At 61.8% G+C, this 115,343-nt stretch carries 94 protein-coding genes, 1 tRNA gene, 3 pseudogenes and 1 riboswitch (2 of these 99 cut by a window edge); of the genes and pseudogenes, 49 read left to right on the top strand and 49 right to left on the bottom strand.

Features of this window, described 5'->3' with window-relative positions:
• Window positions 1-101, bottom strand: the start of a protein-coding gene (locus KI797_RS12940; protein WP_161470123.1) for a hypothetical protein. Its footprint begins 274 nt before the window's first position; only the first 101 of its 375 coding nucleotides appear in the window; the start codon lies at window positions 99-101; its stop codon lies beyond the left edge, outside the window.
• A gap of 806 nt (window positions 102-907) precedes the next feature.
• On the opposite strand from KI797_RS12940, the gene KI797_RS12935 reads away from it, so the two are divergent.
• Window positions 908-1,432, top strand: a complete 525-nt coding sequence (locus KI797_RS12935) for an acyloxyacyl hydrolase (RefSeq protein ID WP_182785726.1) — start codon at window positions 908-910, stop codon at window positions 1,430-1,432.
• Window positions 1,433-1,511: 79 nt separating this feature from the next.
• Here the strand turns inward: KI797_RS12935 and KI797_RS12930 are convergent, their stop codons facing one another.
• From KI797_RS12930 to KI797_RS12920, 3 genes are all read right to left on the bottom strand, one after another.
• Window positions 1,512-2,153 (bottom strand): energy-coupling factor ABC transporter permease, encoded by a 642-nt coding sequence (locus tag KI797_RS12930; RefSeq protein WP_226169613.1) that lies wholly within the window; start codon window positions 2,151-2,153, stop codon window positions 1,512-1,514.
• A 94-nt stretch (window positions 2,154-2,247) separates the two neighbouring features.
• Window positions 2,248-3,090, bottom strand: coding sequence for a pyruvate formate lyase 1-activating protein (gene pflA, locus KI797_RS12925; protein WP_139751701.1), 843 nt, complete (start codon window positions 3,088-3,090; stop codon window positions 2,248-2,250).
• A gap of 75 nt (window positions 3,091-3,165) precedes the next feature.
• Window positions 3,166-6,105, bottom strand: coding sequence for a sensor domain-containing phosphodiesterase (locus tag KI797_RS12920; RefSeq protein ID WP_226169612.1), 2,940 nt, complete (start codon window positions 6,103-6,105; stop codon window positions 3,166-3,168).
• A gap of 134 nt (window positions 6,106-6,239) precedes the next feature.
• Here KI797_RS12920 and KI797_RS12915 point away from each other — a divergent pair, with 134 nt between their 5' ends.
• From KI797_RS12915 to KI797_RS12905, 3 genes are all read left to right on the top strand, one after another.
• A complete protein-coding gene (locus tag KI797_RS12915; RefSeq protein ID WP_041205397.1) occupies window positions 6,240-7,928 on the top strand; it encodes an FAD-dependent oxidoreductase in 1,689 nt (562 codons plus the stop codon).
• Between the two features lie 145 nt (window positions 7,929-8,073).
• Window positions 8,074-9,054 (top strand): IS5-like element IS5 family transposase, encoded by a 981-nt coding sequence (locus tag KI797_RS12910; protein ID WP_226173115.1) that lies wholly within the window; start codon window positions 8,074-8,076, stop codon window positions 9,052-9,054.
• Window positions 9,055-9,153: 99 nt separating this feature from the next.
• Window positions 9,154-10,074, top strand: a complete 921-nt coding sequence (locus tag KI797_RS12905; protein ID WP_081805660.1) for an MFS transporter — start codon at window positions 9,154-9,156, stop codon at window positions 10,072-10,074.
• A gap of 95 nt (window positions 10,075-10,169) precedes the next feature.
• On the opposite strand, the gene KI797_RS12900 is transcribed toward KI797_RS12905, so the two are convergent.
• The 6 genes from KI797_RS12900 to KI797_RS12875 form a co-directional block, all read right to left on the bottom strand.
• Window positions 10,170-10,598, bottom strand: a complete 429-nt coding sequence (locus KI797_RS12900; RefSeq protein WP_041205398.1) for an ion channel — start codon at window positions 10,596-10,598, stop codon at window positions 10,170-10,172.
• 49 nt (window positions 10,599-10,647) lie between these two features.
• Window positions 10,648-11,814 (bottom strand): RNA-guided endonuclease TnpB family protein, encoded by a 1,167-nt coding sequence (locus KI797_RS12895; protein ID WP_041206100.1) that lies wholly within the window; start codon window positions 11,812-11,814, stop codon window positions 10,648-10,650.
• A 111-nt stretch (window positions 11,815-11,925) separates the two neighbouring features.
• Window positions 11,926-12,960: a DUF2955 domain-containing protein gene (locus KI797_RS12890; protein WP_041205400.1), complete on the bottom strand. Its 1,035-nt coding sequence runs from the start codon at window positions 12,958-12,960 to the stop codon at window positions 11,926-11,928.
• Between the two features lie 8 nt (window positions 12,961-12,968).
• The gene (locus KI797_RS12885) at window positions 12,969-14,060 is read right to left on the bottom strand and encodes an HlyD family secretion protein (protein WP_005325891.1); all 1,092 of its coding nucleotides are present in this window, start codon (window positions 14,058-14,060) and stop codon (window positions 12,969-12,971) included.
• Window positions 14,053-15,570: an efflux transporter outer membrane subunit gene (locus KI797_RS12880; protein WP_041205402.1), complete on the bottom strand. Its 1,518-nt coding sequence runs from the start codon at window positions 15,568-15,570 to the stop codon at window positions 14,053-14,055. The genes KI797_RS12885 and KI797_RS12880 overlap by 8 nt, the downstream gene beginning before the upstream one ends.
• 4 nt (window positions 15,571-15,574) lie before the next feature.
• Window positions 15,575-16,495, bottom strand: a complete 921-nt coding sequence (locus tag KI797_RS12875; RefSeq protein WP_226169611.1) for an AI-2E family transporter — start codon at window positions 16,493-16,495, stop codon at window positions 15,575-15,577.
• Between the two features lie 57 nt (window positions 16,496-16,552).
• Between KI797_RS12875 and KI797_RS12870 the strand changes: the two are divergent.
• The 3 genes and pseudogenes from KI797_RS12870 to pbpC all read left to right on the top strand — a co-directional run.
• Window positions 16,553-17,044 (top strand): annotated as a pseudogene (locus KI797_RS12870) (IS30-like element ISAeca1 family transposase); the annotation flags it as partial.
• 427 nt (window positions 17,045-17,471) lie between these two features.
• Window positions 17,472-22,340: an alpha-2-macroglobulin family protein gene (locus tag KI797_RS12865; RefSeq protein WP_226169609.1), complete on the top strand. Its 4,869-nt coding sequence runs from the start codon at window positions 17,472-17,474 to the stop codon at window positions 22,338-22,340.
• 10 nt (window positions 22,341-22,350) lie between these two features.
• Window positions 22,351-24,750, top strand: coding sequence for a penicillin-binding protein 1C (gene pbpC / locus KI797_RS12860; RefSeq protein WP_226169607.1), 2,400 nt, complete (start codon window positions 22,351-22,353; stop codon window positions 24,748-24,750).
• A 72-nt stretch (window positions 24,751-24,822) separates the two neighbouring features.
• Here pbpC and KI797_RS12855 read toward each other — a convergent pair whose 3' ends face one another.
• Window positions 24,823-25,782, bottom strand: coding sequence for a hypothetical protein (locus KI797_RS12855; RefSeq protein WP_226169605.1), 960 nt, complete (start codon window positions 25,780-25,782; stop codon window positions 24,823-24,825).
• A 175-nt stretch (window positions 25,783-25,957) separates the two neighbouring features.
• Between KI797_RS12855 and thiI the strand changes: the two genes are divergently transcribed.
• Window positions 25,958-27,406 (top strand): tRNA uracil 4-sulfurtransferase ThiI, encoded by a 1,449-nt coding sequence (thiI, locus tag KI797_RS12850; RefSeq protein WP_226169603.1) that lies wholly within the window; start codon window positions 25,958-25,960, stop codon window positions 27,404-27,406.
• Between the two features lie 75 nt (window positions 27,407-27,481).
• Here the strand turns inward: thiI and KI797_RS12845 are convergent, their stop codons facing one another.
• Together KI797_RS12845 and KI797_RS12840 are read right to left on the bottom strand one after the other, a co-directional pair.
• Window positions 27,482-27,874, bottom strand: a complete 393-nt coding sequence (locus KI797_RS12845) for a hypothetical protein (RefSeq protein WP_226169601.1) — start codon at window positions 27,872-27,874, stop codon at window positions 27,482-27,484.
• Between the two features lie 101 nt (window positions 27,875-27,975).
• Entirely contained in the window at window positions 27,976-28,608 is a 633-nt protein-coding gene (locus KI797_RS12840; protein WP_103858576.1) for a trimeric intracellular cation channel family protein, read from the bottom strand.
• 418 nt (window positions 28,609-29,026) lie between these two features.
• Here KI797_RS12840 and KI797_RS12835 point away from each other — a divergent pair, with 418 nt between their 5' ends.
• From KI797_RS12835 to fliB, 7 genes are all read left to right on the top strand, one after another.
• Window positions 29,027-29,845 (top strand): flagellin N-terminal helical domain-containing protein, encoded by an 819-nt coding sequence (locus KI797_RS12835; protein ID WP_226169599.1) that lies wholly within the window; start codon window positions 29,027-29,029, stop codon window positions 29,843-29,845.
• Window positions 29,846-29,881: 36 nt separating this feature from the next.
• A complete protein-coding gene (locus tag KI797_RS12830) occupies window positions 29,882-30,337 on the top strand; it encodes a flagellar protein FlaG (RefSeq protein ID WP_226169597.1) in 456 nt (151 codons plus the stop codon).
• 28 nt (window positions 30,338-30,365) lie between these two features.
• On the top strand, window positions 30,366-31,748 hold the full coding sequence (gene fliD / locus KI797_RS12825; protein WP_226169595.1) for a flagellar filament capping protein FliD: 1,383 nt from the start codon (window positions 30,366-30,368) through the stop codon (window positions 31,746-31,748).
• A 25-nt stretch (window positions 31,749-31,773) separates the two neighbouring features.
• Window positions 31,774-32,199, top strand: coding sequence for a flagellar export chaperone FliS (gene fliS / locus KI797_RS12820; protein WP_226169593.1), 426 nt, complete (start codon window positions 31,774-31,776; stop codon window positions 32,197-32,199).
• A complete protein-coding gene (locus KI797_RS12815; protein ID WP_226169591.1) occupies window positions 32,196-32,510 on the top strand; it encodes a hypothetical protein in 315 nt (104 codons plus the stop codon). Before fliS ends, KI797_RS12815 begins: the two co-directional genes overlap by 4 nt.
• Before the next feature lie 159 nt (window positions 32,511-32,669).
• Window positions 32,670-33,329 carry a hypothetical protein gene (locus KI797_RS12810; protein WP_226169589.1) on the top strand — a complete coding sequence of 220 codons (660 nt, stop codon included), beginning with the start codon at window positions 32,670-32,672 and terminating at the stop codon, window positions 33,327-33,329.
• 151 nt (window positions 33,330-33,480) lie between these two features.
• Window positions 33,481-34,650, top strand: a complete 1,170-nt coding sequence (gene fliB / locus KI797_RS12805; RefSeq protein WP_226169587.1) for a flagellin lysine-N-methylase — start codon at window positions 33,481-33,483, stop codon at window positions 34,648-34,650.
• 99 nt (window positions 34,651-34,749) lie between these two features.
• Here fliB and KI797_RS12800 read toward each other — a convergent pair whose 3' ends face one another.
• The 4 genes from KI797_RS12800 to KI797_RS12785 form a co-directional block, all read right to left on the bottom strand.
• Window positions 34,750-35,613 (bottom strand): cobalamin-binding protein, encoded by an 864-nt coding sequence (locus KI797_RS12800; RefSeq protein WP_226169585.1) that lies wholly within the window; start codon window positions 35,611-35,613, stop codon window positions 34,750-34,752.
• Window positions 35,606-36,538 carry a cobalamin biosynthesis protein CobD/CbiB gene (locus KI797_RS12795; protein ID WP_226169583.1) on the bottom strand — a complete coding sequence of 311 codons (933 nt, stop codon included), beginning with the start codon at window positions 36,536-36,538 and terminating at the stop codon, window positions 35,606-35,608. Before KI797_RS12795 ends, KI797_RS12800 begins: the two co-directional genes overlap by 8 nt.
• Window positions 36,539-36,564: 26 nt before the next feature.
• Window positions 36,565-37,257, bottom strand: a complete 693-nt coding sequence (mtnN, locus tag KI797_RS12790) for a 5'-methylthioadenosine/S-adenosylhomocysteine nucleosidase (protein WP_226173113.1) — start codon at window positions 37,255-37,257, stop codon at window positions 36,565-36,567.
• 141 nt (window positions 37,258-37,398) lie between these two features.
• Entirely contained in the window at window positions 37,399-38,328 is a 930-nt protein-coding gene (locus KI797_RS12785; RefSeq protein ID WP_226169581.1) for a ZIP family metal transporter, read from the bottom strand.
• A 323-nt stretch (window positions 38,329-38,651) separates the two neighbouring features.
• Here KI797_RS12785 and KI797_RS12780 point away from each other — a divergent pair.
• A pseudogene (locus tag KI797_RS12780) lies at window positions 38,652-40,283 on the top strand (methyl-accepting chemotaxis protein).
• An 82-nt stretch (window positions 40,284-40,365) separates the two neighbouring features.
• On the opposite strand, the gene gloA reads toward KI797_RS12780, so the two are convergent.
• The 8 genes from gloA to rsxA all read right to left on the bottom strand — a co-directional run bounded on the left by gloA (window position 40,366) and on the right by rsxA (window position 47,813).
• A complete protein-coding gene (gene gloA, locus KI797_RS12775; RefSeq protein WP_025326535.1) occupies window positions 40,366-40,773 on the bottom strand; it encodes a lactoylglutathione lyase in 408 nt (135 codons plus the stop codon).
• Window positions 40,774-40,853: 80 nt separating this feature from the next.
• Complete coding sequence (gene nth / locus KI797_RS12770; RefSeq protein ID WP_139751792.1) at window positions 40,854-41,495, bottom strand: endonuclease III; 642 nt, start codon at window positions 41,493-41,495, stop codon at window positions 40,854-40,856.
• Between the two features lie 30 nt (window positions 41,496-41,525).
• The gene (locus KI797_RS12765) at window positions 41,526-42,284 is read right to left on the bottom strand and encodes an electron transport complex subunit E (RefSeq protein WP_161507331.1); all 759 of its coding nucleotides are present in this window, start codon (window positions 42,282-42,284) and stop codon (window positions 41,526-41,528) included.
• 38 nt (window positions 42,285-42,322) lie between these two features.
• Complete coding sequence (gene rsxG, locus KI797_RS12760) at window positions 42,323-42,955, bottom strand: electron transport complex subunit RsxG (RefSeq protein ID WP_139751791.1); 633 nt, start codon at window positions 42,953-42,955, stop codon at window positions 42,323-42,325.
• Window positions 42,956-43,079: 124 nt separating this feature from the next.
• Window positions 43,080-44,132: an electron transport complex subunit RsxD gene (gene rsxD, locus KI797_RS12755; RefSeq protein WP_139751790.1), complete on the bottom strand. Its 1,053-nt coding sequence runs from the start codon at window positions 44,130-44,132 to the stop codon at window positions 43,080-43,082.
• A gap of 3 nt (window positions 44,133-44,135) precedes the next feature.
• Window positions 44,136-46,646: an electron transport complex subunit RsxC gene (gene rsxC / locus KI797_RS12750; RefSeq protein WP_161507329.1), complete on the bottom strand. Its 2,511-nt coding sequence runs from the start codon at window positions 46,644-46,646 to the stop codon at window positions 44,136-44,138.
• A gap of 14 nt (window positions 46,647-46,660) precedes the next feature.
• The gene (gene rsxB, locus KI797_RS12745) at window positions 46,661-47,227 is read right to left on the bottom strand and encodes an electron transport complex subunit RsxB (RefSeq protein ID WP_161507328.1); all 567 of its coding nucleotides are present in this window, start codon (window positions 47,225-47,227) and stop codon (window positions 46,661-46,663) included.
• A gap of 4 nt (window positions 47,228-47,231) precedes the next feature.
• On the bottom strand, window positions 47,232-47,813 hold the full coding sequence (gene rsxA / locus KI797_RS12740) for an electron transport complex subunit RsxA (RefSeq protein WP_005326871.1): 582 nt from the start codon (window positions 47,811-47,813) through the stop codon (window positions 47,232-47,234).
• A gap of 111 nt (window positions 47,814-47,924) precedes the next feature.
• Between rsxA and KI797_RS12735 the strand changes: the two genes are divergently transcribed.
• Window positions 47,925-48,821, top strand: coding sequence for a DMT family transporter (locus KI797_RS12735; protein WP_161507327.1), 897 nt, complete (start codon window positions 47,925-47,927; stop codon window positions 48,819-48,821).
• A gap of 61 nt (window positions 48,822-48,882) precedes the next feature.
• Window positions 48,883-49,080, top strand: a complete 198-nt coding sequence (locus tag KI797_RS12730; protein WP_161507326.1) for a hypothetical protein — start codon at window positions 48,883-48,885, stop codon at window positions 49,078-49,080.
• A gap of 80 nt (window positions 49,081-49,160) precedes the next feature.
• On the opposite strand, the gene KI797_RS21215 is transcribed toward KI797_RS12730, so the two are convergent.
• The 3 genes and pseudogenes from KI797_RS21215 to KI797_RS12715 all read right to left on the bottom strand — a co-directional run bounded on the left by KI797_RS21215 (window position 49,161) and on the right by KI797_RS12715 (window position 51,424).
• The gene (locus KI797_RS21215) at window positions 49,161-49,550 is read right to left on the bottom strand and encodes a methyl-accepting chemotaxis protein (protein ID WP_409241608.1); all 390 of its coding nucleotides are present in this window, start codon (window positions 49,548-49,550) and stop codon (window positions 49,161-49,163) included.
• A gap of 150 nt (window positions 49,551-49,700) precedes the next feature.
• Window positions 49,701-50,408, bottom strand: a pseudogene (locus KI797_RS21210) (PAS domain-containing protein); the annotation flags it as partial.
• 572 nt (window positions 50,409-50,980) lie between these two features.
• The gene (locus KI797_RS12715) at window positions 50,981-51,424 is read right to left on the bottom strand and encodes a DUF4124 domain-containing protein (protein ID WP_226169579.1); all 444 of its coding nucleotides are present in this window, start codon (window positions 51,422-51,424) and stop codon (window positions 50,981-50,983) included.
• 282 nt (window positions 51,425-51,706) lie between these two features.
• Here KI797_RS12715 and fabV point away from each other — a divergent pair, with 282 nt between their 5' ends.
• Both fabV and KI797_RS12705 read left to right on the top strand, forming a co-directional pair.
• Entirely contained in the window at window positions 51,707-52,900 is a 1,194-nt protein-coding gene (fabV, locus tag KI797_RS12710; RefSeq protein WP_139751411.1) for an enoyl-ACP reductase FabV, read from the top strand.
• A gap of 163 nt (window positions 52,901-53,063) precedes the next feature.
• Window positions 53,064-54,539 (top strand): YfcC family protein, encoded by a 1,476-nt coding sequence (locus KI797_RS12705; RefSeq protein ID WP_226169577.1) that lies wholly within the window; start codon window positions 53,064-53,066, stop codon window positions 54,537-54,539.
• Window positions 54,540-54,604: 65 nt separating this feature from the next.
• Here KI797_RS12705 and KI797_RS12700 read toward each other — a convergent pair whose 3' ends face one another.
• On the bottom strand, window positions 54,605-55,819 hold the full coding sequence (locus tag KI797_RS12700) for a pyridoxal phosphate-dependent aminotransferase (protein ID WP_005326864.1): 1,215 nt from the start codon (window positions 55,817-55,819) through the stop codon (window positions 54,605-54,607).
• Between the two features lie 358 nt (window positions 55,820-56,177).
• On the opposite strand from KI797_RS12700, the gene KI797_RS12695 reads away from it, so the two are divergent.
• Window positions 56,178-56,387, top strand: coding sequence for a DUF1653 domain-containing protein (locus tag KI797_RS12695; RefSeq protein ID WP_226169575.1), 210 nt, complete (start codon window positions 56,178-56,180; stop codon window positions 56,385-56,387).
• 62 nt (window positions 56,388-56,449) lie between these two features.
• On the opposite strand, the gene KI797_RS12690 is transcribed toward KI797_RS12695, so the two are convergent.
• From KI797_RS12690 to KI797_RS12670, 5 genes are all read right to left on the bottom strand, one after another.
• Window positions 56,450-56,707 (bottom strand): GrxA family glutaredoxin, encoded by a 258-nt coding sequence (locus tag KI797_RS12690; protein ID WP_010674029.1) that lies wholly within the window; start codon window positions 56,705-56,707, stop codon window positions 56,450-56,452.
• A gap of 421 nt (window positions 56,708-57,128) precedes the next feature.
• Window positions 57,129-58,562, bottom strand: coding sequence for a D-alanyl-D-alanine carboxypeptidase/D-alanyl-D-alanine endopeptidase (gene dacB, locus KI797_RS12685; protein ID WP_226169573.1), 1,434 nt, complete (start codon window positions 58,560-58,562; stop codon window positions 57,129-57,131).
• 92 nt (window positions 58,563-58,654) lie between these two features.
• Window positions 58,655-60,415, bottom strand: coding sequence for a DEAD/DEAH box helicase (locus KI797_RS12680; RefSeq protein WP_182785699.1), 1,761 nt, complete (start codon window positions 60,413-60,415; stop codon window positions 58,655-58,657).
• Between the two features lie 116 nt (window positions 60,416-60,531).
• Window positions 60,532-61,569 (bottom strand): HlyD family secretion protein, encoded by a 1,038-nt coding sequence (locus KI797_RS12675; protein ID WP_043129292.1) that lies wholly within the window; start codon window positions 61,567-61,569, stop codon window positions 60,532-60,534.
• A 10-nt stretch (window positions 61,570-61,579) separates the two neighbouring features.
• Window positions 61,580-61,912, bottom strand: a complete 333-nt coding sequence (locus tag KI797_RS12670) for a DUF3302 domain-containing protein (protein ID WP_005326851.1) — start codon at window positions 61,910-61,912, stop codon at window positions 61,580-61,582.
• A gap of 225 nt (window positions 61,913-62,137) precedes the next feature.
• Between KI797_RS12670 and KI797_RS12665 the strand changes: the two genes are divergently transcribed.
• Entirely contained in the window at window positions 62,138-63,772 is a 1,635-nt protein-coding gene (locus KI797_RS12665; RefSeq protein ID WP_226169571.1) for a mechanosensitive ion channel family protein, read from the top strand.
• Window positions 63,773-63,843: 71 nt separating this feature from the next.
• On the opposite strand, the gene KI797_RS12660 is transcribed toward KI797_RS12665, so the two are convergent.
• From KI797_RS12660 to adhE, 5 genes are all read right to left on the bottom strand, one after another.
• Window positions 63,844-65,265 carry a carbon starvation CstA family protein gene (locus KI797_RS12660; protein ID WP_005326847.1) on the bottom strand — a complete coding sequence of 474 codons (1,422 nt, stop codon included), beginning with the start codon at window positions 65,263-65,265 and terminating at the stop codon, window positions 63,844-63,846.
• Between the two features lie 142 nt (window positions 65,266-65,407).
• On the bottom strand, window positions 65,408-66,112 hold the full coding sequence (gene btsR / locus KI797_RS12655) for a two-component system response regulator BtsR (protein WP_139751416.1): 705 nt from the start codon (window positions 66,110-66,112) through the stop codon (window positions 65,408-65,410).
• Entirely contained in the window at window positions 66,109-67,800 is a 1,692-nt protein-coding gene (locus tag KI797_RS12650) for a sensor histidine kinase (protein WP_182785695.1), read from the bottom strand. Before KI797_RS12650 ends, btsR begins: the two co-directional genes overlap by 4 nt.
• 352 nt (window positions 67,801-68,152) lie before the next feature.
• Window positions 68,153-69,388: an HD-GYP domain-containing protein gene (locus tag KI797_RS12645; protein WP_226169569.1), complete on the bottom strand. Its 1,236-nt coding sequence runs from the start codon at window positions 69,386-69,388 to the stop codon at window positions 68,153-68,155.
• A 110-nt stretch (window positions 69,389-69,498) separates the two neighbouring features.
• Window positions 69,499-72,174, bottom strand: a complete 2,676-nt coding sequence (gene adhE, locus KI797_RS12640) for a bifunctional acetaldehyde-CoA/alcohol dehydrogenase (protein ID WP_043129282.1) — start codon at window positions 72,172-72,174, stop codon at window positions 69,499-69,501.
• Between the two features lie 913 nt (window positions 72,175-73,087).
• Here adhE and KI797_RS12635 point away from each other — a divergent pair.
• The 7 genes from KI797_RS12635 (at window position 73,088) to KI797_RS12605 (ending at window position 80,906) form a co-directional block, all read left to right on the top strand.
• Window positions 73,088-73,723, top strand: coding sequence for a YchE family NAAT transporter (locus KI797_RS12635; RefSeq protein ID WP_041205423.1), 636 nt, complete (start codon window positions 73,088-73,090; stop codon window positions 73,721-73,723).
• A gap of 280 nt (window positions 73,724-74,003) precedes the next feature.
• Window positions 74,004-75,623: an ABC transporter substrate-binding protein gene (locus tag KI797_RS12630; protein ID WP_161507316.1), complete on the top strand. Its 1,620-nt coding sequence runs from the start codon at window positions 74,004-74,006 to the stop codon at window positions 75,621-75,623.
• 96 nt (window positions 75,624-75,719) lie between these two features.
• Window positions 75,720-76,640, top strand: a complete 921-nt coding sequence (gene oppB / locus KI797_RS12625) for an oligopeptide ABC transporter permease OppB (RefSeq protein WP_041205427.1) — start codon at window positions 75,720-75,722, stop codon at window positions 76,638-76,640.
• 14 nt (window positions 76,641-76,654) lie between these two features.
• A complete protein-coding gene (gene oppC / locus KI797_RS12620) occupies window positions 76,655-77,566 on the top strand; it encodes an oligopeptide ABC transporter permease OppC (RefSeq protein WP_005326827.1) in 912 nt (303 codons plus the stop codon).
• Window positions 77,567-77,676: 110 nt separating this feature from the next.
• Window positions 77,677-78,657 carry an ABC transporter ATP-binding protein gene (oppD, locus tag KI797_RS12615; protein WP_226169567.1) on the top strand — a complete coding sequence of 327 codons (981 nt, stop codon included), beginning with the start codon at window positions 77,677-77,679 and terminating at the stop codon, window positions 78,655-78,657.
• Entirely contained in the window at window positions 78,657-79,652 is a 996-nt protein-coding gene (gene oppF / locus KI797_RS12610) for a murein tripeptide/oligopeptide ABC transporter ATP binding protein OppF (RefSeq protein ID WP_005326823.1), read from the top strand. Before oppD ends, oppF begins: the two co-directional genes overlap by 1 nt.
• 294 nt (window positions 79,653-79,946) lie before the next feature.
• The gene (locus tag KI797_RS12605) at window positions 79,947-80,906 is read left to right on the top strand and encodes a TerC family protein (protein WP_226169565.1); all 960 of its coding nucleotides are present in this window, start codon (window positions 79,947-79,949) and stop codon (window positions 80,904-80,906) included.
• A gap of 53 nt (window positions 80,907-80,959) precedes the next feature.
• On the opposite strand, the gene alr is transcribed toward KI797_RS12605, so the two are convergent.
• Window positions 80,960-82,186 (bottom strand): alanine racemase, encoded by a 1,227-nt coding sequence (alr, locus tag KI797_RS12600; protein WP_005326819.1) that lies wholly within the window; start codon window positions 82,184-82,186, stop codon window positions 80,960-80,962.
• A gap of 176 nt (window positions 82,187-82,362) precedes the next feature.
• Between alr and KI797_RS12595 the strand changes: the two genes are divergently transcribed.
• Window positions 82,363-82,809, top strand: coding sequence for a methyltransferase family protein (locus KI797_RS12595; RefSeq protein WP_041205431.1), 447 nt, complete (start codon window positions 82,363-82,365; stop codon window positions 82,807-82,809).
• 56 nt (window positions 82,810-82,865) lie between these two features.
• On the opposite strand, the gene KI797_RS12590 is transcribed toward KI797_RS12595, so the two are convergent.
• The 4 genes from KI797_RS12590 to KI797_RS12575 form a co-directional block, all read right to left on the bottom strand.
• The gene (locus tag KI797_RS12590; protein WP_226169563.1) at window positions 82,866-84,125 is read right to left on the bottom strand and encodes a dicarboxylate/amino acid:cation symporter; all 1,260 of its coding nucleotides are present in this window, start codon (window positions 84,123-84,125) and stop codon (window positions 82,866-82,868) included.
• Between the two features lie 202 nt (window positions 84,126-84,327).
• Entirely contained in the window at window positions 84,328-84,798 is a 471-nt protein-coding gene (locus KI797_RS12585) for a CC0125/CC1285 family lipoprotein (protein ID WP_226169561.1), read from the bottom strand.
• Window positions 84,799-84,929: 131 nt separating this feature from the next.
• A tRNA-Pro gene (locus KI797_RS12580) sits at window positions 84,930-85,006 on the bottom strand.
• Between the two features lie 226 nt (window positions 85,007-85,232).
• A complete protein-coding gene (locus KI797_RS12575) occupies window positions 85,233-86,576 on the bottom strand; it encodes a dihydroorotase (RefSeq protein ID WP_042649277.1) in 1,344 nt (447 codons plus the stop codon).
• 79 nt (window positions 86,577-86,655) lie between these two features.
• Here KI797_RS12575 and KI797_RS12570 point away from each other — a divergent pair, with 79 nt between their 5' ends.
• A complete protein-coding gene (locus KI797_RS12570) occupies window positions 86,656-87,531 on the top strand; it encodes a 6-carboxytetrahydropterin synthase (RefSeq protein ID WP_226169559.1) in 876 nt (291 codons plus the stop codon).
• 76 nt (window positions 87,532-87,607) lie between these two features.
• On the opposite strand, the gene KI797_RS12565 is transcribed toward KI797_RS12570, so the two are convergent.
• Complete coding sequence (locus tag KI797_RS12565; RefSeq protein ID WP_171269615.1) at window positions 87,608-89,620, bottom strand: methyl-accepting chemotaxis protein; 2,013 nt, start codon at window positions 89,618-89,620, stop codon at window positions 87,608-87,610.
• 257 nt (window positions 89,621-89,877) lie between these two features.
• On the opposite strand from KI797_RS12565, the gene hinT reads away from it, so the two are divergent.
• From hinT to secF, 9 genes are all read left to right on the top strand, one after another.
• Complete coding sequence (hinT, locus tag KI797_RS12560) at window positions 89,878-90,228, top strand: purine nucleoside phosphoramidase (RefSeq protein ID WP_171269616.1); 351 nt, start codon at window positions 89,878-89,880, stop codon at window positions 90,226-90,228.
• Window positions 90,228-91,649: a COG3014 family protein gene (locus tag KI797_RS12555; protein ID WP_226169558.1), complete on the top strand. Its 1,422-nt coding sequence runs from the start codon at window positions 90,228-90,230 to the stop codon at window positions 91,647-91,649. Before hinT ends, KI797_RS12555 begins: the two co-directional genes overlap by 1 nt.
• 66 nt (window positions 91,650-91,715) lie before the next feature.
• Window positions 91,716-92,114: a YcfL family protein gene (locus KI797_RS12550; RefSeq protein WP_041205436.1), complete on the top strand. Its 399-nt coding sequence runs from the start codon at window positions 91,716-91,718 to the stop codon at window positions 92,112-92,114.
• Window positions 92,114-92,710 carry a penicillin-binding protein activator LpoB gene (gene lpoB, locus KI797_RS12545; RefSeq protein ID WP_171269617.1) on the top strand — a complete coding sequence of 199 codons (597 nt, stop codon included), beginning with the start codon at window positions 92,114-92,116 and terminating at the stop codon, window positions 92,708-92,710. Before KI797_RS12550 ends, lpoB begins: the two co-directional genes overlap by 1 nt.
• Entirely contained in the window at window positions 92,700-93,563 is an 864-nt protein-coding gene (locus tag KI797_RS12540) for a phosphotransferase (protein ID WP_171269618.1), read from the top strand. The genes lpoB and KI797_RS12540 overlap by 11 nt, the downstream gene beginning before the upstream one ends.
• Before the next feature lie 53 nt (window positions 93,564-93,616).
• Entirely contained in the window at window positions 93,617-94,477 is an 861-nt protein-coding gene (locus KI797_RS12535) for a DUF6279 family lipoprotein (RefSeq protein ID WP_041205443.1), read from the top strand.
• A gap of 68 nt (window positions 94,478-94,545) precedes the next feature.
• Window positions 94,546-95,043 carry a hypothetical protein gene (locus tag KI797_RS12530; RefSeq protein ID WP_226169556.1) on the top strand — a complete coding sequence of 166 codons (498 nt, stop codon included), beginning with the start codon at window positions 94,546-94,548 and terminating at the stop codon, window positions 95,041-95,043.
• Between the two features lie 147 nt (window positions 95,044-95,190).
• Window positions 95,191-96,993, top strand: coding sequence for a protein translocase subunit SecD (gene secD / locus KI797_RS12525; protein WP_226169554.1), 1,803 nt, complete (start codon window positions 95,191-95,193; stop codon window positions 96,991-96,993).
• A 106-nt stretch (window positions 96,994-97,099) separates the two neighbouring features.
• Window positions 97,100-98,014 (top strand): protein translocase subunit SecF, encoded by a 915-nt coding sequence (gene secF, locus KI797_RS12520; protein WP_171268991.1) that lies wholly within the window; start codon window positions 97,100-97,102, stop codon window positions 98,012-98,014.
• A gap of 65 nt (window positions 98,015-98,079) precedes the next feature.
• Here the strand turns inward: secF and KI797_RS12515 are convergent, their stop codons facing one another.
• Window positions 98,080-98,682, bottom strand: coding sequence for a DUF924 family protein (locus KI797_RS12515; protein WP_226169552.1), 603 nt, complete (start codon window positions 98,680-98,682; stop codon window positions 98,080-98,082).
• Window positions 98,683-98,874: 192 nt separating this feature from the next.
• On the opposite strand from KI797_RS12515, the gene KI797_RS12510 reads away from it, so the two are divergent.
• The 7 genes from KI797_RS12510 (at window position 98,875) to KI797_RS12480 (ending at window position 107,483) form a co-directional block, all read left to right on the top strand.
• Window positions 98,875-99,792, top strand: a complete 918-nt coding sequence (locus KI797_RS12510; RefSeq protein WP_226169550.1) for a DUF808 domain-containing protein — start codon at window positions 98,875-98,877, stop codon at window positions 99,790-99,792.
• A 169-nt stretch (window positions 99,793-99,961) separates the two neighbouring features.
• A complete protein-coding gene (locus KI797_RS12505; RefSeq protein ID WP_226169549.1) occupies window positions 99,962-101,740 on the top strand; it encodes a M3 family oligoendopeptidase in 1,779 nt (592 codons plus the stop codon).
• 114 nt (window positions 101,741-101,854) lie between these two features.
• Window positions 101,855-103,663: a M3 family oligoendopeptidase gene (locus KI797_RS12500; protein WP_042649150.1), complete on the top strand. Its 1,809-nt coding sequence runs from the start codon at window positions 101,855-101,857 to the stop codon at window positions 103,661-103,663.
• Window positions 103,664-103,873: 210 nt separating this feature from the next.
• Window positions 103,874-104,413 (top strand): alpha/beta hydrolase YcfP, encoded by a 540-nt coding sequence (gene ycfP, locus KI797_RS12495; RefSeq protein WP_005331594.1) that lies wholly within the window; start codon window positions 103,874-103,876, stop codon window positions 104,411-104,413.
• Window positions 104,414-104,487: 74 nt separating this feature from the next.
• A complete protein-coding gene (locus tag KI797_RS12490; RefSeq protein ID WP_042649149.1) occupies window positions 104,488-105,780 on the top strand; it encodes an NAD(P)/FAD-dependent oxidoreductase in 1,293 nt (430 codons plus the stop codon).
• 214 nt (window positions 105,781-105,994) lie between these two features.
• Window positions 105,995-106,312: a heavy metal-binding domain-containing protein gene (locus tag KI797_RS12485; protein WP_042649148.1), complete on the top strand. Its 318-nt coding sequence runs from the start codon at window positions 105,995-105,997 to the stop codon at window positions 106,310-106,312.
• Window positions 106,313-106,472: 160 nt separating this feature from the next.
• Window positions 106,473-107,483: a S66 family peptidase gene (locus KI797_RS12480; protein WP_226169548.1), complete on the top strand. Its 1,011-nt coding sequence runs from the start codon at window positions 106,473-106,475 to the stop codon at window positions 107,481-107,483.
• 220 nt (window positions 107,484-107,703) lie between these two features.
• Here the strand turns inward: KI797_RS12480 and KI797_RS12475 are convergent, their stop codons facing one another.
• Window positions 107,704-109,965: an LTA synthase family protein gene (locus KI797_RS12475; RefSeq protein ID WP_226169547.1), complete on the bottom strand. Its 2,262-nt coding sequence runs from the start codon at window positions 109,963-109,965 to the stop codon at window positions 107,704-107,706.
• A 250-nt stretch (window positions 109,966-110,215) separates the two neighbouring features.
• Between KI797_RS12475 and KI797_RS12470 the strand changes: the two genes are divergently transcribed.
• Window positions 110,216-111,310, top strand: coding sequence for a protein kinase family protein (locus tag KI797_RS12470; RefSeq protein WP_226169546.1), 1,095 nt, complete (start codon window positions 110,216-110,218; stop codon window positions 111,308-111,310).
• A 136-nt stretch (window positions 111,311-111,446) separates the two neighbouring features.
• On the opposite strand, the gene lysC is transcribed toward KI797_RS12470, so the two are convergent.
• Both lysC and argA read right to left on the bottom strand, forming a co-directional pair.
• Window positions 111,447-112,799, bottom strand: coding sequence for a lysine-sensitive aspartokinase 3 (lysC, locus tag KI797_RS12465; protein ID WP_005327565.1), 1,353 nt, complete (start codon window positions 112,797-112,799; stop codon window positions 111,447-111,449).
• A gap of 86 nt (window positions 112,800-112,885) precedes the next feature.
• Window positions 112,886-113,108, bottom strand: a riboswitch (Lysine riboswitch).
• A gap of 108 nt (window positions 113,109-113,216) precedes the next feature.
• Window positions 113,217-114,545, bottom strand: a complete 1,329-nt coding sequence (gene argA, locus KI797_RS12460) for an amino-acid N-acetyltransferase (RefSeq protein ID WP_226169545.1) — start codon at window positions 114,543-114,545, stop codon at window positions 113,217-113,219.
• A 252-nt stretch (window positions 114,546-114,797) separates the two neighbouring features.
• Here argA and msrA point away from each other — a divergent pair, with 252 nt between their 5' ends.
• On the top strand, window positions 114,798-115,343 hold the 5' portion of the coding sequence (msrA, locus tag KI797_RS12455; protein WP_005327561.1) for a peptide-methionine (S)-S-oxide reductase MsrA. 87 nt of this gene lie beyond the right edge of the window; the window shows 546 of its 633 coding nt (coding positions 1-546); the start codon lies at window positions 114,798-114,800; the stop codon falls past the right edge of the window.

Genomic DNA, 115,343 nt, shown 5'->3' with positions numbered 1-115,343 from the left:
TTGACGAGGGGACGGGAGGCTTCGACCTGCTTTGGCTCATATGCGCAGCCAGCAATAGACATGGCTAGCGATATCGCCAGAAACCGGGTTGCGTAGTTCATGTGAAATATTATCCAGGTGTCAAAACTTGATGTGTTAACTCTGTGTTAATTTGGTGTTATTGGAAGTGTTCATTTTGCAATAATGCTTGTCTCATGTTGTTCCTTGGTATTGCTGTACTGAAACTGTACACGGGAATACATCATCTCAAAAGGCAAAAAAAGAAAAAAGCTACCGCACGGAAGTGACATTGCTCCGGTCTAGGATGGTCAAATTGTGGCTTGAAATAAAATTGACATATAAAGACAGACTGTCAAAGGCAGCTCTGTTTTCATAGCATTTCTGTCGTGCAGGAGCCGAGCCCGCGTATATTGCGTCATTTCGAGACGCTCGTCATGTTTAATCTTATGACGGGCGCATACTACCTGTAGGCTGCGAATGAGTCAACACATATTAGTCCTGCAACCGGTAGTGCCAGAGTGATTTAATCTGTTGTTATGTAACTATATTTTCATATTTGCAGTAATGGTTTAAACAGGTCTGATGAGTATTTTTAGCGCAGATGCTGTTAATTTAGGAAGCTCTTAAATAAAGAGCGTTTGAGATATTTATTTGACGATGGATGTTTTTGTTGCATCAGGAGTAACGATGTGGTTGGGAATATCATTAAGACATACACAATGTGCGTCATTAGTATTATCTTCTTTAACGTCACACTCAGTCGCTGATTTTGTAGACTATTTCTTCGAAAACATATTTATTTTTAGTTTTTGGTGTTGAGTTGACAGTTCTTTCCCTCACTGACTATGCCTGATGTGTGCCTGTTTGACGCTTGACAAAGCGGGGACATCAGGATGTAGGAGGGGGCATGGACGCCAATCTTCACTCGATCGCCAGATTATTGCTCTTGCTGAGCATGAGCACGACAGCCATTGCCAATGACGAAATCGTGGCTGTGCAGCTAGGAACACCTGCCGAAAACGAGAAGCTCGATATTTATACTGCTGACATCAAGCTCCACCATATGTTTTGGCAATGGGGTGAGTCGGGTTGTCAGTTTGGGTTGGGAGTGCGTGGTGGCGTGCTGGATGTTGGCCATGAATCCGGGGCCCGGTTGGGTGCTGGAGGGCGTGCTGAATGCCTGTGGGGCCAATGGGTGGTATGGATGCCGGTTGAGGTGCTGTGGCTAAGCAAACATGAGTTCGGGCACAAGGGGAATGGTTTTAAGGACTATGGTGGCCCTGTCCAGCTATCAACTGGATTAGGGCTGGGGTATGCCTTCAATCGGAATTGGCTGCTGGGATATCAGTATGAACATATGTCCAATGGGCATATGTATGAGCCCAATCCATCACTGGACAGTCACACACTCCACATCGAGTACAGATTCTAGCTTTTCATCAGGTCTTCTGAGCGCTGTTCGGCGTTCAGGGGACCCATGACATGGGCCTGCATGGCCATTTATGTCAGGATCAGCGCCCCAGATATTCCCTGTCGAAGAAGGTGCTGACCCAGTGGGGGCGGTAGACGGCGAGCAGTGTCATGGCCATGCCGTTGAGCAGGGCCTCGGGGAAGAGCAGCAGTGGCCAGATGGAGAGGTAGTCGGCACTGATAATGTGCCAGGGGTAGGCGCCGCTCAGCCCCATCAGCAGGGCGTTGGCGAGGATCTTGATCGAAATGCTGAGCGCCCCCCCAAGAAAGGCGGCCACGAACAGATAGACGAAGAGGTGGCGGGGCAGCCAGGCCCAGCTCCCAAGAAACAGCAGCCAGCTGGTGGCGACCGGCAGCGCGATGCCGATGAGCGCCTGCCAGCCGAACTCCGCCAGATCGGTGACACCAAAGGCCCCGAGGATCAGCAAGGTGAGGCAGGGGGCCAGCAGGGCGAGGCGCCAGCCCAGCAGCAGGGTCAGGCTGGTGAGGCCGAGAAAGTGGATCTCCAGCCCCTCGTGGAGGCCGGCCCGCAAGGTCCAGAGTGGCACCAGGACGATGGCGCTCCCCAGGCAGAGGTGCTGATAGAGGGGGTTGGCGTGGAGGGTGCGCAGCAGGGAGGCGTTCAGGCTGAAGGCGAGCAGCACCAGCCAGAGCAGGAGGGTGGCGACTTGTCCTTCACTCATGGCATGCTCCCTCGAATGTCACTGCCCGGTGATGAGCCCGGGCGCCGGCTGGCGCAATGAAAAGAGGCCGCCCAGTCCCGGGCGGCCTCCTGTCTCAATACTTCACGTTGGGGTGGTACTTGCCGAGGATGGCCTGAACTCTGTCCATGGTCTCCTTGCTGGGGGGCTTGATCCCGGTCAGATCGTAAGTGTCTCCCAGCACGTCCCACTTGTGTTTGCCCAGTTCGTGGTAGGGCAGCAGTTCCACCTTCTCGACGCAATCACCGAGCTCTGCGATGAACTGACCGAGCCCTTCGGCGCTCTCGTCATCATCGGACCAGGTCGGCACCACCACGTAGCGGATCCACATGGTCTGGCCGCGGGACGCCAGGTAGCGCGCGAACTCCAGGGTGTACTTGTTGCTGACGTGGGTGAGAGGGATGTGCTTCTCGTCGTTGATCTGCTTGATGTCCAGCAGCACCAGATCGGTGTTGTCGAGCACCCGATCGAGCAGCTCGTCGTAGTGACGCACGAAGCCGTTGGTATCCAGGCAGGTGTGGATCCCCTGTGCCTTGCAGGCGGCAAACAGTTCGGCGATGAACTCTTGCTGCAGCATGGCTTCCCCACCGGAGGCGGTGACACCGCCGCCCGAGGCATTCATGAAGTGGCGGTAGCTGGTGAGATCCTGCATCAACTCGGGCACGGTGACCTCGCGGCCGCCCTGGGTGTCCCAGGTGTCCCGGTTGTGGCAATACTTGCAGCGCATCAGGCAGCCCTGCATGAACACGATGAAGCGGATGCCGGGGCCGTCGACGGTGCCACAGGTCTCGACGGAATGGATCCGGCCAATGATGTCGGGACTGCTGGCGTCGCTAACGGTGGCGGCAGGGATCCGCTGAGTGCCCTGATCGGCAGGGCCGCTGGTTTCAACGGCAGGGATCCGGTTAATGACTGACATAGACGACTCCAATTGTTCGGACAGGGTTCGAGCGGTCGTTATTTTATGACATAAAGCCCTATAAATCCTACCTGTTTAGCCGGTTGGGGTGGCACCCAGCAGACTCTCCAGTGCCTTGACGGGAAGCGGGCGGCTGGTCAGGAAGCCTTGATAGTGCGGGCATCCCAGTGCCTTGAGCACGGCCAACTGCTCTTCCTCCTCCACCCCTTCGGCGGTCACGGTGAAGCGAAACACCTTGGCGAGATCCAGAATGGCCTTGACGATGGCCTTGTCCTGCTCGCTGTGCACCAGCGTCTGGATGAAGCTCCTGTCCAGTTTGACCTCATCGGCGGGCAGATCGCGCAGATACGCGAGAGAAGAATACCCGGTACCGAAGTCATCGATGGAGATGAGGATGCCCAGCGCCTTGAGTTGGCGGATCTTGGCGATGCTGTCCAGCCGGTTTTCCAGCACCACGGACTCGGTGACTTCCAGCAGCAGGCGCGACGGGGGCACCCCGGTATCGCGCAGCACATACTCCACCTGCTGCACGAAGCCGGCGGTGTGGAACTGGCGGGCACTGACGTTGACCGACAGATGGGGGATGGCGAGGCCGTTGTTGAGCCAGAAACTGTACTGGGCACAGGCGGTCTTCATCACCCAGTAGCCTATCTCCTGGATCAGGGTGGTCTCTTCGGCGATGGGAATGAACTCCCCAGGGGGGATCATGGTGCCGTCCATCTTCTGCCAGCGCAGCAGCGCCTCCACGCCCGAGAGGCTGCCGTTGTCGACTCTGTACTGGGGTTGATAGTGCAGCACCAGCTCGTTGTTGCGCAGGGCATCGCGCAGCTGGTTGCTCAGGGAGAGCTTGCTCTTCTCCTTCTCCGCCATGGCTTCGCTGAAGAAGATGTGGTTGCCCTGGCCGGCGCGTTTGGCCATGTGGACGGCGGTGTCGGCCTGCTGCATCAGGATCAGGTGATCCTTGTCATCATCGCTGAACAGGCTGATCCCCACGGAGGCACTGCAGTGCAGCTTGTGATCGCCGATGTCGAAGGGGAGCCGGAAGATCCCCATCAGCTCCCTGGCAAAATGCTCCGCCAGGATCTTGGCGGTGATGTAGCCCTGGCCCAGCGCCGTGAACAGCAGGGCGAATTCGTCCCCCGAGGTACGGGCCAGCACTAGGTTCTCCTGGGGCAGGGACTTGAGCCGCACTACCACGGCTTGCAGCAGCAGATCACCGCAGGCGTGGCCGAGGGAGTCGTTGATCGACTTGAAGTTGTCGAGATCGAGCAGCAGCAATGCCCCCCACTGTCCGCTCGGGGTCTGCAGGGTGCGCTGCATGATGTCGTTCAGGCTGCGCCTGTTGTAGAGGTCGCACAGATCGTCGTAATAGGCGAGCCGCTCGATGTGGCGGGCCGCCTCCTTCTCCTGGGTGATGTCGTGGAAGCTGCAGACGAAATGGCTGATCTCGTCCTCCTCATCCTTGACGCCACTGACCATCAGCCGCACCGGGAAGAGATGGCCATCCCTGTGCAGGCACTGCTCTTCGCCGAGCCAGTACCCCTGTTCATCGACGGCAGCGATGACCTCCTCCTTCAGGCTGTCGCCATAATAGGTGGGCCTCAGGGCCTCGATATGCTGACCGAGCATCTCATCGTCCCCGAACCCGGTAATGCGGCTGAAGGAGTTGTTGACCTTGAGGATGATGCCGCCGTGATCCATCACCAGCAGGCCGTCGTGGGTGTTGAAGGCCACCTCGGCCAAGCGCAGGGCATCGTCGTTGGCGAGGCGCTGCAGCTCGATGGCGGCTCGTTCACGCTGCTCGTAGAGGGTGTCGAGCAGGGGCATGGGGTCGGCCAGTGGCCCGTCGAGCAGCAGGGCGATCTGGCCGAGGGGAGCACCGCTCGGCCCCTGCAGCGGAATGCCGATGTAGCTTTTGGCGTTGAGGGCCAGCAGCTGGCTGGCCTGGGGATAGCGCAGGGGCAGGTCTTCCACATAGAGGCTCTGGCCGTGCTGGAAGATCTCCCGGCCCGGGCCTATCTCCATCCGCATGGGTTTAACGAAGGAGAAGGTCTCTCCCTCCAGCACGCAGCGCGGGATGAGCCAGAGATCCTGGCCGCGGGGCTGGTATTCGCCGAGCCAGCCGATGCGGGCGCCGCTCGCTGCCATGGCCCAGCGCACCAGGGCGCGGCAATACTCATTGCCGGTCTTGCAACTGAGACCGCTTGGCAGGGTGAAGGGGGAGGGCTCGGCCACTTCGGGTTCGGGCTGCCAGTGACCCAGCAACTGGGCGCAGTGGCGCACCAGCTGCAGCGTCTCTTCGCCGATCAGGGTCGCCTCGGCGTATTCGAGGCTGAGCACGCCGATGAGCTTCTCCTGCTCCAGCAGGGCGCCGTCCAGGCGGGAGCTGACATTGGCATTGGCCAGATAATAGTGCTGGCTCAGCATGGGCTGGTGTGCGGCCTCCGAGAAGCTCAGGGCGCCCCGGGTACGCAAGGCCCGGATGTAGCGGCTGTCACCGCGAATGGCACCGACAGAATCCGCATTCAGGGTGAAGACAGGGGTCAGCTGCTCGCTACCGAGGGGACCATTGGCCTGGTAGTGCCAGAGGATCAGGCGATCGGCCCCCAGGCACTCCCTGAGGCTCTCCAGCATGGCGGCATACTGCTGCTGGCTGGCCATCTGGCTCAGGCGCGGCAGTTGCAGCGACAGGCTGGCCGCGCTCTCCTGGGACTGGGTCTGCAGGCAGATGAGCCAGAAGGCGTCCTGTTCATGGGAGAGGGAGATGTGCCACTGCTGTGCGGCAAAGCGCAACAGCAGCTTGCCCCCCTTACCGCTGGCGAGCCGCTGCTCTATGGGTTGGCGCAGGGCATCCGGCAATTGAGCCGGCCAGGCGCTGCGGGGCTCATCGAGCCAGTGGAGCGGGGTCTGCATCACATCGGTCAGGGCGACCAGCCGTTGACTACGGGTATCCAGGCGAAAGAACAGGGGGGCCTGGCTGGCTGTCGGGAGATGGCTGAGCGCGGTAGACGACATGAACTGACACTATCCTGTTGAGCAATTGTCGGAGGGCAAGAATACTGCAAATCCGTGGCAAACAAAATTTCATTGAAACCTAAATTAGATTGTTCTAATTTTAACTCAATTTCTCGTTGAGTGGAGTCTTGCAGATGAAACGGATCCTGATTGTGGGTGGTGTCGCGGGTGGTGCATCGGCGGCGGCCCGCGCCCGCCGTTTGAGTGAAGAGGCAGAGATAGTGATGTTCGAGCGGGGCGAGTTCGTCAGCTTTGCCAACTGCGGTCTGCCCTATCACATCGGGGGGGATATCCCCAATCGGGATGCCTTGCTGCTGCAGACGCCCTTGAGCTTCAAGCGCCGTTTCAACGTCGATGTGCGGGTCTTCCACGACGTGATCGAGATAGACAAGGCGGGCAAGACTCTGCTGGTGCGCAACCTGCAAACCGGTGATGAGCAGCGCGAGCCCTACGATGTGCTGTTGCTGAGCCCGGGTGCGGCACCGATCCGCCCTCCTTTCCCCGGTATCGACAGCCCCCACGTTTATACCCTGCGCAACATCCCGGACATGGATCGCATTCTGGCGGCCCTGCACCACGACAATCCACGCCATGTCACCGTGGTGGGCGGGGGATTTATCGGGCTGGAGATGATGGAGGCGCTGCATCAGCGCAAGCTGGATGTCACCCTGCTGGAGCTGGCCGATCAGGTGATGGCGCCGGTGGACAAGGAGATGGCCAACATGCTCCATGCCCGCATCCGCGAAGAGGGGATCGATCTGCGTCTGCGCACCGGTCTATCAGCCATCGAGAGTCTGGATCTGCCCGCCGAGAAGACGGCAGCCGTGCCCACCGCCAACAGCGGCGGCCTGCGCCTGACCCTCAATGACGGCACCCATCTCGACACCGGTATGCTGATCCTCGCCATCGGCGTCAAGCCCGAAACCCTGCTCGCCGCCAAGGCGGGGCTGGAATTGGGGCCGCGCGGCGGCATCAAGGTCGATGCCAGCATGCGTACCTCGGATCCCTTCATCTTTGCGGTGGGGGATGCGGTGGAGGAGACCGATTTCGTCACCGGCGAATCTGTGCTGATCCCGCTGGCGGGTCCTGCCAACCGGCAGGGACGCATCGCCGCCGACAACATGCTGGGCCGTGCGGAAACCTACAAGAAGACCCAGGGCACCGCCATCTGCAAGCTGTTCGATCTGGCGGTGGCGAGCACCGGCCTGAACGAGAAGCGACTGGTGCAACTGGGTCTGCCTTTCGAGAAGGTTTATGTCCACCCGGGCAGCCACGCCGGTTACTACCCCGGTGCCCACCCGGTCAGCCTCAAGCTGCTGTTTGCTCCCGATGGCAAGATTTATGGCGCCCAGGCCATCGGCAAGGATGGGGTCGATAAGCGCATCGACGTACTGGCGGTGGCCCAGCGGGCCGGTCTCTCCGTGTTTGATCTGCAGGATCTGGAGCTCACCTATGCGCCGCCGTTCGGCTCGGCCAAGGATGTGATCAACATGGCTGGCTTCGTGGCGAGCAATCACCTCAAGGGAGATACCCTGCTCTGCCACGCCGCCGAGGTGCAGGCCCGCCACCCCCATCAGCTGGTGGTAGATGTGCGCAACGGCCCCGAGCTCGACAAGCTGGGGCGCATTCCGGGGGCGTTGCACATCCCCCTCGACGAGCTGCGCAGCCGTCTTCACGAGCTGCCCAGGGACAAGGAACTGCTCATCAGCTGTCAGGTGGGCTTGCGCGGCCACGTGGCCTGCCGCCTGCTGAGCCAGCACGGCTTTCGGGTGAAGAACCTCTCCGGCGGCTTCAAGACCTGGCAGATGGCCTCTGCTGGTTAGCTTCGTTTACATCTTCATACTCGGCCCCCGTGGCCAGCTCTACTGGGGGCTCAACTGCCGAGTGGCGTCCGTGCTAGGGAAGGTGCGAACAAGTCCCTGATATGAGATCATGTTTGTCATCTGGAGCCATGAAAAAGGGTTCATCATGAGTCATCAGCTCACCTTCGCCGACAGTGAATTCAGCAGTAAGCGCCGTCAGACTAGAAAAGAGATTTTCTTGTCCCGCATGGAGCAGATTCTGCCATGGCAAAACATGGTGGAAGTCATCGAGCCGTTTTATCCCAAGGCTGGTAATGGCCGGCGACCTTATCCGCTGGAAACCATGCTACGCATTCACTGCATGCAGCATTGGTACAACCTGAGCGATGGCGCGATGGAAGATGCTCTGTACGAAATCGCCTCCATCCGTCTGTTTGCCCGGTTATCCCTGGATAGCGCCTTGCCGGACCGCACCACCATCATGAATTTCCGCCACCTGCTGGAGCAGCATCAACTGGCCCGCCAATTGTTCAAGACCATCAATCGCTGGCTGGCCGAAGCAGGCGTCATGATGACTCAAGGCACCTTGGTCGATGCCACCATCATTGAGGCACCCAGCTCGACCAAGAACAAAGAGCAGCAACGCGATCCGCAGATGCATCAGACCAAGAAAGGCAATCAGTGGCACTTTGGCATGAAGGCCCACATTGGTGTCGATGCCAAGAGTGGCCTGACCCACAGCCTAGTCACCACCGCGGCCAACGAGCATGACCTCAATCAGCTGGGTAATCTGCTGCATGGAGAGGAGCAATTTGTCTCAGCCGATGCCGGCTACCAAGGGGCGCCACAGCGCGAGGAGCTGGCCGAGGTGGATGTGGACTGGCTGATCGCCGAGCGCCCCGGCAAGATAAGAACCTTGAAACAGCATCCACGCAAGAACAAAACGGCCATCAACATCGAATACATGAAAGCCAGCATCCGGGCCAAGGTGGAGCACCCATTTCGCATCATCAAGCGACAGTTCGGCTTCGTGAAAGCCAGATACAAGGGGTTGCTGAAAAACGATAACAAACTGGCGATGTTATTCACGCTGGCCAACCTGTTTCGGGCGGACCAAATGATACGTCAGTGGGAGAGATCTCACTAAAAACTGGGGATAACGCCTTAAATGGCGAAGAAACGGTCTAAATAGGCTGATTCAAGGCATTTACGGGAGAAAAAATCGGCTCAAACATGAAGAAATGAAATGACTGAGTCAGCCGAGAAGAATTTCCCCGCTTATTCGCACCTTCCCCAGCAGGGGCGGTTGTTTGGTTTCTTTGAGACCGGGCGTGGGGTGGTGGATACAGTGGTCGCCTTCTGTGCGCTGGGGGTCTTCGCCTATTTCGGCAGCGACCTGAGCGGTTTTAGGGCCGGCATCCTGTTCTACTCCTGTATTGTCATCGTGGTGGGGGTCGGCATCCTGTTCCTGATGAACGACGAGGAGAAGACCGGGGCCGAGCAGAAGGCGACGCGTACCGGCGAACTCTCGTCTGTGCTCAGAGACAAGCTGGTGTGGCTCATAGCCCTCAACATCTTCTGTGTCTACTCCGTCTATTGTGGCCTGACTTTTTTCATCCCCTTCCTGAGCAAGATCTACGCCCTGCCGGTGGCACTGGTTGGTGCCTATGGCATCATCAACCAGTACTGCCTGAAGATGGTCGGAGGCCCCATCGGTGGCATCATAGCGGACAAGGTGCTGAAGTCCCCCAGCCGTTATCTCTGCTATAGCTTCATGGTCAGCACCGCCATGCTTGGCCTACTGATCGTCTTGCCCCATGAGCAGATGTCCGTCTACCTCGGCATGGCCTGCACCCTGGGCTTTGGTACCGTTGTCTTCACCCAGCGAGCCGTTTTCTTCGCCCCCATCGGTGAGGCCAAGATCAAGGAGGACCATATTGGCTCCGCCATGGCGATGGGTAGTTTCATCGGCTATGCCCCGGCTATGTTCTGCTTCAGCCTCTACGGCCATTTGCTGGATCAGTACAGCGGCTTGTTAGGGTACCAGATAGTGTTTGGCATCATGGCGTGTTTTGCCTTCGCAGGAACCGTCATCTCCACTCTGCTGGTGCGGGAGATCAAGCGAAAGGACGCTGCCGTCGCGACCGAACAGATCGTCGCGAGCTAAGGCTGGACTAGGGCGATCGACCGACCTAGTGCCATGGGAGAGGGGAGCCAGTGGCTCCCCTCTTTTTGGGCATCCGTTCTCGCTGGTGAGAGGTGCTATTCGCTGGCTTGTCCCAGCTGCTTGCGAATATGGTGTTGCAAGACCGCCAGCATGGAGGCGCCGGAGAGGCCTATCATCAGGGCGCCGTTGACCGCTTCCAGCGGCCCGAGCATCTTCCACTGCGGGCTCATGACGATGTCGCCATAGCCCAGGGTGGCGAAGTTGACCCCGGAGTGATAGATGGCCTCCTGCAAGGTGTCGAACTCGCCGAGCCACAGGAAGAGCCCTCCCCAGACGCCGATCTGGGCCAGGTTGCCCAGCATCACCAGAGTGATGGTGCCAAAAAGGGCCAGCATGCCAGCCAGGGCACCCTCGCGTTGATTGAACCGCTTGATGTAGAAGCGGATGCACCAGACGGCAACCAGGGATTGCAACAGCATGTTGACCAGGATCACCGGGATGCCGACCATCAAAATGAGAAACATGTCAGTCTCGTGACTGCTCCCCGCCGCAAGCGGCGAGGCTTCCCACTTCTTAGGCCGCTACTGCCGAATTGGCAGATTGACGCTGGCCTCCATGGGTAGAAACGACGAGTCCCGCCGCCTTTAATTCCAATATGCCTTGCTGCTGGATATTCATGGCTGCGTTGATGTCGCGGTCATGCTCTGCATCACACGCCGGACATGCCCACTGCCGCTGGTGCAGCGGCATATCCGGCATCTTGTGGCCGCAATCGCTACACAGTTTCGAGCTGGCAAACCACTGATCGAGTTTGATTAGGTGGCGACCCGCCGCTTGAGCCTTGTACTCCAGCTTCATGATGAAACCATGCCAGCCAGCATCGCCTATGGCGCGGGCCAGTTTGTGGTTTTTCATCATGTTCGCTGATTTCAATGTCTCCACGATGATCGCTTGACTATCGTCAACCATCGTGCGGGAGAGTTTGTGCTGAAAATCGGCGCGGGCATTGGCTACCCGTTCGTGCAGGGCTGCCAGTTGCCGCCTTGCCTTGCCACGGTTGGCGCTGCCCTTTTTCTTGCGAGACAGTGCCTTTTGCTTGCGCCGTAGATTGCGGCTGGCATTGACAAGGTGGCGCGGGTTATCCGTTTTCTTTCCGTTGGACTGGATGAGATAGTGGGATAGCCCCATATCACAGCCGGTCACGTCGGTGATGAAGGTGGGCTTGGCCGGGGCCTCGCAGCCATCATCGCAAAGGATGGACGCATAGTATTTCCCTGTCGGGCCACGGCTGACTGTGATACTGGAGACCACGCCGATTATGTCTCGGTGAATGACCGCCCTGATGGGCGTCATCTTCGGTAACTGGATAGCGTCGGCCAGCACTTTGCCATTGGGGTGATAGCTCGATTGCCTGCCCCGTTTGCTCTTGAACGTTGGCATTCGCGCCTTGAGCTTGGGGTTGAAGAAGTTGACAAACGCCTTGTCCAGATTGATTACCGCCTGCTGCAAGGCGAGTGAATCGTACTCTTTCAGCCAGCCGTATTTGCGCGACTTTTTTGCCACTGCCAGCAAGGGCTTCAGGTCGCGTTTCGGTTTCAGTGAGACCCCGTGACGCTTGAACATGTGGCTTTGAATATGAAGGGCCTTGTTGTACGCGAACCGCACCGCGCCGAACTGAGCATTCAAAAATGCCGCCTGTTCGTCAGTGGGGTAAATCCGTACTTTTGTGGCTCTTTTCACCGGCAAACCTTAAATGTCGAGATACTGTAATTATATACAGTAAAAATATTACCACTCAATAGAAAACATTGAGTTACCGCCCCTTATATCCCCGCCCGATTGGGCGAGGGTTTACGGGGCATCTGCTAACTTCGCTTCTGCCAGTGGTCGGCCGACCGGCCGCCACTGCTCGAGCAGCAAGATACACAGCCAGCCATAGCCGGCTACCACCAGATAGAGGCCGCAACGCATGGCGGCCGCCAGCCACACATCCTTGCCGGTGGCGCTGTCCTCGATGGCCGGGCCAAACAGGATAAGCGCCGTGATCCAGGCGTTGCTCCAGAATGACGGCGGGAAGCGCCCCGCCACCAGTCGCACCAGACGCCGTGCCAGCCAGAGAGTCATCAGGGTCAGCATCAGCACCAGCATCAGCAGCGAGGGCCAGAGGCTGAGTCCCATCCAGAGTGCGAACGCCAGCAGGGCGCCCGCCAGGGTCGAGAGCACCAGCTCCTGGCCCGCCTGTTTGGCGTTGAGGGAGGTGCTCTGCTGGGCCAGCGTCACCGTCTTCATTACCGCCGGAATGTAGAACGCCGGATTGCCAAGCGCCAGCAGCCACACCGGCATCACGATGGCGACGGCGCGCAGCGCCAGCCGCTCGGGGTGTTCGGGGAGGGGCGGTGTCGCTCTGGCGGCCACGCCGATCACCGGCTGAGGGGGGAAGAGTGCATGCGCCATGCGGTTGACCAGGGTGCCTATCAGGATCCCAAGCCCCATCATCTGGGCGATGGCAATGGCAAGGGACTGCTCGATGAGACCGGCCACCGGGATCACCGTGATGGCCATGATGAGCAACATGGCGGCGGCCCCCTTGCCAGCCATCGCCTGCTGCATCAGCAGGTAGAGCAACAAGCCGACAAGCAGCACGGCCGCCAGGGCATAGTGGGTCAGCAGCGGAACCAGCAGCACCCCGGAGGCCATGATCCCCAGCAGCAGGATCCCCCCCGCTAGCCCCTTCTTCAGGCCGAGCGGCTCCCCGGGTCGGCACAGCACCACCCAGGCCATGATGACGCCGAGGTGGGGCATCGGCAGGGCCAATCCGTAACAGAGCCCCGTTGCGAGTCCGATGCCCGTGCCAATGCGCAGTACAGCCCTGTCGGCGTTATGCATGTGGCGCCTCAATAGAGGAAGGAGAAGAGGCTCATCAGCCGGATATAGAGTGCCCCCAGGAGGTGCATCACCCCGCTCTCGCCGGTGTAGACCAGCACATCAACCTGGCCGCCGACCCGCAGCGCCTCGACCGGCGGAAAGTCGTCGCCCTGGAAGGCAATCTTGACCGGGAAACGCTGGGCCTGGCGTAGCCAGTCCCGGTTGTTGTCGACCGTGGGCAGGGCTCCGGCTGGCTGGCTCTTGCCGTCGCCCACCCCGTAGCCGACGCTGCGAACTTCGCCCTTGAACAGGCGTCCGGGCAGGCTGTCGAGCAGGATGGCGACCTTGTCCCCTGGCCGAATGTTGCCGAGGTTGTTCTCCGTCAGATCGGCCGATACCCAGACGTCGTGGATGGCGATCAGGGTCATGGCCGGTGCGCCTGCCCCGATGAACTGGCCTGCATCTGTGCTCAAGTCGGTGATGAGCCCCCGACCCGGCGCCACCACGCGGGTGTTCTGGCGATCCAGCTCGGCCTTGTGGACCGCCGAGCGGGCGCTGAGCAGCTGGGAGTTGTCATCGCCGCTCACTCCGGCGGCCTCGATGGCGCGGCGCACGTCGGCTTCTGCTGCCGCCACCTGGCTTTTGGCTGTCTCGCGGCTGGCCTGGGCCACCTCGAGGCGACGCACCGAGATGGCGCCCGGATCATCGCGATAGAGCCGCTCCTGGCGCTCCGCATCCTTGGCCGCGTTGTCATAGGCGGCGCGCATGGCCATCAGGGAGGCCTCGGCCGCCTTGACCCCTTCGGTGTTCGCCTTGACGCCGCTCAGGACCGTCTGGTAATCGGATCTGGCCTTGGCCAGGGCGATGTCATAGGGTTCGGGGTCGATGTCGAACAGGGGGGATCCTGCTTCCACGTCCTGATTGTCGCGCACATGGACCTTCTGGATCTGGCCGGACACTTGGGCGGCAACGGGGACCACGAAGGCCTGCACCCTGGCCTGGGAGCTGTAGGGGGTCAACCGATCGGCCAGCAGATACCAGGTGAGCAGGAGGAGGATTGCAACCAGCAGCCCGAGGGTGGCGCGGCGGCTGGCCTGGCCGGGAGACGCTGTGTCAGTCATGGGAGCTTGCCTTCTGTGTCATGGGGGAGTGGGTTGCGTCGAGCAGGGGAGCCCAGTCGGCGCGTGTGCGCAGCTGGGCCTCCACCTCGGGGGTTACCAGGGGACGCTCTCGCCCCTGTTCCCAACCGCCACCCAGTGCCTTGTAGAGCGTGATGAGGTCGCGCATCCGGGCGCCACGGCTGTTGACCAGGCGCTCCTGCTGGTTGAACAGGGCGCGCTGGGAGTCGAGCACCCGCTGGAAGTCCGCCATCCCCTCGCGATACTGGGTGTTGGCGATCTCGAGGGAACGACGGGCGGCCTCGCCGGTCTGGGTCAGCAGGGCTATCTCGTCCTGGCCGTTGGCGTAGGCCACGGCCGCATCATCCACCTCGCGGGCCGCCTTGAACACGCTGTCGCGATAGCGTTCGTGCAGCTGCTGGAAGCGGGCGTCCTGCACCAGGATCTGGTTGCCGAGCCGTCCCTGATCAAGCAGGTTCCAGCTGAGCGAGGGGCCGACGGCCCAGGAGAAGGTGCCGCTTTCCCCATTGGTGGCGTTGACGCCCAGGGTGCCTAGCAGGGTGATGGACGGGTAGAGCTCGCTCTCGGCCACCCCGATCAGGGCCGACTGGGCGGCCAGTTGCCGCTCCGCGATCCGCACGTCGGGACGACGACGCAGCAGATCTGCCGGCATCTCGGTGACCAGGGCCAGCTCACCCTGGGGGATCTTGCCTGTGTCTGAGCCCATCTCGGGCAGGGGGCCCGGAGGTCTGGCGAGCAGGGTCGAGAGGGCATTCTGACTCTGACGCAGGTTGGTTTCGAGTTGCGGAATGCCGGACAGGGTGCCGAGGTACTGGGTCTTGGCCTGCTGCACGTCCAGCTCGGCGCTGTTGCCGCTCTTGAACAGCCGTTCGGTGATCTCCAGGCTGCGCCGCTGGATGCGGGCATTCTCCCGTGCGATGTGGAGTCTGGCTTCCAGGGTGCGGATGCTCACATAGAGCTGGGCCACCTGGGCGGCCATCAGCACCTGGATGTCATCATACTGGGCCAGGGTGGCGAAGTAGTTGGCATCCGCCGCCTCGATGCCGCGTTCGAACTTGCCCCAGAAGTCGAGTTCCCAGCCGAGATTGAACCCGGCACCATAGCTGCTGCCGGCACTGCTGTGACCATTGCGGGTCTGCCCGGCTTGCAGCAGCTCGCCTGTGCCCACGGTGGCCTGAGGGCCGAGCAGGCTTTCGGCGATGCCGAGCTGAGCCTGGGCCTCGAGGATCCGCAATCCGGCGATCCTGACATCCGGATTCTTTCGCAGCGCCTCCAGCACCAAGGCACTGAGCACGGGATCGTGCAAATTGTCCCACCATTGGCGATAGTCGGCGGCCGAGAGCGCAGCTTGGCCCTCGCTGGCGCTGTGCCAGCCTGCCATTTCGTCGACGCTGGGGGACTGATAGTCTGGGCCGAGCACGGTGCAGGCACTCAATAACAGGCATGCGCCCCCCGTGAACAGGGGGCGCATGGTGTAACGTCGGACGGCCATGGGGTTATTTTTCCACAGACGCCAGACCTTCGTTGACCCAGGCCATGAAGATGCGATAGCCGATGGAGAGCAGGGTGGCACCGATGAACATGCCGAGGATACCACTGGCAGCCATGCCGCCAAGGGCGCCCAGCAGCACCACCGGCATGGGGGCATCGACCCCGCGACCCAGCAGCAGCGGCTTGAGGACGTTGTCTGCCATGCCTGCGACGATCAGCAGGACGCTGTAGATGATGTTCACCGCAGTGCCGTGATCACCCGCACTCCACATGTAGGCGATGGCAGGAGCCGTCACCAGGATCACGGGCACCTGGGCGATGCCGAGGATCAGCGCCAGGACGAAGAAGATGCCGACCGCCGGGATCCCCGCCAGCATCATGACGATCCCCGCCAGCAGCGCCTGGATGAAGGCAACCCCGATGACTCCCTGGGCCACGGCTCGAATGGTGCTGGTGCACAGCTTGGTCAGCGCCAGCCCCTTGCGTTCATCCGTGATGCGCATGGCGATGCGATCGGCGCTCAAGGCGCCCGGAGCCCCCCAGGCCATCATGATGCCGGCCACGATGAAGGAGGCGACAAAGCCGAGCAAGCCTCCCCCCATGCTGGCGAGGATGCCGACAACCTTCTTGGCCAGATCCCCAAGCTGTGGCTTGTAGCTGATGATGAGGCTGGGCAAGTCCACCGAGGCTTTCAGCCAGACGGCATGGAGCTTGGCGCCCACCAGCGGGATGTTGGCTGTGTCAGGGGAGGGAGCCGGGATGACCAGCGTGTTGTTTTCCACCTTGTCAACCAGGGCGCTGACGCTGTCCCCCAGGGAGCTGACCATGACGACGGTGGGCGCCACGATGAGCAGCACCCCCAACAATACCAGCAGGGTGGAGGCCCGGCCCTGTTTACCGCCCAGGATCAGGGCCCACAGCATCATGTTCATGAAGGGAGAGAACACGGTAAAGCAGAAAGAACCCAGTGTCAGGATAAGGCCAAACGCCCTGCGATAGTCAATGAGCGGAGCCGTGTGGGAGATTGGGAAGTCGATACCGTGTTGGGTAAGCAAGGCAGCGGTGCAATAGTGAGTCTGTTGGAGCGTAAGAGCCGGCTCTACCTGGTTCAATACGTTCCCAGCAAAACAGCCAGCGCGGTGGCGGACACCATTATCAGCATGCTGAAACCCTACCAGGCACATGTCCATACCATCACAGCTGACAATGGTAGCGAGTTTGTCGAACATGAACGTGTTGCAGCAGAGCTGGAAGCGCAGGTGTACTTTGCGCATCCATACAGTGCATGGGAACGGGGACAGAATGAGAATAGCAATGGTCTGCTGCGGCAATATGTGCCCAAAGGCAGTGATTTGAGTGTGGTGACAGCAGAGGCACTGTCAGCCGTCGAAAAGCGGCTGAACTTCAGGCCGCGCAAATGCTTGGGATTTAAACAGCCACAGGTGGTTTTTGACGAACTTCTGAAAGCAGCCTGATTTTTAATCGGGAATTGCACTTCGAAGTTGAATTCGCGGGGCCCTCTGACTTTGCCCATGGTTTATTTAAGGCATGGGCAATCCATGTAAAAAGAATATTTAACTGGTTGAAATTTGGTTGGTTCGCTCAACAGCGCCAGTAAGGCAAGAGAATAAAGAATCCCCCCATGCCGCACAAGCAAACTGTTGTTCCCAGTTTAGCCTGCGTTCAGAAAATGGGGGGAGTTTACCTATACAAAATAGCATTCAAAGAGATAGTCTCGAATGGAAAATATTGTTGCCGGCTCATGAGCGGGTATTTCTGCTGTCACGGGGTGTAGTGATGGATGAAGTGTCCATGGCACTGAGCTTTGTGTTAATGGGGACGACGTTTTATCCTATTGACTCCTGTGCTGCGCTGGCGGCGACTCAACCCGGGATGACCTCTATGCACCTCCTCAAGCCCTCTGCTGTGCCTCGCCTCCTTCGTTTGCATCCTTCCTGGTCAGCCTGGTTATTAGTGGGGCTTGGTACTCTGCTGAGCGGTTGCGGCCCTGACAAGCCTGTCAGCCAAGTACCGACCACAGAATCCTCTGTGCAGCAGGAGGTCGGGGCGCCGAGTTCGGTAGTGCAAGCTAACACCCGCCAATACCGCGATGCCCCGGCGCTGGCGCTGGTCTTCTCCGGCCCCTTGGCGCCCAAGGCGAACTGGCAGATCTGGCTCTCTGTCAGTGAAGGGGGCAAGCAGGTGCAGGGGGAGTGGCTCCTCGCCGAAGATGGTCGCACCCTCTATTTCCCGAACGTTCAGCCCGATAAAAGTTACGAGGTGAGCCTCAAGGCGGGGCTGGGCCCATCTCCCCAGAGTTGGACCCTCAAGACCCGGCCGCTGGAGGCTGGGGCCTCCTTTACCGCGAGCGGCATGGTATTGCCGCTGCGCGACGAGCTACGCCTGCCCATCAGTGCGGTCAATGTGGATGAGGTCAATATCGACTTCTTCCGGGTCGATGCGGAATATCTGCCCCGTTTTCTGGCCGAGTATCGCCCCGGTGCCGGCATGGGCAACTGGGAGCTTGAGCAGATCACCCAGCGGGCCAAGCGGGTGTTCAGCGGCCGTTACGGGCTGGAGCTTGATGCCAACCGGCGCGAGACCCGCCTTATCAATGTGAACTCGCCGCAGCTGGCGGAGGCCGGCGTCTACTTTGCGGTGATGTCGCCTCTTGGCAACTACGACTGGCGCAAGGAGACCACCTATTTCGCGGTGAGCGACATGGGGCTCAGTGCCCGCCGTTACCGCGATCAGCTGGAGGTGTTCGTGAGCTCCTTGGCCAGCGCCGACCCGCTCAAGGATGTGCAGCTCTCCCTGCTCGACGAGAAGGGCAACCGGCTGCAGGTGCAAAATACCGATCCCCAGGGTCATCGCCGCTTCGATCAGGTGCAGGGGGCCCGACTGCTGCTGGCCGAGCAGGGCAAGCATCTGGCAGTGCTGCGCCTCGATGGTGCGGCGCTCGATCTCTCCACCTTCGATCTCGGCACCCAGCCCTGGCAGGCCCAGCAGTTGTATCTGTTCAGCGGGCGCGATCTCTATCGTCCCGGCGAGCGGCTCGACAGCGAGATCCTGCTAAAAGGGCAGGATGGCCAGCTGCTGCCGGGTATGGCGGTTGAGCTGGAGGTGAAACAGCCGGATGGCCAACTGCTCGAACAGAAACGGCTGCTGCCGGACAATCTTGGCGCCGCCCACTACGGCCTGCGCCTGCCGGACGATGCGCCGCTCGGGCGCTGGACCATCAGCCTCAAGACCGCCGCCGGTAGCCGCTTCGAGTGGCCTTTTCTGGTGGAGGAGTTTCTGCCGGAACGGCTGAAACTGCAGCTTGGCAAGGGGCCGGATGGCGAAGTGACGAGTCTGGACGCCGCCCTCACCCTGCCGCTGCAAGGGGACTATCTCTACGGTGCGCCAGCGAGCGCCACCAAGGCCAAGGCGGAGGTGAAGTTAAGCCGCGCCACCATGCCCTTTACCCAGTGGCAGGAGTTCACTCTGGGTGACGTGCTGCTCGCCGAGCAGGCCAGGGATCTCGAGGCGCGGAGTCTCACCCTGGATGCACAGGGGCAGGGGACTTTTTCACTGCAAGATGAACTCGATGGGGTGCGCGCCCTCGGGCCGCTGGAGGTGGCCTATCGGGTGTCGCTCTCCGAGCCCGGTGGCCGCGCCGTCAATCGCAGCCGCACCCAGTATGGCTGGCCCGCGGGCAGCCAGTGGCCGGCGCTCAAGGCCGACTTCGTGGCCGATCGGGTAGAAGGGGGCAAGCCGCTCCCCTTCCAGATCCTCAACCTCGATGAGCAAGGCCAGCCGGTGGCGGGGGCGGTGAAGGTGCGGCTTATCAACGAATACCGCGACTACTACTGGCACTACGCCGATGGCGAGGGATGGAAGTACGAATTCAACAGCCAGCCCTATCTGGAGCAGGAGCAGACCCTGCAGCTGGACGGCAAGGGGCCGACCCCCCTCAGTTTGCAACTGGCGGCGGGCTGGTATCGATTGGAGGTGGAGAACAGCCAGGGCCATCAATCCAGTCTGCGGTTCGAGATCGGCAGCTACGCCTGGGGCGGCGGTGGCGAGCAGGCGCGGCCCGACAAGATTGCCATCACCCTCGACAAACGTGCCTATCAGGCGGGTGACAAGGCCAAGGTGACCCTGGTGGCACCGCGTCCGGGCAAGGGGTTGCTGCTGGTGGAAGATGGCGACGGCCTGCGCTGGTGGCAGCGCATCGAACTGAACGCCGAAGGCACCGGGCAAGGGGAAGGGCGGGGCGAGTTCGAGATCCCCATCAGCCCCGAGTGGCAACGTCATGATCTCCATATCTCGGCCCAGATCGCCGTCCCTGACAGCGAGTCGAGACCGGCGAGCAGCAAGGGCATTCAAAGCCTGCGCTCGGTCGGCCTGGTGCCGCTGACGCTGGACAGAGAGGCTCGCCGCCTGCCGCTCACCCTGAGCGCGCCGGATAAAGCCGTGCCGCTCACCCGGCTCGAAGTGACTGCTACCTCCACCCCCAACAGTCAGGGGCGGGTGGTGCTGGCGGCGGTGGACAGGGGCGTACTCAACATCAGCGACTACAAGCCACTCGACCCGTTCGAGATCTTCTTCGGTCGCAAGCGCTTCGCACAAGACTTGTTCGACAACTACGGTCAGGTGATCCCGCCCCAGGACGGCAAGCTGGCTCGCCTCAACTACGGCGGTGATGCCCCGGCCCTGAAGAAGGGGGGCGCACTGGAGAGCCGGGTCGAGGTCGCTGCGCTCTGGAGCGGCGAGGTGAGTTTCGACGAACAGGGCAAGGCGGTGATTCCGCTGGATCTGCCCAACTTCAACGGCGAGCTGGCGCTGATGGCGCTGGCCTGGAACGAACAGCAAGTGGGCGAGGCCGAGCGCGCCGTCAAGGTGGTGGCGCCCTTGGTGGCCGAGATTGGCTGGCCGCGCTTTGGCGCCAGAGGCGATGAGACCCGGGCGCTGGTGCAGCTGCGCAACATGAGTGGCGAGGATCAGACCCTATCCCTTGTCTGGAGCCTCAACGGCGGGCTCAAGGCAAACGGTGAGTTGCCTGGCACGCTGTCTCTTAAAAACGGCGAGGAGCAGTGGCTGACCCTGCCGCTCACCGTGACCGGGGCGAGCGGCGTGGCGAGCCTGCAGTTGGCGGCCAGCGGCAAGGATTTTGCCATCAGTCGCGACTGGACTCTGCCGCTGCGCTCCCCCTGGCCGGCCGAGACTCGCCAACGCTACCAGATGCTGGCCCCCGGCCAGCAGATGAGCTTTGCGCCCGGTGAGCTGGCTGGGCTGGCTCGCGCCAATCTGCAGGGGCTGCTCAGTCTCTCCGGCACCCCGCCCTGGGATCCGGCGGCCCAGTGGCAGGCGCTGGCCGACTACCCCTACGCCTGTCTGGAGCAGACCCTCTCTCGCGCCTGGCCTTACTTGCTGACCACGGCGGATGAGCGGGCCGCCTGGAGCAAACCCGCAGAGGGCAAGAAAGCGGCGAGCGAAGCGGATGTGCAACGCGCCTTGTTGCAACGGCTGCAGCGGTTGCAACTGCCAAGCGGCGGCTTTGGTCTGTGGGATGGTCGCTCCGACGAGGAACAGTGGCTCACCGCCTATGCCGCCGATTACCTGCTGGCGCGCAAGGAGGCGGGCGATACAGTGCCGGAGGCGATGCTCAATCAGGCGCTGAACCGGCTGCAAAGCTATCTCACCGACAGCCAGTACGGCGAGCGCTGGAGCAGTGCCCCCGAGCACAGCCGTCTTGCCTATCAGGCTTACAGTGCCTATGTGCTGGCCCGGGTGGGCAAGGCACCGCTCGCTACCTTGCGCCTTGTCTGGGAGCAGCAGGCCGATCACGCCCGCTCAGGCTTGCCGCTATTGCACCTCTCACTGGCCCTCTCGGCCATGGGGGATGAGCAGAACGCCGCCAAGGCTCTCAGCCGGGCCTTGGCGACCGAGCGCGGGGACGACTATCTGGGGGATTACGGCTCACCGCTGCGTGATGAAGCCCTTGAGCTCTCCCTGCTGCGCCAGCACAAGCTGGCTGCGGAGCGCTGGCCCGATCTCAGCGCCAAGGTGGCTGATACCCTGGCTCACCGTCAGTGGCTCAGCACCCAGGAGCGGCTCGCCCTGTTGCGACTCGCCCGATTCGATCCGGCCGTCGACTGGCAGGCCAGGGTGACCTCCTCTCTTGGCAGTGGATCCCTGAGCGGTTCGGCTCCGCTGCAGCAGGGCGCCCCCGAGGCACTGGCCGCGAGTACCGTCACCAACGAGGGCAAGGGATCCCTCTATGTGCAGCGCACTCTGATCGGTTACCCCGAACAAGCGCCAGCACGGATCAGCAAAGGGATGAGTGTGACCCGCAGCTGGTTCAATAGCGACGGTCAGCCGTTTGATCCCGCCAAGGTGAAGGTGGGCGATCTGGTGGTGGTGCGGCTCAATGTCAGCAGTGAATCAGCGGTGCCTGATGCCCTGCTGGTGGAGATGGTGCCCGCTGGCTTCGAGCTGGAGAACCCCGCCCTTGGCAACAGCATCAAGCTCGAAGAGCTCTCCATCGAGGGGAAACCGGCGTGGCAGAGCGAGTGGAACGACTACCTCAAGCATCAGGAGTTTCGCGATGACCGCTACACGGCGGCGCTGGATCTGAGCGAGGGGAGCAACCAGCAGCTGGTCTACCTGATGCGGGCGGTGACGCCGGGTCGCTATCAGGTGCCACCGACCCAGGTGGAGGATATGTACCGGCCCGAGCTGCGGGCAGTGGGTGAGGATATCCATGAGGTAACGATTTCTGAGTAGCTGGCGCTTGATGAGTCGCAGACGCCCTCCGAGTAACGTTCCCTCCCTTGAGCGGGTTCGCCCGCTCACTTTCTGGCAGCGTGGCTGGCTGAGCTTGGTTCGCAGTGGCCGCGCTGGCTGGCGCTGGCTTGGCCATCTGCCACGCTGGTTGCGTGTCTCGATGCTGGGGGTTGTGGCCTTGCTTCTGTCATTGCTGGCGCTGGATCGACTCTTCCCGCCACCACCGCTCGACCCGGCCTATGCGCGGGTGGTGCTCGACATGAAGGGGAGGCCGCTGCGCGCCTTTGCCGATACCAGCGGCGTGTGGCGCTACCCCGTGACCCTGGAGCAGGTCTCCCCCCGCTATATCGAGGCGCTGCTGGGCTACGAGGATCGCTACTTTTGGCGTCATCCCGGGGTCAATCCGGTGGCCATGGTGCGCGGGGTCTGGCAGTGGCTGCGCTATGGGCGGGCCGTGTCGGGGGGCTCGACCCTCACCATGCAGGTGGCGCGTCTTATCGAACCCTACCACAGGAGCGTGCCCGGCAAGCTGCGTCAGATGGCGCGCGCGCTGCAGCTGGAGTGGCACTACGACAAGCGCACCCTGCTCACTGTCTATCTGAACCGGGCGCCGTTTGGCGGCAACCTTGAGGGGGTGCAGGCGGCCAGTTTTGCCTATCTCGGCAAGAGTGCAGTCACGCTGACCTATGCCGAGGCGGCGCTCTTGGCGGTGCTGCCGCAGGCCCCCAGCCGCAACCGGCCGGACAGGCATCCCGAGCGAGCCCGCGCCGCCCGTGACAAGGTGATGCAGCGACTGGTAGCGCAAGGCGTCTGGCCGGAGCAGGTGTGGCTGGAGGGGCGCATCGAGCCGGTGCTGGCCCGCGGTCACTTCACGCCGATGGAAGCGCCGCTGTTTGCCCGCCTCGCCGCCGACAATCAGGCTGGGGCGCTGGTGCACACCACCATCGACGGCGATCTGCAGCGTTGGTTGGAGGGGCGGGTGACGAGCTATATCCGCCGCTTCCCCGAGCAGACCTCAGCCGCCTTGCTGCTGGTGGACAACAGCACAATGGCGGTGCGCGCCTATGTGGGCAGCGCCGAGTATGGCAATTTGCGCCGCCACGGTTACCTCGACATGGTGCAGGCGATCCGCTCTCCCGGCTCTACGCTGAAGCCCTTCATCTACGGTCTGGCCATGGACGAGGGGCTGGTGCACTCGGCTTCTCTGCTCTCCGATGCGCCAAGGCTGGGATCTGACTATCGCCCCGCCAACTTTTCCGGTGCCTTTCAGGGGCCGGTGACCCTCGCTCAGGCGCTGCAGCAATCCCTCAACGTACCGGCGGTGCAGGTGCTGGAGGCGCTTGGGGCCGACAAACTGGTCAGCCGCCTCGACAACGCCGGGGTGCGGCTAGCGCTATCCGACAAGCCCAATCCGGCCATTGCGCTGGGGGCGGCGGGCATTCGGCTCGAGCAACTGGTGGCGCTCTACAGTGCGCTGACCCGGGATGGGCAGGTGGCGATGCCGGTCTGGCTGGCGGGGCAGCAGGCGGTGTCGCGCCCCTTGCTGAGCCCGGGGGCGGCTTGGATCATCTGGCAGATCTTGAGTGCGCAGGGACGGGCGGATCAGCCTTTTGCCAGCGAGGCGACTGGCCGGGTCAATCGACTGGCCTGGAAGACCGGCACCAGCTATGGCTATCGCGATAGCTGGGCGATGGGGGTCTCCGGTCGCTGGACCATCGGCGTCTGGCTGGGGCGCCCCGACGGCACCCCCATGCCCGGATTTTACGGCCAGAGCGCGGCAGTGCCGCTGCTGCTCTCGGTCTACTCGCGACTGGCCGACAACAGCCCCTTGCCGGTACAACCCAATACGGTGAGCGAGGCCGAGATCTGCTGGCCGCTGGGGCGCACAATGAGCGCGACCCTGCCTGAGGCCTGTCTGCAGCGCCAGAGTGCCTGGTTGCTGGAAGAGCGCGATCCCCCCACCTTGCCAGATCCCATGGACTGGCCCTCGCCGCTGCGGCAAGTGGCGTTGACCAAGGAGGGCAAGCCGACGTTGAGCCGCTGCCCCGAGGTGGCGCAATCCGGTTTTAGGGCGCTCTGGCCGCTGTCGCTGGAGCCTTGGCGGGGGCCCGGCGAGCGGCGTCAGGCGCTGCTCGCCAGCGGTTGCGCGGGGGAGGGGCAGAGCGCAGAGCTGCAGGCCCCCATTCGCATCGTGGCGCTGGGGGAGGGCAATCTTATTCGCAGTCAGCGTTACCGGTTGCAGCCCAAGGTGCTGGGCGGTGTCGGCAAGCCGGCCTGGTTTCTCAACGGCCAGCGGCTGCGCTGGGACGGGGATCAGGTGCTGAGCGTGGCGGGTCGTTATCAGTTGGTGGTGGTGGATGAAGCAGGCAACAGCGATCGCATCGAGTTTCGGTTGGAGAACCCCTCCTGAGAGAGGCGAGTCAAAGGGGCTACCCGTTCAGGGCGACAATATTTTGACGGCAGCCTCTGTGCCTAAGCTGGCTCAGGGTTTGACCTGACCCAGCCGGGTAAAGAAGTGCTGGCTCTTGCGCTGGTGGAAGTGGCTCTTCTTGATGGGATGGAAGACCAGAGTGCTGTCGGGACGACTCTCCTTGAGCCTGTGGATCATCGCGATGGCGGGCAATGAGCAGCTGACCAAGGTGGTTAGTGGCAGGCTGCGGGTTTCCGGGCCCAGCAGCTGGTTGAGCCCCTGCTGCGCCTGCTCGAAGCGGGCCAGTACCTCAGGGTCGGCGTAGCCGCTGCCAAGCATGGCGAGCAGGGCATCCAGAGCCTGGTGGAAGGCCGCCAGCTGCTGGCGAAAACCGCTGCGCCCGCGCAGGGCAATCAGTTCCGCAAAGGAGATGTCGGCGAGGTGAGTGGGCACTTGCAGCGGGATCTCGAGGTGGAAGCAGTCCTGGCCTCCCCTGTTGTGGTAGCGGGATTCGAGCAGGTGAAGCAGCCGGTCCAGATAGTCGTGATCCGTGATGAGGGCCCCCTCATTGGCGAGTGCCCACTCACGGGCGAGGCGCATGGAGAGCAGGTTGGCAAAGCGCCGCGCCATTCTTATCCCCCCTTCATCCTGCGTCGCAAAGCCCTGAGTCAGGCAAAAGCCGTGCAGCCGCTCCAGACCTGCTTGAGCGGGGCAGAAGCAGTCGTGGTTGGGGATCAAACGCCAGCGAGTGATCAGCTCCTTGTTGCCAAACACCTTGTGGCGGACGAAGTCGGGGGCGACAAGGCCGGTGATCTGACTCTCGATCTGGGGTGTGATGGCGGCAAAGAAAGCGGGCTCGGGCGGCTCGGCCAGCAGGTCGCTCTGCTGGCGCAGGGTATCGAGCAGGGCGGTGAGGCCGCTCTTCTCGCTGACGGTGAAGACGAAGGCGAGCCGCTCCAGATAGATAAGAGCAAACTTGAGCCAGAGTTCATCCCGTACTTCCATGCCGGGGTAGTAGATGTGGGTCTTCATCGGATCGTCAGGGTTCAAGCCGGTGGCCAAGGCGCAGGCTCGGGAATATACGCAAGATTGCCGCCTTGCGGCAAACATTGCGTGGGAAAATATGCCGTCGCCTGGCCAGTAGGCGCTGGCGCCAAACTTCTGATATAATTCGCGCCCTTAAATCAAGGCCACCCGAGTCAATACCATGAAGTTCATTATCAAGCTGTTCCCCGAAATCACCATCAAGAGCAAGTCAGTGCGTCAGCGTTTCACCAAGATGCTGCAGGGCAACATTCGCAACGTGTTGCGCCGCTTTGACGAAGACGCCCGCGTGCGGATGGATTGGGACAAGCTGGTAGTGAGCTCCCGCAACGATCAGTTCCACGCCCGGTATCTCGAGACCCTGGCCTGTATCCCGGGCATTCAGTACTTCCTCGAAGTGAAGCTGAGCAACTTTACCGATCTGCACGACATCTTCGAGCAGACCCGCGCCGTCTGGGGCGATCGCCTGAAAGGCAAGACCTTCTGCGTGCGCGCCCGTCGCGTCGGCAAGCACGACTTCAGCTCCCTTGAGCTGGAGCGCTATGTGGGTGGCGGCCTCAACCAGCACTGTGAAACCGCCGGTGTGCGCCTTAAAAAACCCGATATCCAGGTCAACCTGGAAGTGGAAAACGACGAGCTCTACATCATCAGTGCGGTCCACCACGGCATGGGAGGCTTCCCCATGGCGACCCAGGAGGACGTGTTGAGCCTGCTCTCCGGCGGGTTTGACTCGGGCGTCGCCTCCTTCCAGTTCATCAAGCGCGGCTGCCGGGTGCACTACTGCTTCTTCAATCTGGGGGGCGCCGCCCACGAGATCGGCGTCAAGCAGGTGGCCTATCACCTGTGGAACCGTTTCGGCTCCTCCCACCGGGTGCGCTTCACCGCGGTGGACTTCGAGCCCGTAGTGGCCGAGATCCTCGAGAAGATCGACAACGGCCAGATGGGGGTGGTGCTCAAGCGGATGATGATGCGTGCCGCTGCCAAGGTGGCCGACGAGTTCCAGATCCCGGCCCTGGTGACCGGCGAGTGCGTTGGCCAGGTTTCCAGCCAGACCCTCACCAATCTGAACGTCATCGACCGGGTGACCGACAAGGTGATCCTGCGCCCGCTCATCACCTGGGACAAGCCGGACATCATCAGCGAAGCCCGCCGCATCGGCACCCTGGAGTTCGCGGAGACCATGCCGGAGTATTGCGGCGTGATTTCCAAGAAGCCGACCGTGAAGGCCGAGCTCTCCCGCATCGAGGCGGAAGAGGAGAACTTCGACTTTGCCATTCTGGACAAGGTGGTGGCCGAGGCCCGTTACCTCGACATTCGTCGCATCGGTGAAGAGACCGTCGCCGAGGTGCAGGAGGTGGAGACCACCGCCGAGAGCGGTGACGACGGGGTGATCCTGGACATTCGCTCCATGGAGGAGCATGACGACAAGCCGCTGGTGGTGGAAGGGCGCGAGATCATGCATATCCCCTTCTTCAAGCTGGCCACCGCCTTTGGTGACCTGCCGAAAGAGAAGACCTACCTGCTCTATTGCGATCGTGGCGTGATGAGCAAACTGCAGGCGCTTTACTTGAAAGAGAAGGGCTTTGCCAACGTCAAGGTCTACCGTCCGTGATGTGACGGCAAGACGCGTATAAAAAATCCGGCCAAGGCGCCGGATTTTTTATTTCACTCGGATGAAGGTAGATGCTCAGGGGCAGGGGACCGGGGTGAAGGTTTCCTGACCCTGACAGCGCCAGCCCATCTCGGCCTGACGCATCTGCCACAGGTTGTTGCTGCGAAACAGGGTCAGGATGTAGAGCATGTCGCTACGCTGGCCATCAAGGGCCACCGAGAGCACCAGATCGTTGTCCAGCTGCTGAGCATGGATGCGGGTGGGTACATCTTTATGGCCCACGAAGCGGCGAGCCACTTCGCGATAGTCGTTGACCCAGCCCTGCTGACTGTTGCCCGCCTGACGGATCTGCTGGTTGAACTGCTGCACCGGGGTGGATGCCAGGCGTCCGAACAGGGCCTGCGCCCCCGCATGAGCCGCTGCCACCATCATCAGAACAAGCGTGGTAATGAGCCCAAGTTTTTGCATGAGGTAATCCGGCTTGAAACGACCACTCTATGACAACAGAAAAGCGAGCTTGGTTCAATCTTGCCCCTGCAAGGGTGGGATCTCGCCCACTCTGAGGCTTCTCAATTGCGCTGCAGCGAGAAGGTGGGCAGGGAGAGATGCCAGTAGATGGCCGCCACGCGCAGGCCGAATACCCCCAGCATGCTGATGAGCATGGCGCTGACCCTGTCTACCCCGACCTCCAGTGACAGGGTATAGAGGATGCCCCCGAGGATGCAGGCGGTGGCGTAGATCTCCTTTTGCAGCACCATGGGCACTTCCCGGGCCAGCACGTCCCGGATCATGCCGCCAGCCACCCCTGTCATGGTGCCCATGAGGACGGCAATCAGCCCGGAGGTGCCGAAATTGAGCGCCTTCTGGGCGCCGATCACGGTAAAGAGTGCGAGACCGAAGGCGTCCGCCACCGGCAGCACATACCAGGGCATGCGGCGGGGCAACTTGACCATCCACATGCCGAGGAGGGCCGTGGCGATGACCACCCAGATATAGAGGGGATCGCGCACCCAGAAGACCGGGGTCGCCCCCAGGATCATGTCGCGGATGGTGCCGCCCCCGATGGCGGTCACCGCAGCCAGCACCATGACACCAAAGCCATCCATCCTGAGCCGCCCGGCCACCAATACCCCCGAAAACGCGAATACCGCAGTACCAAACATGTCGCTGATGTAAACAATCTGCTCAACCAGAGTCTGCATGGAGAACAACTCACGTCCAATAGATGATGGGGCGGCGATTTTAGGGGCAAGCCGTGGGGATGAACAATGGAGGAGTGCAAAAGTGAGAGCCAGCGCCGGTTTCTGAATAAGGGGTTGAGGTAGGCAAGTGGGCAGCATCAGGCCGCAATACGGCCATGGTGGGATTCAGTACAGATTTATCCTCTTTGAGGTGAAAAATGTTCTAAAGCATCGGGCTGTGGTGCCGTTACTAAAGGGGAAGCAAATGGAAGGGTGTCAGGAAGTCCAACTTTTTGCAGTGCTGCGGATCTGGTCATCACCACGTTGAATCAGGTCTGCCTCAGTTGCCGGCAGCGGATTGGCCCTGCGGACTGAAGAGGGATCTCAATCGCCGTGCGCCCTGGGATCCGCAGTTTTAGACTTATCAGGAGAATTCATTATGTCCATGTACATCAGCACCAACGTCTCGTCCCTCAATGCCCAGCGTAATCTCGCGAACTCTGGTAAGTCGCTGGATACCTCCTATACCCGCCTCGCTTCCGGCCTGCGTATCAATAGTGCCAAGGACGATGCGGCCGGCCTGCAGATCTCCAACCGGATGACCGCCCAGATCAACGGTCTGGACCAGGGTAACCGCAACGCGAATGACGGTATCTCCCTGGCCCAGACCGCGGAAGGGGCCATGGAGGAGGTGACCGGCATGCTGCAGCGTATTCGTACCCTGGCCCAGCAGTCTGCGAACGGTACCAACTCAGCTGATGATCGCACTGCACTGCAAGCAGAGGTGACCCAGCTGACCAAAGAAATTGATCGTATCGCCAAGGACACCACCTTTGCAGGTACCAAGTTGTTTAATGATGGCCAGTTTGATTTCCAAGTCGGCCCTGATGGCACCAGTGAGGTTATTGGTTTCAAACTGGAGAAGATGGATATGACCACCCTTGGTAAGGCGACGATTGATATTAGTACTGCGGCCTTGTCTAAGACTGCCATGGGCGATGTGGATAACATGATTAAAAAGGTTGATGCTAAGCGCGCCGAACTGGGTGCGGTGCAAAACCGGTTGGACTCCACCGTTCGCAACCAGTCCAATATCTCGGAAAACGTCAGCGCCGCTCGCTCCCGTATCCGCGATGCGGACTTCGCGACCGAGACTGCGAACATGACCAAACAGAACATTCTGCAGCAGGCTGCCTCCAGCATCCTGGCCCAGGCCAACCAGCGTCCGCAGTCGGCCCTGTCGCTGCTGGGTCGCTAAATCGGTCCTGATTAACCTCTGAATAAGGAGCGGCAGATGGCCAATGAACCCATCGTCATGGCTTCTACCTCGACGCTCACTTCCCATGGCGGCCCTCGGGCCGCCATGCCTGTTTCTGCGCCATCGGCCTCTGCTGAGGAGCAAACCGTCGAGCAGGTAAGCGCCGACCTGGCAAACAAGACTGCGAAGGAAGAGCCTTCGAAGGCCACAGCGTCGTCATCCAAGAATAATGATGAAACAGAAAAACAGGCCCAAGAATTGCAAGAGAAGCTGACCAGCTTGGGCAAACTAAAGGGGTGGGCTATCCATTTCAGTCTGGTGCCCGAGTTTGACCGACCGGTAATCCAGGTGATCGATGCCGAGACCAGGCAGGTGATCCGCCAGATCCCGAGCGAGGAGATCCTCCAGATGAACAAGCGGCTACAGGAGATGGGGAAGAATCAGGGCGATGGTTCCGGCCTCTCCGGGCTGCTGTTCGACGGTCAGGTATAGGTTTTTAACGAGATAAGAGGAGCATGTTATGGCGATTACCTCCGCCGGAGCGGGGTCGGGCATCGATCTCGAGAGCGTGATCACGGCGAGCGTGGCCGCCAGGAAGGCGCAGTTGCAGCAGCCCATCACGACCAAGCAAACCAGCACCAATATCACCTTGTCTGGCATAGGCCAGCTCAAGTCCTCCCTCACCGCCTTCACCGATATTTTGGATACCTTGAGCAAACCCGGTGCCTTCAACAAGCGGGCCATCAATATCACCCAGAATAAAGATGATCCTGTGCTGGCAGTGGAGAGCAAGAGTGGCACCTCGAACGGCCAGTACAATATCACCGTCAACAAATTGGCAACCACCAGCCGCCAGGAAGGGATCTTTGACAGCTCGACCGTGCCGCTTGTCACCCAGGATGGCCAACTGACCTTCAAGGCGGGGGACAAGGAGTTCACGGTCGACGTCAAGGCGGGGGATACCCTGCAAAACATCCGCAAGCGCATCAACAACCATGGCGACAACTTCGGGCTCAGTGCCAACATCGTCAACATCGCAGACGGCAGTGCCAAGCTGGTCATCGACTCGGGCGTGTCGGGGGATGGCAAGGATCTGGTCATCACGGGTAGCACGACCGAACTGCAAGATAAGTTCACGGGCAAAATGGCAGAGACGCAACAGGCGTCCAGCGCCGAGATCCTGGTCGATGGCAATGTGCTCAAGAGCGATACCAATGTCTTCGATGACGTCATTCAGGACCTGAAGCTGACCGTGTTGCGGGTCTCCGACACCGACAGCAATGGCGACCTCAAGTCCAACAAGGTAGATATCACCACCGACAAGACCGCCATCGAAGAGACGGTGCAGAAGTTTATCGATGGCTACAACGCGCTGCAGGAGAAACTGAGCGGCTTGGGCAAGCGCAACAGCATCGTCGGTGGTGTGCGTCAGGATGATGGCGGGGCCCTGGCGGGAGATTCCGTTACCCGGGCCATCAGCAACTTCATGACCAACGTCATTACCAACCCGGGCGGCACCAGCACCACCTATTCCACCATCTTCGAGCTCGGCGTCAAGATGGACAACAAGGGCAAGCTCTCCCTCGATAAAGAGAAATTTGGCGAGGCGGTCGACAAGAACTTCGATCAGGTGGCGGGCCTGCTTGGGGGAGATCAGGGGTTGGCGGCGACCCTGACCAAGGGTCTGAAGGAGTACACCAAGTCAGGGGGCATGCTGGCGCAACGGACCGATACCCTTAATTCAGATCTGCGCAGCCTGAGTCAGAAACAGGCCACCACCAATGAGCAGCTGGTTAAATATGAAGCCGCCTTGCGCGCCCAATACGGCAGCCTGGATGCCCTGCTCGTGAAAATGAATAACTCAGCGGCAGCACTGTCAGCATTGCAAATAAACAATAACTGAGAGTGATATTTCGAGGACCCATGTTATGTACCACCGTAATCTGAAGGCATATAAGACAACCAGTATCGAAGCGGACCTGGTGGTTGCGGATCCCCATAGGGTCATTCAGCTGATGATGCAAGGACTTCTGGAGTGCCTCGCACAGGCGAAGGGAGCCATAGAGCGCAAGGACATGGAGGCAAAGGCCAGAACCATCTCCAAGGCTCAGGGACTGGTGCATGGCCTTCAGGATGCTCTGGATATGACACAAGGGCAGATCGCGGAGGATCTGTTTGCGCTCTATGCCTATATGGATGAGCGTATCTGGGAGGCCAGCGTGCGGCGTGACGTTCAGCCCCTCGATGAGGTCATGACACTGATGTTGACGATCAAGTCGGCTTGGGATCAAATCACCGACGCTGATAAGCAGCAGGGTTTCCAGCTAAGGCAAGCGTCAGGGAGTGTGCTGTGAATGAGCTGAACGCTTATGACGATGCGTTGAGCGATAATATCGCGACCCTGCAGCGATTATTGGCGAGCCATCAATATGAAGAGGCCTTGGCTTGTATGGATGAGCGTCTGGCGCTCATCAGGGCATTGACGGACTTTTCTCGGCAGCAGAAGATGGCGTCAGCGGAAATGGCTACCTTGGTCAGAGACCAACTAGCAAAAGAAGAGAGGCTGAGAAGTCTGGCTGAAACGTTTAAGAATGAGATTGCCATGCAGCTAGTGACCCTTGGCAGGGTCAACAAGGCAAAGTCTACTTATGATGGGAATAGGTAAGCTCTGGCCAGCCGAGACAGCGTGTTGCTTTGTTTGATATTTGATAAAAGTCACGACCGCCAGTGATGAATCATTCGTACTGTTTAGATTGTCGAGTATTCATCTTACTTTTCTGATATGAAGTGAACATGAATCGTACGCAAGCACTTAGGTTTTTATATGCCCTCATTTATTGTTGAGTTTTGGTCAAGCATCTTTGGCATACTGGCGAAAGTGTCGGTATTCACACTGGTAAGGAAACTGTTCCCCTCAGCAATCACCGCTCGATTTGTCGATTGTTGGGTGCTGAGTCACCTCGTCCTGTCCATGGTGGCGGTAGTGGTCGCCGTCTACTCACCCTATCCTGTGATGGGATACCTTTTTATGGGGTATGGGTTTCTTCGAACCTTTGAGATCGTCGTGTACCAGACGAACGTCTTGCTGTTTGATGAATATCGGGTAGTAAAAGCGGGCGGTGAATACCGACTTGAGGGTTACCGTCGTATCGTATTGTTGTTGCTGCATAATTACTTCGAGATCATTCTTTGGCTTGCGTGCACATATACGGTGATGGCCGCTGATTTCGAACATAAATGGCAGCCAGGCACAGGCACTGTCTTTGGTGGTATTTATAGCAGTTTTATCACAATGACCTCATTTGGTGATTTCGATTTATTACCAAAAAGCACTATGGCCGCTTCTGTGTTGTTGTTTCACGCGACTGTCGGTTTGTTCATGACACTGCTAAGTCTGGCCAGATTTATCAGCCTGATACCTGCGCCGAAGACACGTGATCTCATAGAAATGAAACAAATGGGAAGTTCCAACGATAGCCAGTAACTAAGGGTGGGATCAATAAGGATTTTAGCTCTGCCCTAATACCCATTAGGTGATGATGGCCTGCTATGTAGGCATGCACTTTGCATTTTAATAAAACCTACGTTCTTGAAAGAGGTAGGTGAATCCGAATTATTTTCTTGAGGACACCATCATGGCTCATACCCTGGTAACCCCCAGATATTACCAAGATTTTCAATGTATTGGCGACAAGTGTGAGGATAATTGCTGCCATGGATGGACGATTTCGATAGACAAGAAGACTTACCGTAATTATGTCAGTCATCCGGATCAGCTGATCCAAAGCACGGCCAAGCAGCATATTGAGAAAGTGAAAAAATCAGACGCTCACTGGGGGACTATCCGCATGGATGAGTCTGGCGCCTGTCCCTTTCTGGATGATGTTGGATTATGCAATGTGCATAAGAAGATTGGTGCAGAGGCACTGAGCCACACCTGTAAGACCTACCCCAGGCAACTGCAGCAATTTGGTGTCCAGCACAGGCGCAGCCTGATGCTCTCCTGCCCGGAGGTGAGCAGGCAGGTACTCTTGAATCCAGATGCCATGGTGGTTGATGTCACCCCATTCAAGGGGCAGGTCAGGCCCTCTCCCGTGCCCAGCACCATTGATACCCTGCATTCATTGAGTATCGATTTACTGCTTGCCGACGGTATGACGATAGAAGATAAACTATGGCTGATCGGTATGTTGGTGCACAGGGATGAAAGCAAGGGCTCAAACCAGGCATTTATCGAGCAATTAATTCCCATGATCAATGATGGCCAGTTGAGCGCGGCGTTTTCTCAAATTCCTTTTATTGGTAAAGTGCAGTGGTGGGCCTTGCGTACCCTGACGCATTTGTTAGTACAAAACCAGCAACGTCGTGGAAGGGCTGTGATGCTCCGTTGCCTGAATAAAATAAATCAGGTGTTAGAGGGGGAGTTTAATGAGGACAAGCTGCTGCTGATACATAAAAGCTGGCACCAGAAGGTAGTGCCATTTTTGACGCAACGCCCCCATATTCAACAGAACTATCTGCTTTATCATGTCTATCACAATCAGTTTCCATCAGGATTTGATTCTCCTCAAATAGCTTATCAGCTTCTCATTGCGGACTATTTCTTGCTGCGCAGCTATTTATCCTTGATCGCGATAGATGAAGAAGCCCTTACCGAGCAAGATGTTACAGATCTGTTTTATAGCTATCATACACTTCGCCAACACAATCCCAAGTTCTTGACCGTATTGGCGCAAGGGCTGCAGCAATCAGGGCTGGCCAGCGATATTACACTTTATGCGCTATTAAAGACTGGCAATGATTAATGCAGGGAAAATATTTATCATCTCTATTATGGTAGAATCAACTCCCCCTTTATCTATGCAGATAGATGTGATTCTGAAAGTTGTTAATCAATGGCACTGTCATTGATTGCCTGGTAATTGATCTGCTTGAGAGGTCACCGCCGATAGTTTTATCGCCTCACACAGCTGCTCCACCGCATTGAGGGCCCTCGGGGTGAAGCGGTGCAGCTCATCGGGGTTGATGAGGACGAGCCGCTGCTGCCTGACGGCATCCAGCATGGGCCACTGATGCCAGTGGGCCAGCACGGCGGGATCCCGGCTACCGGCCAGGATGAGATCCGGGTTGGCCTTGATCACCTGCTCCAGCCCGACCTGGGGATAGGGGGAGCTGGCATCGGCCATGATATTGCGGCCACCGCAGAGCCTGATGGCGCGGCCCGGCCAGGTCGAGTCGTTGACGCTGGTGAGCGGTGGATACCAGAGCTGATAGAAGACCGAGACCGGCTTGGGCTTGCCGTAGCGCTGCTTCAGGGCATCGAGCCTGGCCAGATAGGCGTCGGCCTGCTGGTCGGCCTTCTGCCGGGTGCCGAGCAGGCGCCCCAGGCTGCGCATCTCGTCGGCCAGGGAGGCAAAGTCGGTGGGCTCCGAGTAGAAGACGGGAATGCCGAGCTTCTCGACGGGGGCCAGCATGCGGGACTGGGCCGAGCGCCAGGCCACCACCAGATCCGGCTTCTGGGCCAGCAGCGCCTCCAGGTTGATGCTGCGATAGTTGGCGACCCGTGGCAGGGGCGCCACCTCGGGGGGGAAATCGGAGGCATCGTCGGTTGCCACTATGCGATCCCCAGCCCCCATGTCGTACAGCAGCTCGGTCAGGTGAGGCGTGAGACTGATGATGCGTTGCGGGGTGGCCGCCGCGCCGGACAGGGCCCAGCCGAGCAGGCACAGCAGCAGGCAGAGGGGGCGAAGGGGGAAGCGGTCAGCCATGGGTCAGTGCCATCAGGGTCAGGATCAGCGAGAGCCCGAGCCAGCCCCAGCCGATCAGCAGCAGGCGCTGGAGCAGGCGCCGAGGCAGGGTGGCGTCGGGCTCGCTCCCATCGCCCAGCACCGGGAGGCGTACCAGCTGGCCCTGATAGTAGCGGGGACCCCCGAGGCGGCTGCCCGTGCTCTGTGCCAGCAGGCTGAGCAGGGCGCCCATGGCCGGATAGGGCCAGCGCAGGGCAAGGCGCAGCTTGCCCCCAAGCTGGCGCAACCGGGTCAGCGCAAGCGGGAGCGCCAGCAGCAGTATGGCGGGGGCGCAGAGCCCCTGATAGAGCGCACTGGCGGCGCGGCCGAAGTGGAGGAACTCGGTCTGCTTCGGGCTCCAGGCCTGATTCATCAGCTGGGAGAGGCGCCAGAGCAGGGCCCCCTGCACCCCGGCCAGGGCAAAGCCCAGCAGGGGGCCGGCCCATTGCCCCACGAGGCGCAGCACGCAGGTTTCGCTCACCGCCTTGTTCAATCCCATCACCGACAGGGCGCCCGTCTCTCGTCTGAGCCAGCTTGCTGCCTGCAACCTCGCCACCACCAGCGTCTCCTGGGTTGCCAGGGCGCGGCTCGCCTGGGCGAGCTCCCGCAGCGGGCGTGATTCCAGCATCAGCAGCAGAAACAGCAGGTCGAACAGGGGTTCAGACAGGGAGAGGTTGCGCACCGCCCAGAGGCCGGCGGCGCAGGGCACCCAGACCACCAGCAGGGCCAGCAGCCCCGCCTGACGTTGCTGGCTGGGCGAACCGTCAGGGCGATACACCTTGTGGCCGAGGCGGGTCAGCAGCGACACGGCAGCGCCGGGCCTGAAACGCGCAGGCCAGGGCAGCAGGGCCTCCAGCAGGGCGGCACCCACCATGATGGCCGCCGTCGTCGAGGCGAGGGCGGTCATTAGGTCGTCCCAGGGAAGGGTGTCGATCACAGCTTGCCGAGCAGCGCGATGATCACCTCGGCGGAGTGTTGACCCGCCACCTCGATGAAGGCATCGAAGGATTCCACCTGCTCCTTGCCGGCGATGTCGGACATGGCGCGCACCACCAGATAGGGCACCTTGAACATATGGCATACCTGGCCAATGGCGGCCCCTTCCATCTCGACTGCCAGCATCTGCGGGAAGTCGGCGCGGGCTTTGGCGATGGCGTCCGGCTTGCACATGAACTGATCGCCGGTGCAGATGAGGCCGACCTTGGTCTGGTGCTTGCCTTGCTCGGCGATGCAGGCCTGGGCCAGGGCGATGAGCTTGTCATCGCAGGGGAAGGCGGCGGGCTGCTGGGCCATCTGACCCATCTCGTAACCGAAGGCGGTCACGTCCACGTCGTGGAAACGCATCTCGCTGGCGATCACCACGTCTCCGATGTGCAGATCCTGGGCAAAGCCGCCGGCGGAGCCGGTGTTGATGACGCAGTCGGGGGCAAATTTTTCCAGCAGCAGGCTGGTGGCGACGCTGGCGGCAACCTTGCCGATGCCGGAGCGGGTCAGGATCACCTCTTTACCGGCCAGACGGCCCTGATAGAACTCGCAGCCGCCCAGTTGCAGGGTGGTGGGTTCACTCAGCTGGCTGCGCAGCAGGGCAACTTCCTGCTCCATGGCGCCGATAATACCTACTTTCATCATCTACCTCGTTTCTCAGATCTTGTGCGGGCCCGGCCACACGCTGGGTAGCGGTGCCGAAAAAGTTGGCGGGGATGATAGCAAAAGATAACGGCGGCGCCGAGCGCCGCCGTTCGAATCAAGAGGGTAGGGGATTTCCGGTTAACCCAGAGCCGTATCCAGGGTCATCATCAGTGCAAAGCCTGCCATCAGACCCAGGGTGGCGTGGGTCTGGTGGCCGTTGCGGTGGGTCTCGGGGATCACCTCGTGAGAGACCACGAACAGCATGGCCCCTGCCGCGAGCCCCAGGCCAATGGGGTAGGCGATGGCCATACCGCTGGCAAGCCCGACCCCGAGCAGGGATCCGAGTGGTTCCAGCAGGCCGCTGCCGATGGCCACCAGCACGGCGACAGAAGGACGAAAGCCGGCAGCGCACATGGCGAGCGCCACCGCCAGCCCTTCGGGGATGTCCTGCAGGGCGATGGCGGTAGTGAGCGGCAGCCCCACCGCCATGTCCCCCTGGGAGAAGCTGACCCCGATGGCCATGCCTTCCGGCAGGTTGTGCAGGGCGATGGCAAACACGAACAGCCAGACCCGGGAGCAGCTCTCGTGGCCGGGGCCGCAGGGGCCTGTCTTGTCGTGCTCGTGGGGGGTGAACTGATCCAGCCCCAGCATCAGCAAGACCCCCAGGGTCATGCCAGCCACCACCACGGCGGCGGCGAGAAAGCCGTCTCCGGTGATCCCCTCGGCCGCCTCCAGTCCCGGCAGCAGCAGGGAGAAGGCGCTGGCCGCCAGCATCATGCCGGCGGCAAAACCCAGCATGGCGTCTTCCACCCGCTGGGGAACAGATCGCAGGAACAGGGCGGGCAGGGCGCCAAGCGCCGTAGCAGCAAACCCGGCGGCGCCGCCGATAAGGCCATAACGCACCCCGGGGCTGATGTCACCGGCCGCCAGCATGACGAGGCTCTGCAACAGGAGCAGCAGCACGGCGGCCAGGGCGAGCAGCAGCCCCAGGGCGACGAGGGGGCGATCCGCTATCTGCTCGCGCAGTTGGACTGACCAGGAGGGGCTGAGGGTCGACGCGTTATCCATGGGGCCTCGGGGGACTGTGGTTGGGAGAGACGAGAGCGCCATTACATAACCTGGCCCCCGGTTTGTCCATGCTCGCGGACCGATTGCGGCAATCGCCTCAAGTTTGTGGTCATCCGATCTTGTATCCCGGGCACATGCCAAATGACATGGCCCTGTGCAACACGAGAAGGATGAACGAGGGCGGCAGCTGTGGCAGGGGGCGCGCCTGTGAATGCGCTTCCCGTTCGTTCGCGTTGTTTCGTTTTCCCGTCAGGTGTCTCGGGTCACCACTTACACGGATGTGATCGCCCCTGCGTATCAGCAGTCGAGGATCACCGGCCAACATGTTTTGCAAGAACCTCTCCATCGGCACGAAGATTGCGGTGGTCTTTGCGGTTATTGCCGCCATCAACGTGATATTCGATCTTTTTCTCGCCAGCGAACAGCGTGGCATGCGGGATCGGGTGCTGAATTTCACCGATTCCACCCTGCCGAGCGTGATCTCGGTAGAGAACCTGCTCTACGACGTCTCCTATGTACGCCGCGCCCAGTTTGCCCTGCTGATGGTCGAGGATGCCTCCGATGTGCAGGCCCGTCGCGGCCGCATCCAGGAGAGCGTGGCCAAGGTTGAGCGCGCCCTTAGCGCCTATGAGGCCACCGTCGGGGCCGAGCATGAGCGCCAGGTGTTCAACCGGGCCAAGCAGCAGTGGCTGCACTACCTGAGCGCGGTCAACCGGGTCGACAGCCTGCTGGTGCAGGGACTCAAGGAGCAGGCCAGGGACGCGCTGTTCCAGTCCAACGGGAGCTACACCGAGCTGGAGCAGGGGGTCAATGCCCTGGTGGACGTTAACCTCGGCTTCGTCAAGGAGAACCGCGGCAGCCTGCTTGGCAGCGTCAACATGGTGACGACCTTCGCCACTGTGAGCATCGGCGCCCTGCTGCTGTTCATGGGGGTGATGACCTGGTTCCTCACGCGCCAGATCTGCCTGCCGTTACAGGCCGTGGTCGCCTAGGCCAATGCCATCGCGCAGGGGAACTTGACCCACAGGCTGGATCGCCAGCACATAGGGCAGGATGAGCTGGGCATGCTGGCCAGTGCCTTCCTCAAGATGCAGGACAACCTGCGCGGTCTCATCGAGGAGGTGGTCGCCGCCGTGACCCAGCTGGGGGCCGCCATCGAGGAGGTGAGCGCCGTCTCCGAGCAGTCGGCCCAGGGGATCCAGAGCCAGCAGCAGGAGATCTCCCTGGTGGCGACCGCCATGGCCCAGATGAAGGCGACGGTGGCCGATGTGGCGGGCAACACCGAGGTCGCCTCGGAATCAGCCAGCTCGGCCAATGCCCTGGCCCGTCGCGGCAATCAGGATGTGCAGGGCGCCCTGGTGGCCATCACCCGGGTTGCCGAGGAGATGGAGCAGGCGGGCACCCTAGTGGCGGAGCTGGAGCGCGAATCGGCCCAGATCAACCTGGTCGTGGACGTCATTCGCGGCATCGCCGATCAGACCAACCTGCTGGCGCTCAATGCCGCCATAGAGGCGGCCCGCGCCGGCGAGCAGGGGCGCGGCTTTGCGGTGGTGGCCGATGAGGTGCGCACCCTGGCGGGCCGTACCCAGGCCTCGACCGGCGAGATCGCCGCCATCATCGAAACCCTGCAGGCTCGTGCCAACCAGGCGAAGGCGGTGACCAGCCAGAGCTGCGAGATGATCCGCCAGTGCGTGAGCCAGAGCGAGCAGACCAGCTCGGGGATCCAGCAGATCGAGGAGGCGGTCGGTCAGATTGCCGACATGGCGATCCAGATCGCCAGCGCCTGCGGTGAGCAGGATGCGGTCTCCGACGAGCTGGGCCGCAACGTGGAGCGGATCAACGAGTCTTCCAACGAGGTGGCGACCGGTGCCGATCACACCGCCCGCGCCTGTCTGGAGCTGAGCCAGCTGGCGGCGAGCCTGCGCCAGACCATAGGCCGCTTCCGTCTCGCCTGATGGTGGACGGCTGGCAGAGTACCAACAAAAACGGGGCCCCTGGGCCCCGTTTGCTATGTCACCGCGAGGATGCCGGTCTGGCTCAGACGCCGAGGCCGGTTCCTGTGTCTTTCTTGGCGATCAGCTCAATCTTGTAACCGTCCGGGTCTTCCACGAAGGCGATGACGGTGGTGCCACCCTTGACCGGGCCCGGCTCGCGGGTGATCTTGGCCCCGGCGGCGCGCAGGGCGTCGCAGGTACCATAGATGTCGTCCGCCTCCAGAGCGATGTGGCCGTAGGCGGAGCCCAGCTCGTACTCGCTCACACCCCAGTTGTAGGTGAGCTCGATGACGGCCTCATCCTTCTCGTCACCGTAGCCGACGAAGGCCAGGGTGTACTTGTATTCGCTGTTCTCGCTCTTGCGCAGCAGTGTCATGCCCAGCACGCGGGTGTAGAAGTCGATGGAGCGTTGCAGGTCGCCGACGCGCAGCATGGTATGCAGAATTCTCATTGCTCAATTCTCCGGGTTGGTGATTGGTACTGCTTTCTATCTAGGTCTTGAGGTCGGGCTGTGAACGGACAGGAGGTCGTTCAGCTCAGTGGGTAGACCTTTTCTTTGTACTCGCACAGGTCTTCGATGATACAGGAGCCGCAGCGTGGCTTGCGCGCCAGACAGGTGTAGCGCCCGTGCAGGATGAGCCAGTGGTGCACATCCAGCTTGAACTCGGCGGGCACCACCTTCAGCAGCTTCTCTTCGACCTGATCCACGTTCTTGCCCACCGCGAAGCCGGTGCGATTCGACACCCGGAAGATATGGGTATCGACCGCTATGGTGGGCCAGCCGAAGGCGGTGTTGAGCACCACGTTGGCGGTCTTGCGCCCTACCCCCGGCAGGGCTTCCAGTGCCTCGCGATTTTCCGGCACCTCGCCGCCGTGGCGCTCCAGCAGGATGGCGCAGGTCTTGATGACGTTCTCGGCCTTGGTGTTGAACAGGCCAATGGTCTTGATGTACTCCTTCACGCCGTCCACCCCGAGAGCCAGCATGGCGGCCGGGGTATTGGCCACCGGATAGAGCTTGTCGGTGGCCTTGTTGACGCTGACATCGGTCGCCTGGGCCGACAGCAGCACGGCGATCAGCAGCTCGAACGGCGTGGTGAAGTTGAGTTCGGTGGTGGGGTGCGGGTTGTTCTCCCGCAACCGCTCCAGTATCTCTCTGCGTTTTTGGTTATTCATCGCGTCTCATGTCTGTCTTGGTGCCAGCCCTCAGAGCTGGGTGGTGCGGGCACCGGCTGCGGGCAGGCTGCAGTGCGCCTTGTCGGCACGCTGTTTGCGGCCCATCCAGTCGTTGATGGCGTTCTTGCCGGCGATGAGCAGGCCCAGGCCGATGAAGCCCCCCGGCGGCAAAATGGCCAGCAGCAGGCTGGCATCGGCATGGAACAGCTCGATGCGCAGGGACTTGGCCCACTCCCCCAGCAGCAGGTCGGCGCCGTCGAACAGGGTGCCCATGCCGATGATCTCACGCAGGCCCCCCAGCAACAGCAGCACCAGGGTGAACCCCAGCCCCATCATGAAGCCGTCAATGGCCGCCAGCAGGGGCGGGTTCTTGGAGGCATAGGCCTCGGCTCGGCCTATGATGACGCAGTTGGTGACGATGAGGGCGATGAAGATGCCGAGCGCCTGATAGAGGCCATAGGTGTAGGCGTTCATCAACAGCTGCACGCTGGTCACCAGGGCCGCGATGATCATCACGTAGACCGGGATGCGAATGTCCTTGGGCACCCAGTTGCGCACCAGGGAGACGGCCAGGTTGGAGCAGACCAGCACCACCATGGTCGCAAGGCCCAGCCCCAGGGCATTGGTAAAGGTGGAGGAGACCGCCAGGGTCGGGCAGAGCCCCAGCACCTGCACCAGGGAGGGGTTGTTCTTCCACAGCCCCTGCAGCATCAGCTCCTTGAGCTCCTCGCGGCGGCTGTTGCCCTCATCGGCCGGGCTCTGGCCGTCAATCACATCAACTTGTTCCATTGCTTGTTCCGTTGTATGCGTCATACGGGGCTCCACTGTCAGGGTGTGGCGTCACAGGAGGGGGCCTCTTGCAGCAGCTCAGGGTGCTCCTGTTGCAGCAGCAGCAGATTCTTCACCGCCTTGACCACAGCGCGCGGGGTGATGGTGGCGCCGGTGAAGGCGTCAAATTCGCCGCCATCCTTCTTCACCGCCCAGCTTGCCGCGTTCTCCTTGGTGAGGAACTTGCCGACGAAGCTCTCTATCCAGCTCGATTTCTTCAGCTCGATCTTGTCGCCAAGACCCGGGGTTTCCTTGTGAGCCAGCACCCGCACCGCGCTGATGGCGCCGCTGGCATCGGTGCCGACCACCATGCGAATGGCCCCACTGTAGCCGTCGGGAGCCACGGTTTCCAGCGCATAGCCGGTGTGCTCCCCCTTGAGGGTGGCGGTATAGAGCGGCATGGGCTGATCGCTGCCCAGGTACTCGCGGCTGGTGACCAGCCTGCAGCTGGCCACCAGATCGTTGTCATAGCTCCCCGCCGGCAGCAGGGCCTCCAGGGTGCGCAACTTCTCCAGTTGTTGCTGGTGGGCGATGCGATCCCGGGTCAGCTCGTTGGTCAGCACCACCATGGCGGTGCAGGCCAGGGCGAACAGGGCCAGGGTGACGCCGTTTTTGCGCATGCTCTTTAACATGGGAAGGCTCCTGAGAGTGAGATGTGCGCGATGATCATTTGCGGCGATCCCCCTAGACCTTGGGACGAGTCAGGCTGTCGATGGGGGTGGCTACGCAGAGGTTGGCTGTCGGCAAGAGGCTGGCTCATTTGCGGCGATCCCCATAGACCTTGGGACGGGTCAGGCTGTCGATGAGCGGCACGCAGAGGTTGGCCAGCAACACGGCGAAGGCGAAGGCGTCCGGGTAGCCGCCGAAGCGACGGATGAGGTAGACCAGCACGCCGATCAGCACGCCGTAGATGAGGCGACCCCTGGCCGTGGTGCTGGCGCTCACCGGATCGGTGGCGATGAAGAAGGCCCCCAGCATGGTGGCGCCGCTGAACAGGTGCAGCATGGGGGTGGCGGTAGCGTCCGGCGTGGCCAGATCACCCAGGGTGGCAGAGAGCAGCAGGGCCCCCAGCACGGCAGTGGGAATGCGCCAGTTGATCACCTTCTGCTGCAACAGGAAGAGGCCACCCAGCAGGTAGCCGAGGTTGACCCAGCTCCAGCCAATCCCGCCCCAACCCTCAAACACGGCGTGAGTCATCACTTCGCTGGCGGTGAGTCCCTGGGTCAGGCCCGTCTTCAGGGTGTCGAGGGGAGTGGCCATGGTCAGGCCATCCACCCCCTGCTTGAGCTGCGCCAGGCTGTAGCCGTCCAGGCTGAAGCCGGTGAAGATCACCGAGACGGCGTCCCCAAAGTCGACCCCGTAGGCGGCGATGCTGGAGGGGGGCAGCCAGCTGGTCATCTGGACCGGGAAGGAGACCAGCAGCAGCACATAGGCCACCATGGCCGGGTTGAACAGGTTCTGACCGAGCCCGCCATAGAGGTGCTTGGCGATGATGATGGCAAAGGCGGTGCCCAGCACCAGCATCCACCAGGGCAGCAGGGGGGGCAGGGAGAGGCCGATCAGCACGGCGGTGAGGGCCGCGCTGCCATCCAGCAGGGCCGGTTTGACAGGGCGGCCGCGCAGGCGCAGGACCAGGGCCTCGCAGCCTAGGGCCGTCACCAGGGCCAGCAGGATCTGGATCAGGGTCCCCCAGCCGAAGAACCAGGTCTGGGCCAGGAAGCCGGGCAGACAGGCCAGGATCACCAGTAGCATCAGGGTCTGGGTCTGTCTGCGGTTATGGGCGAAGGGCGCACTCGCGAGATTGAACATGGATCAGTGGCTCTTGTCGGTCGAAGGGGAAGGAGTGTGCGCCGCGGCGTCGGCCGCCAGCTTCTTGGCCTTGGCACGGGCGATGGCGGCGGCGATGGCCGCCTTCTTGGGGTCGACCTCGGGGGCGGGCTCAGCCACCGGCTCCCTCGGGGCGGCCTGCGTGTCGCTCACGGCGTCACTTGAGGGGACAGGTGCGTCGGGCGCGACCTCGGCGTCGGCCGCCAGCTTCTTGGCCTTGGCGCGGGCGATGGCAGCGGCGATGGCCGCCTTCTTGGGATCGACCTCGGGGGCGGGCTCGGCCACCGGCTCGCTCGGGGCGGCTAGCGTGTCGTTCACGGCGTCCCTTGAGGGGACGGGTGCGTCGGGCGCGACCTCGGCGGCGGCCGCCAGCTTCTTGGCCTTGGCGCGGGCGATGGCAGCCGCGATGGCCGCCTTCTTGGGATCGGCCTCGGCAGCGGGCTCGGCCACCGGCTCACTCGGAGTGGCAGCCGTGTTGCTGGCCTCGTCACCGGCAGCCTGGGCAGCCTTCTTGGCTTTGGCGCGGGCGATGGCCGCCTTCTTGGGATCGACCTCGGAGGCGGGCTCAGCCACCGGCTCGCCCGGAGCGGTAGCCGTGGTGCTGGTCTCGTCACCGGCAGTCTGGGCCGCTTTCTTGGCCTTGGCGCGGGCCAGGGCGGCGGCAATGGCGACCTTCTTGGGGTCGGCCTCGGCCGCGGGCTCAGCCACCGGCTCGCCCGGAGCGGCAGCCGTGTTGCTGGTCTCGTCACCGGCAGCCTGGGCCGCTTTCTTGGCCTTGGCGCGGGCCAGGGCGGCGGCGATGGCGGCCTTCTTGGGATCGGCTTCGGCAACGACAGCCGTGCCGACATCATCCGGCTGTGCGGTCTCGACCGCCTTGGCGGCGCGGCGCGCCAGCGCCTCCTGCTTGCGCGCCTCGCGGGCGGCCATCATGGCGGCGTTGTCCGGCTGGGGCTCTGCGCTGGCGGCGTCCTGCTTGGCCTTGAGGCGGGCCAGAGCGGCGGCGACGGGATCATCCCCCCCTGCCGTGGCCATGGCCTGGCGACGCTGGGCGGCGGCCTCGGCGTGGCGAGCCTCCCGCGCGGCCTTGTCCCGCTCGAAGCGGGCCTGCTTGGCCTCGAAGCGCTGCTTGGCGCGCTCCGCCTTCTCATGCTCGGCACGGACCTCGCGGATGTCATCCTTGGCAATCTTGTAGTACTGCACCAGGGGAATCTCGCTCGGGCAGACCCAGGCACAGGCCCCGCACTCTATGCAGTCGAACAGGTTGAGCTTCTCGGCCTTGTCATACTCCTTGACCCGGCTGTACCAGTAGAGCTCCTGGGGCAGCAGGTTGGCGGGGCAGGCGTCGGCACAGGCGCTGCAACGGATGCATGCCTGTTCGGGGCCGGGGGGCGGCAGCTCGGCGCGGGTGGGGGAGAGCAGGCAGTTGGTGGCCTTGACCACGGGCACCATGGCATGGGGCAGGGTGAAGCCCATCATGGGGCCCCCCATGATGACCCGCTGATCCGCTTCCGGTTGCAGCTCGAAGCGCTGCAGCAGCCAGCGCACCGGCGTGCCGAGCCGCACCCAGGCATTGCCCGGTTGCTTGAAGGCATCCCCTGTGAGGGTGACGATACGCGAGATGAGCGGCTCGCCGTCGATGATGGCGCGCTTGATGGCAAAAACGGTGGCGACGTTGAGCACCATGATGCCCATGTCGACCGCCCGGCCCCCCTTGGGTACCTGGCGCCCGGTGAGCAGCTCTATGGTCTGCTTGGCGCCGCCGGAGGGGTACTTGGTCGGCACCGACTTGACCAGCACATCCGCGTCTGTGGCATGGCGTGTCAGGGCGTCGATGGCCGCCGGCTTGTTGTCTTCCACCCCGATCAGGGTGAGCTTGGGCTTGAGCAGGTGCTTGAGCACCCGGATGCCCTCCATGATCTCGTCGGCATACTCCTGCATCAGCCGATCGTCTGTGGTGATGTAGGGTTCGCACTCCAGGCCGTTGACGATCAGGATCTCGGTGAGCTGGCCGCGGCCATCGAGCTTGCTGTGGGTCGGGAAGACGGCGCCACCGAGCCCAGCGACCCCCGCCTGCTGGATGCGATCGAGCAGCTCGCCCCGCTCCAGATTCCAATAGTCGGGTTGGGGGTTACGCTCACCCCAGGCATCTTCCCCGTCCGGGGTCAGGATGACGCAGAGATCGTCCAGGCCCGAGGGATGCGCCACCGTGTGTTGTTCGATGGCGGTGATGGTGCCCGAGGTGGAGGCGTGCACCGGCACTATGCGGCCCTTGTCATGACGGGTCAGCGGTTGCCCCTTCTTGACCCTGTCACCCACCCGCACCAGCAGTTCGCCGGCCGGGCCCGCGTGCTGGCGCACCGGGATGATGAGCTGGGGGGGGAGACCCGCGTCCACGACGGGGGTCAGGCTGGACTGGTGCTTGTTCTCGGGAGGATGAATGCCACCGTGAAAATCCCAGAGTGTGCCGGCTTTGATGCGTTCGAGCAGATGCTGCATGGTTACTCCGCTGTTTATTCCACTATCTTGACCGGAATGGCGACCTTGGCCAGATCCCATTTCCAGTTGTCGACCGTAGTCGGCACCGGGATCATCTCGATACAGTCGGTCGGGCAGGGGTCGACGCAGAGATCGCACCCCGTGCACTCGTCCGCGATGACGGTGTGCATCGCCTTGGTGGCGCCGAGGATGGCATCGACCGGGCAGGCCTGGATGCATTTGGTGCACCCTATGCACATGTCCTCGTGAATGAAGGCGACCTTCTTGACGGGGACGGCCGCTTCGTCACCACCGTCCAGCGGCTGGGGCTCGACCCCCATCAGATCCGCTATCTTGCGCATGGTGGCATCGCCACCGGGCACGCACTTGTTGATCTTGTCGCCGTTGGCCAGCGCCTCGGCGTAGGGCTTGCAGCCCGGGTAGCCGCACTGGCCGCACTGGGTCTGGGGCAGCAGGGCATCGAGCTGGTCGACGATGGGGTCGGCCTGCACATGAAACTTGACGGCGGCATAGCCCAGAATGATGCCGAAGGCCAGGGCCAGCAGGGCCAGCACCAGGATGGCAAAGAGTATGTGAGTCATAGCGCTATATCTTGATGAGGCCGGTAAAGCCCATGAAGGCCAGGGACATCAGGCCGGCGGTGACCATGGCGATGGAGACGCCGCGAAAGGGGGCCGGCACGTCGGCGGCCACCAGACGCTCACGCATGGCGGCAAACAGGATCAGCACCAGCGAGAAACCGCAGGCAGCCCCGAAGCCGTAGATGATGCTCTGGATGAAGTTGTGACGCTCGTTGATGCTCAGCAGCGCGACGCCCAGTACGGCGCAGTTGGTGGTGATGAGGGGCAGGAAGATGCCGAGCAGACGATAGAGGGTCGGGCTGCTCTTGCGGATCACCATCTCGGTGAACTGCACCACCACGGCGATCACCAGGATGAAGCCCAGGGTGCGCAGATAGGCGATGTCCAGCGGGATCAGGATATAGTGCTCCATCAGATAGGAGCATGCGCTGGCGAGCGTCATCACGAAGGTGGTGGCCAGTCCCATGCCGATGGCGGTTTCCAGCTTGCCGGAGACGCCCATGAAGGGGCAGAGGCCGAGAAACTTCACCAGCACGAAGTTGTTGATCAGCACGGTACTGACCAGTAAAAGCAGGTACTCAGTCATTGACGATGGGTTTTCCGGTGTGAAGGCGGCGGTATTATCTGATGTTAGGTGCCTTTAGACAACCGCAAGGCCGTATGGTTATTATTCGGGGGCCCAATTCATGGAGGCATTGTGCGCCCGCTACCCATACTGACCCTCACCCTGGCCATGTTGCTCTGGTCCAGCTCCTTTATCGCCCTCAAACATGTGCTGGAGGTCTGGTCCTTCGGCCAGGTGCTGTTTATGCGCATGGCGGTGGCATCGGGCTGCTGGCTGCTGTGTTACCGTCACCTCGGCAACTTCCACTATCAAAAAGGGGATTGGCGCTGGCTGGCCCTGATGGGCGCCCTGGAGCCCTGCCTCTATTTTCTGCTGGAGGTCAACGCCTTGCGCTACACCAGTGCCGGGCAGGCGGGCATGGTCTGCGCGCTGCTGCCCCTGATGGTGGCCCTGGTGGCCTTCGTGCTGCTGAGGGAGCGGGTGAGCCGCCGCCAGCTGCTGGGTTTTGCGATCGCCATCTGCGGCATCGCCCTGCTGGGGCTGGCCGAGGGGGCCGATGAGTTCGCTCCCAATGCCTTGCTCGGCAACAGTTTGGAGATGGGGGCCATGCTCTGCGCCGCCACCTACTCAGTGGTGTTCAAGAAGCTCTCCAGCCGCTACGGCGTGCTGACCCTGACCGCCCTGCAGGCCTTCGTCGGCACCCTCTTCTTCGCCCCCTTCGCCTTCAGTGCCCCCTGGCCTGCGGACTGGGACTGGCAGGACATGGGGGTCATCCTCTTCCTCGGCGCCTTCGTGACGCTCGGCGCCTACCTGCTCTACAACTGGTCGGTCACCCAGGTGAAGGTGACCCTGGCGGCCGCCTATGTGAACCTCATCCCGGTCTTTACCCTGCTGCTCGCCTATCTGCTGCTGGGGGAGACGCTGGGTGCCTTGCAATGGGTTGCCTGCGCCGCCGTGCTGGCCGGCATCGGGGTCGGTCAGTTGCCCGCGGGCAAAAACCGGGTGCGCAGCGCCGCCGCCCAGAGTTGACTTCCCCCCGATCGGCTACAGTCTGGACAGGGATCTATGCTGGCCATGAAGGAGCCACACCATGAGCGACATGAAGTTGCTGGCCGAGGCCAAAGTTTTACTGAGCCACCACCCTTTCACCCTGGCCGATGCCAGGGCCCTGGAGGCCCTGGAGGAAGCGGCGGTGGGGGAGGAGGGGCTCTGCATCGCCGAGTTGTGGGAGCTGGCCCTGGGTCAGGCCGACGAGGAGGCGAGGCACTATCTGCAGGGAGAGGATTGACGCCTTTTCACACATCCTGAATGACAATAAACAATGCGGGGCCAGGCCCCGCGTTGTTTATTGGATGGTGCACCCCAGGCTCAGATGGAGAGACTCTTGACGGTGTCCGAGACCGAGTTCGCGTCTTCGATGATCTCCTTGATGACGTCGGCGATGATGTTGGCCTGATCCTGCCCCGCCACCGCCTTGCCTGAGACGACGGAGACGGTCTGGGTGATCTTGGAGGTGATGTCGGAGTTGTGCTTGATGACGGAGACGATCTCGTTGGTGGAGGTCGAGGTTCTGGCCGCCAGCTGCCTCACCTCGTCGGCGACCACCGCAAACCCCCGGCCCTGCTCGCCGGCCCTGGCTGCCTCGATGGCGGCATTGAGTGCCAGCAGGTTGGTCTGATCCGCGATGCCGCTGATGGTGGAGATGATGGACTCTATGCTCTTGGATTGCTGATTGAGCAGGTCTATCTGCTTGCTCACCTCGTTGACCGAGGTGTTGATGTGAGAGGAGGTCTCCAGCACCTTGTCGATCACCTCCCGCCCCTTGGCGGCACTGGCGACGGTTTCGCTGGCGATGGCGCAGGCCTTCTGGGCCGCCTCCCGGGTGGAGATGGATTTCTCGACCCGCTCGGTGATGTCGCTCGCCAGCTTGATGATTTTGACCACCTTGCCCTCGTGGTTGAAGATGGGGTTGTAGGTCGCCTCCAGCCAGATCTTCTCCCCGTGATGGCCAAGGCGCATGAAGAGTCCGGACTTGATGTCCCCCGAGCCAAGATCGCGCCAGAAGTTGGGGTTTTTCTGGTAAAACTCGGGATCGCAGAACTGGCGATGGTGTTTGCCGACCACCTCCTCCAGCCGGTAGCCGAAGCAGTGGAGGAAGTTCTGGTTGGCGGTGATGACGGTACCGTCCGGCTGGAAATCGATCACTGCCAGCGACTTGTCCAGCGCCGCCAGCAAGGCCTGGGTGCGCTCGAGGGAGGATTGCTGCGGTGTCACATCGGAGGCGACCTTGGAGACGTGCACCACCTTGCCGTCGATCACGATGGGGAAATAGGTAGCTTCCAGCCAGACCGCCTTGCCCGATTTCGACTGGCGGATGAAGCGCCCGTTGCGGGAGATGCCACCGCGCAAATCCTGCCACAGGCTCTCATAATCTCGGGTCTTGACGTCCTCCGGAAAACAGAGCGTGCTGTGGTGCTTGCCAATCACCTCTTCACGTCCAAAGCCCACGATCTTGAGAAACAGCTCGTTGGCGAAGGTGACCACTCCTGCCGGGGTAAACTGGATGAAAGGCACCTGGGACTGGATGGCCTGCTCGAAAGCATTCAACTCTGCCATCTTTGCTACCTGCTCATTCACTTCCTTGCTTGTTTTTTGATTCCAGAACATGACAGAGCTCCTCCATGAGCCCCTTGAATGACAGACCGACCTTAATCTGAGTGAATTAACAATAGCATTGCTCTTTGATGAATCATCATCGAGCCTGAATTAACTCTTTAATTTTCAATGTTGATATTATGGCTGCTTGATGGTGCGGTCTCGAATAAGGCTCTTTTATATTGTCGCCCCTTTCTGACCGTCCCTGATATTGGCATGAAGGCGTCTCTTTTGGCACTTGATATTGTCGTCGCTACATTGGGGCTTTTATTTCATCACTTCGGCGTTAGATGAATATCGACCGATGCCGATGAGGGCTGCAATGGCGTTGAGGCGCCGGGATATCGGCTGGAGGGGGAAGGTGGATTGGTGGTCGTCAGGGGCGGCCGAAATAGACGATGAATCAGTATGAAGTGTGTGGGAAATAACCGAATGCGCCCTCTTGTTCCCCTTGATAACCTTCTTCCACCGGCGAAGCGCAATATTCCCGGGGTAGCAGCATCCTTATGAACCCGGGCTGGAGGACTGTGCGCTTATTTTGCCTTGAGGGTGGAGAGACGCTTGTTCAGCGCCTCCATCTCGTCTTGATACTGACGCGTCACAGCCGGCACATCCAGGCGTCGGGTTTCGCCAGTCTCGGAGGTGGTGGAGTCTGATTGGCCCTCGCTGAATCTGGTCATCTCGGGGTTCATCTTGTGACCCTTGGCGCCCATCTCGGGGCGCAGGGCCTCAAGCTGGCGCTGCTGCCGACTGCTGGCCAGGTTCTCCTCGATATCCCGGGTCCGCTTGTTTGCCCGTTCGACCTCCTCGGCCGAGGGGATGAAGACATTCATCCGTACCGGCTTGCTGTCACCGGTGCAGGGGATGTCGCTGAAGGTGATATTGCCGTTGCGGGTACATTGATAGACATCGGCCCGGGCGACCAGAGTAGTAGCGGCAACCAGGCAGCCAAGTGAGATGATCAGCACGCGTGACATAGGCTCCTCCTTGGATCCTTCCTTTGCACATTAGTACATGGCGCCTGACCAGACAATCGACCAGTGCCATCGACTCCCGCCAGGATGTCGTCATGGGGCGAGCCGATCCCCCCGGTGTGCCACTGGGGGTCATGCAACCCGCCCGTTGGGTGGTCATTGTCGCTAAAATCGGTGGCATCCTGGTCGTTTTCCCCGCAGTTCAACACATCAGAGCACCATAGCGGGTCACAATGAGGTATCTTATGCCACGATTTCATCCATTTAACGGTGTCGAGACCCCATATGATTATCAAACCCAAGGTTCGCGGCTTTATCTGCACCACCACTCATCCGGTCGGTTGTGAAGCCAATGTTCGTCGCCAGATTGCTTACACCCAGGCCAAGGGCACCATCGAGAATGGTCCCAAGAAGGTACTGGTGATCGGCGCCTCCACCGGTTATGGTCTGGCCTCCCGGATTGCCACTGCCTTCGGTAGCGGCGCCGCCACCATTGGCGTCTTCTTCGAAAAGCCGAGCTCCGAGACCAAGACGGGCTCCGCCGGCTGGTACAACTCCGCCGCCTTCGACAAGGCTGCCAAAGAGGCTGGCCTCTACGCCAAGAGCGTGAATGGTGACGCCTTCTCCCACGAGTGCCGCGCCAAGGTGATCGAGCTCATCAAGCAGGATTTGGGTCAAATCGATCTGGTGGTCTACTCCCTGGCCTCCCCGGTACGCAAGATGCCGGATACCGGTGAAGTAGTGCGCTCCGCGCTAAAACCCATCGGTGAGGTCTACACCTCCACTGCCATCGACACCAACAAGGATCAGATCATCACCGCCACCGTCGAGCCGGCGAATGAGGAAGAGATCCAGAGCACCATCACCGTCATGGGCGGTCAGGATTGGGAGCTGTGGATGGCGGCCCTGCGTGATGCGGGCGTGCTGGCCGACGGCGCCAAGTCCGTGGCCTACTCCTACATCGGCACCGATCTGACCTGGCCCATCTACTGGCATGGTACCCTGGGCCGCGCCAAGGAAGATCTGGACCGCGCCGCCTCCGCCATTCGTGGCGATCTGGCTGCCAAGGGCGGCACTGCCCACGTGGCCGTGCTGAAATCCGTGGTGACCCAAGCCTCTTCTGCCATTCCGGTGATGCCGCTCTACATCTCCATGGCCTTCAAGATCATGAAAGAGAAGGGCATCCACGAAGGCTGTATGGAGCAGGTGGATCGCATGCTGCGTACCCGCCTGTACGGCGCTGATCTGGCGCTGGACGAGCAGGCCCGTATCCGCATGGATGACTGGGAGCTGCGTGAAGACGTGCAGCAGACCTGCCGCGACCTCTGGCCCTCCATCACCACGGAGAACCTGTCCGAGCTCACCGACTACGCCGGCTACAAGCAGGAGTTCCTGCGCCTGTTCGGTTTCGGTCTGGACGAGGTCGATTACGATGCGGATGTGAATCCGGACGTGACATTCGACGTTGTCGAGCTCTGAGCCTGACTCAAGTGAAAACAGGGCCCTGCGGGGCCCTGTTTTTTTGGCAAAAATCCCGCCATGTTGCGGAATTTTATTATCCACGATCACCTTTTCCCCATATCAAACCCGCTAGGCTTGCGCTGTTTGGATCACATGACGGCATTGCCGAGGTACGGAAGCTATGACCACATCAACCGAGGCGCCCAAGAAGCGCCAACTCCCCACAGTCTATACCCTGCTGTTTATCATCATCGCCCTGATGGCGGCCCTGACCTGGGTGCTGCCAGCGGGCAAATACAACTACCTGACCGCCAAGACCCAGCAGCCTGTTGCGGCGGCGGCCGTGGCCGACTACAGCGGCGACGAGCGGCTGCTGCCGGTGCCCGGCAGCTACACCGAGCTCCCCTCCCAACCGCAGGGGGTGTTCGAGGTGCTCAAGGCACCGATCCAGGGCTTTCACAAGGCGGCCGATGTGGCGCTATTCGTGCTCATCATCGGCGGCTTTCTGGCGGTGACCATGCAGAGCGGGGCGCTCGATGCCGGGGTGGGGGCCATAGTGCGCGCCTTCGCCGGGCGCGAGCGGCTGCTTATTCCGGTACTGATTGCCCTGTTCGCCCTCGGTGGCTCCACCTTCGGCATGGCGGAGGAGACGGTGGCCTTCTGGGCGCTCATCGTGCCGGTGATGATGGCCGCTGGCTTCGATCGCATGGTGGCGGCGGGGATCATCTTGCTCGGCTCCGGGGTCGGGGTGCTGGCCTCCACCGTCAACCCCTTTGCCACCGGCATCGCCTCCGGTTTTGCCGGCATTCCCATCGGTGAGGGGATTGGCCTGCGGGTCATCCAGTGGCTGCTGCTGGTGATCTTCGCCTCCTGGTTCGTGATGCGCTACGCCAAGCAGGTGCAGCAGGACAAGTCCCGCTCCGTGCTGGCCGACATCGTCTATGACGACGAGTTTTCCCAGATGAAGAGCGGCAATCTCGCCTTCACCGGCAAGCAGAAACTCACCATGCTGGTCTTCTTCGGCACCTTCCTGCTGATGATCTACGCCGTGGTGCCCTGGTCGGATCTGGGCATCGATCTGCTGCCTACTTTAGGCTGGTGGTTCGACGAGCTCTCCACCCTGTTCTTCAGCGCCTCCATCCTGATTGCGATCATCAACCGGATGCCGGAGTCCAACTATGTGGCGACCTTCCTTAACGGGGCGCGGGATCTCATCGGGGTGGCCCTGGTGGTCGCGGTGGCGCGGGGCATCTATGTGGTGATGGAGCAGGGCGTCATCATAGACACCATATTGCACTGGGCCGAGGGGCTGGTGAGCGGGCTGTCGTCGTCGGTCTTCATCCTGATGGCCTATCTGGTGCACATCATCCTGAGCTTTTTCATTCCCTCCACCTCGGGGTTGGCGACCGTCTCCATGCCGCTGATGGGGCCGCTGGCGGACTTCTCCGGCATCTCGCGGGATCTGGTGATCACCGCCTATCAGTCTGCCTCCGGCTGGATCAACCTGTTCGCTCCCACCGCCGCCCACCTGGTGGCGGGGTTGGCGCTCGCCAGGATCCCCTACGATCGCTTCGTGCGCTGGGTGCTGCCCTTTATCCTGGGCGTCGCTCTCATCACCATGGGGGTGCTGGTGGCTGGCGCCCTGCTGCAAGGCTGATGGCACGGATAAAAAACGACAGATAACAAAAAGGCTCCCGCGGGAGCCTTTTTCATGAGTGGAGCTTACTGCTTGTAGCTCTTGAGGAAGCGGGCGAGGCGGCCGATGGCCTCTTCCAGCTCCTCTTCCCGGGGCAGGAATACCAGCCGGAAGTGATCCGGCGCCGGCCAGTTGAAGCCGGTGCCCTGCACCAGCAAGAGCTTCTCCTGCTGCAACAGGTCGAACACCATCTTCTGGTCGTCGCGGATGTCATACACCTTGGGATCCAGGCGAGGGAACATGTAGAGCGCCCCTTTGGGTTTGACGCAGGAGACGCCGGGGATTTCGTTCAAGAGCTCCCAGGCCTTGTCCCGCTGGCGGCGCAGGCGGCCGCCCGGCAGGATCAGCTCGTTGATGCTCTGGTAGCCACCCAGGGCGGTCTGGATGGCGTGCTGCATGGGCACGTTGGCACAGAGCCGCATGGAGGCCAGCATCTCCAGCCCTTCGATGTAGCCCCTGGCACGGCCCTTGGGCCCGGTGATAACCATCCAGCCCTGACGGAAGCCGCAGGCGCGGTAGGCCTTGGAGAGGCCGTTGAAGGTCACCACCATCACATCGTCACACTGGGTGCAGACGCTGGTGTGGGAAATGTCGTCGTAGAGGATCTTGTCGTAGATCTCGTCGGCGAAGATGATGAGGTTGTGCTGGCGGGCGATCTCGATCAGTTCCAGCTGGAATTCGCTGCCGTAGACGGCGCCGGTCGGGTTGTTCGGGTTGATCAGTACCAGGCCGCGGGTGCGCGGGGTGATGCGGGCGCGGATGTCGTCCAGATCCGGATGCCAGTCTGCCCCTTCATCGCAGCGGTAGTGCACCGCATGGCCACCGGAGAGGGTGACGGCGGCGGTCCAGAGCGGGTAGTCGGGGGAGGGCACCAGCATCTCGTCGCCGTTGTTGAGCAGCGCCTGCATGGCCATCACGATGAGCTCGCTGGCGCCATTGCCGATGTAGATGTCGTCGATGTCGACCTTGCGCATCCCCTTTTGCTGGTAGTACTGCATCACCGCCTTGCGGGCCGAGAAGAGCCCCTTGGAGTCGCAGTAGCCCTGGCTCTGGGGCATGTTGAGGATCACATCCTTGATGATCTCTTCCGGCGCATCGAAACCGAACGGGGCCGGGTTGCCGATGTTGAGCTTGATGATGCGGTGGCCTTCGTCCTCGAGACGGCGGGCCTCTTTATGCACCGGGCCGCGAATGTCATAGCAGACATCGTCGAGCTTGTGCGACTTGTCGATAGTGAACATGGTGAGCGTGATTCCTTCCCCTGGGGGCGCGTTGGCAGAAAAGCTTTTTTAGTATCAAATTTCTCTACCCCTATTCTTCACAGAATTGAATGCTAGAACAATCTAATTTATGGAATAAATCCCTGATATTTACCCCTGAAACAGGGTTGCCAGTCTGTTAAATTCAGCAGGATCGTTTGCCTGTCTCGCGAGAGACTAGTGAAAGATGAGGGGGAGGTTCCTAAAGCAGCAAGAGTGTATTGAATTATCCATCCCATCTGGCACGATTGGCTGGGGTAAAAATCTGCTCCCACCCCTGCTGCCTGCCTAGGGCACGCGCAGCTCAGGGCGTCCTTTCATCCTGTCAACGAGGATCTTCATGCACGCACCCGCCACCGGTCGCTACCGCCACTTCAAGGGGGGTTACTATCAAGTGCTAGCCCTGGCCCTGCACACCGAAACCCAGGAACAGCTGGTTGTCTACCAATCCGAGCAGGATGGCCAGGTCTATGCCCGCCCGGTCACCATGTTCATGGAGTGGATTGAGCATCAGGGGCAGGTGGTGAGCCGCTTCACGCCTGTGGCATGAGGGGGTGATCAAGGTCCATAAGAAAAGGCGCACCAGGCGCCTTTTTCATATGGGTATCGGGCTTACAGGCCCAGATTGGCTCTGGCATAGGCCTCGAAATCGGTACAGCCACCGATGTGCTGCTCGTCCAGGAAGATCTGCGGCACTGTTGTGACGGGCTTGCCCGCCTTGGCGGCCAGATCGTCCTTGGTGAGCCCGGCGACGTTGATATCCACATAGCGGAATTCGAAGTCATCGCGCTCCTCGGTCAGCTGCTCGGCAATCTGTTTGGCACGAACGCAATAGGGGCAACCCGGGCGACCAAAAATTTCTACAAACATCTTTTCTCTCCGTTAAACAAGCCGTTGAAGAAGGCCATTGAGACGAGGCTGGCGACAGCATAGCCTCGGCTCCTGGCCAGTCAAAGCTGAAAATACCGATACGCGCATTCGCCGTGCTCGATTGCACCCCGGATAGGTGCCGACACAGAGGTCGGCATGCTGGATTGGCGGCGGCGAACTATTCCAGCCTCCTGCTCGGCAATCTCGGCAATCTCGGCAATCTCGGCAATCTCGGCACTCTGGATTCGTGGCTGCCGAGCGATGCGCTCCACGCCACTCAAGCCTGCCTTACTGCTCGGCACTTTGGATTCGTGGCTGCCGAGCGATGCGCTCCGCGCCACTCAAGCCTGCCTTATTGCTCGGCACTCAGGATTCGTTGCTGCTGAGCGATCCGTTCCGCTCCACTCCACTCCAACCTGCCTTATTGCTCTGCAATCTGGAGGGGTTGCTGCTGATAGATGCTCTCCAGCACACCCTTTTCGAAGACGGTCCAGGGCCAGGCGGCCTTGCTGGCGCGGTAGCGCTCGTGGGTCGCCGGATCCTGGGAGAGGCCGCGCTGGAACATCACGAAGGCCTTGCGCTGGCCACCCGCGGTGTCGATGAAACCGGCCAGGTTGGAGGTGCCGGTGATGGTGCCCGTCTTGGCGTGCACCTTGTTCTTCATCATGGGGGCGGTGACGCTGCGTCGCCAGGCCAGGGTGCCGTCCACCTGGGAGCTTGGCAGCAGCTTGATGAAGTCGAGCTCGGCGTCATTCTTCTGGATGAAGTTCAGCACCGACAGCATCTGGCGAGCGCTGATGAGATTGTGGGCGGAGAGACCTGAGCCGTCGGCCAGGGTGGCGTTGCCGAGATCGATGCCGTGCTTGGTCAGGATGGCGCGCACCGCCATGGTGCCGCTGCGATAGCTGCCCGGCTTGTTGTAGTAGTGACGGCCCACGGTTTTGAGGAAGGTGTCGGCGTAGAGGTTGTCGGATTTCTTCAGCATCTTGGAGAGCATCACCGGCAGGGAGACCGAGTAGTGGGTCGCCAGCGTCTCGGCGCCAACCGGTGTCTTGTGGGTGACACGCAGCAGGCCGTCGTGGCTGATCCCGGCACGGTTCATGGCCCAGCGGATGTTGTCCCAGCCCCAGGCTTCCACGTCGTGGATGGCAAAGCGCAGGCCCTGCGGCTCCTTGTTCGGGGTGATGCAGCCCTTGAGCTCGTAGAAGTTGCCCTTGGCCATGTCCACTTCCAGGGCGCAGAACTGACGTGCCATGTCGCCGTAGCTCATCACCTCCACGTTGTCGGCACCTATGCCGATGGGGACGCCGGTGGCGACATTACCCACCGCAGGCTTGCCAATCTGGGTGGCGGTGACGGTGCCGTAGGCACAGTTCTTGTCGATGATAACGGCCGAGACGGGAGCCGCGAAGCAGAGGGTCTGATCCCCCCAGGACCAGCCGTTGCCGCGCTCATAGCCGTTGTAGGCACCGGTGTTGACGTAGACGTTGCCCTGGATGCGGGTGACGCCGAGCTGCTTGAACAGGGCCACCAGATCCATCCGCGACAGGGTGGGGTCGCCGACGAAGTTGATCCAGATGTCGCCATTGATGGCATTGCCCTGCCTGGCGCCGGGCTGTGCCTGGATGTCGGTGGCGAAACGGAAGTCGGCGCCGAGCTCGAGGCGAGCGGCCAGGGCGGTCAACACCTTCATGGTGGAGGCGGGGGCTATCATGTCGTCGGCGTGACGGGCAAACTCCACCCCGTTGTTGCCCTGGACGATGACGGCGTACTGGCCCCCCTTGGGTGGGGTCAGCGGGGTGGCCTGGGCCACCAGGGAAAAGAGAGCACAAAAACCAATCAACAGCCGCTGCATAAGATCCTCTAACTGAACGAAGGGCGCCGGCAGTGCGATGCGCCCCTGATAATCAAACCTGGTGACTGTCATTTGCCCGCCAGACGATGTGGCTAGGCGAGTGAGTTGGCAGTGCGGTACCGCCCTTCATAGTCAAAAATTTTCTCCTTCACCTGCCAGAAACGCCCAGACTTGCGGGCGATGACGAAATCCGGGTGACGAAACTGGTTCGATACGGCCAGCACGCTCGCCAGGGTGGTGAATTCGGGCTCCAGGCCCGGGGCGGGCCAATGATGACGCACAAAGTGTTGTTGAAACAAGCGCCGCGCACCGCTGGTATGAAAGGCGAAGTACTCCGTCAGGGTGAGACCGTCCTCATCGTGATAGGTCACTTCCAGCCGTTCCCCCTGTTTGCCGCGCCCTGCGGTGAGGGTGAGTCCCGCACAGCGGATCACCATGCAGTCCTTGAGATTGAGCGCTTCCTTGAGCTTGTCGTCAGGATCCACCAGCAGCTGATCGCAGCTCTGGCAGCGGCGGGCGGCGATGTCGTTTTCGGCGCCGCAAGCGGGACAGATCTTGGCGCGAAAGCGGTAGTCGCACTCCTCGCGGTGGCCCTCGTCATCTTCAAACAGCCCCTGACAGCGGCGGCCGTAGTGCTCGACCACCTTGCCCTCCTCGTCGGTCTTGCCCCAGAAGGTGTTGGCAAAGCCGCAGGCGGGGCAGGGCACCTGCACCGGCTCTGTGCCGGCGTGGGGTCTGGGCTCCCCCACCTCGGGGGCGAACAGGTTGAAGTTGTTGCCTGCATAGTCGAGTACCAGGCAATCGGTCTTGCCCGGCGAGAGGCGCAGGCCCCGGCCCACGATCTGCTGATAGAGGGACACCGATTCCGTGGGGCGCAGCATCACGATGAGATCGACGTGAGGGGCGTCGAAACCGGTGGTGAGCACCGCCACGTTGACCAGAAACTTGATTTCCCGCCCCTTGAAGGCATGGATGAGGGCATCGCGCTCCGGCCCCGGCGTCTCGCCGGTGACGAGGGCCGCCGTCTGGGCTTTTGCCTGCAGCAGCCCCTGAATTTCCCGGGCGTGTTCGACGGTGGCGGCGAAGATCATCACCCCCTGGCGCTCGCGGGCATACTCCAGCACCTGGTTCAGGATATGGGGGGTGACCCGCTGCTGGCGTTTGAGCTCGCCATTGAGGTCTGCCTCGCTGAACAGACCGTTCTCCCGCGCTACCAGCTTGCTGAAGTCGTAGTGGACTATGGGGGCATCGATCATGCGCGGTGGCGTCAGGTAACCATTTTTGACCATGAAACGCAGCGGCAGCTCGAATACGCAGTCACCGAACAGCCGCTCGCCGTGGCTCTTGACCATGCCGTGGTAGTGGCGCCGGTAGATCCAGCCCAGCCCGAGCCGATAAGGCGTGGCGGTGAGGCCGAGGATCTTGAGGGCCGGATTGGCGGCCTTGAGATGCGCGATCACCTGATGGTACTGACTGTCGTCATCGAGCGAGACCCGGTGACACTCGTCGATGATGAGCAGCGAGAAGGCGCCGTCGAAGGCATCCAGATTGCGCGCCACCGACTGCACCGAGCCGAACACCACCTGGGCGCTCGCCTCCTTGCGGGCGAGCCCGGCGGCAAAGATGTCGGCCTTGAGCCCCCAGGCCTCGTACTTGGCGTGGTTCTGCTCCACCAGCTCCTTGACGTGGGCCAGCACCAGCACCCGACCACGGGCCTTGCGGGCCAGTTCGGCGATCACCAGACTCTTGCCCGCCCCGGTGGGCAGCACCACCACGGCGGGATCCGGGTGCTTGCGAAAGTGGCTGATCACGGCGTTGACGGCGTCGGTTTGATAGGGTCTGAGAACGAACATGAGGGGGTGGTGTTTGGACATGGTGCGGCGCAGGATGGCGCCATTATAGGGATCTTGGGGCCACAAAAACAGCGGGCCGGCATGATTGCCGGCCCGCAGGTACCACCAAGGCGCGCTTAGTGGAAGGGGAACAGGTAATTGAGCCAGCTACCCATGCGCATCAGGATCTTGCGCATGATGGCCACATGGTGGACATGCTCGGTGTAGATGGCTGCCTGGCCGCTGGAGCCCGCGATCACCTGATACTTGGCCCACTCGGGGTCGGTGATCTCAAGGATGATGGGCAGGCGGCCCGGTACCTGGGCTGTGGTCTGATCGATGAGACCTGCCTGGGCCTGGATGTTGCCTGGTGCCATGGCGGGGATCACCGACAGCACCCTGGCCTTGAATATCTTGCCTGGGATACCGTCCAGTACCACCTCGGCCTCATCGCCATCCTTGAGCCGCTGCATGCTGTTTTGCCAGAACCAGCCGACGTAGGCATTTTCATCTTCATGGATGAAGGTCATCACGGGGCGATACATGAAGGGGGTGGCGATCATGCCCGGACGCAGCGCCAGCTGCACCACGTGGCCGTCGCTCGGGGCATAGACCACGGTCTGAGCCAGCTCGTACTTGGCGATGTTGAGCTGGGCGCTCAAGTCATCCAGCGACGCCTTCTGCTGGTCAATCTGGGCGACGATGTCGTCCACGTTGGCCTGGGTCACGTCGAGATCCCGCTGCTTGCCGATGCCGCGACGCATCAGCTCCTGAGCACGATCCCGGTCCAGGCTGGCGGAGCGCAGTCTGGCATCGAGGGCTTTGAGGAAATCCTTGTTGGAGGCGAGCCGTGCGGTCAGGCTGGCGACTTTCTCCTGGAAGGGCACAGCATCGAGGCGAAACAGCACATCACCCTGCTTGACCGGCTGGTTGGCCTTGACCGGCACCTCGATCACGCGACCCTTGACCAGGGGAACGACGGGGGTGGAGACGTAGTAATTGCGCGCCAGTTCGGAATAGGGGTGGTTGTAGTTCATCAGGACGATGAGGGCGCCGATGATGAAGACACCGCCGAGCACGGCGGTCGGTACAGTCCACTTGTTTAGCGGGATCTTGAAGATCTTGAAAATCCCTACACAGATGGCCGTATAGGTGAGGATAAGTAGCAAGTCCATGAAAGATTACCTATTTGTCGGTCTGTTCGAGCGTGGTCATGCGGGCCTGCAGGGCGGCAAGCTCTTGCTTGAGCGCGTTGATCTCATCTTCGTCTTTCTGCAATCGTTGATTGAAGCCCCAGCCGCGATCGGGACGATACACAGTGGCCCAGATCCAGAGGAAAGGCCAGAGCACATGCAGGGTGAACAGGCTGACCCAGCCGGCCACGTGAATAGCATCCTGGTGGGGGTGATTGCGATGTTTGGCAATCTCATACGGAATGTCGTGGATGACGATGATCCCGTAGAACATGACCAAGACGACGAACACCAATATTCCCAGGGCAATGTAATCAAGTACCATCGATTTCTCCCATCTTAGTCGCGAGGTAATGCCTTGTTTCGTCTAGACAAGGCATCCGGCCATGATGACAGCATATTAGCTGAGTGCAATAGTGCAACCGGGGAGTTGATATTCCGGTACAGGCTCGGTTAAACGCTTGGTTATTTATCATGCGCCATGAATTTCCTTCTATAAAATCAATCAGGAAAGAGATTCGTATGTCTCGTAGCATAAAAGGGTGGTGCGATGGAGAGGCGATGCAGGATAAGCCGCTGGTTGGCGGTGTTGCTGTTGTTCAATATCACGTTGATTGGCAGGCCGTGGGCAGCAGAGCCCAGGCTGGAGCCAACCGAGCAGGAGAAGGCACAGACACTGGTGTTGCTTCACGAACCCATCGTCATGCTCCAGGCCAAGTTTGGCCGCCTGGACGGAGCGGCCAGGGTCCGATTGACCCATGAACGGATCCAGCGTCTGGATCCCGCCGACCTGATCCCTCCTATCACCGTTCTCAAAGGCAGCCGGCAAGGTCAGGAAACGCGGGAGTTTATGGTCAACGGCAAGCGGATCCTGGTGCTGGTGGAAGGCGACCTGGAGGCTCTCGACGAGCTGACGCTGGAGCAGGCTAGCGAGCTTGTCCGGCAGCGGCTCGACAGGGTACGCCTCAAATACCTTGAGTTACACTCGACCCCCTATCTGGTGAAGGCTGGCGGCATGGCGCTCCTGGCCAGCGTGCTCTTCTTCGGTCTCATCTGGTCGCTGCAATGGGGGCATCGGCGGGTCAGGAAGTGGCTCGCCAATCGTCTGCTGCTGCAGAAGGGATTGATCCCCCACCAGTGGCGTCAAGTAGCGGGCAACGTGGAGGTCCGCTTGCTCGGCCTCCTGACCCTGCTGCTGCTCTTCATGCTCACCTATGGCTGGCTCACCTATGTGCTCGGCCTCTTCCCCCATACCCGGGCCTGGAGCGAACAACTGGGTGACTCCCTGTTTACTCTGTGCGGCGACATGCTGGAGGGCATGATTGCGGCCATGCCCGGCCTGGTGACCGTGCTGTTGATTGTCGCCATCACCCGCTTCTTCATCCGGATGCTGGCCATTCTCTTCGATCGCATCGAGCAGGGACAGTTTCGTGTGCAGGGGTTGCACGCCGAGACCATTGGGGCCACCCGGCGGCTACTCTCCGTGGTGATCTGGCTGTTTGCCCTGACGGTGGCCTACCCCTATCTGCCCGGTGCCGACTCCGACGCCTTCAAGGGGATCAGTGTCTTCTTTGGCCTGATGGTGACCCTGGGATCGGCGGGGATCATGAACCATGCCATGAGTGGCCTGGTGCTCATCTATTCTCGTGCCCTGCGACCCGGCGATCTGGTGCAGATTGGCGAGGTGGAGGGGATGGTGAGCGAGCTCAATGCCCTCTCCACCAAGCTGGTGACACGTCAGGATCACGAGGTCACACTGCCCAACGCCGTGGTGGTGGGGGGCAAGGTGGTGAACCTGACGCGGCTGGCGGGGGAGAAGGGGATCGCACTGCTGACCAAGGTGACCATCGGCTACGATGCGCCCTGGCGCCAGGTGCATGCCATGCTGGAGCTGGCGGCCCGGCGCTGCACCCAACTCAACCAGGACGAGCCGCCTCTGGTGCGCCAGCTGAATCTGCAGGATTGGTACGTGGAATATGAGCTGCAGGTACGGATGAAAGACGGCCTGCTGCCTGCCGTGGTCAAGACGGAGCTTCACGGGCATATCCAGGATGTGTTCAACGAGTTTGGAGTGCAGATCATGTCCCCCAACTTCATTGCCCAGCCGGAGCAGGCGGTGCTGGTGGCCAGGGAGCACTGGTACCAGGCGCCTGCCGAGGGGCCCGGAGCGACCAGCAAAGGGTAAGCCCCTGGAAAATGAAGAGGCCCGGCAGCAATGCCGGGCCTCTTGTCATGGGGAAAGTGCAGTCTCGCGACTCAGCTCTCCTTGGCTTCCCTCAGCTGGGAGGGCCTGAACTTTATCAGGAAGGCCAGGGTGATCAGGGCCGTGCTCACCAGACCGATGATGGTGGATACGTTCATCGCCAGCCCGAAACCGATGGGGGCGTTGGCCAGGTAGGTGATCACCACGGCGGTCATGAAGATGGCGGGGATGGTGCAGATCCAGTGCAGCTTGCCCTCCTTGATGAGGTAGGCAGCCGCAGCCCACAGCATGATGACGGCCGTGGTCTGGTTGGCCCAGCCGAAGTAGCGCCAGATCACCCCGAACTCGGCCTTGGAGATGATGAAGCCGAGGATGAACATGGGGATGGCGATCAGCAGACGCTTGGCCAGCGGCTTCTGGGTCATCTTCAGGAAGTCCGCCACGATGAGGCGGGCACTGCGAAACGCGGTGTCACCCGAGGTGATGGGCAGGATCACCACGCCCAGGATGGCGAGGATGCCGCCGACGGTGCCGAGCAGGCTGGTGGAGACTTCGTGTACCACAGCCGCCGGGCCGCCGTTGGCCATGGTGGCGTTGAGCGCTTCGGTGCTGTCGTAGAAGGAGAGACCCAGGGTGCACCAGATAAGGGCGATGATGCCTTCACCTATCATGGCGCCGTAGAAGATGAAACGGCCGGACTTCTCGTTCTGCATGCAGCGCGCCATCAGCGGAGACTGGGTGGCGTGGAAGCCCGAGACCGCGCCGCAGGCGATGGTGATGAACAGCAGCGGCCAGAGCGGCAGCTCGGTCGGGTGCAGGTTGGAGAAGTCCATCCCGGTGTTGTAGAAGCCCTTGCCCGAGACGATGAGGCCGACGATGAGACCGACCGACATGAACACCAGCAGGGCGCCGAAGATGGGATAGAAGCGGCCGATGATCTGGTCGATGGGGACTATGGTGGCGAGGATGTAGTAGGCAAAGATCGCCACGATCCAGTAGACCAGGTCGGTGGAGGTGAGGTTGGCCAGGAGGCCCGCCGGGCTCAGCACGAAGACCACGCCCACCAGCATCAGCAGCACCACGGCGAACAGGTTCATGAAGTGCTTGGCGGCAGTGCCGAGGTGTTCACCGACCACGGTCGGCACAGAGGCGCCCTTGGCGCGCACCGACAGCATGCCGGAGAAGTAGTCGTGTACCGCGCCCGCAAAGATGCAGCCGAACACTATCCAGAGCATGGCGACCGGGCCGTAGAGGGCGCCGAGTATGGGGCCAAAGATGGGGCCGACGCCGGCGATGTTGAGCAGTTGAACCAGGTAGACTTTCTTGTCCGACATGGGGACATAGTCCACGCCATCGGCCATGGTGATGGCGGGGGTGGCAAGTTCGGGTTTCGGGCCGAATATCCGCTCGACGAATTTGCCGTAGATGAAGTAGCCCGCGACCAGCAGACCGACACAGAGGAAGAACCAGATCATTGTTACGCTCCAGCATTGTTATTTTATGGTGTGCGCGGTCAGTCTAGGTGGGGACTTCTGTTAACGGCAGGTAAAAGCGGGTGAGCGGCGACATGGCGACCCGAGCGGTCGCCTGCTGTGATCCGGCGCACAGCGGGCGTCCTTACTCCAGCCCCAGATCGTCCTTGAGCTCCTTGAGATAGCGTCGGCTGACCGGCACCCGGGCGCCGCTTGGCGTGACTATCTGGGCCAGCTGGTTTTCCAGCAACTGGATCTCGAAAATCGCGCCAGGGGCCACCAGATACTGACGATGGCAGCGCAGCAGCGGGGTCTTTTCCTCCAGGGATTTCAGGGTGAGCTGGGTGTGAAACAGCTCGCCCTGACAGGCGACGTGCACGCCGCCGAGATCCGAGAAGGCATACTCTACCTGTTCGATGGGCAACAGCCGTACCCGGTTGTGCAGATAGCCGGGGATGTGGCGAATGGCCGGCGCCAGCGCCGCCACCGGCTGGGGGCTGAGATCCTGGCGCAGGCGGCTTAGCGTCTTGGCGAGGCGGGCAGGCTCTACTGGCTTGAGCAGATAGTCGAAGGCGTTCTCCTCGAAAGCCTGGATGGCGTACTCATCGAACGCGGTGACAAACACGATGCGGGGCAGGGGATCGAGCATGGCCACCAGCTCCATGCCGCTGAGTTTGGGCATCTGGATGTCGAGAAATACCACGTCCGGTTTGAACCGCTGGATGAGGCCAAGTGCCTCGATGGCATTGGCGGCCGAGCCCAGGATCTCGATGTCGGGATCGCTGCCGAGCAGCTCGGCCAGTTCCTCGCGGGCATAGGGTTCATCGTCGACGATCAGGGTGCGGATCATGTCGGCTCCTTGGAAGGGGATTGCGGCTGTCTGGGCAGGGTGAACGAGACCCGGGTCCACTGCTCAGGCTCACACTGCACCCGGATGCCAAAGCGCTCGCCGAAGGCACTCCTGAGCCGTCTGTCCACAATGCTCATGCCAAGGCCATCGCCCTGTGAACCCGGTGGCCAGGCCCCGGCATTGTCCTCCACGCAGAGGGTGACACTGTCCTGGTCCTCCTCGGCGAAGAGCCGGATCCGTCCCTGTTCGAGCAGGGAGCCGGTCCCGTGCTTGATGGCATTCTCGATGAGGGGCTGCAGGGTGAAGCTCGGCAGTTGCACGTCGGCCAGGTGCGGCGGGATCTCGTTGATGACGGTCAGGCGCTCGCCAAAGCGTGCCTGTTCTATCTCCAGATAGGATTGGCAGTGCTCCTGTTCTTCCTGCAGGGTGGCCAGATCGTTCTGGCGCTTGAGGTTCTTGCGAAAGAACAGCGACAGATGCAGCAACAGCTGACGTGCCCGTTCGGGGTCGCGCCGGGTGATGGCACTGATGGTATTGAGGGTATTGAACAGAAAATGGGGATTGATCTGCGCCTGAACGAGCTTGAGCTCTGACTGGACCAGCAATCGCTGCTGCTGCTCCAGCCGCCCGCTCAGCAACTGTTGTGACAGCAGGTTGGCTATCCCTTCCCCCAGGGTGTGGTTGATCTTGAGGAAGAGCCGCTTCTTGGGTTCATAGAGCTTGATGGTGCCGATCACGCCTCTGTCTCCCTGTAGCGGGATCACCAGCACGGAGCCGAGCTGGCATTGGGGGGAGATGCTGCAGCGATAGGGGTGGCGGTTGCCATCGGCAAACAGCACCTTGTTCTGGGCGATGGCCTGCAGGGTGATGGCGGACGTGATGGGGGTACCCGGTTTGTGGTGATCCTCCCCCGTGCCGATGAAGGCGAGGATCTTGTCGGTGTCCGTGATGGCGACGGCGCCAACCCCGGTCTCCTCCTGCACGATATGGGCTATCTTGCGGCTCGCCTCGGGAGTGAAGCCCTGGGTCATGATCCCCAGGGTACGGTTGGCTATGGTGAGCGCCTTGGCCGAAAAGACCCGGGAGAACTTCTCGTACATTCGCTGCTGGTCGCGGATCATGCTGATGAAGAGTGCCGCACCACAGGCGTTGGCGAGGATCATGGGGGTGGCGATGGTGCGCACCAGCAGCAGGGACTTGTCGAACGGGGTGGCGACCAGCAGGATGATGAGCATCTGCATGATCTCGGCCGCAAAGGTGGTGAAGAAGGCAATCCGGGGCTGGAACAGCGCATCCACCCGGTTCGTTTGCATCAGCCGCCAGTGCACCAGGCCGCCCAACAGCCCCTCGCACGTGGTGGAGATGGCGCAGGCGAGATCGGTAAAGCCGCCCAGGGTATAGCGATGCAGACCCCCGGTCAGTCCCACCAGGAAGCCCACCAGAGGGCCTCCCAGCAGTCCTCCCAGCACGGCGCCGACGGCACGGGTATTGGCGATGGCATCGTCGATATCCAGCCCCACATAGGTGCCCAGTATGCAGAAACAGGAGAAGATAACGTATATCAGTATCTTGTGAGGAAGCCTGACCGAGTAGTTGGCCAGTGGGCGCAGCAAGGGACTCTTGGAGAAGAGGTAGGCGATCACCAGGCTGACGCTCATCTGCTGGAGCAGGGAGAGGACTAATTGCATAAAAAACCTTCCTCAAGAATCATCCCGGGCCAGAACGTCACCGGGGCGTACTGTGAGCAAGATCCTGTCTTGCTGCAGGACTCGGCCCCATGGCGGGGGAAGTTTGCCAGAATGAAAAAATAAAACCATATAAAATCAGCACGTTAAATTGATATTTGTGTAACCGGGCGGCGCTTGATATTGCTGGAGAGAGCATGAATGTGCCCGCTGGGTACGCCACATGGAGGTGGCATGCTCCGCCCGGCCTTTGGCTGGGCGTTTTTTATCCAGCTCCAATGGCGGACAGTTTTGAGGGGGCTCGAGCAATTATTCAGGTTTGTCCAATGAGTTATCCCCAGCTTCTGGGGATAACTCAGAAGGCGAAATAGTAGCAGACGCGTCGACCTAGATGGAAAAACAACCGCTGCCCCTCATCTAGCTCCTCCTGCCTGAGGGTGGCGATGATGCTTCTCTCATCTTCCCGCAGATCGATCATGGCCACGGCTTCCGGGCGCTGCCCCTTGATGTAGGGTTGCACCTTGGGTTTGAGGGGCATGGTGGGTTCGCTCGATAACACCAGCGCCACTGTATCATCCTCCAGACGCACCAGGGATCCGGGCGGATAGACCCCCAGCACCTTTATCAACAATCTGACCAGATCTTGATCGAATTTCTTCTGGGACAACTTGTAGAGCTGGCCGATGGCCTGACTCGGCCCTGCCGGGTGGAGGCCGCTGCGTGGGTGCAGCAGTTCGTCGTAATAGTCCACCAGGCCGATGAGGCGGGCGAGGGGAGGGATCCTGTCTCCCTGGATACCGAGGGGAAAGCCGCTGCCGTCCAGCCGCTCGTGGTGGAGATGGGCAACCTCGCGGATCCTGGGTTCGAAAGCCTGCAGCTGGTTGAGCATCTCCAGCCCGTACTGGGGATGCATGTTGAGAAAATTGAGCTCCGCCTTGCTGAGTTCTCCCCGTTTCTGGGTGATCTGGCTCGGGATCTTGAGCTCGCCGATATCGTGCAGCAGGCCGGCCAGCCCTGCCTCCTCGATCTCGATATGGCTCATGCCGAGCTCCCTTGCCATCAGCATGGCAATGAAGGCCACGCTCAGGCTGTGTTGCAGCAGGATGTCCGTGTGCTGGCTGCGAATGAGGTGCAAACCCAGAGGTCCCTGATGGTCGGCGAGGCGGGTGGCGACGATGCGCACCATCTGGGCGGTGTTGGCCAGCCCCTCGTCGGGCTTGAGATTGAGGGAGCCGAGGGCGTCACGAAGATCTGACAGGGATTGGCCGAATGCCTTGTCGGCGGTGCGCAGGGACCGGCGAAAGGCCTTCTCGTCGAATGTGGATTCGGTCGGAAGGGGGGAGGCATCTTGCGTCGCACCGAGCTCAAATGAAGGGGCTGGCTCTGCACGCAGGAGGGGCTCGACGGGGAGATCGCTCTTGTCGGGATCCACCATCAGCAGGGTGAGTTCGAGGTGACGGAGGATGTCGAGCTGCTGCTGGTCGCGGATCTTGAAGGCATTGAACATGAAAGGGTGGTTGGTCCATCCCGTGGGGAGATGGATGTAATGGCCGATTTTCAACTGCTCGATGGAGGCCTGTATCAGCGCCATAGACTCGCTCTTCTGTCGAATTTGCCTATCAACAAGCTAGCAAAATTAAACAGATAGACAAACAAAAAAGCCCGCGCATGTGCGCGGGCTCTTGTCATCCGGACCGGTTATCAGGCCTTGGATTTTTTCTTGCTGTCTACCTTGGCGTCGACTTTGGCCTCAACCTTGGTCGCTACCTGAGCTTCCTCGATGAAGGGACGGCCATAGTAGGTGTCCATCAGGATGGCTTTGAGCTCGGTGATCAGCGGGTAGCGCGGGTTGGCGCCAGTGCACTGGTCATCGAAGGCTTCCAGCGCCAGCTGGTCAACCTTGGCCAGGAAGTCGGTCTCGTTCACGCCGGCTTCACGGATGGAAGCAGGGATCCCTAAGGTCGCTTTCAGCTCGTCCAGCCAGGTCAGCAGTTTCTCGATCTTGGCCGCGGTGCGGTCACCGGCAGCAGTCAGACCCAGATGGTCGGCCACTTCGGCGTAGCGACGACGAGCCTGCGGACGGTCGTACTGGGAGAACGCGGTCTGCTTGGTCGGGTTGTCGTTCGCGTTGTAGCGGATGACGTTGCTGATCAGCAGGGCGTTGGCCAGGCCGTGCGGGATGTGGAACTCGGCACCCAGCTTGTGGGCCATGGAGTGGCACACACCCAGGAAGGCGTTGGCGAACGCGATACCGGCGATGGTGGCGGCGTTGTGCACCTTCTCGCGGGCAACCGGGTCGTTGGCACCGTTCTGGTAGCTGGATGGCAGATACTCTTTGAGCAGTTTCAGGGCTTGCAGCGCCTGACCGTCGGAGTACTCGTTGGCCAGCACGGACACATAGGCTTCCATGGCGTGGGTCACGGCATCGATACCACCGAAGGCGCACAGGGATTTGGGCATGCCCATGACCAGGTTGGCATCCACGATGGCCATGTTCGGGGTCAGCTCGTAGTCGGCCAGCGGGTACTTCATGCCGGTGGCGTCGTCGGTCACGACCGCAAACGGGGTCACTTCAGAACCGGTACCGGAAGTGGTGGTGATGCAGACCAGTTCGGCCTTCACGCCCATTTTCGGGAACTTGTAGATACGCTTGCGGATGTCCATGAAGCGCATGGCCAGGTCTTCGAACGCGGTGTCCGGGTGCTCGTACATGACCCACATGATCTTGGCGGCATCCATGGGTGAACCACCGCCCAGGGCGACGATCACGTCCGGCTTGAAGGAGTTCGCCATCTCGGCGCCCTTGCGTACCACGGACAGGGTGGGGTCAGCTTCCACTTCGTAGAAGATTTCCACTTCCATGTTCAGCTTCTTGAGCAGACGAACCACTTCATCGGCATAGCCGTTGTTGAACAGGAAACGGTCGGTGACCACCATGGCGCGCTTCTTGCCTTCCAGGTCGCCCAGGGCGATCGGCAGGGAGCCACGACGGAAGTAGATGGATTTCGGAAGTTTGTGCCACAGCATATTTTCTGCCCGTTTTGCGACTGTCTTCTTGTTGATCAGGTGCTTGGGACCGACGTTCTCGGAGATGGAGTTACCACTCCAGGAGCCGCAACCCAGGGTCAGGGACGGGGCGAGCGCGAAGTTGTACAGGTCACCGATACCGCCCTGGGTGGAGGGGGTGTTGATGAGGATACGGGCAGTCTTCATCTTGTCGCCGAAGTACTTGATGCGGTCGGCGTTGCGATCCTGGTCGGTGTAGAGGCCGGAGGTGTGGCCGATACCACCGATGTTGACCATGTCGCAGGCCATTTCGACGGCTTCTTCGAAGTTCTTGGCGCGGAACATACCCAGGGTCGGGGAGAGTTTCTCGTGAGCGAACTCGTCTTCTGCACACAGCTCCAGACCTTCACCGATGAGGATCTTGGTGGTGGCAGGCACGGTCACACCGGCCATGGCGGCGATCTTGGTGGCGGGCTGGCCCACGATGTCGGCGTTCAGGGCGCCGTTGATCAGCAGAACTTTACGCACCTTGTCGGCTTCGTCCTTGGAGAGGATGTAGCCGGCGTGAGTTGCGAAACGCTCCTTGACCTGGTTATAGATGGAGTCGACCACGATGACGGCCTGCTCGGACGCACAGACCACGCCGTTGTCGAAGGTTTTGGACATCAGGATGGAGGCGACGGCACGCTTGATGTCGGCGGTTTCGTCGATAACGATGGGTACGTTACCGGCGCCCACACCGATGGCGGGTTTGCCTGAGGAGTAAGCGGCCTTCACCATGCCCGGGCCACCGGTGGCCAGAATAAGGTTGATGTCGTTGTGCTTCATCAGGGCGTTGGACAGTTCAACGGACGGTTGGTCGATCCAGCCGATGATGTTCTTCGGTGCACCGGCGGCGATGGCTGCATCCAGTACCAGCTTGGCTGCGGTATTGGTGGAGTTCTTGGCGCGGGGGTGCGGGGAGAAGATGATGGCGTTGCGGGTCTTCAGGGAGATGAGGGCCTTGAAGATTGCAGTGGAAGTCGGGTTGGTGGTCGGTACGATACCGCAGATGATACCTACCGGCTCGGCGATGGTGATGGTACCCATCTCGTCGTCCTGGCTCAGGATGCCGCAGGTCTTCTCGTCTTTGTAAGCGTTATAGATGTATTCGGAGGCGAAGTGGTTTTTGATGACCTTGTCTTCGATGATACCCATGCCGGACTCAGCCACTGCCATCTGGGCCAGGGGGATACGGGCGTTGCTGGCGGCCAGGGCAGCGGCGCGGAAGACTTTGTCTACCTGCTCTTGCGAGAAGCTGGCGAATTCACGCTGGGCTTCCTTGACGCGGGCAACCAGTGCATCCAGTTCAGCCAAATTGGTTACTGCCATGTTTATCTCCTGATGATTTGAAAACTGTTTAGTAAGACCTTGGCAATGCCCGGCAATTATAGTCGCCCTGTCAAGGAGAGAATCACCACAACGGGGTATTTACATGCCTTACTAAATTGTTTTCTGACCCGATTATAGAGCGGGGATGTGTCAGAAAAGATTGATCTGGATCATATGTAACAAAAGAACAAAAGAAATTTTGTTTCACCATCCCGAACGGTCAGATGTTACGGGTTTGTAGAGTAGAGTGCCGGGGGGATGAACACGAGGTGAACAAGCGCTTTTCTACCGAATGACGGCTGTCGGGTCACCCACTCTCCGCTGTTTCAGTGGTGGCAAAGAGGGCGGTGAGTGCCAGCATGGTGCCGTCCCCGGAGATCCTCTCGGCCGTGAATGGGTGCAGACGTTTCATTTCTGTTGGAAAAATGGTGGTTGCTTTCATCCGGTGACAGGCTTGGGGGCGAGATATCTGATGGTTGTGCGGCAAACAGCGGGGGCGATCCCTGTTCGCGTACAGTGCGGATGCGGATGCGGATCAGGGGCGGCGAGAAAGGTCACCATGAAGATCAAGATCGCGTGTCAACGTGGAGACGAGCAGTGGTGGTGAATGCGGGTTATCGCCTGGGATCGTCAGGATCAATCCATGAAAATGGCTCTTTATTGCATGGAAATCTTGTGATGAGTGGATGGGGCGACATAAAACGCCAGCAGACTTTGCTGAAATGTTAAGTTGATATCATTGCCATTAACAACTCGATGTGTTGATTTTTGTCGATTCATTAGAGGAACTAACTAAAAAGCCCCGGAAAGGGTGAGATTATTTGATTGGAGAAGGGAAATAGCATGGTGTAAATTTACGCGCAGTTTGACGGGGATGGCCCTCGGTGGCCCGAATTGGTTCTGGATGGCGCTTATGGCAGCAATTGACTTCTCTTTATACCTGAAATTTTTCGTTGGCCTGTTTGCGATCATCAACCCGCTGGGTCTGTTGCCGGTCTTTGTGAGCCTGACGGGCCACATGCAACCGGATGAGCGCAGGAAGACCAACACCACGGCCCACATTGCCGTGATGGTCATCCTCATGGTCTCCATGTGCATGGGGCAGCTGATCCTCGATGGTTTCGGCATCTCGCTCGCGTCGTTCCGCATTGCCGGTGGCTCACTCATTACCCTGATCGCCTGGTCCATGTTGCAGGGCAAGCTGGGGGAGGTGAAGCACAACAAGCAAGAGAAGGGTGAACTGGCCGCGCGCGAATCCATCGCTGTGGTGCCGCTGGCTCTGCCCCTGATGGCCGGCCCCGGTGCCATCTCGTCCTCCATCGTCTATGCCAGCCAGAAGACTCTGCCCCAGCTGCTGGGCATGTTCCTGGTCGTGGTGGCCTTTGCCTACTGCTCCTGGCTCATCTTCCGTGCTGCCCCCCTGCTGTTCAAGCTGATGGGCAATACCGGCATCAACGTGGTGACCCGGATCATGGGTCTCATCATGATGTCCCTTGGCATCGAGATCATGGTGGCAGGGATCAAGGGAGTCTTTCCCGGATTGATGTGATTCAGGTCTGTTTTGTCGGAGCCGGTCCTCGTGACCGGCTTTTTATTGTTTCTTTTTTGTTAGTCATTTCCTAGAATCGAGCGGCTTTGTATGAAAAACACCCATTGCTCGATATTTAAATGCTGAATAAATGGTTTAAAGCTGTTTTTTTGACCGTCAAAGCCGCCCCTACCTGATGATATCTATTGCATTATCAGAATTGTCAGGGAATTATGCGGGCAGCGGGATTTTTATCTCGTGAATGGACAAATGCATGGAATGTTCTTGTTGGAGTATGGAAATGACTCATAGAAAAACAATTATTAATACCCTTTTATTGACTGCACTCTTTGGTGGCGCCACCCTGGCACACGCCGCCGACGTCCCCGCCGGCACCAAGCTCGCTCCCGAGCAAACCCTGGTGAAAGGCAATGGCTCCGAGCCCGCCACCCTGGATCCGCACAAGACCGAAGGAACGGTTGAATCCAATATTCTGCGCGACCTGTTCGAAGGTCTCGTCACCTCAGGCCCCAAGGGTGAAACCCTGCCCGGCGTCGCCGAGTCCTGGGAAACCAAGGACAACAAACACTTCGTGTTCCACCTGCGCAAAGATGCCAAGTGGTCCAATGGGGATCCGGTCACCGCACACGACTTCGTCTTCGCCTTCCAGCGGGCCGTGGATCCCAAGACGGCTTCTCCTTACTCCTGGTACATGGAGATCCCGACCATCACGAATGCGACCGACATCATCGGTGGCAAGAAACCGGCCGACACCCTGGGGGTGAAAGCCAGCGACGATTACACCTTCGAAGTGCAGCTGGAGAAGGCGGTGCCTTACTTCGTCAGCATGCTCTCTCACACCACCACCTATCCGGTGCCCAAGAAAGTGGTCGAGAAGTTTGGTGACAAGTGGACCCAGCCCGGCAACATGGTTTCCAACGGCGCCTATGTGCTGAAGGATTGGGTGGTCAACGAGCGCGTCGACGTCGAGCGCAACCCCAGCTACTGGAACAACGCCAAGACGGTGATCGAGAAGGTGACCTACCTGCCGATCCAGTCCACCAACGCCGAGCTGAACCGCTACCTGGCCGGTGAAGTCGATCTCACCTACAACATGCCGATCGAGCGCTTCAAGCAGATGAAGAAGGAGCACCCGAACGAGGTGCAGGTCAGCGGTTATGTAGGCACCTACTACTACCAGTACAACTTCAAGCATAAGCCGTTTGACGACGTGCGTGTGCGCACCGCGCTCTCCTACGCCATCGATCGCAACGTGATTGCCGACAAGGTGATGGGCAAGGGCGAAACCCCGGGCTACACCCTGGTGCCTGATTTCGTCGACGGCTTCAAGCCGGTGGCCCCGGCCTGGTCCAAGCTGACCCAGGCAGAGCGCGACGCCAAGGCGAAAGAGTTGCTGACCGAAGCCGGTTACGGCCCGGGCAAGCCGCTCAAGTTCGAGCTGCTCTACAACACCGACGACAACCACAAGAAGGTAGCCGTGGCCGTTGCCTCCATGTGGAAGAAGCTGGGTGTGCAGGTGAGCCTGGTGAACCAGGAGTGGAAGACCTACCTGGAAACCAAGAAGCAGGGCAACTTCGACGTAGGCCGTGCCGGCTGGATTGCGGACTACAACGAAGCCTCCTCCATGCTGGATCTGATGCAGACCACTCACGGCAACAACGACGGCAAGTACTCCAACACCGCCTTTGACAAGCTGATGAACGAGTCTCGCAACCAGGTGGATGCGGCTGCGCGCAACAAGCTCTATGTCCAGGCCGAAGATATCCTGGCCAAGGACATGCCAATCGCCCCCATCTACCAGTACGTGACCTCGCGCATGGTCAAGCCCTATGTGGGCGGCTACCCGGCCAACCCGCTGGACAACCTCTACAGCAAAGACATGTACATCATTGCTCACTGAGTAAAGCAACAAGTCGCATAACAAGCAGGCCCGCCGGACGGCGGGCCTTTATTACAACCGCGACCCTTTGGAAGCAGTACAGGACAGGAAATGTCTATGTTGAAATTCATCCTTAAACGTCTATTGGAAGCGATCCCGACTCTGCTGGTCTTGATCACCGTCTCCTTCTTCATGATGCGCTTCGCGCCGGGTAACCCCTTCACCAGCGAACGCGCCCTGCCGCCGGAAGTGTTGGCCAACATCGAGGCCAAATATGGCCTGGACAAGCCCATCGGCGTGCAATACCTCACCTATCTGGGCAACCTGGTCCAGGGCGATCTGGGGCCCTCCTTCAAGTACAAGGACTTCACCGTCAATGATCTGGTGAGTCAGGCGCTGCCGGTCTCCGCCAAGATTGGCTCGGTCGCCTTCCTGCTGGCGGTCACGCTGGGAGTTACGTTCGGCACCATTGCGGCCTTGAAACAGAACACCCTCATCGACTATCTGCTGATGTCGTCGGCCATGGCCGGGGTGGTGATCCCGGGCTTCGTGCTGGCACCCTTGCTGGTGCTCTTCTTCAGTATCTATCTGGGCTGGTTCCCGGCGGGAGGCTGGCAGGGAGGCGGGGTGCAGTTCATGGTGCTGCCGGTGTTCGGCATGATGATGTATTACATCTCCGCCATCTCCCGCATCATGCGTGGCAGCATGATCGAGACCATGAACTCCAACTTCATCCGTACCGCCCGCGCCAAGGGGTTGCCGCTGCGCCACATCATCCTGAGACACGCGCTGCGTCCGGCCATGCTGCCGGTGGTCTCCTATCTGGGCCCGGCCTTCGTCGGCATCATCACGGGTTCCGTGGTGATCGAGACCATCTTCGGTCTGCCTGGCATAGGTCAGCTGTTCGTCAACGGTGCCCTCAACCGTGATTACTCCATGGTGCTCGGCCTGACCATTCTGGTCGGCGCCCTCACCATCACCTTTAACGCCGTGGTCGATATTCTCTATGCCGTCATCGATCCCAAGATCCGTTACTAAGCCGGGAGTACATCATGGTTGTCACAACTGAAAAACGCGAAGCCATCGAGGCATTCGCCCAGAAAGTGGAAGTGGTGGAAGGACGCTCCCTGTGGAAGGATGCCCGTCGCCGTTTCCTGCGCAACAAGGCGGCGCTGACCAGCCTCATCATCCTGACCATCATCGGTCTGGCGGTGATCGTCGGGCCGCACCTGTCCCAATACACCTTCGATGATCCGGACTGGGGGGCCATGCAGGCCGCTCCTGACATGGAGACGGGGCACTGGTTCGGCACCGACAGCCTGGGGCGCGATCTGTTCGTGCGCACCCTGCTCGGTGGTCGCATCTCGCTCATGGTCGGCATCATGGGGGCCGTGGTGGCCGTCATCATCGGCACCCTGTATGGCGCCGCTTCCGGCTTCATCGGCGGTCGGGTCGACAGCCTGATGATGCGGGTACTGGAGATCCTCAACGCCTTCCCCTTCATGTTCTTCGTCATCATGCTGGTGACCTTCTTCGGTCGCAACCTGGCCCTCATCTTCCTCGCCATCGGCGCGGTGAGCTGGCTCGACATGGCGCGGATCGTGCGAGGCCAGACCTTGAGCCTCAAGAGCAAGGAGTTCATCGAGGCGGCCCACGTCTGTGGCGTCTCCAAGTGGAAGATCATCACCCGTCATATCGTGCCGAACGTGCTGGGCATAGTGGCGGTCTACGCCACCTTGCTGGTGCCGGGCATGATCATGTTCGAATCCTTCCTGAGCTTCCTGGGACTTGGGGTACAAGAACCCATGACCAGCTGGGGTGCCCTGCTGGATGAAGGCTCCAAGTCGATGGAAGTGGCCATCTGGCAACTCCTGTTCCCCGCCGGTTTCATGGTGGTGACCCTGTTCTGCTTCAACTTCCTCGGGGATGGTCTGCGTGATGCCCTCGATCCAAAGGATCGATAAGACGCCAAAGGACTGGTAGACGCCAACGGCGCCATAAGACCCATCCGCTGAACGCGCGGCGTCAGCCAGATGGGCAGGAAAGCATCACGAGAGATCGATTAGGAGTTTTTATGAAATTACTGGATGTGAAAGATCTGCGGGTCGAGTTCAAGACCCCGGACGGCAATGTGGTGGCGGTCAACGACCTCAACTTTTCCCTCTCTGCCGGCGAAACCCTGGGGATCGTGGGCGAATCAGGCTCAGGAAAGTCCCAGACTGCCTTTGCCATCATGGGGCTGCTTGCCAAGAACGGCATCATTACCGGCTCGGCCAAGTTTCAGGGGGACGAGATCCTGAACCTGCCGGAGCACAAGCTCAACAGGATCCGCTCCGAGAAGATCGCCATGATCTTCCAGGACCCCATGACCTCGCTGAACCCCTATATGAAGGTGAAGGATCAGCTGATGGAAGTGCTGATGCTGCACAAAGGGGTGAGCAAGGCGGCTGCGTTCGAGGAGTCGGTGCGCATGCTGGACGCGGTGAAGATCCCCGAGTCGCGCAAGCGGATGAACATGTACCCCTACGAGTTCTCCGGTGGCATGCGCCAGCGGGTGATGATCGCCATGGCACTGCTGTGCCGGCCGCAACTGCTGATCGCCGATGAGCCGACCACTGCGCTCGACGTGACGGTGCAGGCCCAGATCATGACCCTGATGAACGAGCTCAAGCGGGAGTTCAACACCGCCATCGTCATGATCACCCACGATCTTGGCGTGGTGGCGGGCATCTGTGACAAGGTGCTGGTGATGTACGCCGGTCGCACCATGGAGTACGGCCGGGTGAACGATATCTTCTATCGCCCGAGCCACCCCTATACCGAAGGCTTGCTGCGCGCCATTCCCCGTCTCGATACCGAAGGGGAGGTGCTGCCCACCATCCCGGGCAATCCGCCCAACCTGCTGCGTCTGCCCACCGGCTGCCCCTTCCAGGAGCGTTGCCACCGGGCGCACGAGATTTGCGGCCAGCAATCACCAGTCCTGACCCCCTTCGGTGACGGACGGACACGGGCCTGCCACTGGGTTTCGGATGCCATGATCAAGGGGGTGAACTGATGGGTACTGACAAGAAACTACTGCTGGAAGTGTCTGACCTCAAGGTTCACTTCAGCATCAAGAGTGACAAGGCCTGGCCCTGGGCCAAGCCCTCCGCCCTGAAGGCGGTGGATGGTGTCACCCTGCGCCTCTACGAAGGGGAGACCCTGGGGGTGGTGGGGGAGTCCGGTTGCGGCAAGTCCACCTTCGCCCGGGCCCTGATCGGTCTGGTACCGGCCACCGACGGCAAGGTGGTGTGGCTGGGCCAGGATCTGACCAAGCTGGAGCAGGGCGCACTGCGGGAGAAGCGCAAGGAGATCCAGATGATCTTCCAGGACCCGCTGGCCTCTCTGAATCCACGCATGACCATAGGCGACATCATTGCCGAGCCGCTCATCACCTTCTACCCCACTCTCTCCAGGGAGCAGGTGAAGGAGAAGGTGCGTACCATGATGACCAAGGTGGGGTTGTTGCCCAACCTGGTGAACCGCTACCCCCATGAGTTCTCCGGCGGCCAGTGCCAGCGTATCGGCATCGCCCGGGCGCTGATCCTGGAACCCAAGATGATCATCTGTGACGAGCCGGTCTCGGCGCTGGATGTCTCCATCCAGGCCCAGGTGGTGAACCTGCTCAAGTCCCTGCAAAAGGAGATGGGGCTCTCTCTCATCTTCATTGCCCACGACTTGTCCGTGGTCAAACACATCTCTGACCGGGTGCTGGTGATGTATCTGGGCAACGCGGTGGAACTGGGCACCCGTCAGGAGATCTTCGCCAATCCTCTGCATCCCTACACCAAGGCGCTGATGTCGGCTGTGCCCATTCCGGATCCTGATCTGGAGCGCAGCAAGGTCATTCAGATCCTGGAAGGAGATCTGCCCTCGCCCATGAACCCGCCGTCCGGCTGCGTGTTCCGCACCCGCTGTCCGGTGGCGGGCCCCGAGTGCGCCAAGACCCGCCCCATGCTGGAAGGAAACTTCGATCATGCGGTTTCCTGCCTCAAGGTGGACCCGCTCTGAACCAGAGAGCCGTATTCGGGGCGCCCAGGTGGCGCCCCGATTTTTTGCAGGGGCAGATAAGATGCCCCTTGGCGCCACCTTTGGAGGCTGTTACTATCCGCCGCACAAGGGGAGTAACTTCTCGCCGGTTTGTCGTCATTACGGTGCACCCATATCCTGCAGTGCACCCGGCAGCCGGGCAGTTGATGAAGATCAGCTGTAAGTGAGACCTTGCCGAGAGGCAAGGTGTATCTGCTCCAAACGCAAACCCACGCCTCTCGGTCGTGGGTTTTGTCGTTTTGGGAGAAGTGAAAAATGGGTGAATGGTGGATGTGGACCGGTTTCTTCAGCATAGTGCTGGTCCTGTTGTGGATTGACATCCGCTTTGTCGGTGGCGGCAAGGCGCACAAGGTGTCTCTGAAAGAGGCGGGGATCTGGTCCCTCATCTGGGTCAGCGTGGCCCTGCTGTTCAACCTGGCCATCTGGCTCTGGCTGGATCACAGTGCAGGCCGTGAGATCGCCAACCAGAAAGAGCTGGAATTCCTCACCGGTTACCTCATCGAGAAGGCGCTGGCGGTGGACAACGTCTTCGTCTGGCTGATGCTGTTTGGCTACTTTGCCATTCCGGCCGAGCTGCAGCGCCGGGTGCTGCTCTATGGAGTGCTGGGAGCCATCGTCATGCGTGCCGGCATGGTGTTCGCGGGCAGCTGGCTCATCGAGCAGTTCCACTGGATCCTCTACCTGTTTGGCGCCTTCCTGCTGCTGACCGGGGTCAAGATGCTGTGGGCCGCAGACAAGGAGCCGGATCTCGCCAACAACCCGCTGCTGGGCTGGATGCGTCGCCGCTTCAAGGTGACGGAGACGCTCGAGGGGGAGAAGTTCTTCGTCTGGCGTGACGGTGTGCGCTATGCCACCCCGTTGCTGCTCATCCTGGTGCTGGTGGAGGTGAGCGATCTCATCTTCGCGGTGGACAGCATCCCGGCCATCTTCGCGGTGACCACGGATCCCTTCATCGTGCTGACCTCCAACATCTTCGCCATCATGGGCCTGCGCGCCATGTACTTCCTGCTGGCCGGCGTCGCCGAGCGCTTCGCCCTGCTGAAATACGGTCTGGCGCTGATCCTGATGTTCATCGGAGTCAAGATGCTGCTGCTGGATATCTTCAAGATCCCGACCGGCATCGCGCTCGGCGTGGTTGCGTTGATCCTGCTGGCCTCCATGGGGCTCAGCCTCTGGGTGACCCGCAAGAAGGTGACTGACCAGAAGAGGGGGTAAGCACCCGCAAAAAAGGGCTCCTTAGGGAGCCCTTTTTCATGTCAGCGATTTGCTTAGCGCTTGATCTTCTTGGGGTTGGTGTAGCCCCAGACGGTGTACATGTCCGCCAGCAGAGCGCCGTTGTACTCTTCCAGATCAGACTGCTTCACTTCGGCATCCCCCTGACGGCCGAACAGCACCACCTCGTCACCGGGTTTGATCCCCTTGATGTCGGTCACGTCCACCATGGTGGTGTTCATGGAGGTCTTGCCCACCACAGGGGCCTTCTGGCCATGGATCAGCACATAGGCCTTGTTGCTCATGGCGCGGCGGTAGCCGTCGGAGTAACCCATCGGCAGGTTGGCGAGCAGGGAGTCGCGCTTGAGGGTGAAGGTGCGGTCATAACCGACGGTGTTGCCCGCCGGGTAGTGGTTGACGGAGGCGACCTGGGTCTTGAACGCCATCACCTTCTTGTACTCGGTGTAGGAGGGGATGGTGTCACCGTAGATGATGCCGCCCGGGCGTACCATGTCAAAGTAGGCTTCCGGCACTTCCAGGGTGGCGAAGGAGTTGGCGGCGTGGATGGTGAGCTTGCTGCGATCCAGCTTGCCGGCGTCGATCAGCCACTGGTAGTCCAGCTTGAACTGGGCCAGCCCCAGCTTGACGTCCTCTTTCTCCTCCACCGGGAAGTGGGTCATGATGCCGACCGGGGTGATCCCCTTGAGTTTCAGCATGGCCAGGGCATCGGCCTTGGCGTCATTCTGGCGCAGGTCGATGCCGTTACGGCTCATGCCGGCGGAGTTCAGGCCGATGTGCACCGACACGTTGGTGTTATGGCGCTGTGCGATGTCGGCGATCCCCTTGGCGCTCTCCAGGCTGCCTACCAGCTCTTCCAGCTTGTAGGGCAGCGCCTGCTCTACCTCGACCGGGGTGGCGGCACGGACCCGCATCAGGCGGCCCTCGAAGCCCTTCTCGCGGGCCACGCGGGCCTCTTCATTGCTGGCGATGCCGATGCAGGGAATGCCCGCCTTGACCACGGAGGGCACCAGCAGATCGATGCCGTGGCCGTAGGCGTCCGCCTTCATGATGGCGCAGATCTGCGGGCCCTTGTCGCCGAGACGATCCTTGAGGGTCTGGATGTTGTGCTCGAAGGCGGTCAAATCCACTTCCAGCCAGGCGTTGGCGGCGGTCTGCTCCTGGCCGTTGCGGGTGTCACTGGCCAGCGGCAGATAGGGGGCGGCGACGGCCTGGCCGGCGAGCAACCCGAAGACCAGGGTCGCGAGCAGGGTTTTCTTGTGCATGGGATGGTTCCTTTTTATTGTTTCTGTTGAGGATGGGCTCGCGTCAGACGCAAGCAGTGGCATGGCTGGGTCAGCATGTTGCTATGCTAATGATATGTTTAAATTTTTACCCAGATACCGACGCTGCGAGTGTATCTCAATGGCGTCATTTGTGGCACTTGTTGCAGGAAGAAAATATGCGTTTCGAGCTGCGTATCCCACCCTTGTTATTGTTTGTCGTGCTCGCCCTCGCCATGTGGCTGGGGCGGGGGGAGGCGCGGGGGACCGGGCTCCTGCTGGTGTTGGCCACGATGTTGCTGCTGGTGGGGGCCGTGCTGGGGGGCGGGGCGCTGCTGCACTTTCGCCGGGAGCGTACCAGCGTCCATCCGATCCGCCTGCAGCAGAGCCGGGTGCTGGTGACTCAGGGGGTCTATCGCATCAGCCGCAACCCCATGTATCTGGGGCTGCTGTGCTGGTTGCTGGCGCTGGCCTGCTATCTCGGGGGCCCCTGGGTCTGGTTCGGCCCGCTGCTGTTGCTGGGTTGGCTCACCCGCTTCCAGATCCTGCCGGAGGAGCGGGCCCTGCGCGCCCGTTTCGGTATCCCCTATGTGCAATACTGCCGCCGTGTGAGGCGCTGGTGCTGACAGCCAAACGACAAGAGGCCCGCAGTTGCGGGCCTCTTGTCGAGTAACGGAGAACCTTAAACCTTGGCGAGGTCAGTTTCGCCCAGGGGCGCAGTCTCTCCCAGGCTGTCTTCCGTCTTGGCCACCACGCTGGCGGCGATGGCGTTGCCCAGCACGTTGGTGGCGGAGCGACCCATGTCGAGGAAGTGATCGATGCCGAGCAGCAAGAGGATGCCGGCCTCCGGAATCTGGAACTGGTTCAGGGTGGCGGCGATGACCACCAGGGAGGCACGCGGCACCCCGGCCATCCCCTTGGAGGTGACCATCAGCAGTAGCAGCATGGTGATCTGCTGGGCCATGGAGAGCTCGATGCCATAGGCCTGAGCGATGAACATCACCGCGAAGGTGCAGTACATCATGGAGCCATCCAGGTTGAAGGAGTAGCCCATGGGCAGCACGAAGCTGGCGATGCGCTTGTCACAGCCGAACTTCTCCAGTCTGTCCAGGGTCTTGGGATAGGCGGCCTCGGAGCTGGCGGTGGAGAAGGCGAGCAGTATGGGCTCGCGGATCATGGCCAGCAGGGTCAGGATGCGACGGCGGATGAAGAGGCTGCCCATGGCGATGAGCAGCAGCCAGAGGCAGGCCAGGGCCAGGTAGAACTGGGCCATGAAGGTCCCATAGGTGGCGAGGATGCCGAGCCCTTCCTTGGCGACCATGGAGGCGATGGCACCAAACACCGCGAACGGCGCGAAGTTCATCACGTAGCCGGTCACCTTCAGCATGATCTCGGCGGCGCTGGCCATCAGCATCACCACCGGTTTGGCAGCATCTCCCAGGGCGGCGGCGGCCAGCCCGAAGAACAGGGAGAACACCACGATCTGCAGGATCTCGTTGGTGGCCATAGCCTCGATCACGCTCTTCGGGATGGCGTGGGTCACGAAGTCCTTGAGGGAGATGGCGGTAGCGGCCACGCCGGAGCTGGCGCCGTCATCGGGCAGGGAGAGGGAGAGGCCGACCCCGGGCTGCATCAGGTGCACCATCACCAGCCCCAGGGTCAGGGACATCAGGGAGGCCAGCATAAACCAGCCCAGGGTCTTGGCGCCGATGCGGCCCACGGTGCGGGTGTCGCCCATCTTGGCGATGCCGACCACCAGGGTAGTGAACACCAGGGGGGCGATGATCATCTTGATGAGGCGCAGGAAGATGTCGGTCAGCAGGGTGATGTCGCTGGCAAAGGTGGCGGCCTGGGTCGGGGCAAACAGGCGATAGCCTTGCCCGGTAACAATGCCAAGCAACATCGCAATGAGGATGGCAACGGTCAATTTGTTCATTTTCATGGGGGGACAGTCTCGATATGTGCAGTGCCTGTGCAGGTGGGAAGGGTGCCACCTCAGTCCGTTTTTGTGATCCGGGCCATGGAATCCTGACAGCCGGTATGCTGGCAGCATGCCTAATCACGGAGGGGAAATCCAGCGACTTATATCAGAACTTTATGTTGCAATTAGTTGTATGTGATATGGATCTTGTGAATTAATTATATTAATCGCTGTTTATTTTCATATTAGCCAGATAAATGGCTTCCAGACTCTGGTCGTCCAATGGGGCTTTTCCCAGAGAGAAGATCAGCAGTGCCGAGGTGCGGTGCTCTACCTGCATCTCGTCCATGAAGGTGTCGGGTTCGTACTCATCAAAGCCGAACTGGGGGCGGGTCGGGGTGATCCTGACCGCATCCCGCGACAGGGTCAGCGTCTGCACCTGCACCCAGGCGTACCCCTGCGCCAGCGCTATCTCCCCCGCCCGCTTGAGCGCATACTTGCGGGCCGTCTCCCTGTCCACCAGATCGTTGCCCACAAACTCCAACTGCCAGCGTGTCTCCCCGAGCCGGGACTGGGAGAAACCTGTCTGGCCGTTCCAGAAGGACTTTTCGCTGTCATAGGCGGTGGCGCAGCCGCCGAGCAGCAGCGAGCCGCACAGGGTGAGGGCGAACAAGAGGGGGGAGTTTGGTGACATGGTGCTGGCCCTTGGCTGAGAGGAAGTCACTACAGCACAACGCCGCCCACGAGACAATCGCCGGCCTGGGTACCGCCGGGGAGACAAAAAGAAAAGGCCTTGTCGTTTGACAAGGCCTTTCTCGGGGAATTTGGTCGGTGTGAGAGGATTCGAACCTCCGACCCTCTACACCCCATGCAGATGCGCTACCTGGCTGCGCTACACACCGACGGAGTCAGCTCGGCTGACGGGGAGGAAGTTTATGGAGATGCCCCGACCCTGTCAACAGGGGAAATCCCGGTTCGAGATCGTTTGCCTGCTTTGCGAGCAACTTCGGATCAAAGTGCGACCAGTCGCGCATTTTGTCGGCACCTCAGCGCCGTCTTGCATGAAAAACGGCCGCCCTGGTGGGCGGCCGTTTGGCGTGAGTGACAGGCGTCGCTCTCAAGCAGGGATCAGCGGTTGAAGGTCAGTCGCTTGCCCAATACCTGATCGGTGACCTGACCGTTCTGCCAGGCGATCTGGCCGTTGACCAGGGTCATCTCTATGGTGCTCTGGAAGCGGTAGCCGTTGAACGGGGACCAGCCGCACAGGTAGAGCAGGTTGCTGTCGTTGACCACATAGGGCTTGCCGAGATCCAGCAGCACCAGATCCGCGAAGTAGCCCTCGCGGATATAGCCGCGATCCTGCACCTGGAAGCGCTCGGCCACCGCGTGGGAGGTCTTCTTGACGATGGTCTCGAGGCTGAACACGCCGTTGTGGTAGAGCTCCAGCAGCGCCTGCAGGGAGTGCTGCACCAGGGGTACGCCGGACGGCGCCTTGAAGTAGCTGTTCTGCTTCTCTTCCCAGGTGTGGGGGGCGTGGTCGGTGGCGATGATATCGAGCACGTCGTTGCGCACTGCATCCAGCAGGGCGTGCTGGTCGGCGGCGCTCTTCACCGCCGGGTTGCACTTGATCTGGCTGCCCAGGGTGTCGTAGTCCGCCTCGTTGAAGAACAGATGATGGACGCACACCTCGGCGGTGATGTTCTTGTCCTTGAGATCCTTCAGATCCGGGGTGGCAGTGAAGAGCGACAGCTCCTTGGCCGTGGTCAGGTGCAGCACGTGCAGCTTGGCGCCGTACTGCTTGGCCAGGGAGACCGCCATGCTGGAGGATTTGTAGCAGGCGTCGGCGCTGCGGATGCGGCCGTGCTCGCGCATGGGCACATCTTCGCCCCACTTGGCGCGGGCCTCGTCTTCCAGCACCTTGATGGAGGGGGTGTCCTCGCAGTGGGTGACGATCATCACCGGGCTCTCGCGGAAGATGGCCGCGAGTGTCTCCTGGTTGTCCACCAGCATGTTGCCGGTGGAGGCCCCCATGAAGATCTTGATGCCGCAGGACTGTTTGGGATCGAGTTTCTTGATCTCTTCCAGGTTGTCGTTGGTGGCACCCAGGTAGAAGCTGTAGTTGGCGGCGGCGGAGTTGGCGGCTATCTGGTATTTGGCTTCGAGGGCATCGATGGTGGTGGTCTGGGGATTGACGTTGGGCATTTCCATGAAACTGGTGGTGCCACCGGCGACGGCGGCCCGGGATTCACTGGCGATGGTCCCCTTGTGGGTCAGGCCAGGCTCCCGAAAGTGCACCTGATCATCGATCATCCCGGGGATGAGGTGACGGCCTGCGGCATCGATCACCACGGCATCGGGGGCGCTGATGTCCGGGGCGATGCGGGCGATCCGCTCACCTTCGATCAAGACGTCGGAGGCATAGATGCGGCCTTCGTTGACCAGGGTGGCATTCTTGATAAGCAATTTGTTCATGGGGGGTTCCAGTTCCTTTGCCGATAATCCGGGGTCATAATATCGCAAACTGCACTTTCTCTGTAGCAAGGCCTGAGTAATGAAGTTATTTGTTAGAGATTTGACTGTGATCGATTCGAGCTATTTGTGCGAGCGTCGCGGCATGGTGGGCGAGAGCTGGTTGGTGGACATCGAGATGAGCGGCGAGCTCAACGAGATGAGTATGCTGCTGGATTTCGGGCGGGTGAAGAAGCTCATCAAGTCGATCATCGATGAAGAGGTGGATCACAAGCTGCTGGTGCCGGCCGAATGCCCCCTGGTCCATGTCCACGCTCTGGACAACGACGAGAGCACAGTGGATCTGCTGCGCCCGGGTCGCTCCATCCACCTGCGCTGCCCGACCCAGAGCTTTGCCTTCATTCCCGCCTCCCAGGTGGACAAGGAGTCGGTGACCCGCTATCTGCTGGCGGTGCTGGCCAAGCGGTTGCCGGGCAACATCAAGGATCTCTCCCTGACCCTGCGCCAGGAGAAGATCGAGGGCGCCTTCTACCACTACAGCCATGGCCTGAAGAAGCACGACGGCAACTGTCAGCGCATCGCCCACGGCCACCGCTCTCCGGTCGAGATCGAGGTGGATGGGGTGCGCAACGAGGAGCTGGAGCTGAACTGGGCCGAGCGCTGGGCCGACATCTACCTCGGCACCCTGGAGGACAAGGTGGCCCTCTCCGAGCTGGCGTTGAGCGAGCTGGCCAAGGCCCATCTGGGGGAACACCACCTGGGCTTCAAGTACGTGGCGCCCCAGGGGCTGTTCCAGCTCGCCATGCCTGCCGCCGAAGTGGAGATGATCGACACCGACACCACCATAGAGTTGCTGGCCCACCATATCGCCCGCGAGGTGAAAAAGCAGGTGGGGGACAAGTTCGTCAAGATTGTCGCCTATGAAGGGGTTGGCAAGGGGGCCATCGCCTACGCCTGATCTCCCTGCAAGCCGCCATAAAAACGAGGCCCCGCATCTGCGGGGCCTCGTCGTTTCACAGCCATGGCTCTGGGTGTCAGGCGCTGAGCCGGAAGCGCTGCACCAGACCCTCCTGCTGCTCGGCTAGGCTGTCGAGTTGCTGACTGGTCTCGGCGACCCGCTCTATGCCCTGATAGTTGAGATCCGAGATATCGGAGATGCGGTTGAGATTGGTGGCGATGTCGGCGCTGGTGGCCTGCTGCTGCTCGGCGGCGGAGGCTATCTGGCTCGACATGTCGCTGATGAGCACCACTATGCCCTGCACCTCCTCCATGGCGTTGTTGGCCTGGGAGCTCTGATCCATGCAGCTGTCCATCTCGCGGGAGCACTCCTGCATCACGTTGACCGCTCGGGCGACCCCCTGCTGCAGGTTCTCGATCATGGTCTGGATTTCGCTGGTGGACTGGGCGGTACGACCGGCCAGGTTGCGCACCTCGTCGGCCACCACCGCAAAACCGCGGCCCTGCTCGCCGGCACGGGCCGCTTCGATGGCGGCGTTCAGCGCCAGCAGGTTGGTCTGCTCGGCGATGCCGCGGATGACGTCGAGGATGTTGCCAATCTGGCCGCTCATGGCACTCACGTCGCCGATCACCTTGCCGGTCTGCTGCAGCTTGCCCGCCAGCTGGTGGGTGGTGGTGATGTTGCCAGCCATCACCTTGCGCCCCATCTGTGAGGCCTTCTCCACGTCCTGTACCCGCTCCAGGGTCTGGTTGGCGGCTTGGGCCACTTCCCGCACCGAGGCTTCCATCTGGGTCATGGCGGCGGCGACCGAGGCGGTCTCCTGGCGCTGTTTCTCCAGATCCGCCCGCACCGCTTCGGTGGTGTGGCGGTTGTCGTGGGCGGCGCTGTTGAGCTGGGTCGAGGCCTGGGAGAGTTGTCTGAGCACGTCTCCCATCTGCTGGATCAGCAGGTTGATCTGGCTGCCGAGCTGGCCGAATTCGTTCTGGCTCTTGAAGCCGACCCGCTGGGTCATGTCACCCTGTGTCACCTCGGTCAGTACCCGCAGCAGTTCCTTGAGGGGGCGGCGGATGGCCTTGCCGAGGGTAAAGGCCACCAGGATGGCGACGAAGATGGCGATGGCGATGCTGATCCCCTGGGTCAGGGTGCTCTGGGTCTGCACCCGATCAGAGGCGCGGATGCTGGCGTTCATCAACTGCTGGCTCTGGGTTGTGATCCCCTCCAGCTTGTTCTGGATGCTGACGATGAGCTGGCTCGCTTGCTTGCTCTGCTCGCGCATGGTCTGCTGCTGCTTCATCAGCGCCAGGTATTGGGCGAGTACCCCTTCATTGGCCGTGGTGTCGCGCACGAAGCCATGGACGTAGTGGCCCATGTTGTTGTCAAAGTCCTTGAGCTCCCCCTGGAGATCCTTGATGGTGCTGTTGAAGCCCTCGATCTGCATCTTGTTGCGCTTGAGCGCCGCTTCGATGGGGGCGGGGATGCTCTGGTTGAGGGCATCCATGGTGGAGAGCTCGATGGCGGAGAGCTTGGTGGTCAGGGTCTCGGAGAGCATCTTGATGAAGCTGTCGTCGACGGTCACCATCATGTCCCCCAGGTTCTTCTTGAACTGGGGCAGGCTGACCTGGAACTGGCCCTTGGCCTGGTTGACCTTGTGCAGCCGGGTGAGCAGGGCCTCGTGCTCGGTGGGCAGGGTCTGGGTCAGTTGCAGGTAGTCAGTCACCAGCTTGCCGAGGGCTGTCATCTCCCCCTGCAATTCGGGGTGCGCCGCCACCTGCTGCCTGAGGGTCGTCAGCATCTTGTCGACCTGACCCTTGGCTTGCTGCAGCTCGGCCACTTCCGCCGGCAGTTGCTTGGGATCCTGCTCGGTCAGCACGTCGGTGAGCCACTTGTTGGCGCTGAGCAGGCTGATCTGGGTCTGGCTGCTGGCGATCACCAGCGGCATGGACTCTTGTGTTACCTGATCCAGGGCATCGTTGAGTTCGCTCTGGCCGCGAAAGGTCAGTACCGCACTGGCGACCATGACGGCGACCAGGATGGCAAAGCCCAGATAGACTCTCTGTAAGATCGAGAGGTCTGACATTGTTTGTTTCATTATTGTCCCGCTGTCTATGCAAAAGTCCCTTGCCTGAGTACCCCGTCCCTTTGGTACCCTGCATGCCCAGATGGGGATGCCACTGGGGTACTCGGGACGTCATCCTCACTATCGGTATTCTTCACAATAACTGAAGGGATTGGGACAACGGCTGTGTCAAATGTCGGCTTGTGTCACACTTGGCGGGCTGTGGCGACATTTTTGGGAGTCGCTTGAGTTTTGCATTGAATTTTCTTTTTCATATAAAGGAGTTACCCATGGCGCAAGAAACCATTTTCAGCAAAATCATCCGCAAGGAGATCCCCGCCGACATCCTTTATCAAGACGATCTGGTGACCGCGTTTCGGGACATCCAACCCAAGGCCAAGACCCACATCCTGATCGTGCCCAACGTGCTGATCCCCACGGTCAACGACGTGGAAGTGGATCACGAGCTGGCGCTCGGCCGGATGTTCACCGTGGCCCGCAAGCTGGCGGCCGAGGCCGGGATCGCCGAGGACGGCTACCGCCTCATCATGAACTGCAACCGCCACGGCGGGCAGGAGGTCTACCACATCCACCTGCACCTGGTGGGTGGCCAGCCGCTGGGACCCCTGCTCAGCCTGTGATGCGTCCCGCCTCATTGACCGGCCTGCTGTTGGCCGGTCTGCTGCTGGGGGGCTGCGCCTCCCGCTGGCAAGACCTCTTCGTCTCCTATTCCGATCAGATGGTCCCCTTGCGCAACCAGCTGCTGCTGGGTCATGCCGCCGAGGCGCTGCCGAAGGTGCATGAGTCGGCTCCGGGTGACGACACCTATGTGCTGGATCAGCTGGAGAGAGGGCGCATCGCCTGGCTGGCGGGTCAGGACGGGGCCAGCAAGCAGGGCTTTGCCGCTGCCGACAGCCGCCTCGTCTGGGAAGACAATCAGGCCCAGTACCGCCTGAGCCGGGGTCTGGCCCAGGCGGGCAGCCTGCTCACCAACGATCAGACCATGGCCTACCGGGCGCCGGACTACGAGCGCACCATGCTGCACCACTATCTGGCGCTGAACTACCTGCAACGGGGGGATGCCGAAGGGGCCCTGGTGGAGGTGCGCCGCGCCAACCAGGTGCAGGAGCGGGCGCTCAAGGCGCGGGCCGGCGAAGTGCGCAAGGCCAAGGAAGAGAGCGAAGAGGCCGAGGCAGATGGGAATATGCGCCAGCTGATGTCGCGTGGGGCACCCGAACTCGATCGCCTGATAGGTCAGGTGAAGAACGGTTTCCAGAATGCCTATACCTTCTATTTCTCCGGCGTGCTCTACGAGGCGGCCGGGGATCTCAACGACGCCTGGGTCGACTATCAGCGCGGCTACCAGATAGCGCCGGACAACCAGAGCCTGCAGGATGCCTTGCTGCGCCTGGCGCGGCTTCGCGGCTCCGCGGACGAGCTCAGGGAGACAGAGAAAAAGGTGGGCCGCAAGGCGCCGCCGCTGGTCAAGGATCAGGGCCAGCTGGTGGTGCTGTTTGAAGATGGCCTGATCCCGGCGCGGCGGGAGATCTTCCTGCCGCTGCCGATCTCCACCTCCAGCGGCGATTTTCGTACCTTTACCGTGGCGGTACCCTATTACGACAACAGGGCCAGCGACACTGGCCCGCTGACGGTGTCGGCGGGCAAACAGGCCGGGCGGACCAGCTCGCTGGTGCAACTCGAGGCGCTGGCGGCCAAGGATCTGCAGGAGCGGCTGCCCGGCATGCTGACCCGGCAGGCGCTGCGGCTGGTGGCCAAGGAGCAGGTGCGACGCACCGCCGCCAAGGAGGGGGGGGATGTGGGCAACATCCTGGTGGGCATCTTCAACACCCTCTCGGAGCGGGCCGATACCCGCAGCTGGCTGACCCTGCCCGCCGAGGCATCGAGCTGGCAGGGAATGCTGCCGGCCGGAGAGGTGCAACTCCAGCTGGGGGCGGGCAGCGCCATGCGTACACTGCCGCTTACCGTGCACGGCGGGCGCACCACGCTAGTGTGGGTGCAGCGCCTTGGCAACCGCCTGACTACCCGGGTGATGCCCCTATGAGTGCCCGTTCGGGCGAGATCACACACTGACCGGTTCGGCCCCCTGGCCACCGGCAAGGAGCACAAGATGAAAGCACATGGCTTGGCCCTCGGGCTGGTACTGCTGCTGGCGGGCTGCGCCACCAATACCTCCGGCGTGGCGCTCTATGGCGCGGCCGGGGCGGCGGCGGTGCAGGAGCAGCATCAAGATGTCAACGTCACCCTGACCGAGCTGAGCCGCCGCGAGCAAAATGGCCTGCTGCAGGTCAACGTGGCCGCCGCCAGCACCCAGCGCGGCGATAACCGGCTGCAATACCTGTTCTATTGGTATGATGACGCCGGGCAGGAGGTGGCCAGTGATGGCCGCGGCTGGACCCCGCTCAAGCTGCACGGCTACCAGACCCGCACCCTGTCCGCCCTGGCGCCGAGCCCGGCAGCCCGGGGCTACCGGATTTACGTACGCGAAGTGATTGAGGAATCGAACTGATGAGAATGAACCATGCCCTGCTGATACTGACCGGCACCCTGCTGCTCGGCGGCTGTTCCAGCACCACCGTCAGCTATGGCGACGCGACCGAGACCGAGACGGTGACCGTGGATTACGGCTCGAGCGATTTGCAGGCCATCGCCGACAAGATGGCGGACTCCATGCTGGCCTCACCGGCGACCTCCGAGATCACTGCCGGCGGTCGTCCCGTGATGTTCATGGACTCCATCCGCAACAAGACCTCGGAGCACATCGACACCGAGGCCATCACAGACACCTTGCGCACCAAGCTGCTGCGCTCCGGCAAGTTCCGCTTCGTTGACATGAGCAAGGTGAGCGCGGTCAAGCAGCAACTCGAGCACCAGCAGGGCAGCGGCATGGTGGATCCCGCCACCATGGTGCGCCTTGGCAAGCAGACCGGCGCCCGCTACATGGTCTATGGCAACCTCGCCAGCATCGTCAAGGACAACGGCAAGGTGAAGGACGTCTACTACCAGATGACCATGAACCTGATGGATCTGGAGAATGGCGAACTGCTGTGGGCCGATCAGAAAGAGATCCGTAAGCAGGCGAAGACCTCCACCTTTGGCTGGTGAGGCGACCCGGCAGCAAGGGGATCTGGCGGAGCTGACCCTGCTGGCCAGCCTGCCGGCCCCCTGGAACCAGGGGCGCCTTGAGCCGCTGGCGAGCGGCCTGACCAACGGCAACTACCGGCTGCACCTGCCCTCGGGGCAACGCGCCTTCCTGCGGCGCGGCCACCCGGATCCGGTGCGTCTCGGTATCGACAGGGCCACCGAGTGGCAGCTCTATCAGGGGGCCGTGGGGGAGGGGCTGGCCTTGCCCTGTTATCACAGTGAACCCGCCAGCGGCCTGATGCTGCTGGCGTGGTGCGACGAGCCGAACTGGGCCGCCGCGCCGCCGCCCCTGGCGGCGCAACCCCCCTTGCTGGCCGCAGTGCTGAGGCGCTTACACCGGCTGCCGCTGCCCGCCGTGGTGATGGCGGTGCGAGCCCACAGCGCCGGCTATCGCGACCGCCTGGCCCGGGTGCCCGCCTGGTTGCCGGCGCTGGAGCGGGCCCTGCTCGCGAGCCGCGAGCCGGACGACTGCTGGCTCCCTTGCCATCATGATCTCAATCCGGCTAACTTGTTGGGCCATAGACCCTGGGTCATCGACTGGGAGTATGGCGCCGCCGGTCACCCGGGCTTCGAGCTGGCCAGCATCCAGCGCACCCATGGTTGGAGTGATGAGCTGCGGTGCCAGTTGGAGAGCTGCTATCTTGAAGGCAGGGGAGGCGCTCATAAGCTGCTCAATACCAAAGGATTCCAGGCCGAAGCCTTCCTGCCCTGGGTCGATTACATCGGCCTGCTGTGGGCATTGCTGATGGCGGAGCAGCAACCCGGGCCCGATTATCAGGCCCTCATCGACATGAACCGCCAGCGCCTGGAGTGAGTCCGGGCAGAGGCCATGGCGCGACGCTTATTTTCTACGAATTGGAGGCATGCATGGTGACCAGATTCTCATGGCGTCAACCCCGCAGCTGGAGCCTGCTGCTGCTCTGCCTGCTGCTGACCGGCTGCGCGACCCGGGTGATCTACTACTGGCTCGATTCGGCCATCGTCTGGCAACTGGACGACTACTTCTCGCTGGACCGCAGTCAGAAGACCCTGCTGGACAGGGAGGTCAAGGGGCTGATGGCCTGGCATCGCCAACACGAGCTGCCCATCTATGCCCGGGATCTCGATGCCCTGGCCAAGGCGGTGGCCAGCCCCATGACCCCGGCCCAGGTCACCCTGCATCTGGACCGCACCCAGGCCAGCCTGACCCGCACCCTGGAGAACGCCATTCCCCGCACCGTGCGCCTCGCCAGCACCCTGACCGATGCCCAGGTGGCGCGCTTCATGACCGATAGAGTGAAACGCCAGCAGGAGCGCCAGCATGACTTCGCCACCGAGTCCAAGACGCAGATGCTCAAGGAGTTTCGGGAGAAGATGAACGAGCGGCTGGTGTTCTGGATTGGCAAGGTGAAGCCGGCCCAGGAGCCGCTCATTGCCCAATGGGCCGAGTGGCAATACGAGATGATGCCCCCCTGGCTGGAGTTCCAAGAGGCTTGGACCAAGGAGCTGGCGCGGCTGATGAAGCAGCGCCAGGATCCGGACTTCGGCAAGGAGCTGACCCGCCTGCTGCAACAGGGGGATGGACTCATGGATGGCCGCTTCACCGGCTACACCGACCAGTCCCGCCAGCGCACCATCCAGTGGCTCAGCGACCTCAGCCAGTCGATGGATCTCTCCCAGCGCGCCCACCTCTACACCCTGCTCAAGGACTATGCCGAGGACTTCGAGGCCATGATCCGCAGCCGCTGATTGACAGGATCCGCGCCGCAAGGGCGGCAGGCGTCATGGCCTGCCGCCCTTGTCCTTGTAGGGGGGCTATGGTAGTTTGCCCTTTCTATTATTCGGGAATTAACTTTTTGAGCCTGCTGGACAAAGTGAAACTGGCGGCGATGACCCTGCTCATCGCGCTCACTCTGCTGCTCTCTACCGTCTCGGTGGAGGGGCTCAAGGCACCCGCTTCCCAGCACGCCGCCCAGCTGATGGGGGAGGCCGCGGACTCCACCGACGGCGCCCGGATCCAGCACGGCGCCAGCGACAGCGACGACGGTGTCGTCAAGTTCGTTGGCTCCCACCAGAATCACCTGCTGCGCCTCGAGCACTCCCTGAGCCGGGATCATCAGCCTGGCCGCGTGGTCTACGAGCTCGTCATGAGCTGGGCCCAGCAGGGGATCCTGCTGCTGCTGTGCGGCCTGCTGCTCTACGCCGCCCTCTGCTACCCGAGGACGAGCTTTCGCGATCACTTCGCCAGCATTCACCGGCACCGCCTGCAGCGTCGTCACCTGCAATACCGCTTCTCCCAGAGCTTCCTCGCCTGACCCCGATGGGGTCAGTCTGCCTGCTGTTGCCTCATCTTCTCTCTGTTGCTGTTCATTTTTAGTGAACGGCTAGGCTGTCTTGTTTCATTTTTTTGCACGGTGCGACCCGGCGTCGTCCCTTGCGCTCGCCTGACAGAGGCCGATTTCATGAGAAAAAAGAGTCATACCATACTGAACCGCATGAGCCTGTGGCAGTACGCCCTGCAGCTGCTGATGCTGGTCACCTTCGCGTTTTATTCCCTGCCCACCTTCTTCGGTGAGCAGCCCTCCCTCGGCCTCCATGGCCAGTCTCGCCTGAGCGGGGCGCAGCAGCGCCTGCTGCAGGAGCACCAGATAGCGCCCCAGCTGCAGATCGAGCAGAAGGAGCGGGCCCTGCTGGTGTTCGCCACCCAGGCCGAACAGCAGCGGGCCAAGCAGTTGCTGGAGCAGCAGGGGGTGGACAGCGCCGCCCTCACCCTGGAGTTTCACTCCAATGCTCCGACCTGGATAAGCCAGCTCGGCGCCGATCCCATCAAGCTCGGGCTGGACTTGCGCGGCGGCTCCCAGCTGCTGATCGGGGTCGACGTGGATTTTGTCATCGACAACCAGACCAAGAACCTGGTGGATACCCTGCGCACCCGCTTCCGCGAGGCCAACCTGCGCGGCGCCAGCGTGATGCGCACCGCCCAGGGATCCGTGGCCGTCACCCTGCCGGACGTCGCCGGGCAGGAGGGCTGGCTCAATGTCATCAAGGAGAGCGCCGGCACCCGTCAGGATCAGTGGACCCTCTCCCGCTCCGGCAATGAGCTCAAGCTGGTACTGAGCGACGCAGAGCGCACCCTGCTGGTGAACAACGCCGTGACCCAGAACCTGTCGATCCTCAAGAAACGGATCAACGAGCTCGGCATCGTCGAGGCCTCGGTCCAGCGTCAGGGTCAGGACGGCATCCGCATCGAGCTGCCCGGGGTGCACAACCCCAAGCAGGCGAAAGAAGTGATAGGCGCCACCGCGTCCCTGGCCTTCTACGAGGCCAAGGCCGACAGCCGCTTCTTCATGGCGGATCGCAACGGCCAGGCGGTCGGTCTGGCCCGCAACCCGGTGCTGAGCGGCGAGCACATCGTCGATGCCCGCGCCAACATGGGGGAGATGGGCCAGCCCCAGGTCAACATAGTGCTCGACACCCTGGGTGGCAGCAAGATGAACCAGTTCAGCCGCCAGCACGTGGGCAAGCCCATGGCCACCGTCTTCACCGAGTACAAGACCAACGCCGAGGGCCGGCTTCGGGCCAAAAGTGAGGTGATCAACGTCGCCACCATACAGACCGCCCTTGGCAACCAGTTCCGCATCACCGGGATTGGCAGCCTGCCAGAGGCCCAGGAGCTCGCCATGCTGCTGCGGGCCGGCGCCCTCACCGCGCCGCTCAAGATCCTGGAGGAGCGTTCGATCGGCCCGACCCTGGGCCTGCAGAACATAGAGGCGGGCTTCACTGCCCTGGCGTTCGGCATGGCGGGCATGATGCTGTTCATGATGGCCTGGTATCGCAAGTTCGGCTGGGTCGCCATCACGGCGCTCATCGGCAACCTGCTGATGCAGGTGGGGATGCTGGCGGTGCTGCCGGGGGCCGTGCTGACCCTGCCCGGGATTGCCGGCCTGGTGCTGACGGTGGGCATGGCGGTGGATACCCATGTGCTGATCTTCGAGCGGATCAAGGACAGGCTGCGGGAGGGGGGAAGCCTGGCCAACGCCATCGATTTTGGCTATCGCTCGGCGTTTCGCACCATCTTCGATGCCAACATCACGACGCTCATCTGCGCCGTGGTGCTCTACGCCATCGGCTCCGGGCCGCTGCAGGGCTTCTCCATCACCCTGATCCTGGGGCTCATCTCCAGCATGGTGACCGGCATCTGGGGCACCCGCGCCATCATCAACCCCTTGTGGGGCAACAGCCGCGCCAAGCTGCTGAGGGTATGACCATGACCGATCCCCATTGCCTGCGTCATCGCACCGCGCGTCCGAGCCAGCTCCGCGCCACTCGCTTCCCTGTGGGAAGCCTGCACCAACTGTCGAGGGAAGAAGAATGCTGAGAATGATCATTGCCATGGGCCTGACTCGCTGGCGTTACATCGGGATGTGGGCCTCGGCGCTGCTGACGGTGGCGAGCATCGCCGTGCTCGCCATCAACGGGCTCTCCCTCGGGCTCGACTTCACCGGCGGCATACTGCTGGAGTTTCGCATCCAGACCCTGAAGGAGGCCCACGAGCTCAACGCCCTGCTGAGCGCTCCTCTGGCCGGGGCGGTGGAGCTGCACGGCGCCGGTGTGCCCGGTGAATGGCTCATCAAGCTGCCTCCCCACGAGTTGCCCTGGGCGGCGGAGGATCTCGCGACCATGCTGGGGCAGCAACTTGCCCTGCCGGTGGAGCTGCTGCGCACCACCATAGTCGGCCCCCAGGTGGGCGCCGAGCTGTTCCAGCAGGGGATGCTGGCGGTGCTGGTGGCCTCCTTGGCCATTTCCGCCTACCTGGCGGTGCGCTTCGAGTGGCGCCAGGCCATCGGCATCCTGGTGTCTGTGCTGCACGACGGTCTGGTGGCCCTGGGGCTGCTGGCGCTGTTCAACATCGAGTTCGACCTCAACGTCATCGCCGGACTGATGGCGGTGATCGGCTACTCGCTGAACGACAGCATCGTCATCTCGGACCGGCTGCGGGACCTGCTCGGTTCGCGCACCCAGATGGGGATCCACGAGTGTTCCGATGTGGCCATCAAGGCCACCTTCAGTCGCACCATGATCACCTCGGGCACCACATTGTTCACCGTAGGGGCCCTGCTGCTGTTCGGTGGCGACGCCCTGTTCGGCTTCTCCTTCACCCTGTTCGCCGGCATCCTGGTGGGCACCATCTCCTCCATCACGGTTGCTTCCACTGTGCAGGAGCTGCTGGGGCTCTCGCCCCAGGCCTACCAGAAAAAAGAGGAGGAGCTTGTGGAGGCGGCCTGATGCCCTTGACACATCCTGCATGCAGAACGGGCCCTCGGGCCCGTTTTTGTATCTCTGTGGCTCGGCTAGAAGCCGGAGCCAGGTTGGCGCAAAAACTCGGTTTCTTCCGGGGTGCTGGTGCGCCCCAGGATGGCGTTGCGATGGGGAAAGCGGCCAAAGCGCTGGATGATGGCCTGATGGCGGCGGGCGAAGTCGGCGAACCCCTCGAAGGTTTCCCGGGCAGGGCCGCCCGCCTGCTCGGCCGCCAGCGCCTCGAACAGGGCCACGCTTCTGGCCTGCTGCTCCCGGGACTCCGCATGCTCCAGGGGCAGGTAGAAGAAGACCCGTGCCAGCGGGGAGAGGGCCTTGTCCGCGCCGAGGGACAACCCCTTGAGGCAGAGATCCCGGGCCTTGGCGTCCTGGGCAAAGGCCGCCGGCGTGGCGCGATGGATGTTGCGCGGCAACTGGTCCAGCAGCAGGATCAGCGCCAGCCTGCCGACCGGGACCTCGGCCCAGTGGGCGAGTTCGCCCTCGGCGGCGTCCTCTGCCAGCTCGCCAAAGCGGTGCGTCAGCAGCGCGTCCGTCTCGCCGCTCTTGCCCCACCAGAGGGGGGCTTGCCGGGTGGCGCGGGGGGCGTCATCGGCGTCATCGCCAAACCAGAAGTCGAACAGAGGTTGCCAGGGTTGCATGGGAACTCCTTGGGCCGTTGGCCTTCAGGTGGAACAAGGCCGATTGACCCTGTCATGGGGGGCTGCCGAAAGGGCGGCTTCTCGCTACACTGTGCCATCTTTTGCACGAAATGCGGAACCCCAGATGAGCAAGGTCGTCGCCAGGCCACCTGCCCGAGGGGGTCTCACCACTGATATAAGGAATGTTTGATTATGGCCGGAACCAGTCTGTTGGCCCTGCTCGACGATATCGCCAGCGTGCTCGATGACGTGGCCCTGATGACCAAGATGGCGGCCAAGAAGACCGCCGGGGTGCTGGGGGACGATCTCGCCCTCAACGCGGAGCAGGTCTCCGGGGTGCGGGCCGAGCGGGAGCTGCCGGTGGTGTGGAAGGTGGCCAAGGGCTCGTTTCGCAACAAGCTGATCCTGGTGCCCGCCGCCATCGCCATCAGCGCCCTGATCCCCTGGCTCATCACCCCCTTGCTGATGCTGGGGGGCGCCTACCTCTGCTTCGAGGGGGCCGAGAAGCTGGCCCACAAGTTCCTGCCCCACCACAGCGGCGACACGGCCTCGGCGGTGGAGGCGCTTCCGGACGATCTGGAGGCCTTCGAGCAGCAGAAGATAAAGGGGGCCATTCGTACCGACTTCATCCTCTCCGCCGAGATCATCGTCATCGCCCTCGGCACGGTGCAGGGCTCGAGCCTGGGCCTGCAGATCGCCGTGGTGGCGGGCATCGCCCTGCTGATGACGGTGGGGGTCTACGGCCTGGTGGGGCTCATCGTCAAGCTCGACGACATCGGCCTGCACCTGCTGCAAAAACCCGATGCCGGCGCCTTGCGCCGGGCGGTGGGCCGGGGGCTCTTGGTGACGGCGCCCCGGCTGATGCACCTGCTGGCGCTGGTTGGCACCATCGCCATGTTCATGGTCGGCGGCGGCATCCTGGTCCACGGCTGGCCCTTTGCCCATCACCTGATCGAGGGGGTGGCCGGCAGCCTGGCCCCCCTGGCCGGGGGGGCCGTGCTGGCCGCGGTGACGCCGACCCTGCTGAGCGCCCTGGTGGGGGTAGTGGCGGGTCTGCTGCTGGTGCTGGCCATGACCCTGGTGGGCAAGCTGACCCCCGCGAAACAGTAGCGCCGCCGCTCAGGAATCGTCCCCTGCCGACAGGGGCCGTCGCAGGTCTGATCTGCGGTCTGTTGCCCAGAATGGGGGCTAGGCAAGTGCCAGCCCCCTTCGTACTATTTGGCGGCCACTGCCCACAGAGGCGGGGCGCCCACATGGACGCAAACAGACAAGGACAGTTATGACCAACACCCTTTGGCAGGATGATCACATCTATGCCGCCCCCGATTGCCCTGCCATCGACGCCGACTTCCAGTGCGCCGCCGAGGGCCTGATCGAGATCGCCAGTCTGCTGGCCAGCCTGCCAGCGACCCGGGAGATCAACCCCTTGCGCCACCTGCTGAGGGCCATTCGCCGCCAGGCCAACGCCGTGAGGAAACAGGCCTGGAACAGCCAGGCCTTCGCCTACAACCGGCTCAGCCGCAACGGCCGCGACGAGGCCGCCCGGGTGCTGCTCTCCCGTGGCCAGCAGTTGCAGGCGACCCTGGCTCAGCTCATCAAGCCGGTGACCCTGTTCTGGCTGAACGCGCCCGAGGAGCAGGTGCGGGCCCTGCTGCAGGATCCCGAGCTGTTCGAGCTGGCCTACCTCATTCGCCACGATCGCCGGTTGCAGGATCAGACCCTCTCCCTCGAGAGCGAGCAGCTGATCGAGGGGCTGGCGGTGGACGGCCTGCAGGCCTGGGGGGATCTCTACGACAGCCTGGTGGGCAGGCTCAGCCCCAGGGTGGAGGGCGAGGCCATGGGGCTGGCCCAGGCGGACAATCTGCTCTCACACCCGGACAGGGCACGGCGTGCCCACGCCTGGCATGGCATTCAGGCCGCCTGGGCCGCAGAGCAGGAGACGGTGGCCGCCATCCTCAACGCCATCAACGGCTGGCGCAACGAGATCGCCGCCCAGCGTGGCAAGGCGCGCCGGCTCGATGCCCTGGACGTCTCCTGCCACCAGAGTCATATCGAGCGCAGAACGCTGGAGACCCTGATGGGGCAGGCCGAGGCCCACAAGGAGCTCGGCAGGCGGGCCCTGCGGGCCATGGCCAGCGCCCAGGGAATCGACGATTTCGCCCCCTGGGATCTCTATGCCCCGCCGCCCGCCGCGGCGCAGATAAGGCTTGGCTTCGGACAGGCACTGACGCTGGTGGCCGAGGCCTTCGCCGCCTTCGATCCCGAGATGGGGGCCTTCGCCCGCATGATGGCGGATCGGGGCTGGATCGATGCCGCACCGAGCGACAACAGGCGCAGCGGCGCCTATTGCACCGAGTATGCCGACCCCGCCGAGCCCCGGGTGTTCCTCACCTTCGAGGGCACCATGGACAACGTCATCACGCTCGCCCACGAGCTCGGGCACGCCTGGCACAGCTGGCTGCTGCGAGACCTTCCGCTGGAGCAGCGGGACTACCCCATGACGCTGGCCGAGACCGCCTCCCTGTTTGCCGAAGCCCTGGTGCGCGACGCGCTGCTCGCGCGCTCGCAGACCCGCGAGCAGCGCCTGGACATCGCCTGGATGGACGGGGAGCGGGTCGTGAGCCTGCTGCTCGACATCCCCTCCCGCTTCCACTTCGAACGGGCGCTGGTGGCAGGTCGGACCGAGGGGTATCTGGGGGCGGGCCAGCTGAGGGCCATGATGAAATCCGCAAAGCAGCAGTGGTATGGTGACACCCTCAGCCAATATGACGAGCTGTTCTGGGCCAGCAAGAGCCACTTCTCCATTGCCGAGTTCGGGTTCTACAACTACCCCTATCTGTTTGGCTACCTGTTCAGCCTGGGGCTCTATGCCCAGAAGGCGCGGGTTGGCGCCGACTTCGTGCCAGCCTATCGGGCGCTGCTCGCCGACACCGGCCGCATGAGCGCCGAGAGCCTGGTGGAGAAGCACCTGGGGGTCGACATTCGGGAACCTGCGTTCTGGGAGGAGAGTCTGCGCTATGTCGAGGAGGTAGTCAGCCGCCTCGAGTGGCTGGTGTAGCCGCCCGCATTTGATCCGGCTGGTGTCGCAGCCAGCCTTGGTATTTCTGTTCGTGGCCCTGGGGCCACCCCTGTTTCACGACGGGCCGGACCCGTCTCTGACAATGAGCGTTCGATGCAACAACGAGTCTACCCACAGCAGTGGCAAAATCAGCACATCTACCCCTCCCTCGACAGCTGCGTGCTGGAGGCGGACATGAGCCTGGCTCGCGCCAGCCTGGCGGAATTGAGCGGTTTTATCGAGGGATTGGCCGGGGTGCAGGGTAACCAGCCGGCCCGGCAGGACTTCCTGCGGGAGGTACGCCTGCGGGCCCGGCGCATCCGCGAAATAGGCTGGAACATCGCCGTGCTGGCCGCCTGCACGGGGAGCCAGGACGCCCGGGATCCCCTGGCCAAGCAGTTGGCCTCCCGCGCCCGGGCCCTCAATGCGGACTTGTTCAAGACGCTGGCTCCCATCGAAGATCTGATGCTGGGGCTGCCCGAGGCCGAGTTCGAGCAGCTGATGCAGGACCCCCTGCTCGGGGAGGAGGAGTACCGGCTGCGCCACGAGCGCCGCCTGCAGGATCAGCGGTTGCCGGTGGAGGCGGAGCAGCTGGTCATCGGCCTTGGCACCGACGGGCTGCACGCCTGGGGCAACCTCTACAACGATCTGGTGGGCAAGATCCGCCTCGTTATCGACGGCCGTGAGATGGGGCTGGCCGAGGCGAGCAACCTGCTCTCCAGCCCGGATGGGGCACTGCGCAAAGAGGCCTTCGACGCCATCAGCGCCGGCTGGGAAGGGGAGCAGGAGACGGTCGCCGCCATCCTCAATGCCCTCAACGGCTGGCGCCTGGAGCTCTCGCGCCAGCGTGGCAAGGTGCGGACCCTGGATGCGCTGGATCTCTCCTGCCATCAGAGCCACATCGAGCGGGCGACCCTGGATACCCTGATGCAGGAGACCTGGCAGGCGCGCCATCTGGGTCAGCGGGCCTTGGGGCTGATGGCCCGGCGGCTCGGCATCGAGGAGCTGGGGCCTGAGGATCTGTTCGCGCCGCCCCCGGCGAGCAGCCACCGCAGCATCCCGTTCGAGGAGGCGATCGAGATCATCGCCCTGGCCTTCACCGGTTTCGATCCCGAGATGGGGGAATTTGCCCGCATGATGGCCGAGCGCGGCTGGATCGATGCGGCTCCCACCCCGAACCGGCGCACCGGGGCCTACTGCACCAAGTTTGCCGATCCGGTGGAGCCGCGGGTCTTCATCACCTATGCGGGCACCATGGACAACGTCATCACCCTGGCCCACGAGTTGGGGCACGCCTGGCACAACTGGCTCATCCGGGACTTGCCCATGAGCCAGCGCAGCTACCCCATGACGCTGGCCGAGACCGCCTCCATCTTCGCCGAGACGCTAGTGCGCAGCGCCCTGTTCGAGCAGGCCCAAAGTGCCGAGGAGCGCCAGGCCATCGCCTGGGCGGAAGCCGACGGCGCCGCCACCTTCCTGGTCAACATTCCGGCCCGTTTTGACTTCGAGCAGGCCCTGGTGGCCGAGCGCGAGCAGGGCTATGTCTCCTCGGCGCGGCTCAAGGCGCTCACCGACGAGGCGTGGGGGCGCTGGTATGAAGAGAGCCTTGGCCGCTATCACCCCATGTTCTGGGCCGCCAAGGCGCACTTCTCCATCGCGGGCTTCGGTTTTTACAACTACCCCTATCTGTTTGGTTACCTGTTCAGCCTCGGCGTCTATCAGCAACTGATAAGCCGTCAGGCCGCGGGTGAGCAGGATGTGGCACAGGCCTATCGCGCCCTGTTGCGGGACACCGGCCGCATGAGCGCCGAGGAGCTGGTGGTGAAACACCTGGGGCAGGATATTCGCGAGGCGGCTTTCTGGCAGGGCAGCCTGGCCCTGGTGGCGGCGGCGGTGGATCGCTTCGAGCAGACCCTGAGCTGAGGCCGGGCGCAGGCAGGGGCAGCGCGCCTGCCCTCGTCAGGGGCCTGGCGCCCCTTTTCCCCTGCCTGGCGCGCCCAAACGGGGTGGGGAAACGATTTTCCGGCGGCAGGGGGCGTGATCCAAAGCAAGAAAGTGCGATGTTTTGGTGGCGCCTCGGCGGTTCGCTGGGGTAGTTTCGATAGAACCGACACAGTTTTTGAGGTCTTATCCATGATCATCTATCTGCATGGCTTCGATGCCACCAGCCCCGGCAATCATGAGAAAGTGCTGCAGTTGCAGTTTATCGATGATGATGTGCGCTTCGTTCACTACAGCACGGTTCACCCGCGCCACGACATGAGTCACCTGCTCAAGGAGGTGAAGAAGCAGCTCGACATGAGCACCGACCCCAAGCCGCTCATCTGCGGGGTAGGGCTCGGCGGCTACTGGAGCGAGCGGATCGGTTTTCTGTGCGGTATCAAACAGGTGGTCTTCAACCCCAACCTGCACCCGGAAGAGAACATGCAGGGCAAGATCGACAGGCCGGAAGAGTACGAGGACATAGGCACCAAGTGTGTAACCGAATTTCGTAATAAAAATTCAGGAAACTGCCTGTGCATCCTTTCCGTTCAGGATGAAATCCGCGATAATCGGGACACTGAACGTGAATTGAAGAACTATTACGACATCGTATGGGATGAGCGCGAGACCCATAAGTTCAAGAACATCTCGCACCATCTGCAACGGATGAAGGCCTTCAAAGAAGCCTGAGCCATCACGTCAACCGATTTCGTTTTAGGGAGCCAATGGCTCCCTTTCGTTTTGAGGAACCAAGGAAAATCATCATGATGAATATTGTCGTTGTAGGCGGTGGCGCCGGCGGTCTCGAGCTCGCGACCAGCCTGGGCCGCAAGCTGGGCAAGAAGAACAAGGCCAGGATCACCCTGGTGGATCGCAACCGCACCCACCTGTGGAAGCCCCTGCTGCACGAAGTGGCCACCGGCTCCATGGATGCGGGCATCGACGCCCTGAGCTACCAGTCCCACGCCAAGAACCACGGCTTCGAATTCCAGCTCGGCAGCCTGACCGACATCAAGCGCGACGAGAAACGCATCGTGCTGGCGCCGATCCACGACGACAGCGGCGCCCTGGTGGTCAACGAGCGGGAACTGGCTTACGACGTGCTGGTGATGGCCATCGGCTCGGTCTCCAACGACTTCAACACCAAGGGCATCAAGGATCACTGCATCTTCCTGGACAGCCCCTCCCAGGCGCACCGCTTCTACAACAGCATGATGAACCGCTTCCTGCAGTTCGCCACCGAATACCAGCCCGGTGACAAGGTGAAGATCGCCATCGTTGGTGGCGGCGCCACCGGCGTCGAACTCTCCGCCGAGCTCTACAACGCGGTGGAGCAGCTCTACGCCTACGGCTTCAAGAACCTCACCACCGACAGCCTCAAGGTGACACTGGTGGAAGCGGGTCCCCGCATCCTGCCGGCCCTGCCGGAGCGCATCAGCGGCTCCGCCCACCAGGAGCTGGTCAAGCTGGGTGTGGACGTGCGCACCGCCACCATGATCACCGAAGCCACTGCCGAGGGTCTGCACACCAAGGATGGGGAGCTGATTGAAGCAGACCTCATGGTGTGGGCCGCGGGCATCAAGGCACCGGACTTCATGAAGGAGATAGCGGGTCTCGAGACCAACCGCATCAACCAGCTGGTGGTGAAAGAGACCCTGCAGACCACCCGTGACGAGAACATCTTCGTCATCGGCGACTGCGCCGCCTGCCCGCAGCCGGATGGCAAGTTTGTGCCGCCCCGCGCCCAGTCCGCCCACCAGATGGCGACCCAGGCATTCAAGAACATCCTGGCCAAGATGAACGGCGGCGAGATGAAGCCCTACCTCTACCATGACCACGGCTCGCTCGTTTCCTTGAGTCGCTTCTCCACCGTGGGCAGCCTGATGGGCAACCTGATGCGCGGCTCCATGATGGTGGAAGGCTACATCGCCCGCATCGTCTACATCTCCCTCTACCGGATGCACCAGGTGGCCCTGCACGGCTACATCAAGACCGGCCTCATCATGCTGGTGGGCCGCATCAACCGGGTGCTGCGCCCGAGCATGAAGCTGCACTGAGCCCTGAGTGGCAAGGTGCGATGGCAAACAAAAGGAGAGGCTCGCCTCTCCTTTTTGATGACCGTCTTTGAGGGCTGCGATCCGGCAGGTGTCGCCGGGTCGCAGCCAGCGCCTGTCCGCCCATCCCCTGTGGCCGGTTATTCGCGGTAGGGGGATGTTGCCTGCCGCAGGTTTGGGGTAGTCTGGAGCCCATTTTCACCTCAAGGAGCGCAAGATGATCCTCTCAACCACCCCCACCCTGGAAGGCAAGACCATTCGTGAATACCGCGGCATCGTCGTGGGGGAAGCCATCCTCGGCGCCAACATCTTCAAAGACCTGTTCGCCGGCATTCGCGATATCATCGGCGGCCGCTCCGGCGCCTATGAAAAAGAGCTGGCCCGGGCCCGGGAGATCGCCTTCGAGGAGCTCAGGGAGCGTGCCGCCGCCCAGGGTGCCAACGCCGTGGTCGGCATCGACATCGACTACGAGGTGGTGGGGCAGAACGGCAGCATGCTGATGGTCAGCATCAGCGGCACCGCCGTGGTGGTGTGAGGCCGCTTTCATCCCCTTGCAAGCCAGCACCCCGAGCCGATCGCGAGATCGGCTTTTTTGTGGGCGTGTTCCACTGGTCTGGCGAGCGAGAAATGGATTAGGATGAGACCTCTTCTCCGGGTTATCCCGGCAAACCATCCTTGGCAACAGAGATTTGTCCATGACTTTACTCAAACCGCCGGGGCTCAGACCCGGCGACACCATCGGCTTTTTCTCCCCCTCCAGCGCGGCCACCGCCTGGGCACCAAACCGCTTCGCTCGCGCCAAGGCTTATCTGGCGGCGCAGAGCTTCGAACTCAAGGCGGGCAGCCTGACCGGGGAGCGGGATCACTGGCGCTCCGGCTCCATCGCGGCGCGGGCCGAAGAGCTCAATGCCCTCATCCGGGATCCAGAGGTGCGCGCAATCATGTCGGTGATTGGCGGCAGCAACTCCAACGCCCTGCTGCCCTATCTCGATTATGAGGCGCTGAAGCGGGATCCCAAGATCATCATCGGCTACTCCGACGTGACGGCCCTGCTGCTCGGCATTCATGCCCGTACCGGCCTGGTCACCTTTTACGGGCCGGCGCTGGTGGCCTCTTTCGGCGAGCTCTCGCCACTGGTGGACGAAACTCTGGCCGGGTTCAACCAGATTTGCCAGGCAGGTGGCGCCGCCGTGCCCCACACGGTGCCGACTCCGACGCAATGGACCGACGAGCGGCTGGACTGGGAACAGCAGACCCGGGCCAAGCAGTGCCTGCCAAACCGGTTGATCTCGGTGGGATCTGGCCGGGTGCGAGGCCGACTGATCGGCGGCAACCTCAATACCCTGGCAGGGATCTGGGGCTCACCCTATATGCCGCCCATAGCGCGGGGGGACATTCTGCTGCTGGAAGACAGCCTCCATTTGGCAGAGACGGTGGAGCGCTCTTTTGCCCACCTCAAGCTGTGCGGGGTGTTTGATCGCATCGGTGCCCTGGTGCTCGGCAAACACGAGCTGTTCGACAGCCAGGGCAGCGGCCGGCGGCCGCTCGATATCCTGCTGGAAGTGGTGGGGGAGCCGACCTTCCCCATTCTGGCGGAGTTCGACTGTGCTCACACTCACCCCATGCTGACGGTGCCGCTCGGCATCGAGGTCGAACTGGATCTCGACAGGCAGACCCTTACCCTGTGCGAGCCCTGGCTCCGCTAGCCGCAAGAGAAATGCAAAGAGGCCGCAGTTGCGGCCTCTTTGCTGTCTGCGCGCAGGCTTAGGGCAGGGCATCGGCCCGGAAGCCGGAAGGTGTTGCAAGGATCTGCGGCCCCCGTCTCTTAAATGTTTATTGCTCTCAGGGTAATGCGTCGGCCCGGAAGGTCGGCCCGGAAGGTGTTGCAAGGATCTGCGGCTCCCGTCTCTTAAATGTTTATTGATCTCAAGGTAATGCGTCGGCTCGGAAGCTGGCGCGGATCTGCGGCACCAGAGGCGAGGGGTCGAAGCCCTTCTCCTCCCCGAGCACCGGGTGGAGCAGGGGCTTGTCCTCTATGGGGGCGAGATCCCCCGCCAGCAGCGCTCGGGTGGCCTGGCCCATCTGGTAGAGCTGGCGCACCGGGGCGAACTGGGTCGCCAGGTTGAGGGGGTCATCGGCGCGGGTGAAAGCCATCATGGGGATCTGGTAGGCCGCATCCCGGGGCGGCTTGGCGCCGTGGATACCCTTGCCTGCGGACATCAGGAAGGGCTGGTGATCACCAAAGGCCACCACCAGATAGCGCTTGCCGGACTGGTCCAGGGTCTTGAGCAACCGCTCCAGCGACGCCATGGCGTCCACCACCCCGGTGTAGTAGGTGTTGAGCAGCTGGCGCTCTGCCGGGCTCTGATCCGGGCAGGCCTTGTCGATCTGCTGGGCCCGGTAGCGATCCCCGTCGAAGGGGCCGTGCCCCTGCATGGTGACCGCGTAGGCGAACAGCGGCTTGTCATCCTGCTCGCTGCGTTTGATCAGGTGATCGATGAGGGCATCGTCCGAGATGTAGAGCCCCTTGTGTTCCAGGGTGGTGAAGCGGGTGTCGAACCAGCGCTCCTCATAGCCGAGCGCCGGAATCGCCTTGGCGCGGCCCCAGAACTTCTCCACATAGGGGTGGGCGAACAGGGTCTGGTAGCCGCTTTGCTTCGCGCTCTGGGCAAGCCCGGGCACCTGGGCCGAGAGGTAGTAGTAGGGCACCACCCCCTGCTTGAGCAGACCCGCCGGCAGGCCGGTATTCATCTCGAACTCCGCCAGCACCGTCATGCCGCCCGTGGTGGGGGAGTGGATGGTCTTGTGCCACTGCGCCACCCCGGCGGGCAGGGAGAGCGTGGGGGCGGGGGCGCAGATCTTGCCCTGCCAGTCGAGCCAGAGCGACTCGTATTGCAGCACGATCACCAGATCGAAGCGGGGCGGCTGGCCCCGGGCTGGCTGGCTCAGTTCGGGGGTGCGCTCGTTGATCTGCAGGGGATAGCGAAAGACGTTGCCGCTTTGCAGCATCTCGTCCACCAGGTTGAACAGATAGAGGCCGGGGCCGGCGCGGATGATGTCCCTGTGGTAGTTCACCGCCCTGTCCACGTAGCGGATGTTGGCCCCGAGCAGCTTGTTGCCGGTCTGGGTGGCGAACACGCAGAGCGCGAAGAAGGCGACGGTGGCGGCGGCTGTGCGCAGGATCCAGCGCGACAGGGCAAAGCGCCAGCACAGGAACAACAGCCCCAGCACGGCCAGCACCGGCAGCACGGGGTGCTGATCGAGCAGGATGTGCAGCAGGGCCAGCAGGTTGCCGAGATCGTCCCCCCCGAGCGGCACCCCGTAGATGGCGATCTTCATGAAGTTGGCGAGCAGGCCTATGCCGGAGAGCGCCGTGAACACCAGCCCCATATAGAGGTTGAACCCCGCCAGGGCACAGAGGCTCCAGCCCAGCACCATGCTGCCCCAGGCGAGGTAATAGTGCTCGGGCCGAAAGCCCGACCAGAACAGAAACTCTCCCAGCTTGAACACCACGAAGCCGTGCAGCAACACGAAGGTGAGGTTGCCGAGCAGCAGGCTGCCGACGATCCGCGAGCGGTAGCTTCGGCGCAGCCGCGGCAGCATCGCCCTGAGCACGGCGGCGCTCATCAGCAGCACCAGCAGCAGGCTGATCATCAGGTAGCTCAGGTTGAAGCCGCGCTCCGGCAGGGTCTGCAGTATCTGGCTGTATTCGGCGCTCTCGGGCCTGTCCGCCAGCAGCAGGCCGATCCGCAGTTGATAGCGGCTGTCCAGGGCGTCATCCGGTGCCCGCAGGGCGCTGTTGAGATCCAGGGTGCAGCGCTCCTGGCGACACTTCTGGCGCTTCTCCACCGCCTGGCTCAACTGATCGATGCGAATGCCCTTGTCGTTGAGCAGCTCTACCCGCACCTTGTCCCCCTCCTGCAGCGGTTTGAGCAGTTGCCACTGGCTGCGCACCACCAGATAGAGGCCGCGACTGTCGCTCTTGTAGAGCAGACTGTGGCGGCTGAGGGTGGCGATGGGCTGATCGGCGGGCCCCAGGATCAACGGTTGTGCCCGCCCGAGCCAGCCGGCGGGATTGAGCAGCGGCAGGGCGAGGGTCAGCAACAGCAGGGCTATCAGCAGACCGAACAGCCACCCGGCCAGAGACTGGGAAAGGGAGGGGCTGTGACCACAGACGGGGGCATTCATAGGGGCTCATCCTTGGAGCGGGCAGGGCAGCGATGGCTGCATCTATTTTGACCCGATGGTGAGGGGCTTGTTCCTTGATGTCAATTTAATGACAACGGGATGAATCTTGGGTGACGACCCGGGCGTGCGAATTGTGATCCCGATCCGGGAGGGGCATTCATTCTGTGATGAAAGCGTCATCATGGGGCTTTGCCGCTGGTCTGGGAGGGGGGCGCTGTTTAGTCTCTCAGTAACGGTTGGAGGTACATGTATGAATCCCAAGGTTGCGGCACGTCAGGCAAGATTGCTCCAGATGCTGGAGAACAACGACGAGATCCGGATCGGACGTGAGCGAGACTGTCCCCTGCCTCTTGCCCAGTTGTTAAGGCTCACCGAGGATCACCCGGACGTCGTCAGGGTCTATGGTCACGGGCTCACCGCCGAGGTGTTCCACCTCAAGGTGGAGGGCCATCACTGGTGCCTGAAGCGGTGCCGACCAGACTCCCTGGTGGCCAACGTCGACGGCAAGACCGCCTTTCTCACCGAGCTGGAGCGGCGTCGGGAGATAGAGAGCCTGCGGGAGCTGCACCCCACCATCCTCTCCAACGTGGTCTGCACCAGCTTCGGTTCGGCCCGCACCGGGGTGCTGGTTTCCCCCTGGCTGCGGGGAGAGCCGGTGCGCAGGCTCAATGAGCGCAACCTGGCGCAGATGCTGGCGGTGGAGGCCGAGCTGGCGCGCTGGGGCTGGTTTGACTGGGATCCGAGCCCGGGCAACCTGCTTGACGACGGCCAACAGATCTCGGTGTTCGACTTTGGCTACATGTGGCCTTTCGATCCCCTTCACGAGTTCAACTCCAACGGCCTCACCGATCCGGAATTTCATGTGCCGGAGCGGCTGGAGACCCGCACCCTGTCAGGGCTCTGGTTGGATGATGCCGATCCCTTGCCGCTGTTTCGCCACTGGCGGGGGCTCTGCCTCGCCTGGGCGAAGGGGGAGTTGCAGTACCTTAGCCGGGAGGGGGCCAGTGCCCCCGTGCTGGCCCGCATGCAGGGGCTGGTGGGAGAGTGGAGTGCGGCGCTGGCAAGCGACGAGGCGCTCGCCGCCAACTGGTGGCGCGACATGTATCGCAGCCACCGGCTCGACATTGCGGACGATCTCAGCGGCAAGAGCTGCGGCCCCATGACCCTGCGTCGCCTCGACTGGCTGGAGCAGGCGGTGCGGGATCACTTCCCGGCGCTGGCCGAGAATCTGGGGCCGGATGAGGCGGGGCTCAGCCAGGCTGCGCTGTTGCAACGGCTGGGGGGGCTGCGCGAGCAGATCCGGGCCAACCTGCTGCCAACCCCGGCAAGCCAGTCCATGGGCTGACATGACGGCTGACTCAATGACAAGAGGGGCGCATCGGCGCCCCTCTTCGTTGGTATCGATGCTGGTGTTATGGCCTTCCCCTGATAACAGACCCTTCTCCCCACGGGGAGAAGGGTCTGACAAGGCTTCGTCAGGCTCAGTCGAGCAGCTCCTGATGGAGGCGGTTGACGATGTTGCCCGCTTCGCTCTCCTTGACCAGGAAGCAGAGATTGTGGGCGCTGGCGCCGTAGCAGATCATCCGGATGTTGTGTTCACGAATGGCGTCGAACACCCGGCTGCCCACCCCGGCCGCCTCGCTCATGCGGTTGCCGATGAGGGCCACCAGCGCGAAGTCGGTCTCCACCTCCACCTTGCACAGCTGGCCGAGCTCCGCCAGCACCTTGTCGCCGAGGATTGGCTCGCCGTTGCTCTGGCTGCCAGTGTGATCCAGGGTCAGGGAGACGCTCACCTCAGAGGTGGTGATGAGATCCACCGAGATGCGGTGACGGGCCAGGATGCCGAACACCTCCGCCAAAAAGCCGTAGGCGTGGAACATGTTGAGGCTGTGCAGGGTGACCAGCACCTGCTGGCGGCGCAGGGCCACGGCGCGAAACAGCGGGCAGGTCTCGGTGCTGGCGCGGATCCAGGTGCCACCTGCTGCGGGATCCCTAGCTGAGCCGACGAACACCGGAATGTCCTGGCGCAGGGCGGGTTGCAGGGTGGCCGGGTGCAGCACCTTGGCGCCGAAGGTGGCCATCTCGGCCGCCTCCACGAAGCTGATTTCCGGGATGGGGCGGGCCCGGGTGACCAGGCGCGGATCCGTGGTGTAGATGCCGGGCACGTCTGTCCAGATCTCTATGCTGCCTGCGTCCAGTGCCTCGGCGAGCAGGGCCGCGCTGTAGTCGGAGCCGCCCCGGCCCAATGTGGTGGTGCGGCCATCGGCGTCGGCGCCGATGAAGCCCTGGGTGATGACTAGGCTGTCACCGAGCAGCGGGCCCAGGGTGGCTTGGCAGAGGGTGCGGGTGGCGGCGAGATCCACGGTGGCCTTGCCAAAGCGGCTGTCGGTGCGCAGCAGCTGGCGCGCGTCCTGCCAGCAGGCCTTGATGCCCCGCTGGTGCAGCAGTTCGGTGAAGAGGCGGGTGGACATCAGTTCGCCGCAGGCGATGAGGCGGTCTGCCAGTTCGGCATCGGTGTGCTGGCAGGCCTGGCGGGCCATGGTGCGAATGTCGCCGAGCTGGGCGTGGATGAGGGCGCTCACTTCGCCCGGGTTGCCGAGCGCCGTCAGGATGGCCTGCTGGATCCCGGTCAATCTGGCGAGCTGGGCATCCTGCCCGGCTTCGTCCAATTCACCCTGAGCCAGGCTCACCAGCAGGTTGGTGACCCCGGCGCTGGCGCTCAGCACCACCACCCGGGTCGCCGGATTGGCCAGCACCACGTCGGCGCAATGGTTCATGGCCGCTGCATCGGCGACACTGGTTCCGCCAAACTTGGCGACGTTGATCGGGTTCATTGCATACTCCTGTCTCAAGGTGAAAATCCGGTTTCATCGGGCAAAAGAGAGGAGGAGGCAGAAAATGGCAGGAATAGCGAAGGATCCCGGCCAGAAGCACTCCATCCGCGGTGCCCATCCCACAAGGATCCTGCTGGATGCCTGTGGGATGCACACGACCGATGACAACCCGGGGGATTCAGCCCCCGCAGCCGACGTTGAGGTATACCAGTTGCCTCACTCGTCTCGGCGCTGCTCCCCCTGACCCAAGTTCACCGGACGCTGGTGTCCTCCCTTGGGCTGCCTGGGCAGCGCTCCTCTTCTGGTGCCACCCTGGAAGGTGGCGTGCATGTAGAAATACCCTGCTCTGGATTGCACTGTCAATCGAGTTTGTAAAAAAGTACACAATTGGCAACAACCAGGCACAAGATCAATCAGTTACGAAATCGTCTTGGACAAAACCTTGGAGCGGCGCTGCCAGTTGTAGAGCCGCTGGCGCGCCACCGGCAGATCTTCCACCTCCAGGGGATCGAAGCCCCGCTCCCGGAACCAGTGGATGGAACGGGTGGTGAGCACGAACAGGCGGCGGATGCCGAGCCGCTTGGCCCGCTCGGCCACCTTGGCGATCAGCTGATCACCCCGGTTGGAGTTGCGGTACTCGGGATGGATGGCGACGCAGGCCATCTCGGCCATCGCCTCCTCCATGAAACAGTAGAGCGCCGCGCAACCGATGATGAGGCCGTCGCGCTCGATGATGGTGAACTTGTCTATCTCCATCTCCAGCTGCTCACGGGAGCGGCGCACCAGGATGCCTTCCTCCTCCAGCGGCCGGATCAGATCCAGGATGCCGCCGATGTCTTCGATGGTGGCGGCCCGTGCCCGCTCGGCGCTTTCGCGCACTATCTGGGTGCCGAGCCCCTCGCGGCTGAACAGCTCCTGCAGCATGGCGCCGTCATCCTGATAGCTCACCAGGTGGGAGCGCGGCACGCCGCCCCGGCAGGAGGCAATGGCCGCACGCAGGTAGCGGGCGGTGCCGGACATCTCCTCGCCGGCCTGCTCGAGCTCCACCAGCAGCTCTTCTGCCTGCTCGGGGAAGAGCTCGGAGATGGCCTCGCCTTGTCTGTTCATCACCCCCTGGGTGCTGCTGAAACAGATGAGCTTGTCTGCCTTGAGATCCACCGCCACCCGACGCGCCACCTCTTCGGAACTCAGGTTGAAGCTCTCGCCGGTGACCGAGCAGCCGATGGGGGAGATGAGCACCAGACCATGCTGATCCAGCTGGCGGGTGATCCCCTCCACGTCGATGCGCCGCACCCGGCCGCTGTGGTAGTAGTCGATGCCATCCTCGACGCCGAGCGGCTGGGCGGTGACGAAGTTGCCGCTCACCACGCTGATGCGCGCGCCCTGCATGGGGGTGTTGGCCAGCCCCATGGAGAGCTGGGCCGTGATGTCGTATTGCAGACCGCCACACACCTGTTTGATGATGGCGAAGCTCTTGTCATCGGTGACCCGGATCCGTCTGTGGTACTGGGCCTCGATGCCGGCGCGGGCCAGCGCCTCGTCGTTTTGCGGACGCGAGCCGAATACCAGGACCAGGCGGATCCCAAGCGTCTGCAGCAGGGCGATATCGCTGACGATATTGGCAAAGTTGGGGTGGCAGATGGCTTCCCCGCCCATCATCAGCACGAAGGTGGCGCCCCGGTGCACGTTGACATAGGGGGTGGATTGCCGAAAGGCATGGACCAGGCTGGGTTCGCGTTCACGCACGTGTTTCATTCCATAAAAAAGCAGCAATTTGCTCAATATATGAAAATAAATTCACAAATCAAGACTAAATATTGGTTTTGGTGTTTTGTGCCGCCATTTTGACCAGTCGCAGACGCCCTGTGCCAGGGCGAGTCGGGGGGCGGTCAGCCCGGTGAAGGGGCCGCCTCGGTTGATCCGGGCTCATAACCTGTTATCTTCGGGGTTCCTTTTCGTCAGCCGCATCGCGCGGGGTTTTATTCAAGGACAGGGCATATGGAGCAGATTATTTCACCGGCAGAGGCGCTGCCGGGACGACGGGAAGCGCTGGCGATCGGCCAGCAGCATGCCGTCAACGGCCACCCGACTCAGGGCCCCTGGCCCGAGGGGATGGAGCTTGCCTGGTTTGGCATGGGGTGCTTCTGGGGTGTGGAGCGCCTGTTCTGGCAGCAGCCCGGCGTCTATTCCACCGCCGCCGGTTATCAGGGGGGCCTGACGCCAAACCCCACCTACAAGGAGGTGTGCAGCGGTCTGACCGGTCATGCCGAGACGGTGCAGGTGGTGTTCGACCCCAGGGTCATCAGTTACGGCGAGCTGCTCAAGCTGTTCTGGGAGCAGCACGATCCGGCCCAGGGCATGCGCCAGGGCGGCGACATCGGCACCCAGTACCGCTCGGTGATCTTCTATGGGGATGACAGTCAGGAGGCCATCGCCCAGCAGAGTCTGGCCGCCTATCAGCAGGCCATGATGGCGAGCGGCGATGCCCGTCCCATCACCACCCGGATCCTGCCGTTGGCCCCTTTCTACTACGCCGAGGATTAC

The sequence above is a fragment of the Aeromonas media genome, assembly GCF_020423125.1.
Taxonomy (GTDB): domain Bacteria; phylum Pseudomonadota; class Gammaproteobacteria; order Enterobacterales; family Aeromonadaceae; genus Aeromonas; species Aeromonas media.
Note: the sequence above shows the minus strand (reverse complement) of the source record. Positions and strands in the feature narration are given on the sequence as shown.

Bases quoted from the DNA above. Each gene is read 5' to 3' on its own strand.
- KI797_RS12715 (WP_226169579.1), bottom strand. From the start codon at position 51,424: ATGTCACGCGTGCTGATCATCTCACTTGGCTGCCTGGTTGCCGCTACT.
- rsxA (WP_005326871.1), bottom strand. From the start codon at position 47,813: ATGACTGAGTACCTGCTTTTACTGGTCAGTACCGTGCTGATCAACAAC.
- KI797_RS12575 (WP_042649277.1), bottom strand. From the start codon at position 86,576: ATGAACAAATTGCTTATCAAGAATGCCACCCTGGTCAACGAAGGCCGC.
- KI797_RS12555 (WP_226169558.1), top strand. From the start codon at position 90,228: ATGCGTCCCGCCTCATTGACCGGCCTGCTGTTGGCCGGTCTGCTGCTG.
- nth (WP_139751792.1), bottom strand. From the start codon at position 41,495: ATGAATAACCAAAAACGCAGAGAGATACTGGAGCGGTTGCGGGAGAAC.
- KI797_RS12670 (WP_005326851.1), bottom strand. From the start codon at position 61,912: ATGGTACTTGATTACATTGCCCTGGGAATATTGGTGTTCGTCGTCTTG.
- KI797_RS12550 (WP_041205436.1), top strand. From the start codon at position 91,716: ATGAAAGCACATGGCTTGGCCCTCGGGCTGGTACTGCTGCTGGCGGGC.
- KI797_RS12530 (WP_226169556.1), top strand. From the start codon at position 94,546: ATGGTAGTTTGCCCTTTCTATTATTCGGGAATTAACTTTTTGAGCCTG.
- KI797_RS12470 (WP_226169546.1), top strand. From the start codon at position 110,216: ATGAATCCCAAGGTTGCGGCACGTCAGGCAAGATTGCTCCAGATGCTG.
- KI797_RS12875 (WP_226169611.1), bottom strand. From the start codon at position 16,495: ATGATGCTGTGGGCCCTGATCCTGGGCGGTAAACAGGGCCGGGCCTCC.
- KI797_RS12700 (WP_005326864.1), bottom strand. From the start codon at position 55,819: ATGTTCACTATCGACAAGTCGCACAAGCTCGACGATGTCTGCTATGAC.
- KI797_RS12665 (WP_226169571.1), top strand. From the start codon at position 62,138: ATGGAGAGGCGATGCAGGATAAGCCGCTGGTTGGCGGTGTTGCTGTTG.
- KI797_RS12595 (WP_041205431.1), top strand. From the start codon at position 82,363: ATGCGTTTCGAGCTGCGTATCCCACCCTTGTTATTGTTTGTCGTGCTC.
- KI797_RS12855 (WP_226169605.1), bottom strand. From the start codon at position 25,782: ATGAAGACCCACATCTACTACCCCGGCATGGAAGTACGGGATGAACTC.
- lpoB (WP_171269617.1), top strand. From the start codon at position 92,114: ATGAGAATGAACCATGCCCTGCTGATACTGACCGGCACCCTGCTGCTC.
- KI797_RS12785 (WP_226169581.1), bottom strand. From the start codon at position 38,328: ATGGATAACGCGTCGACCCTCAGCCCCTCCTGGTCAGTCCAACTGCGC.
- ycfP (WP_005331594.1), top strand. From the start codon at position 103,874: ATGATCATCTATCTGCATGGCTTCGATGCCACCAGCCCCGGCAATCAT.
- KI797_RS12835 (WP_226169599.1), top strand. From the start codon at position 29,027: ATGTCCATGTACATCAGCACCAACGTCTCGTCCCTCAATGCCCAGCGT.
- KI797_RS12905 (WP_081805660.1), top strand. From the start codon at position 9,154: ATGACTGAGTCAGCCGAGAAGAATTTCCCCGCTTATTCGCACCTTCCC.
- KI797_RS12650 (WP_182785695.1), bottom strand. From the start codon at position 67,800: ATGCAATTAGTCCTCTCCCTGCTCCAGCAGATGAGCGTCAGCCTGGTG.
- KI797_RS12630 (WP_161507316.1), top strand. From the start codon at position 74,004: ATGACTCATAGAAAAACAATTATTAATACCCTTTTATTGACTGCACTC.
- KI797_RS12570 (WP_226169559.1), top strand. From the start codon at position 86,656: ATGAAGTTATTTGTTAGAGATTTGACTGTGATCGATTCGAGCTATTTG.
- lysC (WP_005327565.1), bottom strand. From the start codon at position 112,799: ATGAACCCGATCAACGTCGCCAAGTTTGGCGGAACCAGTGTCGCCGAT.
- pflA (WP_139751701.1), bottom strand. From the start codon at position 3,090: ATGTCAGTCATTAACCGGATCCCTGCCGTTGAAACCAGCGGCCCTGCC.
- fabV (WP_139751411.1), top strand. From the start codon at position 51,707: ATGATTATCAAACCCAAGGTTCGCGGCTTTATCTGCACCACCACTCAT.
- KI797_RS12585 (WP_226169561.1), bottom strand. From the start codon at position 84,798: ATGTCACCAAACTCCCCCCTCTTGTTCGCCCTCACCCTGTGCGGCTCG.
- rsxC (WP_161507329.1), bottom strand. From the start codon at position 46,646: ATGCAGCATCTGCTCGAACGCATCAAAGCCGGCACACTCTGGGATTTT.
- rsxB (WP_161507328.1), bottom strand. From the start codon at position 47,227: ATGACTCACATACTCTTTGCCATCCTGGTGCTGGCCCTGCTGGCCCTG.
- KI797_RS12845 (WP_226169601.1), bottom strand. From the start codon at position 27,874: ATGCAAAAACTTGGGCTCATTACCACGCTTGTTCTGATGATGGTGGCA.
- KI797_RS12660 (WP_005326847.1), bottom strand. From the start codon at position 65,265: ATGATCTGGTTCTTCCTCTGTGTCGGTCTGCTGGTCGCGGGCTACTTC.
- KI797_RS12605 (WP_226169565.1), top strand. From the start codon at position 79,947: ATGGGTGAATGGTGGATGTGGACCGGTTTCTTCAGCATAGTGCTGGTC.
- KI797_RS12795 (WP_226169583.1), bottom strand. From the start codon at position 36,538: ATGACCGCCCTCGCCTCGACGACGGCGGCCATCATGGTGGGTGCCGCC.
- KI797_RS12800 (WP_226169585.1), bottom strand. From the start codon at position 35,613: ATGGCTGACCGCTTCCCCCTTCGCCCCCTCTGCCTGCTGCTGTGCCTG.
- KI797_RS12705 (WP_226169577.1), top strand. From the start codon at position 53,064: ATGACCACATCAACCGAGGCGCCCAAGAAGCGCCAACTCCCCACAGTC.
- KI797_RS12880 (WP_041205402.1), bottom strand. From the start codon at position 15,570: ATGGCCGTCCGACGTTACACCATGCGCCCCCTGTTCACGGGGGGCGCA.
- KI797_RS12830 (WP_226169597.1), top strand. From the start codon at position 29,882: ATGGCCAATGAACCCATCGTCATGGCTTCTACCTCGACGCTCACTTCC.
- secD (WP_226169554.1), top strand. From the start codon at position 95,191: ATGAGAAAAAAGAGTCATACCATACTGAACCGCATGAGCCTGTGGCAG.
- KI797_RS12535 (WP_041205443.1), top strand. From the start codon at position 93,617: ATGGTGACCAGATTCTCATGGCGTCAACCCCGCAGCTGGAGCCTGCTG.
- KI797_RS12915 (WP_041205397.1), top strand. From the start codon at position 6,240: ATGAAACGGATCCTGATTGTGGGTGGTGTCGCGGGTGGTGCATCGGCG.
- KI797_RS12515 (WP_226169552.1), bottom strand. From the start codon at position 98,682: ATGCAACCCTGGCAACCTCTGTTCGACTTCTGGTTTGGCGATGACGCC.
- rsxD (WP_139751790.1), bottom strand. From the start codon at position 44,132: ATGTTCAATCTCGCGAGTGCGCCCTTCGCCCATAACCGCAGACAGACC.
- gloA (WP_025326535.1), bottom strand. From the start codon at position 40,773: ATGAGAATTCTGCATACCATGCTGCGCGTCGGCGACCTGCAACGCTCC.
- thiI (WP_226169603.1), top strand. From the start codon at position 25,958: ATGAAGTTCATTATCAAGCTGTTCCCCGAAATCACCATCAAGAGCAAG.
- fliS (WP_226169593.1), top strand. From the start codon at position 31,774: ATGTACCACCGTAATCTGAAGGCATATAAGACAACCAGTATCGAAGCG.
- KI797_RS12675 (WP_043129292.1), bottom strand. From the start codon at position 61,569: ATGGACTTGCTACTTATCCTCACCTATACGGCCATCTGTGTAGGGATT.
- alr (WP_005326819.1), bottom strand. From the start codon at position 82,186: ATGCACAAGAAAACCCTGCTCGCGACCCTGGTCTTCGGGTTGCTCGCC.
- KI797_RS12485 (WP_042649148.1), top strand. From the start codon at position 105,995: ATGATCCTCTCAACCACCCCCACCCTGGAAGGCAAGACCATTCGTGAA.
- KI797_RS12920 (WP_226169612.1), bottom strand. From the start codon at position 6,105: ATGTCGTCTACCGCGCTCAGCCATCTCCCGACAGCCAGCCAGGCCCCC.
- KI797_RS12645 (WP_226169569.1), bottom strand. From the start codon at position 69,388: ATGGCGCTGATACAGGCCTCCATCGAGCAGTTGAAAATCGGCCATTAC.
- oppD (WP_226169567.1), top strand. From the start codon at position 77,677: ATGAAATTACTGGATGTGAAAGATCTGCGGGTCGAGTTCAAGACCCCG.
- KI797_RS12930 (WP_226169613.1), bottom strand. From the start codon at position 2,153: ATGAGTGAAGGACAAGTCGCCACCCTCCTGCTCTGGCTGGTGCTGCTC.
- fliB (WP_226169587.1), top strand. From the start codon at position 33,481: ATGGCTCATACCCTGGTAACCCCCAGATATTACCAAGATTTTCAATGT.
- KI797_RS12590 (WP_226169563.1), bottom strand. From the start codon at position 84,125: ATGAAAATGAACAAATTGACCGTTGCCATCCTCATTGCGATGTTGCTT.
- KI797_RS12810 (WP_226169589.1), top strand. From the start codon at position 32,670: ATGCCCTCATTTATTGTTGAGTTTTGGTCAAGCATCTTTGGCATACTG.
- mtnN (WP_226173113.1), bottom strand. From the start codon at position 37,257: ATGAAAGTAGGTATTATCGGCGCCATGGAGCAGGAAGTTGCCCTGCTG.
- KI797_RS12500 (WP_042649150.1), top strand. From the start codon at position 101,855: ATGCAACAACGAGTCTACCCACAGCAGTGGCAAAATCAGCACATCTAC.
- fliD (WP_226169595.1), top strand. From the start codon at position 30,366: ATGGCGATTACCTCCGCCGGAGCGGGGTCGGGCATCGATCTCGAGAGC.
- KI797_RS12510 (WP_226169550.1), top strand. From the start codon at position 98,875: ATGGCCGGAACCAGTCTGTTGGCCCTGCTCGACGATATCGCCAGCGTG.
- oppC (WP_005326827.1), top strand. From the start codon at position 76,655: ATGGTTGTCACAACTGAAAAACGCGAAGCCATCGAGGCATTCGCCCAG.
- KI797_RS12765 (WP_161507331.1), bottom strand. From the start codon at position 42,284: ATGGAACAAGTTGATGTGATTGACGGCCAGAGCCCGGCCGATGAGGGC.
- KI797_RS12865 (WP_226169609.1), top strand. From the start codon at position 17,472: ATGCACCTCCTCAAGCCCTCTGCTGTGCCTCGCCTCCTTCGTTTGCAT.
- KI797_RS12840 (WP_103858576.1), bottom strand. From the start codon at position 28,608: ATGCAGACTCTGGTTGAGCAGATTGTTTACATCAGCGACATGTTTGGT.
- KI797_RS12680 (WP_182785699.1), bottom strand. From the start codon at position 60,415: ATGTTCGTTCTCAGACCCTATCAAACCGACGCCGTCAACGCCGTGATC.
- KI797_RS12890 (WP_041205400.1), bottom strand. From the start codon at position 12,960: ATGCATAACGCCGACAGGGCTGTACTGCGCATTGGCACGGGCATCGGA.
- KI797_RS12730 (WP_161507326.1), top strand. From the start codon at position 48,883: ATGAGCGACATGAAGTTGCTGGCCGAGGCCAAAGTTTTACTGAGCCAC.
- KI797_RS12475 (WP_226169547.1), bottom strand. From the start codon at position 109,965: ATGAATGCCCCCGTCTGTGGTCACAGCCCCTCCCTTTCCCAGTCTCTG.
- oppF (WP_005326823.1), top strand. From the start codon at position 78,657: ATGGGTACTGACAAGAAACTACTGCTGGAAGTGTCTGACCTCAAGGTT.
- hinT (WP_171269616.1), top strand. From the start codon at position 89,878: ATGGCGCAAGAAACCATTTTCAGCAAAATCATCCGCAAGGAGATCCCC.
- KI797_RS12885 (WP_005325891.1), bottom strand. From the start codon at position 14,060: ATGACTGACACAGCGTCTCCCGGCCAGGCCAGCCGCCGCGCCACCCTC.
- KI797_RS12935 (WP_182785726.1), top strand. From the start codon at position 908: ATGGACGCCAATCTTCACTCGATCGCCAGATTATTGCTCTTGCTGAGC.
- KI797_RS12565 (WP_171269615.1), bottom strand. From the start codon at position 89,620: ATGAAACAAACAATGTCAGACCTCTCGATCTTACAGAGAGTCTATCTG.
- KI797_RS12490 (WP_042649149.1), top strand. From the start codon at position 104,488: ATGATGAATATTGTCGTTGTAGGCGGTGGCGCCGGCGGTCTCGAGCTC.
- KI797_RS12635 (WP_041205423.1), top strand. From the start codon at position 73,088: ATGGCAGCAATTGACTTCTCTTTATACCTGAAATTTTTCGTTGGCCTG.
- KI797_RS12900 (WP_041205398.1), bottom strand. From the start codon at position 10,598: ATGTTTCTCATTTTGATGGTCGGCATCCCGGTGATCCTGGTCAACATG.
- pbpC (WP_226169607.1), top strand. From the start codon at position 22,351: ATGAGTCGCAGACGCCCTCCGAGTAACGTTCCCTCCCTTGAGCGGGTT.
- rsxG (WP_139751791.1), bottom strand. From the start codon at position 42,955: ATGTTAAAGAGCATGCGCAAAAACGGCGTCACCCTGGCCCTGTTCGCC.
- btsR (WP_139751416.1), bottom strand. From the start codon at position 66,112: ATGATCCGCACCCTGATCGTCGACGATGAACCCTATGCCCGCGAGGAA.
- adhE (WP_043129282.1), bottom strand. From the start codon at position 72,174: ATGGCAGTAACCAATTTGGCTGAACTGGATGCACTGGTTGCCCGCGTC.
- KI797_RS12910 (WP_226173115.1), top strand. From the start codon at position 8,074: ATGAGTCATCAGCTCACCTTCGCCGACAGTGAATTCAGCAGTAAGCGC.
- KI797_RS12695 (WP_226169575.1), top strand. From the start codon at position 56,178: ATGCACGCACCCGCCACCGGTCGCTACCGCCACTTCAAGGGGGGTTAC.
- secF (WP_171268991.1), top strand. From the start codon at position 97,100: ATGCTGAGAATGATCATTGCCATGGGCCTGACTCGCTGGCGTTACATC.
- KI797_RS12690 (WP_010674029.1), bottom strand. From the start codon at position 56,707: ATGTTTGTAGAAATTTTTGGTCGCCCGGGTTGCCCCTATTGCGTTCGT.
- dacB (WP_226169573.1), bottom strand. From the start codon at position 58,562: ATGCAGCGGCTGTTGATTGGTTTTTGTGCTCTCTTTTCCCTGGTGGCC.
- KI797_RS12505 (WP_226169549.1), top strand. From the start codon at position 99,962: ATGACCAACACCCTTTGGCAGGATGATCACATCTATGCCGCCCCCGAT.
- KI797_RS12480 (WP_226169548.1), top strand. From the start codon at position 106,473: ATGACTTTACTCAAACCGCCGGGGCTCAGACCCGGCGACACCATCGGC.
- oppB (WP_041205427.1), top strand. From the start codon at position 75,720: ATGTTGAAATTCATCCTTAAACGTCTATTGGAAGCGATCCCGACTCTG.